Source organism: Herbaspirillum sp. alder98 (assembly GCF_020179755.1).
GTDB lineage: Bacteria > Pseudomonadota > Gammaproteobacteria > Burkholderiales > Burkholderiaceae_D > Herbaspirillum.
Genome location: NZ_JAIUCY010000001.1, coordinates 915,557 through 1,030,899, shown reverse-complemented (window position 1 = coordinate 1,030,899; position 115,343 = coordinate 915,557). Strand labels below are relative to the sequence as shown.

At 62.5% G+C, this 115,343-nt stretch carries 92 protein-coding genes (2 of these 92 running past the window's edge); 58 read left to right on the top strand and 34 right to left on the bottom strand.

The window, feature by feature from the left end:
- The 3 genes from secD to tcdA form a co-directional block, all read left to right on the top strand.
- Positions 1-961, top strand: the 3' portion of a protein-coding gene (gene secD, locus LBW87_RS04700; protein ID WP_225200260.1) for a protein translocase subunit SecD. 944 nt of this gene lie to the left of the window's left edge; the window shows 961 of its 1,905 coding nt (coding positions 945-1,905); its start codon lies beyond the left edge, outside the window; it ends in the stop codon at positions 959-961.
- Positions 962-1,034: 73 nt separating this feature from the next.
- The gene (gene secF, locus LBW87_RS04695; RefSeq protein ID WP_225200259.1) at positions 1,035-1,979 is read left to right on the top strand and encodes a protein translocase subunit SecF; all 945 of its coding nucleotides are present in this window, start codon (positions 1,035-1,037) and stop codon (positions 1,977-1,979) included.
- A gap of 100 nt (positions 1,980-2,079) precedes the next feature.
- Complete coding sequence (tcdA, locus tag LBW87_RS04690) at positions 2,080-2,922, top strand: tRNA cyclic N6-threonylcarbamoyladenosine(37) synthase TcdA (protein ID WP_225200258.1); 843 nt, start codon at positions 2,080-2,082, stop codon at positions 2,920-2,922.
- On the opposite strand, the gene LBW87_RS04685 is transcribed toward tcdA, so the two are convergent.
- From LBW87_RS04685 to LBW87_RS04675, 3 genes are all read right to left on the bottom strand, one after another.
- The gene (locus LBW87_RS04685) at positions 2,919-3,857 is read right to left on the bottom strand and encodes a DMT family transporter (RefSeq protein WP_225200257.1); all 939 of its coding nucleotides are present in this window, start codon (positions 3,855-3,857) and stop codon (positions 2,919-2,921) included. The two genes, tcdA and LBW87_RS04685, sit on opposite strands and share 4 nt — an antisense overlap.
- 133 nt (positions 3,858-3,990) lie before the next feature.
- On the bottom strand, positions 3,991-4,740 hold the full coding sequence (locus tag LBW87_RS04680; RefSeq protein WP_225200256.1) for an AraC family transcriptional regulator: 750 nt from the start codon (positions 4,738-4,740) through the stop codon (positions 3,991-3,993).
- A 3-nt stretch (positions 4,741-4,743) separates the two neighbouring features.
- Positions 4,744-5,526 (bottom strand): 3-hydroxybutyrate dehydrogenase, encoded by a 783-nt coding sequence (locus LBW87_RS04675; protein ID WP_225200255.1) that lies wholly within the window; start codon positions 5,524-5,526, stop codon positions 4,744-4,746.
- A 261-nt stretch (positions 5,527-5,787) separates the two neighbouring features.
- Between LBW87_RS04675 and LBW87_RS04670 the strand changes: the two genes are divergently transcribed.
- From LBW87_RS04670 to LBW87_RS04640, 7 genes are all read left to right on the top strand, one after another.
- Positions 5,788-6,555: a GNAT family N-acetyltransferase gene (locus LBW87_RS04670; protein ID WP_225200254.1), complete on the top strand. Its 768-nt coding sequence runs from the start codon at positions 5,788-5,790 to the stop codon at positions 6,553-6,555.
- Entirely contained in the window at positions 6,552-7,433 is an 882-nt protein-coding gene (locus tag LBW87_RS04665; protein ID WP_225200253.1) for a UDP-2,3-diacylglucosamine diphosphatase, read from the top strand. Before LBW87_RS04670 ends, LBW87_RS04665 begins: the two co-directional genes overlap by 4 nt.
- Positions 7,434-7,439: 6 nt before the next feature.
- Positions 7,440-8,486 carry a glycosyltransferase family 4 protein gene (locus tag LBW87_RS04660; protein ID WP_225200252.1) on the top strand — a complete coding sequence of 349 codons (1,047 nt, stop codon included), beginning with the start codon at positions 7,440-7,442 and terminating at the stop codon, positions 8,484-8,486.
- Between the two features lie 136 nt (positions 8,487-8,622).
- A complete protein-coding gene (locus LBW87_RS04655; RefSeq protein WP_225200251.1) occupies positions 8,623-10,587 on the top strand; it encodes a methyl-accepting chemotaxis protein in 1,965 nt (654 codons plus the stop codon).
- 403 nt (positions 10,588-10,990) lie between these two features.
- Entirely contained in the window at positions 10,991-12,733 is a 1,743-nt protein-coding gene (locus LBW87_RS04650; protein ID WP_225200250.1) for a methyl-accepting chemotaxis protein, read from the top strand.
- A gap of 291 nt (positions 12,734-13,024) precedes the next feature.
- Positions 13,025-14,761, top strand: a complete 1,737-nt coding sequence (locus LBW87_RS04645; protein WP_225200249.1) for a methyl-accepting chemotaxis protein — start codon at positions 13,025-13,027, stop codon at positions 14,759-14,761.
- A gap of 206 nt (positions 14,762-14,967) precedes the next feature.
- Positions 14,968-16,644, top strand: coding sequence for a methyl-accepting chemotaxis protein (locus tag LBW87_RS04640; protein ID WP_225200248.1), 1,677 nt, complete (start codon positions 14,968-14,970; stop codon positions 16,642-16,644).
- A gap of 46 nt (positions 16,645-16,690) precedes the next feature.
- Here LBW87_RS04640 and LBW87_RS04635 read toward each other — a convergent pair whose 3' ends face one another.
- A complete protein-coding gene (locus tag LBW87_RS04635) occupies positions 16,691-17,161 on the bottom strand; it encodes a SixA phosphatase family protein (RefSeq protein ID WP_225200247.1) in 471 nt (156 codons plus the stop codon).
- Between the two features lie 23 nt (positions 17,162-17,184).
- Positions 17,185-19,296, bottom strand: coding sequence for a polyphosphate kinase 1 (gene ppk1 / locus LBW87_RS04630; protein WP_225200246.1), 2,112 nt, complete (start codon positions 19,294-19,296; stop codon positions 17,185-17,187).
- Between the two features lie 359 nt (positions 19,297-19,655).
- Here ppk1 and pstS point away from each other — a divergent pair, with 359 nt between their 5' ends.
- The 12 genes from pstS (at position 19,656) to bcsZ (ending at position 37,734) form a co-directional block, all read left to right on the top strand.
- Complete coding sequence (gene pstS / locus LBW87_RS04625) at positions 19,656-20,705, top strand: phosphate ABC transporter substrate-binding protein PstS (protein WP_225200245.1); 1,050 nt, start codon at positions 19,656-19,658, stop codon at positions 20,703-20,705.
- 152 nt (positions 20,706-20,857) lie between these two features.
- Positions 20,858-21,868: a phosphate ABC transporter permease subunit PstC gene (gene pstC / locus LBW87_RS04620; RefSeq protein ID WP_225200342.1), complete on the top strand. Its 1,011-nt coding sequence runs from the start codon at positions 20,858-20,860 to the stop codon at positions 21,866-21,868.
- Entirely contained in the window at positions 21,865-22,749 is an 885-nt protein-coding gene (gene pstA, locus LBW87_RS04615) for a phosphate ABC transporter permease PstA (RefSeq protein ID WP_225200244.1), read from the top strand. The genes pstC and pstA overlap by 4 nt, the downstream gene beginning before the upstream one ends.
- 18 nt (positions 22,750-22,767) lie before the next feature.
- Positions 22,768-23,607, top strand: a complete 840-nt coding sequence (pstB, locus tag LBW87_RS04610; protein ID WP_413927609.1) for a phosphate ABC transporter ATP-binding protein PstB — start codon at positions 22,768-22,770, stop codon at positions 23,605-23,607.
- Positions 23,608-23,689: 82 nt separating this feature from the next.
- Positions 23,690-24,400, top strand: a complete 711-nt coding sequence (gene phoU, locus LBW87_RS04605) for a phosphate signaling complex protein PhoU (protein WP_225200243.1) — start codon at positions 23,690-23,692, stop codon at positions 24,398-24,400.
- 141 nt (positions 24,401-24,541) lie between these two features.
- The gene (locus LBW87_RS04600) at positions 24,542-25,219 is read left to right on the top strand and encodes a response regulator (RefSeq protein ID WP_225200242.1); all 678 of its coding nucleotides are present in this window, start codon (positions 24,542-24,544) and stop codon (positions 25,217-25,219) included.
- Positions 25,220-25,276: 57 nt separating this feature from the next.
- The gene (phoR, locus tag LBW87_RS04595; protein ID WP_225200241.1) at positions 25,277-26,584 is read left to right on the top strand and encodes a phosphate regulon sensor histidine kinase PhoR; all 1,308 of its coding nucleotides are present in this window, start codon (positions 25,277-25,279) and stop codon (positions 26,582-26,584) included.
- A gap of 404 nt (positions 26,585-26,988) precedes the next feature.
- Positions 26,989-28,620 (top strand): methyl-accepting chemotaxis protein, encoded by a 1,632-nt coding sequence (locus tag LBW87_RS04590; RefSeq protein WP_225200240.1) that lies wholly within the window; start codon positions 26,989-26,991, stop codon positions 28,618-28,620.
- Positions 28,621-28,969: 349 nt separating this feature from the next.
- Entirely contained in the window at positions 28,970-31,357 is a 2,388-nt protein-coding gene (bcsA, locus tag LBW87_RS04585; protein ID WP_225200239.1) for a UDP-forming cellulose synthase catalytic subunit, read from the top strand.
- A 13-nt stretch (positions 31,358-31,370) separates the two neighbouring features.
- Positions 31,371-33,725: a cellulose biosynthesis cyclic di-GMP-binding regulatory protein BcsB gene (locus LBW87_RS04580; protein WP_225200238.1), complete on the top strand. Its 2,355-nt coding sequence runs from the start codon at positions 31,371-31,373 to the stop codon at positions 33,723-33,725.
- Positions 33,726-33,736: 11 nt separating this feature from the next.
- A complete protein-coding gene (locus LBW87_RS23970) occupies positions 33,737-36,544 on the top strand; it encodes a cellulose synthase subunit BcsC-related outer membrane protein (protein WP_225200237.1) in 2,808 nt (935 codons plus the stop codon).
- The gene (bcsZ, locus tag LBW87_RS04570; protein WP_225200236.1) at positions 36,541-37,734 is read left to right on the top strand and encodes a cellulose synthase complex periplasmic endoglucanase BcsZ; all 1,194 of its coding nucleotides are present in this window, start codon (positions 36,541-36,543) and stop codon (positions 37,732-37,734) included. Before LBW87_RS23970 ends, bcsZ begins: the two co-directional genes overlap by 4 nt.
- A gap of 90 nt (positions 37,735-37,824) precedes the next feature.
- Here the strand turns inward: bcsZ and LBW87_RS04565 are convergent, their stop codons facing one another.
- The 4 genes from LBW87_RS04565 to LBW87_RS04550 form a co-directional block, all read right to left on the bottom strand.
- On the bottom strand, positions 37,825-39,144 hold the full coding sequence (locus LBW87_RS04565) for an MFS transporter (protein WP_225200235.1): 1,320 nt from the start codon (positions 39,142-39,144) through the stop codon (positions 37,825-37,827).
- 263 nt (positions 39,145-39,407) lie between these two features.
- Positions 39,408-40,160 (bottom strand): SDR family NAD(P)-dependent oxidoreductase, encoded by a 753-nt coding sequence (locus tag LBW87_RS04560; RefSeq protein ID WP_225200234.1) that lies wholly within the window; start codon positions 40,158-40,160, stop codon positions 39,408-39,410.
- Between the two features lie 126 nt (positions 40,161-40,286).
- Positions 40,287-41,132 (bottom strand): ureidoglycolate lyase, encoded by an 846-nt coding sequence (locus LBW87_RS04555; RefSeq protein WP_225200233.1) that lies wholly within the window; start codon positions 41,130-41,132, stop codon positions 40,287-40,289.
- 489 nt (positions 41,133-41,621) lie between these two features.
- Complete coding sequence (locus tag LBW87_RS04550; RefSeq protein ID WP_225200232.1) at positions 41,622-43,730, bottom strand: tetratricopeptide repeat-containing sulfotransferase family protein; 2,109 nt, start codon at positions 43,728-43,730, stop codon at positions 41,622-41,624.
- A 520-nt stretch (positions 43,731-44,250) separates the two neighbouring features.
- On the opposite strand from LBW87_RS04550, the gene LBW87_RS04545 reads away from it, so the two are divergent.
- The 7 genes from LBW87_RS04545 to LBW87_RS04515 all read left to right on the top strand — a co-directional run bounded on the left by LBW87_RS04545 (position 44,251) and on the right by LBW87_RS04515 (position 57,482).
- Positions 44,251-47,583 carry an autotransporter domain-containing protein gene (locus tag LBW87_RS04545; RefSeq protein WP_225200231.1) on the top strand — a complete coding sequence of 1,111 codons (3,333 nt, stop codon included), beginning with the start codon at positions 44,251-44,253 and terminating at the stop codon, positions 47,581-47,583.
- An 852-nt stretch (positions 47,584-48,435) separates the two neighbouring features.
- The gene (locus tag LBW87_RS04540) at positions 48,436-51,324 is read left to right on the top strand and encodes an autotransporter domain-containing protein (protein ID WP_225200230.1); all 2,889 of its coding nucleotides are present in this window, start codon (positions 48,436-48,438) and stop codon (positions 51,322-51,324) included.
- 131 nt (positions 51,325-51,455) lie between these two features.
- The gene (locus tag LBW87_RS04535) at positions 51,456-53,567 is read left to right on the top strand and encodes a tetratricopeptide repeat-containing sulfotransferase family protein (RefSeq protein ID WP_225200229.1); all 2,112 of its coding nucleotides are present in this window, start codon (positions 51,456-51,458) and stop codon (positions 53,565-53,567) included.
- 5 nt (positions 53,568-53,572) lie between these two features.
- Positions 53,573-54,742 carry a tetratricopeptide repeat protein gene (locus tag LBW87_RS04530; RefSeq protein ID WP_225200228.1) on the top strand — a complete coding sequence of 390 codons (1,170 nt, stop codon included), beginning with the start codon at positions 53,573-53,575 and terminating at the stop codon, positions 54,740-54,742.
- Between the two features lie 49 nt (positions 54,743-54,791).
- The gene (locus tag LBW87_RS04525; protein WP_225200227.1) at positions 54,792-55,637 is read left to right on the top strand and encodes an FkbM family methyltransferase; all 846 of its coding nucleotides are present in this window, start codon (positions 54,792-54,794) and stop codon (positions 55,635-55,637) included.
- A gap of 27 nt (positions 55,638-55,664) precedes the next feature.
- Positions 55,665-56,303, top strand: a complete 639-nt coding sequence (gene cysC, locus LBW87_RS04520; protein ID WP_225200226.1) for an adenylyl-sulfate kinase — start codon at positions 55,665-55,667, stop codon at positions 56,301-56,303.
- A gap of 252 nt (positions 56,304-56,555) precedes the next feature.
- The gene (locus LBW87_RS04515; protein ID WP_225200225.1) at positions 56,556-57,482 is read left to right on the top strand and encodes a dienelactone hydrolase family protein; all 927 of its coding nucleotides are present in this window, start codon (positions 56,556-56,558) and stop codon (positions 57,480-57,482) included.
- Positions 57,483-57,820: 338 nt separating this feature from the next.
- Here LBW87_RS04515 and LBW87_RS04510 read toward each other — a convergent pair whose 3' ends face one another.
- The 3 genes from LBW87_RS04510 to LBW87_RS04500 form a co-directional block, all read right to left on the bottom strand.
- Entirely contained in the window at positions 57,821-58,711 is an 891-nt protein-coding gene (locus tag LBW87_RS04510; protein ID WP_413927608.1) for an alpha/beta hydrolase, read from the bottom strand.
- A 357-nt stretch (positions 58,712-59,068) separates the two neighbouring features.
- Positions 59,069-60,712, bottom strand: coding sequence for a methyl-accepting chemotaxis protein (locus tag LBW87_RS04505; protein ID WP_225200224.1), 1,644 nt, complete (start codon positions 60,710-60,712; stop codon positions 59,069-59,071).
- Entirely contained in the window at positions 60,696-60,935 is a 240-nt protein-coding gene (locus tag LBW87_RS04500; protein WP_225200223.1) for a hypothetical protein, read from the bottom strand. Before LBW87_RS04500 ends, LBW87_RS04505 begins: the two co-directional genes overlap by 17 nt.
- Positions 60,936-61,175: 240 nt before the next feature.
- On the opposite strand from LBW87_RS04500, the gene LBW87_RS23860 reads away from it, so the two are divergent.
- A complete protein-coding gene (locus LBW87_RS23860; protein ID WP_265112844.1) occupies positions 61,176-61,304 on the top strand; it encodes a hypothetical protein in 129 nt (42 codons plus the stop codon).
- A 34-nt stretch (positions 61,305-61,338) separates the two neighbouring features.
- Here LBW87_RS23860 and LBW87_RS04495 read toward each other — a convergent pair whose 3' ends face one another.
- Entirely contained in the window at positions 61,339-61,977 is a 639-nt protein-coding gene (locus tag LBW87_RS04495) for a pyridoxamine 5'-phosphate oxidase family protein (RefSeq protein ID WP_225200222.1), read from the bottom strand.
- Positions 61,978-62,083: 106 nt separating this feature from the next.
- On the opposite strand from LBW87_RS04495, the gene LBW87_RS04490 reads away from it, so the two are divergent.
- Together LBW87_RS04490 and LBW87_RS04485 are read left to right on the top strand one after the other, a co-directional pair.
- Positions 62,084-63,001, top strand: a complete 918-nt coding sequence (locus LBW87_RS04490) for a LysR substrate-binding domain-containing protein (RefSeq protein WP_225200221.1) — start codon at positions 62,084-62,086, stop codon at positions 62,999-63,001.
- Between the two features lie 37 nt (positions 63,002-63,038).
- Positions 63,039-63,890, top strand: coding sequence for a cysteine hydrolase (locus tag LBW87_RS04485; protein ID WP_225200220.1), 852 nt, complete (start codon positions 63,039-63,041; stop codon positions 63,888-63,890).
- Positions 63,891-63,915: 25 nt separating this feature from the next.
- Here LBW87_RS04485 and LBW87_RS04480 read toward each other — a convergent pair whose 3' ends face one another.
- Positions 63,916-64,095, bottom strand: a complete 180-nt coding sequence (locus LBW87_RS04480; protein WP_225200219.1) for a hypothetical protein — start codon at positions 64,093-64,095, stop codon at positions 63,916-63,918.
- Between the two features lie 314 nt (positions 64,096-64,409).
- Between LBW87_RS04480 and LBW87_RS04475 the strand changes: the two genes are divergently transcribed.
- From LBW87_RS04475 to LBW87_RS04440, 8 genes are all read left to right on the top strand, one after another.
- Positions 64,410-64,928 (top strand): sigma-70 family RNA polymerase sigma factor, encoded by a 519-nt coding sequence (locus LBW87_RS04475; protein WP_225200218.1) that lies wholly within the window; start codon positions 64,410-64,412, stop codon positions 64,926-64,928.
- Positions 64,925-65,932 carry a FecR domain-containing protein gene (locus LBW87_RS04470; RefSeq protein WP_225200217.1) on the top strand — a complete coding sequence of 336 codons (1,008 nt, stop codon included), beginning with the start codon at positions 64,925-64,927 and terminating at the stop codon, positions 65,930-65,932. Before LBW87_RS04475 ends, LBW87_RS04470 begins: the two co-directional genes overlap by 4 nt.
- Before the next feature lie 96 nt (positions 65,933-66,028).
- Positions 66,029-68,524, top strand: coding sequence for a TonB-dependent siderophore receptor (locus LBW87_RS04465; protein WP_225200216.1), 2,496 nt, complete (start codon positions 66,029-66,031; stop codon positions 68,522-68,524).
- Between the two features lie 177 nt (positions 68,525-68,701).
- Entirely contained in the window at positions 68,702-70,036 is a 1,335-nt protein-coding gene (locus LBW87_RS04460) for a two-component system sensor histidine kinase NtrB (protein WP_225200215.1), read from the top strand.
- Positions 70,021-71,358 (top strand): sigma-54-dependent transcriptional regulator, encoded by a 1,338-nt coding sequence (locus LBW87_RS04455; RefSeq protein WP_225200214.1) that lies wholly within the window; start codon positions 70,021-70,023, stop codon positions 71,356-71,358. The genes LBW87_RS04460 and LBW87_RS04455 overlap by 16 nt, the downstream gene beginning before the upstream one ends.
- Positions 71,359-71,507: 149 nt before the next feature.
- Positions 71,508-72,203 carry a hypothetical protein gene (locus LBW87_RS04450; protein WP_225200213.1) on the top strand — a complete coding sequence of 232 codons (696 nt, stop codon included), beginning with the start codon at positions 71,508-71,510 and terminating at the stop codon, positions 72,201-72,203.
- Between the two features lie 86 nt (positions 72,204-72,289).
- Complete coding sequence (locus tag LBW87_RS04445; protein WP_225200212.1) at positions 72,290-72,637, top strand: DMT family protein; 348 nt, start codon at positions 72,290-72,292, stop codon at positions 72,635-72,637.
- Between the two features lie 5 nt (positions 72,638-72,642).
- On the top strand, positions 72,643-73,866 hold the full coding sequence (locus LBW87_RS04440) for an MFS transporter (protein WP_225200211.1): 1,224 nt from the start codon (positions 72,643-72,645) through the stop codon (positions 73,864-73,866).
- Between the two features lie 19 nt (positions 73,867-73,885).
- On the opposite strand, the gene LBW87_RS04435 is transcribed toward LBW87_RS04440, so the two are convergent.
- Positions 73,886-75,988 (bottom strand): AsmA family protein, encoded by a 2,103-nt coding sequence (locus tag LBW87_RS04435; protein ID WP_225200210.1) that lies wholly within the window; start codon positions 75,986-75,988, stop codon positions 73,886-73,888.
- Between the two features lie 281 nt (positions 75,989-76,269).
- Here LBW87_RS04435 and LBW87_RS04430 point away from each other — a divergent pair, with 281 nt between their 5' ends.
- Positions 76,270-77,664: an iron-containing redox enzyme family protein gene (locus LBW87_RS04430; RefSeq protein ID WP_225200209.1), complete on the top strand. Its 1,395-nt coding sequence runs from the start codon at positions 76,270-76,272 to the stop codon at positions 77,662-77,664.
- A 6-nt stretch (positions 77,665-77,670) separates the two neighbouring features.
- Here the strand turns inward: LBW87_RS04430 and LBW87_RS04425 are convergent, their stop codons facing one another.
- Positions 77,671-78,786 (bottom strand): porin, encoded by a 1,116-nt coding sequence (locus tag LBW87_RS04425; protein ID WP_225200208.1) that lies wholly within the window; start codon positions 78,784-78,786, stop codon positions 77,671-77,673.
- Between the two features lie 170 nt (positions 78,787-78,956).
- Between LBW87_RS04425 and LBW87_RS04420 the strand changes: the two genes are divergently transcribed.
- Together LBW87_RS04420 and LBW87_RS04415 are read left to right on the top strand one after the other, a co-directional pair.
- Positions 78,957-79,457 carry an ester cyclase gene (locus LBW87_RS04420; protein WP_225200207.1) on the top strand — a complete coding sequence of 167 codons (501 nt, stop codon included), beginning with the start codon at positions 78,957-78,959 and terminating at the stop codon, positions 79,455-79,457.
- Between the two features lie 153 nt (positions 79,458-79,610).
- Entirely contained in the window at positions 79,611-79,880 is a 270-nt protein-coding gene (locus LBW87_RS04415; protein WP_225200206.1) for a hypothetical protein, read from the top strand.
- A 69-nt stretch (positions 79,881-79,949) separates the two neighbouring features.
- Here the strand turns inward: LBW87_RS04415 and LBW87_RS04410 are convergent, their stop codons facing one another.
- The 7 genes from LBW87_RS04410 to LBW87_RS04380 all read right to left on the bottom strand — a co-directional run bounded on the left by LBW87_RS04410 (position 79,950) and on the right by LBW87_RS04380 (position 86,283).
- A complete protein-coding gene (locus tag LBW87_RS04410) occupies positions 79,950-80,612 on the bottom strand; it encodes a GntR family transcriptional regulator (RefSeq protein ID WP_225200205.1) in 663 nt (220 codons plus the stop codon).
- Entirely contained in the window at positions 80,605-81,579 is a 975-nt protein-coding gene (locus LBW87_RS04405; protein WP_225200204.1) for a branched-chain amino acid ABC transporter permease, read from the bottom strand. Before LBW87_RS04405 ends, LBW87_RS04410 begins: the two co-directional genes overlap by 8 nt.
- Positions 81,580-82,482: a branched-chain amino acid ABC transporter permease gene (locus LBW87_RS04400; protein WP_225200203.1), complete on the bottom strand. Its 903-nt coding sequence runs from the start codon at positions 82,480-82,482 to the stop codon at positions 81,580-81,582. It lies immediately after the preceding gene.
- Between the two features lie 102 nt (positions 82,483-82,584).
- Positions 82,585-83,778 (bottom strand): ABC transporter substrate-binding protein, encoded by a 1,194-nt coding sequence (locus LBW87_RS04395; RefSeq protein WP_225200202.1) that lies wholly within the window; start codon positions 83,776-83,778, stop codon positions 82,585-82,587.
- Positions 83,779-83,845: 67 nt separating this feature from the next.
- Positions 83,846-84,577, bottom strand: coding sequence for an ABC transporter ATP-binding protein (locus LBW87_RS04390; protein WP_225200201.1), 732 nt, complete (start codon positions 84,575-84,577; stop codon positions 83,846-83,848).
- A complete protein-coding gene (locus LBW87_RS04385) occupies positions 84,570-85,325 on the bottom strand; it encodes an ABC transporter ATP-binding protein (protein WP_225200200.1) in 756 nt (251 codons plus the stop codon). Before LBW87_RS04385 ends, LBW87_RS04390 begins: the two co-directional genes overlap by 8 nt.
- A 43-nt stretch (positions 85,326-85,368) precedes the next feature.
- Positions 85,369-86,283, bottom strand: coding sequence for a dihydrodipicolinate synthase family protein (locus LBW87_RS04380; RefSeq protein WP_225200199.1), 915 nt, complete (start codon positions 86,281-86,283; stop codon positions 85,369-85,371).
- A 1,212-nt stretch (positions 86,284-87,495) separates the two neighbouring features.
- On the opposite strand from LBW87_RS04380, the gene LBW87_RS04375 reads away from it, so the two are divergent.
- From LBW87_RS04375 to LBW87_RS04355, 5 genes are all read left to right on the top strand, one after another.
- Complete coding sequence (locus LBW87_RS04375; protein WP_225200198.1) at positions 87,496-88,215, top strand: gluconate 2-dehydrogenase subunit 3 family protein; 720 nt, start codon at positions 87,496-87,498, stop codon at positions 88,213-88,215.
- Positions 88,216-88,285: 70 nt separating this feature from the next.
- Positions 88,286-90,058 (top strand): GMC family oxidoreductase, encoded by a 1,773-nt coding sequence (locus LBW87_RS04370; protein ID WP_225200197.1) that lies wholly within the window; start codon positions 88,286-88,288, stop codon positions 90,056-90,058.
- Positions 90,059-90,068: 10 nt separating this feature from the next.
- A complete protein-coding gene (locus tag LBW87_RS04365; RefSeq protein ID WP_225200196.1) occupies positions 90,069-91,331 on the top strand; it encodes a c-type cytochrome in 1,263 nt (420 codons plus the stop codon).
- Between the two features lie 254 nt (positions 91,332-91,585).
- The gene (locus tag LBW87_RS04360) at positions 91,586-93,973 is read left to right on the top strand and encodes a TonB-dependent hemoglobin/transferrin/lactoferrin family receptor (protein ID WP_225200195.1); all 2,388 of its coding nucleotides are present in this window, start codon (positions 91,586-91,588) and stop codon (positions 93,971-93,973) included.
- 32 nt (positions 93,974-94,005) lie between these two features.
- The gene (locus LBW87_RS04355) at positions 94,006-94,542 is read left to right on the top strand and encodes an EF-hand domain-containing protein (protein WP_225200194.1); all 537 of its coding nucleotides are present in this window, start codon (positions 94,006-94,008) and stop codon (positions 94,540-94,542) included.
- A gap of 7 nt (positions 94,543-94,549) precedes the next feature.
- On the opposite strand, the gene LBW87_RS04350 is transcribed toward LBW87_RS04355, so the two are convergent.
- The 3 genes from LBW87_RS04350 to LBW87_RS04340 form a co-directional block, all read right to left on the bottom strand.
- Entirely contained in the window at positions 94,550-95,134 is a 585-nt protein-coding gene (locus LBW87_RS04350) for a flavin reductase family protein (RefSeq protein WP_225200193.1), read from the bottom strand.
- 221 nt (positions 95,135-95,355) lie between these two features.
- The gene (locus LBW87_RS04345; protein ID WP_225200192.1) at positions 95,356-95,721 is read right to left on the bottom strand and encodes a cupin domain-containing protein; all 366 of its coding nucleotides are present in this window, start codon (positions 95,719-95,721) and stop codon (positions 95,356-95,358) included.
- 120 nt (positions 95,722-95,841) lie between these two features.
- Complete coding sequence (locus LBW87_RS04340) at positions 95,842-96,765, bottom strand: dihydrodipicolinate synthase family protein (protein ID WP_225200191.1); 924 nt, start codon at positions 96,763-96,765, stop codon at positions 95,842-95,844.
- 155 nt (positions 96,766-96,920) lie between these two features.
- On the opposite strand from LBW87_RS04340, the gene LBW87_RS04335 reads away from it, so the two are divergent.
- Positions 96,921-97,886 (top strand): LysR family transcriptional regulator, encoded by a 966-nt coding sequence (locus tag LBW87_RS04335; protein ID WP_225200190.1) that lies wholly within the window; start codon positions 96,921-96,923, stop codon positions 97,884-97,886.
- 21 nt (positions 97,887-97,907) lie between these two features.
- Here LBW87_RS04335 and LBW87_RS04330 read toward each other — a convergent pair whose 3' ends face one another.
- A complete protein-coding gene (locus tag LBW87_RS04330; RefSeq protein ID WP_225200189.1) occupies positions 97,908-98,792 on the bottom strand; it encodes a hypothetical protein in 885 nt (294 codons plus the stop codon).
- A 78-nt stretch (positions 98,793-98,870) separates the two neighbouring features.
- On the bottom strand, positions 98,871-99,794 hold the full coding sequence (locus tag LBW87_RS04325; protein ID WP_225200188.1) for a LysR substrate-binding domain-containing protein: 924 nt from the start codon (positions 99,792-99,794) through the stop codon (positions 98,871-98,873).
- A gap of 298 nt (positions 99,795-100,092) precedes the next feature.
- Here LBW87_RS04325 and LBW87_RS04320 point away from each other — a divergent pair, with 298 nt between their 5' ends.
- The 4 genes from LBW87_RS04320 to LBW87_RS04305 all read left to right on the top strand — a co-directional run bounded on the left by LBW87_RS04320 (position 100,093) and on the right by LBW87_RS04305 (position 104,730).
- A complete protein-coding gene (locus LBW87_RS04320; protein WP_225200187.1) occupies positions 100,093-101,508 on the top strand; it encodes a M20 family metallopeptidase in 1,416 nt (471 codons plus the stop codon).
- 20 nt (positions 101,509-101,528) lie between these two features.
- Positions 101,529-102,830, top strand: coding sequence for an MFS transporter (locus tag LBW87_RS04315; RefSeq protein WP_225200186.1), 1,302 nt, complete (start codon positions 101,529-101,531; stop codon positions 102,828-102,830).
- A gap of 93 nt (positions 102,831-102,923) precedes the next feature.
- Positions 102,924-104,114, top strand: coding sequence for an amino acid aminotransferase (locus tag LBW87_RS04310; protein ID WP_225200185.1), 1,191 nt, complete (start codon positions 102,924-102,926; stop codon positions 104,112-104,114).
- The gene (locus tag LBW87_RS04305) at positions 104,107-104,730 is read left to right on the top strand and encodes a YitT family protein (RefSeq protein WP_225200184.1); all 624 of its coding nucleotides are present in this window, start codon (positions 104,107-104,109) and stop codon (positions 104,728-104,730) included. Before LBW87_RS04310 ends, LBW87_RS04305 begins: the two co-directional genes overlap by 8 nt.
- A gap of 21 nt (positions 104,731-104,751) precedes the next feature.
- Here LBW87_RS04305 and LBW87_RS04300 read toward each other — a convergent pair whose 3' ends face one another.
- The 3 genes from LBW87_RS04300 to LBW87_RS04290 form a co-directional block, all read right to left on the bottom strand.
- Complete coding sequence (locus tag LBW87_RS04300; protein ID WP_225200183.1) at positions 104,752-105,648, bottom strand: NAD(P)/FAD-dependent oxidoreductase; 897 nt, start codon at positions 105,646-105,648, stop codon at positions 104,752-104,754.
- Positions 105,649-105,744: 96 nt separating this feature from the next.
- Entirely contained in the window at positions 105,745-106,188 is a 444-nt protein-coding gene (locus LBW87_RS04295) for an Rrf2 family transcriptional regulator (RefSeq protein ID WP_225200182.1), read from the bottom strand.
- Positions 106,189-106,220: 32 nt separating this feature from the next.
- A complete protein-coding gene (locus tag LBW87_RS04290) occupies positions 106,221-106,910 on the bottom strand; it encodes a helix-turn-helix transcriptional regulator (protein ID WP_225200181.1) in 690 nt (229 codons plus the stop codon).
- A gap of 77 nt (positions 106,911-106,987) precedes the next feature.
- Here LBW87_RS04290 and LBW87_RS04285 point away from each other — a divergent pair, with 77 nt between their 5' ends.
- Positions 106,988-108,424, top strand: a complete 1,437-nt coding sequence (locus tag LBW87_RS04285; RefSeq protein ID WP_225200180.1) for an MFS transporter — start codon at positions 106,988-106,990, stop codon at positions 108,422-108,424.
- Between the two features lie 122 nt (positions 108,425-108,546).
- Here the strand turns inward: LBW87_RS04285 and LBW87_RS04280 are convergent, their stop codons facing one another.
- Together LBW87_RS04280 and LBW87_RS04275 are read right to left on the bottom strand one after the other, a co-directional pair.
- Positions 108,547-109,137, bottom strand: a complete 591-nt coding sequence (locus tag LBW87_RS04280) for an IMPACT family protein (protein WP_225200179.1) — start codon at positions 109,135-109,137, stop codon at positions 108,547-108,549.
- Between the two features lie 4 nt (positions 109,138-109,141).
- Positions 109,142-110,032, bottom strand: a complete 891-nt coding sequence (locus LBW87_RS04275; RefSeq protein WP_225200178.1) for a hypothetical protein — start codon at positions 110,030-110,032, stop codon at positions 109,142-109,144.
- 151 nt (positions 110,033-110,183) lie between these two features.
- On the opposite strand from LBW87_RS04275, the gene LBW87_RS04270 reads away from it, so the two are divergent.
- On the top strand, positions 110,184-111,125 hold the full coding sequence (locus tag LBW87_RS04270) for a patatin-like phospholipase family protein (RefSeq protein WP_225200177.1): 942 nt from the start codon (positions 110,184-110,186) through the stop codon (positions 111,123-111,125).
- A gap of 137 nt (positions 111,126-111,262) precedes the next feature.
- Here LBW87_RS04270 and LBW87_RS04265 read toward each other — a convergent pair whose 3' ends face one another.
- On the bottom strand, positions 111,263-111,865 hold the full coding sequence (locus LBW87_RS04265) for a C40 family peptidase (RefSeq protein ID WP_225200176.1): 603 nt from the start codon (positions 111,863-111,865) through the stop codon (positions 111,263-111,265).
- Between the two features lie 323 nt (positions 111,866-112,188).
- On the opposite strand from LBW87_RS04265, the gene LBW87_RS04260 reads away from it, so the two are divergent.
- The 3 genes from LBW87_RS04260 to carB all read left to right on the top strand — a co-directional run.
- Positions 112,189-112,596: a heme-binding protein gene (locus LBW87_RS04260; RefSeq protein WP_225200175.1), complete on the top strand. Its 408-nt coding sequence runs from the start codon at positions 112,189-112,191 to the stop codon at positions 112,594-112,596.
- A gap of 297 nt (positions 112,597-112,893) precedes the next feature.
- Positions 112,894-114,057 (top strand): glutamine-hydrolyzing carbamoyl-phosphate synthase small subunit, encoded by a 1,164-nt coding sequence (gene carA / locus LBW87_RS04255; protein WP_225200174.1) that lies wholly within the window; start codon positions 112,894-112,896, stop codon positions 114,055-114,057.
- On the top strand, positions 114,050-115,343 hold the start of the coding sequence (gene carB, locus LBW87_RS04250; RefSeq protein WP_225200173.1) for a carbamoyl-phosphate synthase large subunit. Its footprint extends 1,940 nt past the window's final position; 1,294 of the gene's 3,234 nt are visible here — the first part of the coding sequence; its start codon is at positions 114,050-114,052; its stop codon lies beyond the right edge, outside the window. Before carA ends, carB begins: the two co-directional genes overlap by 8 nt.

Genomic DNA, 115,343 nt, shown 5'->3' with positions numbered 1-115,343 from the left:
CAAGATCGGCAAGGGCGCACCCGTGGTCCTGAACAAGGAACCGGTGCTGACCGGCGACTACATCTCGAACGCTTCGGCCAGCTTTGACGAAAACCACCAGCCTGCGGTCAGCATCGACCTCAATGGCGACGGCGGACGCAAGATGCGCGAAGCCACCCGCGAGCGCGTCGGCAAGAACATGGCCATCGTGCTGTTCGAAAAGGGTCGTGGCGAAGTCCTGACCGTGGCCACCATCCGTTCCGAACTGGGTTCGCGCTTCCAGATCACCGGCATGGGTTCGCCCGAAGCCTCCGGCGACCTGGCGCTGCTGCTGCGCGCAGGTTCGCTGGCCGCGCCGATGGAAATCATCGAAGAGCGCACCATCGGCCCGCAACTGGGCGCCGACAACATCAAGAAGGGTTTCGACTCGGTGCTGTACGGTTTCCTGGCGATGACCGTGTTCATGGTGATCTATTACCAGTTGTTCGGTTTCTTCAGCGCCCTGGCCTTGTCGGTGAACGTGCTGCTGCTGGTGGCGCTGTTGTCGACGCTGCAGATCACCCTGACCCTGCCTGGTATTGCCGCCATTGCGCTGGCGCTGGGCATGGCGATCGACTCCAACGTGTTGATCAACGAACGTATTCGTGAAGAACTGCGTGCCGGCAATTCGCCGCAGGCGGCGATTGCGATCGGCTTCGATCGTGCCTGGGCCACCATTCTTGACTCCAACGTCACCACCCTGATTGCCGGCCTGGCGCTGTTGATCTTCGGTTCGGGCGCCATCCGCGGCTTCGCGGTGGTGCACTGCCTGGGTATCCTGACGTCGATGTTCTCGGCCGTGTTCTTCTCGCGCGGCGTGGTCAACCTCTGGTACGGCCGCAAGAAGAAGCTCTCCGGCCTGGCCATCGGCCAGATCTGGAAGCCCGAAGGCGAGGCCCTGAATACTTCTGTGCGCGTCAACCCCAAGCGCGACGCCAAGTAAGTCGAACCTTCAGCCAGTGATATAGCAGGGCCGTCCGACCAGCGTCGCGGCGGCCTGCACCGAAAGGATAGTGATGGAATTTTTCCGCATCAAAAAAGACATTCCCTTCATGCGCCATGCGTTGATCTTCAACGTGGTCTCGGCGCTGACCTTCGTCGCGGCAGTGTTCTTCCTGCTGAGCAAGGGCTTGCATTTCTCGATCGAATTCACCGGCGGTACGGTCATGGAAATGGCCTACAGCAAACCGGCCGATCTCGAGAAGATCCGCAAGTCGATCGAAGGCCTGGGTTACCGTGACACCCTGGTGCAGAGCTTCGGCACCGCCCAGGACGTGATGATCCGCCTGCCGGCGCAACCGGGCGTGAACGCCAGCCAGCAAAGCGAGAAGGTCACTGCCGCGCTCAAGGTCGATGATCCGGAAGTGCGCCTGCAGCGCGTCGAATTCGTCGGCCCCCAGGTGGGCGACGAACTGGCGCATGACGGCTTGATGGCGCTGGCCATGGTGGTGCTGGGCATCATCATCTACCTGGCGTTCCGCTTCGAATGGAAGTTCGCGGTGGCGGCGGTGATCGCCAACCTGCACGACGTGGTGATCATCCTCGGCTTCTTCGCCTTCTTCCAGTGGGAATTCTCGCTCACGGTGCTGGCCGCGATCCTGGCCGTGCTGGGTTATTCGGTGAACGAATCGGTGGTGGTGTTCGACCGGGTACGTGAAGCCTTCCGGGACCGCCGCTTCGGCAAGCTGTCGGCGCCGGAAGTGTTGAACCACGCGATCACCAGCACCATGTCGCGTACCATCATCACCCACGCCAGTACCGAAATGATGGTGCTGGCCATGTTCTTCTTCGGTGGCCCCACGCTGCACTACTTTGCGCTGGCGCTGACCATCGGTATCTTGTTCGGTATCTATTCGTCGGTGTTCGTCGCCGCTGCGCTGGCCATGTGGCTGGGCGTGAAGCGCGAAGACCTGATCAAGCCGGTCAAGGCGAAGGACGAAAACGGCGGCGCCGTCGTCTAAGTCGCGCATGTTTTTCGACCACGGGCCGCAACGTCACTGTTGCGGCCCGTTGTATTTTGAAGTTGCCATTCATTGTTAATCGTTATCGATTTCCATCATCATGAATTCCTCATCCGCCAGCCTCCACGACATCGACTATGAGCGCCGCTTCGGTGGCGTCGCCCGCCTTTACGGCGCGCCCGCATTGCAGCGCTTTGCCAGCGCCCGGGTGTGCGTGGTCGGGGTCGGCGGCGTCGGTTCGTGGATCGTCGAGGCGCTGGTGCGCAGCGCCATCGGGCATATCACCATGATCGATCTCGACAACCTGGCCGAGTCCAACGTCAATCGCCAGATCCATGCGCTCAGCGACACGCTGGGCCAGGCCAAGGTGAGCGCCTTGCATCAGCGCATCATGCAGATCAATCCGACCTGCCAGGTCACCGAGGTGGAAGACTTCATCACGCCCGACAATATCGAGCAGATGATCGGCATCGGCCGCTTCGATTACGTGGTCGACGCCATCGACAACGTGCCGGCCAAGGTGGCGTTGATCGCCTGGTGCCGTCAGCATGGCGTGCCGCTGGTGACCATCGGCAGTGCCGGCGGCCAGATCGATCCCACCATGATCGAGGTGCGCGATTTGTGCCGCACCGAGCAGGAACCGCTGCTGGCCAAGGTGCGCAAGCGCCTGCGCGCGCAGCATGGTTTTCCGCGCGGCACGCGCAACAAGTTTCATATCGATGCGGTGTTCTCGACCGAGCCGGTCAGTGCGCCCGAAGTCGAAGCCTGCGAGGTGCCGGCCCCTGAAGACCTGGATATCGGCAATGATGTCGTCGACGAGGCGACGCCGACCGGCGTCACCGGCCTCAATTGCGCCGGCTACGGCTCGGCCATGGTGGTGACGGCATCATTCGGACTGGTGGCGGCGGCGCATGTGCTCAAGAAGATCGCGCAACGCGATTAGTGTCCGCCGCCTTCATCGACCACGCGATGGGCCGATACGCACAACAACACGCTGGCCGTCACCAGCACCATGGCGACGCCTTCCAGCCACGTCGGCAGGCGTTGCTCCCACAAGAAACCGTATAACAGCGCAAACAGGGTCTCGAACAGGATCATCTGGCCGATCATGGTCAGCGGCAACAGGCGACTGGCCTTGTTCCAGCAGGCATTGCCGAACAGCGAGGCGATGATCGCCACGCCGGCCGAGACGGCGATGAAGCGGGTCCATTCGGCGTCGCTGTGCGGCGCCAGCAGGATCGTGAAGGCCGGGATGGCGATGAACAGCGACAGCAGCCCCGTGACCAGGCCGGTCAACAGGCTCCAGTCATGCGCCGAGATGGTGTGCAGCCGTGCCAGCCAGCGACTGTTGCCCACGGCATAGGTGGTCCACGACACCAATGCCCCCAGCGCGCATACAAAGCCGATCACCTGGTTGCTGCCACCGGCATGCGTGCCCGACAGCGATTGCCAGGCGACGCAACCGATGCCGCTCAGGCCCAGCGCCAGCGAGGGCAACAACTTGGACAACGGCACCGCGCCATGCCCGCGGCTGCCGATGATGGTCACCGCCACCGGCAGAAAACCGATCACCAGCGATGTCATCGCCATGCCGCCCAGTTGCACCGCACTGGCCAGGAAAACGTAATAGACCACATTGCCCAACAGGCTCAGCCACACCAGTGCGCGCCACTCCGGCCAATGCAGGTGGCGCATCACGCTGCGCAGTCGGGGCGCAATCAGGATCGCGGCAAATACCCCATAGGCAAGATAGCGTCCGGCAGACAATTGCCAGGGCGAAAATTCACGGGTAAGTTCCGGGGCAAGAAACACCAGGCCCCAGGCCGCGCCCGCGAGGGCGCCGAACAGGATGCCGCGTACAAGTGATTGGGAGCTCATCAAGCGCAATGGCAGAAGACGTCGAGGCTCGCAGTATGCCTTGCCGCATGCCAGAAGGATTGGCGAGAACTACGGAAATGTTGGTCGATTGTCGTGTCGGTGCTGCGGCCGGCGATGGCCAGGCTGGATTGTTTCAGTTTTCGGCCGGCGATTGCGCGGCCCGGCGATAGGCGGCGGGCGTGGTCTGGCGCAGGCGGCGCAGGGCGTGGCTGAGTGCGCTCTGGTCGGCATAGCCGCAACGCTGCGCGACCAGTGCCAGCGGAGTCGACGAATGACGCAAGAGGTAACAGGCGTGGCGCACCCGCACTTCGGCCAGCCAGGCCCGTGGCGAGGTGCCGGTCTCGGCCTGGAACCATTCGTGCAATCGACTGGGGCTGATGGCCGCGCTGGCCGCCATGTCGGCAATCGACCAGGGCTGGGCCGGCTCGGCCTCGATCCTGGCCATCAGCAACTGCAGTCGCGACTGCGCGCGCGGAGCCTGGCCAGCCATGGTGTCCAGCAGCAGCGGCAGCCAGTGCTGCAACGGGTTGGCGGATGATGCCTGCTGCCGCCCCAGTAGCAGTTGCATGAAGTCAACCAGCTTGCCGGCCGCCGGCGTCAGCGACACGAACGGCGCGCCACCGAATTGTTCGAGCAATCGGTGCTCGAGCACATCCGGCGACAGGTCAACGATCAGCGCGCGATTGTCGCCCAGCGCGCTGGTGGCGTGATGCGCACCGGGTTCGACGAAGGCGGCCGTGTTGCCATCGGCCACCCCCGAACGACCATCGATGTCGAGCGCGATGCGTCCCGACAATGGCAGCACCAATTGCGCGAAATCGTGACTGTGCGTCAGCGTTTCGCCGCCATAGGAGCGCACATCGAGTCGGGACGCGCTCAGCATCATTTATTGCATGTACCAGCCATGGCTGACCACCACCGATTGGCCGGTCAGGGCATTGGTCGGGAAGGCGGCCAGGAAGACGGCAGTCTGCGCCACGTCCTGGGTGGTGGTGAATTCGCCGTCGACGGTGTCCTTCAGCATCACTTTCTTGATCACGTCTTCCTCGCTGATGCCGAATTCCTTGGCCTGCTCGGGAATCTGTTTTTCGACCAGTGGCGTGCGCACGAAACCGGGACAGATCACGTTGCTGCGGATCTTGTCCTTGGCGCCTTCCTTGGCCACCACCTTGGCCAGACCCAGCAAGCCATGCTTGGCGGTGACATAGGGCGCCTTCAAGGGCGACGCCTCGTGCGAATGCACCGAACCCATGTAGATGATGGAGCCGCCGCGACCCTGCTTGATCATGGCCTTCATCGCCGCGCGCGTGGTGAGGAAGGCGCCATCGAGGTGGATCGCCAGCATCTTGCGCCAGTTTTCCAGCGACAACTCGGCCACCGGGCTGATGATCTGGATGCCGGCGTTGCTGATCAGGATATCCAGTCCGCCGTAGCTGTTGACGGCGTCGGCGATGCCCTTGTCGACCTGGGTTTCGTCGGTCACGTTCATGGCCACGGCCAATGCCGTGCCGCCGGCGCGGGTGATTTCGTCGGCGGTCGCCTTGGCCGCTTCCAGGGCCAGATCGGCGATGACCACCTTGGCGCCCTGGCGTGCGTACTCGAGCGCGATTTCCTTGCCGATGCCGCTGGCCGAGCCGGTGATGAGGGCGACTTTGTCCTTGAGTAGCATGGTGTTTCCTTCCTTTATTGATTCGAGTTGATGGAGTGCCGAAACTAAAACCGGTTCATTGGAACATGGGATGCCACCTGTCTCCTGCAGGCGACGCAATCACTGTTTTTGTCAGTGTCTTGTCACATCCTGGTCATGCCATTGTAACGCTGCGCCAGCGGCTGTTGTTGTGCCCCAAAAACACACCAATACGTCATCTGGCTGAAACAATCGCTCGCTAGTCTGTGCAGCGTTAAGACTGAGACTGCGAAAGGACGATGCATGAGACTCTTTACCATTGCTGCCGATACCAATCCGAGTTTTTCCAAGCTGAGCTTGAGCCTCGCGACCACCCCGGAAGAAGTGCGTGAAGTGCAACGCTTGCGCTACAAGGTTTTCATCGAGGCCATGAACTTGTCGGCGTTGGCCAACAATGAAGGTCTCGACAAGGACGAGTTCGATAACTACTGCGATCACCTGATCGTGCGTGACAGCAAGACCCTCAGCGTGGTCGGCACCTACCGGGTGCTCAGCCCGCACGGCGCACGCCGCATGGGAAAATTCTATTCGGAACAGGAATTCGACCTCTCGCGCCTGGATAATATCCGCGGCGTGATCTGCGAGGCCGGACGCGCCTGCATCCACCCCGACTACCGCAGCGGTGGCGTCATCATGATGCTGTGGGCCGGCCTGGCCGCCTACATGCGCCGCGAGCGCTGCGAATACCTGATGGGTTGCGCCAGCGTCAGCCTGGCCGACGGTGGCCACAACGCTGCTGCGCTGTATCACGCGTTCGCCGAAAAGAACCTGGCGCCGCCCGACTATCGCGTGGCGCCGCACCTGCCTTTCCCGCTGGACGATCGCGAGCCTGGCCATACGCCGCAAGTGCCGCCGCTGCTCAAAGGTTATCTGCGCAGTGGCGCGTGGGTGTGCGGCGAACCGGCCTGGGATCCTGATTTCCACTCGGCCGATTTCTTCCTGCTGCTGCCGCTGGCCAAGCTCGATGGCCGTTACGCCCGTCACTACCTGAAGGAAACGAGGCCCACATGAAGCCGCGCGAACAGTTCCTGGATGCTGCCGCTGCCCTGATGGGCGAGGCCGGCAGCGGTAACGCAAGCGGTGACGGCAAGCGCGAACCACAGCGCTTTCGCACCATCTGGATTTCGGACATACACCTGGGCACCACCGGTTGCCAGGCCGAACGGCTGTTGGAATTCCTGCGCGCTACCGAATCCGAGACACTGTACCTGGTGGGCGACATCATCGATGGCTGGCAGTTGAGGCGTCGCTGGTACTGGGATCAAAGTCATAACAATGTGGTGCAGACGGTGCTCAAGAAAGCCAAGAAGGGCACCAACGTCGTGTTCGTTCCTGGCAACCATGACGAAGTGGTGCGCCAGTTCATCGATCTCGATTTCGGCGGCATCAAGATTCGCGACGAGCTGGTCCACGTCACCGCCGATGGTCGTCGCATGCTGGTGCTGCACGGCGACCGCTTCGATGGCGTGATCGCCTGCGCCAAGTGGCTGGCCTATGTCGGCGATTCGCTCTACACCATGATCCTCAAGTTCAACCAGTGGTTCAACAGCTGGCGTGCGCGCGCCGGCCTGCCGTACTGGTCGCTGTCGCAATATCTGAAGTCCAAGGTCAAGAACGCAGTCAACTACATCAGTTCGTTCGAAGACGCGCTGGCCGACGAGGCGCGCAAGCGCGGTCTGGACGGCGTCATCTGCGGCCACATCCATAAGCCCGAGATTCGCGACATCGGCGGCGTGACCTATTGCAACGACGGCGACTGGGTCGAAAGCCTTTCTGCCCTGGTGGAAGATGCCGATGGCGTGCTGCGCCTGGTCACCTGGCAAGAGATCATGCAGAACCGCAAGGCCGCCCGCGTCAAGCCTGTACCCGAAATGGCGCTTACGGCGTAATCATTCATGCGTATTGCCATCATCAGTGACGCCGGCGAACCCCAGGTCAACGGGGTCGTCAACACCTTGCGCTGTACCGTGCGTTGCCTGCGCGCCGCCGGCCATGAAGTGCTGATGCTCACGCCGCGCGATTTCCGCACCTTTGCCTGCCCGACCTATCCCGAGATCCGGCTGGCGTATCAGCCTTATGCGCGCATTGCGCAGGCGTTGCAACAGTTCACGCCCGACTGCATCCATATCGCCACCGAGGGTCCGATGGGACTTGCCGCGCGCCGCTATTGCACGCGCCACCGGCTGGATTTCACGACCGCCTATCACACCCGTTTTCCCGAATACCTGGCGGCACGCCGGCTGTTGCCCAAGGCGATCACCTATGGTTTGCTGCGCTGGTTCCACAAGCGTTCGCAGGCGGTGATGGTGCCCACGCCGGCGATGAAACTGGCGCTGGAACAGCAGGGCTTTCGCAACGTCGCGTTGTGGGGACGCGGCGTCGACACGACCCATTTCAGGCCGGTGCCGGAAGATCATGCCTGCATCGAGCGGCCACTTTTCCTGTATGTCGGACGGGTGGCGGTGGAAAAGAATATCGAAGCCTTCCTGCGGCTCGACCTGCCCGGCACCAAGTGGGTGGTCGGCGACGGTCCGCAGTACGAGGAGCTGGCGCGGCGTTACCCGCAGGTGCGCTTCCTGGGGGCCAAGGGACATGATGAATTGCCGGCCTATTACAACTGCGCCGACGTGTTCGTGTTTCCCAGCAAGACCGATACCTTCGGACTGGTGTTGCTCGAAGCCATGGCGTGTGGCATTCCGGTAGCGGCATATCCGGTCGAAGGGCCGATCGATGTGGTCGAGCATGGCGTCTCCGGCATTCTCGATCACGACCTCCGGCAGGCCTGCCTGCAAGCCATCGGTCTCGATCCGGTCGCGGTGCGATCGCATGCCGAGCGGCGCTCGTGGGAGTCGGCCACCCAGCAGTTCCTGCAGCACTTGCACCTGGTGCGGCGGCCGGCTGCCGCGCGCGCTCCGGTGAAGGCGGTACGCGGCATTCGCTAACTTCATGCGGGCGTTATTGCTGTCTGGAAATTTTAAAACAATACGTATTGAGCCATACATCCTTGCCACGGAAGAGTTAGTATTGAATTCGTCGTCAGTTTTTTGACAGTCGTAATTCACTATCCGGGGGGATATGATGAGACGTATGCTTGCCAATCTGATGTTGTGGCAGAAGTTTGCCTTGCTGGGATTCATTGGGGTGATCCTGTTTGGCGTACCAACCGCCTTGTACGTGGTGGGTACGGAACGCGTAATCAGCATGAAGACGCTGGAGATCGAGGGGGTGGCGCCGATTCGTCGTCTGGCCAAGACCATCCAGCTGATGCAGCAGCATCGTGGACTATCTGCAGTACTTCTCAATGGCGACGCCAGCGTCGCCGGCAATCGCGGCACCAAGGCCGACGAGGTCAACGCTGCTCTGGGCGAACTGGTCACCACGCTGACGGCGCTGGATATCGACGACGCCCGTATCACCACCATGCTAGGCGAAGCCCAGGTTGCCTGGAGCAAGATACGGGATGCGGTCAACGCCCGGACAGTGGCGGCGCCCGAAAGCTTCACCGCCCACAGCGACGCCATCACCAAGCTGTTCGATCTCAATGACCGGGTAGTCGATGTATTCAAATACACGGTCGATCCCGATTTCGACAGCACCAACCTGATCGATGCCACTTTCACCGCCATGCCGGCGCTCACCGAAGACCTTGGGCGCAGTCGCGCACGTGGCGCGTCGCTGTTGCTCAAGAAAGATATAAAACTTGAAGACCGGCTCGACATGGCGGCCACGCTGGAGCGTGCGCAAGAGCATCTGAACGAGGCACAACGCTCGTTTGGCAAGGCGGTCGAAGTCAATCCGCCGCTGCGCGACAAGCTGGGGCCGGTCTTTGAAAACGTCGGACGCCTGGGCAATGTCGCCATTGCGCTGGCGCGCGACCAGCTCCTGCTGCCTGACCAGTTGAGTTATTCATCGCAGGATTATTTCAAGCAGTTCACGCTGGCCATCGACGAGCAATTCAAGGCGATCGGGCAAGTGACCGAAGTGCTCGAAGCGCAGTTGACCGAGCAGAACGCCGAGCTGCGTCGTACCCGCATGCTGGTGCTGGGCGGTATCGCGCTGCTGGCGCTGGTGGCCGCCGCCATCGGCAGCATGATCAGTCGCTCGGTCACCGCACCCATTGCCGCTTCGGTCGACATGGCGCAACGCGTGGCGGCCTATGACCTGACGGTGCGTTCGCAACCGGTCGGGCGTGACGAGTCGTCCCAGTTGCTGGGCTCGCTCAACGACATGACCGGCAGCCTGGGCGGCATCGTCGGCGACGTGCGGGGCAGTGTCGAAGTGATCCAGCATGCCTCGCGTGAAATCGCCACCGGTAACGGCGACCTCTCGCGGCGTACCGAATCGCAGGCGTCCAGTCTCGAAGAAACCGCCAGCGCCATGGAGCAATTGACCTCCACGGTGCAGCAGAATGCAGAGAACGCGCGCGAGGCCAACCAGCTCGCCACATCGGCTTCTCAACTGGCCGCGCGGGGCGGCGATGTGGTCGGCGGCGTGGTGCAGACGATGGGCGATATCAAGGAGAGTTCGCGCCGCATCGTCGACATCATCGGCGTCATCGACGGCATTGCCTTCCAGACCAACATCCTGGCCTTGAATGCGGCGGTGGAGGCGGCACGTGCCGGTGAACAGGGGCGCGGCTTTGCCGTGGTGGCCTCTGAAGTGCGCTCGCTGGCGCAGCGTTCGGCGGCCGCCGCACGCGAGATCAAGAGCCTCATCGGCGACTCCGTGGAGCGCGTCGACGCCGGTGGCAAGCTGGTCGATGAAGCGGGCGTGACGATGGGCGAGATCGTCGCCGCCGTCAATCGGGTGGCAGGCATCATGAGCGAGATCACGGTGGCCAGCCAGGAGCAGAGCATCGGCATTGCGCAGGTCAATGACGCCATCGCACAGATGGAATCGATCACGCAGCAGAACGCGGCGCTGGTGCAGGAGGCGACGGTCGCCGCCGAAAGCCTGCAGCGCCAGGCCGAGGTATTGTCGGACGCGGTGAGCGTGTTTCGCACCGAGGCCAGCGGCAAGCCGGCGCTGGTCACCATCACTTAGGGCAAGAGAACACGGCGCCGCGATATTGTCGTCATTGCAATGTCGCGGCGAAACGTGAAAATGCCCCCATTGGGGGCATGCGCCCCGATTTGAACAACTATGCAAAACGTGTATGGCAGTATGCCGACAAAGCATTTGCTGTAAGGCATGCCGTTCTCTAAGATTCGCCTCGCTGGCTGGTCCGGCAGGGAGGCGCGCAGGCGTTCATTACGCCGCACATCTTGCGATCAATGCTAACTGACGTTGTCTCCGCGACAAAAGCGATCAGGCATGAATCGTGCTGAATACTTCCTGCAAGACAAGCCTTTTCCGGCCCCGCCGATGACGATCCGTCGGCAGTCACTTCACGGTGCATGCCGCTTGTGCGCCAAAGCTTGTCGTTCTTATCAGGAAGAGCTCAATCATGATCCAACGTCTAAAGATCGGCACCCGCCTGGCCGTCGGGTTCTGCCTCATTCTGCTGTGTGCTGCCGCGATCCTGGCCATTGGCCTGTGGCGCATGGCGGAGTTGCAGGCCAGCAGTGAATACGTGATCGGCAAGAAGGTCGCCGGCATGACCACCGCGATGAACATGCGCGAGTCCGGCAGCGAACTGGCGCTGGCGCTGCGCAAGGTGGTCACGCCCACCGACGCGGCCGAAGGCAAGACCGAGGACGCCCACCTGACGCGCCTGCTGCAGGCCTATGCCGGCGCGGAACGCCGGCTATCGGCCCTGGCCGATAGCGGACGCGGCAAGGAACTGCTGGATGGCGCAGTGGCCGACAGCAAGAAACTGTTTCCGGTGGTGGGGACCATCCGTGAGCAAGTCGGTAGCGGCAACTACTTCGATGCGGCGCAACTGCTCAAGAGCGACTTCCTGCCGGCGCACGAAAAGTGGATGGCCAGCGTTGGCGCATTGGCAAGTTTCCAGCAGGACGACATGAACGCGGCCCATGCCGACGCCAAGGAAAGTTATCGCAAGGCGCAGATCGGCATGCTGGTCATCGGCGTGTTCACGCTGGGCCTGGGCATCTTCTTCACCTTCATCATCACTAATTCGATCACCCGCCCGCTCAAGCGCGCCGGCAATATTGCCGAGACCATCTCCAGCGGCGACCTGACACAGGAGTTCAGCGACCAGGGCCGCGATGAAGCGGCCACACTGGTCAACTCGCTGGGCGCGATGCAGGCCAACCTGGCCACCACCCTCAACGAGGTCAAGGAAAGCGCCGCCATCATCGCGGTGGCCTCGCATGAAATCGCGCGCGGCAACATCGACCTGTCCAATCGTACCGAATCGCAGGCGTCGAGCCTGGAAGAAACCGCCAGTTCGATGGAGCAGCTTACCTCCACCGTGCAACAGAATGCCGAGAACGCACGCCAGGCCAACCAACTGGTGGTGTCGGCCTCGGACTATGCCAGCAAGGGCGGCCGGGTGGTCAGCGACGTGGTTGACACCATGGGCTCGATCAAGGAAAGCTCGCGCAAGATCGTCGACATCATCGGTGTCATCGACGGCATTGCCTTCCAGACCAACATCCTGGCCCTAAATGCCGCCGTGGAAGCTGCGCGTGCCGGTGAACAGGGACGTGGTTTCGCGGTGGTGGCCTCTGAAGTGCGTTCGCTGGCGCAGCGCTCGGCCTCGGCCGCCAAGGAAATCAAGGGACTGATCGGCGACTCGGTCGAGAAGGTCGACGCCGGCGGCAAGCTGGTCGACGAAGCGGGCGCGACGATGAACGAGATCGTCACTTCGGTGCGTCACGTCGCCGACATCATGGGCGAGATCACCGCCGCCAGCGCCGAACAGAGCGCCGGTATTGCCGAAGTCAACAACGCCATCGCACAGATCGACGAGATTACCCAGCAGAACGCGGCGCTGGTCGAAGAAGCTGCCGCCGCCGCCGAAAGCCTGCAGGAACAGTCCGATGCGTTGGCGCATGCGGTGTCGGTGTTCCGCCTGCGGGTGGAGCAGGGGGCGGGTGCTGCTGCTGCATCGGTGCCGCCGGTGAGTCCGGTGGCGTCGTCGCGGGCACCTGCTCGCACTGTCAATACGGCGCCGGCCATCGAGGTAAAGGTTCGTCAAGTGCCGGCCAAGACGGCCAGCCTGCCGCCGGCGGCGCCGTCGCGCCGGCAGCCGGTGCGGGACGATGAGTTCGAGGAATTCTGAAGGCGAGCCTAAATAATTTATTCCCTTCGGGAAATAAGAGAAGCGCCGTGGTGTAAGAAGCCACGGCGTTTTTTTTGCCTGCGGGAACTGCGAGTCGGCTCTCCGGCACTGAATCTTTCAGTTTTCCGACCGTAATGATGAGACAGCCAGTGGCGCGATCCGGAGGTCTTTTATCCGATTAGATCTTGCTCAGCCGACAACGAGACCGCTGCATGCAGGTGCACCGCGGCATTCGGGGCTGTAGACGCCAAACAGCGTCTTCCTATTCATCCACGAACAAGAAAACAGCCCATGTCACTCAAGAACATTTCAATCAAGGCGCAGCTTGCCATTGCCATTTTCATACTGTCACTGCTGCTGCTGGTGGTAGGCGCATCGGGTTTGCTGGGCATGTCGGCTGCCGTCGATATCAACCGTGAATTGACCGAAGAGCGTATTCCGAAGACAGTCGCCGCCGATAACGTGTTGATCTGGATCGGTCGCCAGCGCACCTCGCTGGACCAGGCCGCCATGACCAGCGACCCGGCCTGGGCCGAGCGCATGGCAGGCATGGATGCCAACGCCCGCAAGGAAGCCCTGAACTGGTGGTCGCGCTACACTGCGCTGCCGCAGACCGACGAAGGGCGGGTGCTGGTGGCCAAGGTATCGGACGGCATCCAGAAGACCGAGGACGCGCTGGCCAAGTTTGCCGACGTCATCAAGACCGGCGACCGCCAGGCCATCGGCGACACCGCCCGTGTGGTGGGCACCGTCTATACCGCGATGCAGGCCGACGGCCAGGCCCTGAGCAAGTACGAGGCGCAGCAGGCAGAGGCCAGCCTGGCAGCATCGATGAGCCGTTACGAGACGTCGCGCCGGCTGTCGATCGGCGCCATCGTGCTGGGCCTGCTGCTGGCGCTGTATAGCTGGCTGTCGCTGCGCCGCGCGATCGGTGAGCCGATCAGCCGCGCGCTGGGGCATTTCGACGCCATCGCCGGCGGTGACCTGACGCGTCCGATCCAGGTCCACTCCAGCAATGAAATGGGCCAGATGCTGGCCGGGCTGGAACGCATGCAAGACAAGCTGGCCGCGACCGTGCGCGCGGTACGCGGCGGCAGCGAAGCGATCGCCACCGCCACCCGCGAGATTGCCTCCGGCAACCTCGACCTGTCGGGACGCACCGAACAGCAGGCGGCGTCGCTCGAAGAGACCGCATCGAGCATGGAAGAACTGACCAGCACCGTGAAGCACAACGCCGACAATGCGCGCCAGGCTTCGACGCTGGCGGTGAATGCCTCCACCATCGCGGCCGAAGGCAATCACGTGGTCGCACGCGTGGTGCAGACCATGGAAGAGATCCGCGACAGCTCGACCAAGATCACCGAGATCGTCAGCATCATCGACGGCATCGCTTTCCAGACCAATATCCTGGCCTTGAACGCGGCGGTGGAAGCGGCGCGTGCCGGCGAGCAGGGCCGTGGCTTTGCCGTGGTCGCCACCGAAGTGCGGGCGCTGGCGCAGCGTTCGTCGTCGGCCGCCAAGGAAATCAAGGACCTGATCATGCTGTCGGTGGACCGCGTGCAGGCCGGCTCGGAACTGGCCGGACAGGCGGGCAGCACCATGAGCGACGTCATCGACGCGGTGCAGCGCGTGACCGACATCATGAGCGAGATCTCGTCTGCCTCCAATGAACAGAGCGCCGGTATCGAGCAGGTCTCGCGGGCGGTGTCGCAGATGGATGAGGCCACGCAGCAGAATGCGGCACTGGTGGAGCAGGCCAGCGCGGCCGCCAAGTCGCTCGAACAGCAGGCCAATGGCCTGATGCAGGAAGTCTCGATCTTCCGCCTGGGCGATGTCGCGGTGGCCGCCCGTGCGCCGGTTGCGGCAAAGGTGGTCGCCAAGCCGCGTGCGGCCCTGGCCCGGGCCGCCGTGCCGGCGGTGACGGCGGTGACGGCGGTGACGGCGGTGACGGCGCCGCGTTCGGTGGCACGCCCGGTGCGCGCGACGCCCGTCAAGTCGGATCAGGACGGCGATTGGGAAACCTTCTGAGCGCATGCGCGACTGCAGGAAAATGAATGGCTCGTCGATGGACGGGCCATTTTTTTAATTCCTTAAAACTCACAGAAACTCAAAATCAAGCGAGTGGCTTTTCGAGGGTGGCATCGCAGAATGGGGGTCTTGATCGACTGCCAGGCAGGTGCAATACGGCATCGACACATAGTTTTCTTTGTCGTCCATTGCCCCGAGGAGAAGTCATGAAGTGGTTCTATGATCTGAGGATATCGATCAAGCTTGCACTTACTTTCCTGCTGATGCTGGCGCTTAGCTGCATGTTGGGTGTGGTCTCCATTCTCCAGATCAGCAAGGTCAACCAGGCCACCCGCGACATGTCGCAGAACTGGCTGCCCAGCATCCAGGTCGCCCAGAAGCTGGAGCTGGCCATCGGTAGCGCGCGGATCAACCAGTTGCTCAACCTGACGGCTGCCGACGCCACCGACAGCGAGAAGTACGCGCGTATCTTTGCCGGTCAGATCGCCTTGTTCGACGCCTTGCTGGTCGAGTTCGAGCCACTGGCGCCGCTGCCCCAGGAACAAGCCCATCTGCGCCAGTTGCGCCAGGCATTTACCGCCTACAAGCAAGTCCAGCAGCAGGTGTCGCAATCGTTCGTCGCCGGTGATCACGCGTACGCGCTGACATTGATGCGCACCGTCGGCGCCGAGCACTACGCCCGCATCATCGAGGCCGCCGATAAGCTGGTGGTCCTCAACAGCGATGGCAGCAAGGAGGCGGATCGCCAGGCCGAGGCCGGTTACCGGGCTTCGCTGCTGCTGACCGTCGGCCTGTTGAGCTGCTGCCTGGTGCTGAGTATTGCGCTGGTGATAGGGCTGGCCCGTATCGTCTCGACGCCGTTGCGGCGGGCGGTGCATGTGGCCGAACAGGTTGCCCGTGGCGACCTGACGGTGCAGATCGTGGTCGACCGGCGCGATGAGACCGGTCAATTGATGGTCGCGCTGCGTTCGATGACGCAAGGCCTGCAACGTGTGGTGGCGCAGGTGCGGCACGGCACCGAGGCGATCTCCAACGCCGCCGCGCAGATTGCTTCGGGCAATCATGACCTGTCGCGTCGCACCGAGCAGCAGGCCGCATCGCTCGAAGAGACCGCGGCGTCGATCGAGCAGTTGACATCGACCGTCAAGCAGAACGCCGACAATGCCCGCGAAGCCAGCAAGCTGGCCGCTTCCGCATCGGGCGTGGCAGCCGAGGGGGGCGCGGTGGTGGGGCAGGTGGTGCACACCATGGCCTCGATCAATATCTCTTCCAAGAAGGTGGTCGACATCATCAGCGTGATCGACGGCATTGCCTTCCAGACCAACATCCTGGCCTTGAATGCAGCGGTGGAAGCGGCGCGGGCCGGTGAGCAGGGGCGCGGATTTGCGGTGGTGGCTTCCGAAGTGCGCAGCCTGGCGCAGCGCTCGTCGGGCGCCGCCAAGGAAATCAAGATGCTGATCGACGATTCGGTGGAAAAGGTGGAGGCCGGAAGCCGCCTGGTGGCTCAGGCCGGCGTGACCATGCAGCATATCGTGGCCAGCGTGGGACGGGTCAACGACATCGTGGGCGAGATATCGCATGCCAGCCAGGAGCAGAGCAGCGGCATCGCCGAGGTCAACCGGGCCATCACCAGCATCGACGAAAGCACCGTCCAGAACGCAGCCCTGGTCGAACAGGCGGCAGAGGCGGCGCAATCGCTCAACGAGCAGGCAGCGCAACTGGTGGCCGTGGTCGGCACCTTTTGCATCGATGCAGCCGTGGTCGCGAAAACGCCGGCGGAAGTGACGTCGCCGGCGGCAAGACCGCCTTCATCGACATCGGCGAAAAAGCCTGTCGACCCGGTCGTGGCGCCGGGCCAGGGGCGTGACTGGGAACAGTTCTGAACAGCAGGGCCGCCACCAGCGGGCAACCCGGCAGCCGACGCTGCGCTCAGCGCTTGCCGGAACTGGCGATCAACTCCGGCGCGATCACTGCCTTGAGGAAGTTGGTGGTGACATCGCCCCGTTCGCGCTGGGCGATCCACCATACGTTGGCCTTGCGCAGCGACCATTCCTGCACCTGGCCCGAGATCAGTTGCGACGCCACCAGGCCCAGCGTGGGCTGGTGGCCGATGATCAGCACCGGTTCGCGGCTGTCGGGCCAGTTGGCCGCGCGCAGCAGGTCCTCGGGCGAGCGGTCCGGCGCCAGTTCTTCCATCACCTTGTACTTGCGCCCGAGCGCTTCGGCGGTCTGCACCGTGCGCGCAGCGGGGCTGACCAGGATGCGGCAGCTTTCCGGCAGGTTGCGATCGAGCCAGTCGGCGATCTTGCTGGCCTGCTTGTGACCTTTCGGGGTCAGGGTGCGCCCTTCATCGGGTTCTCCCAGTTCGGCTTCGGCGTGGCGCCATAAGATCAGTTCCATGTCGGGCTCCGGTTTGCGGGTGGTCATTGCTCAGGCGGCAGGGCAGGAATGCCCAGCGTCGTCATCAGGTGCTGCTGGGCGCTGAAATGTTTCTGGCGGGCGCGTGCTTTCTTCAAGGTGTATTGGCCGTTGGCGTCGAGCTGCCAGGCATTGGTATTGTCCTTGAGATAAGGATTGAGCCCTTCGTTGATCACGCGTTTCTTGAGCGCCTTGTCCAGCACCGGAAACGCTACTTCGATGCGCCGGAACAGGTTGCGGTTCATCCAGTCGGCGCTGCCCAGGTAGACGTCGTGCTTGAGGTCGTTGCGGAAGTAATAGATGCGCGAATGTTCCAGGTAGCGGCCGATGATCGAAAACACCCGGATGTTCTCCGACAAGCCAGCCACGCCCGGTCGCAGCGCGCAGGCGCCGCGCACGATCAGATCGATCTTGACGCCGTCGGCCGAGGCCGCATACAGCGCCCGGATCACCGACTCGTCCAACAGCGCATTCATCTTGGCGATGATGCGCGCCGGGCGACCTTCGCGCGCAATCTGGGCTTCGTTGCGGATGGCGCGAATGGTTTCCTTCTGCAGCGAGAACGGCGCCAGCCACAGGTGCGTCAGGTTGCGCGGCTTGCTCAGGCTGGTCAGGTGGATGAATACCTCGTTGACTTCGGCGGTCAGCTCCTGGTTGGACGTCAACAGGCCGAAGTCGGTATAGAACTTGGTGGTATTGGGATGGTAGTTGCCGGTGCCCAGGTGGGCATAGAAACGCAACGCCTGTTCTTCGCGACGGATCACCAGCGCCAGCTTGGCATGGGTCTTCAGGCCGACCACGCCGTACACCACCTGCGCGCCTGCATGTTCCAGCTTGACTGCCCAGTTGATATTGGCCTCTTCATCGAAGCGCGCCATCAGTTCGACGATGACCGTCACTTCCTTGCCGTGCTGGGCGGCATAGATCAGCGCTTCCATCAGGTCCGAGTTCATCCCGGTGCGGTAGATGGTCTGCTTGATCGCGACCACGCTGGCGTCATGGGCGGCGCTGCGGATGAAGTCGACCACCGGCTGGAATGACTGGAACGGGTGGTGCAGCAACACGTCGCGTCGCGACAGCACACTGAAGATGTTCTCGCCGATGAGCTGGTGCGGCAGCGTCGGTGAAAATGGCGGAAAGCGCAACTGCGGCTGCTCCACCAGGTTCACCAGCTCGGCCAGGCGCACCATGTTGACCGGGCCGTCCACCGCATACAGCCGGTTGCGTTCGATGCCGAACTGGTCCAGCAGCAGGCGCGCCAGGTGTTGCGGGCAGTTGCTGGCCACTTCCAGGCGCACCGCCACGCCAAACTGGCGGCTTTGCAATTCGGTCTCCAGCGCCTGGCGCAGGTTCTTGACTTCCTCTTCGTCCACCCACAGGTCGCTGTTGCGGGTCACCCGGAACTGCGAATAGGCCATGATTTCGCGGCCCTGGAACAACTCGCTGATATGCGCATGGATCACCGACGAGAGCAGGCAGAACGAACTCTGCCCCGGCGCCGAGAGATGGTCCGGCAGCTGGATCACGCGTGGCAGCACCCGCGGCGCCTTGACGATCATGATGCTGGTGCCGCGGCCGAAGGCGTCCTTGCCCGACAGTTCGATGATGAAATTGAGACTCTTGTTGACCACCTGCGGGAACGGATGCGCCGGATCCAATCCGATCGGCGTCAGCAGCGGGCGCACGTTCTGCTCGAAGTAACTCTTGACCCAGGTCCGTTGCGCCTCGTTGCGGTCTTCATGGCGCAGCAGGTGGATGCCGTTGTGAGCCAGTTGCGGCAGGATTTCTTCGTTCAGCAACTGATACTGGCGCGCTACGATGCGGTGGCATTCGCCGCTGGTGCGTTCCAGCGCCGCCCTCAGCTCCGGCGGATCGATGTTCTCGCCCTCGATGCGGTTGGCCAGCAGACTGGCAATGCGCACCTCGAAGAATTCATCCAGATTGCTGCCGCAGATGCACAGGTAACGCAGGCGCTCCAGGAGCGGCACCGACGTATCCTCGGCCTGCGCCAGTACGCGACGATTGAACGCCAGTTGGGACAGCTCGCGGTTCAGATAGATCGTGGTGGCAGGAAGTTCTGGTGCTGGACTGCTTTCCGACTTTGCTTTTTTGGTCATTCTTTCTTCCCTGGCCATCTGGTTTTGCCGGGCAGTGTATTGACAGCGTATGACGAGTTTATGACAAGTCCGGGGAGTATTTGTCACAAAAATTGTTATCGATTTGACGTGCCTACTTGTCTTTTTGTTATTTATTGGCGGCAATATGACGCGGCAGGCGTCCGTCGCGTCACCGCCGCCGGGCCCCGCCGTAGCGGGCCGGGCGTTCATTTATCGCCATCCCGGGCAATTTTCGACCGTGATTGCCGGGTCATAAACTCGTCACAATTGCTGGTTAAAGTTCGCCCTGTCCGGAAAGTGCATGTGTCCAGCTGCCTTCCGAGGCGCTCAATCTCTTCAAAAACATAGGAGTATCTGAAATGGGGTTCAACCACCTGATTAAGTCTGTTGCAGTCGCAGTGGCCGGTGCTTTCGCTTTCAGCGGCGCGGTCCAGGCAGCAGAAATCACCGGCGCAGGCGCCTCTTTCCCGTACCCGGTTTATGCCAAGTGGGCTGAACTGTACAAGGCGGCTACCGGCAACAGCCTGAACTACCAGTCGATCGGTTCCGGCGGCGGTATCAAGCAGATCAAGGGCAAGACTGTCGACTTCGGCGCGACCGACGCACCCCTGAAGCAGGAAGAACTGGCTGAAGCCGGTCTGGCCCAGTTCCCGGCCGTGGTCGGTGGCGTGGTTCCAGTGGTCAACCTGAAGGACGTGCAACCTGGTCAGGTCAAGCTGTCGGGTCAAGTGCTGGGCGACATCTACGCCGGCAAGATCACCAAGTGGAATGCACCTGAAATCACCGCCCTGAACCCAGGCGTGAAGCTGCCGGCTGACGACATCACCGTGGTCTACCGCTCGGATTCGTCGGGTACTTCGTACGTGTTCACCAGCTACCTGGCCAAGGCCAATGCCGAGTTCAAGACCAAGGTCGGCGCCGGTACCGCAGTGAAGTGGCCAGTCGGCGTGGGTGGCAAGGGTAACGAAGGCGTCGCCGCCAACGTGCAGAAGCTGCCAGGCGCAATCGGCTACGTCGAATATGCCTACGTGAAGAAGAACAAGCTGAACTTCACCCAACTGAAGAACCGCGACGGCAACTTCGTGTCGCCTGACGACGAATCCTTCAAGGCCGCGACAGCCGCTGGCGACTGGGCCAAGACCCCAGGTTTTGCCGTCGACTTCACCGATGCAGCCGGCAAGGAATCGTGGCCAATCTCCAGCGCCACCTTCATCCTGGTCCACAAGGAACAGGCTGGCGACGGCGCCAAGGGCAAGGAAGTCCTGAAGTTCTTCGACTGGGCATTCAAGAATGGTGCCAAGTCGGCTTCCGAACTGGACTACGTCCCACTGCCAGCGTCGGTCGTGAAGCTGGTGGAAGACTCCTGGAAGGCCAGCGTCAAGGATGGCAGCGGCAAGGCAATCTGGTAATCACCTGACGCCAGGCTGAAAAACAGGCTTCATCCATCGAAGCACACCGGGTCATCGCAGCGAAACGAGCAACTCTGGGTAGCAGAGCATTCGCGGCGATGGCCCGATTTACTGGTGAACTCAAAATGAGCGCAAATTATTCCACCACGGCTATGTCGAATTCCGAAGTAAAAAAATCGCCGACAGATACGGCCAATGCGCAGGCCGCGCACCAGCAACTGCTGGCTGTCATGCGCCGCCAACGGCTGCAGGACTTCTTTTTCCACAAGTTGACGCTCACCTTCGCACTGTCCGTGCTGTTGATGCTGGGCGGCATCATCGTTTCTCTCTTCATCGGCGCCTGGCCGGCTTTCCATGAATTCGGACCGGGCTTCATCACCCGCGTCGAATGGGACCCGACCAACGACCAGTACGGCGCCATGATCGCCATCGTCGGCACGCTGTCGACGTCGATCATCGCGCTGCTCATCGCGTTTCCGGTCAGCTTCGGGATCGCGCTGTTCCTGACTGAAATCTGCCCGGCCCGCCTGCGTCGCCCGCTGGGCACCGCCGTCGAACTGCTGGCCGGTGTGCCCAGCATCATCTACGGCATGTGGGGCCTGTTCGTGTTCGCGCCGCTGTTCGCTGAATACGGCCAGCCTTTCCTGAAAGGCACGCTGGGCCAGATCCCGGGCCTGGGCGTGTTCTTCTCGGGTCCCACCATGGGTATCGGCATCCTGACCGCCGGCCTGATCCTGTCGGTGATGATCATCCCGTTCATCTCGTCGGTCATGCGTGACGTGTTCGAGGTGGTGCCTGCGGTGCTCAAGGAATCGGCCTACGGCCTCGGTTGCACCCGCTGGGAAGTGGTGCGCAAGGTGGTGCTGCCGTACACCAAGACCGGTGTCGTCGGCGGCGTCATGCTGGGACTGGGCCGCGCACTGGGCGAGACCATGGCGGTCACCTTCGTGATCGGCAACTCGCACCGCCTGTCGTGGTCACTGTTCGCCGCCGGCAACAGTATCGCCTCGACGCTGGCCAACGAAATCGCCGAAGCATCCAGCAAGCTGCACGTGTCGTCGCTGTTCGCCCTGGGCCTGATCCTGTTCGTGATCACTTTCATCGTTCTCTCCGCGGCCAAGGTCATGCTGATGGGCATGGCGCGCAAGGAAGGTAGCAAATGAGCCAGACCAATCAAATCGCCGCACCGCAAGCCACCATGAATCCGGTGTACCGCAAGCGCCTGTTGCAGCATCGACTCGGCATGATCTTCTCGTTCCTGGCCATGGGCCTGGGCCTGGCAGTACTGGCCTGGATCCTGATGACGCTGGTGATCAAGGGCGTGGCGGCACTCAATTTCGGCCTGCTGGTCGAGAACACGCCAGGTCCTGGCGGCGAGGGCGGCGGCCTGCTGAATCCGATCGTGGGCAGCCTGCTGATGGTCGGCATCAGTACCCTCATCAGCACGCCTATCGGCATCCTGGCCGGCGTCTACCTGGCCGAATATGGTGAAGAAAGCAAGCTGGCGCAGGTGACCCGCTTCGTCACCGACATCATGCTGTCGGCGCCGTCGATCGTCATCGGCCTGTTCGTCTACGCGATCTACGTGGCCAACGTCGGGCACTTCTCGGGTTGGGCCGGCACCTTCGCCATCTCGCTGATCGCCATTCCGGTGGTGGTGCGCACCACCGACAACATGTTGAAGCTGGTGCCGAGCGGCCTGCGCGAAGCAGCCTTCGCACTCGGTGCGCCGCGCTGGAAGGTGGCCATCATCGTGCGTCTGCGTGCGGTCAAGGCCGGTGTGGTCACCGGCGTGTTGCTGGCGGTAGCGCGTATCTCGGGTGAAACCGCGCCGCTGCTGTTCACCGCGCTCAACAACCAGTTCTTCAGCACCAACATGAATCGTCCGATCGCCAACCTGCCGGTGGTGATCAACCAGTTCGCCATGAGCCCGTACGACAACTGGGTCTCGCTGGCCTGGGGTGGTGCGCTCCTGATCACCTTCAGTGTGCTGCTGCTCAATGTGCTGTCCCGTACCCTGTTCAAGCAACAGATCCCCGGCTAAACCGACAAAGTGACCGACATGACTACTGCTCAAATGGCAAGCCCCTTTTCGACTATCGCCAACGCCGGCAACGCGGCGTCGGCCGGCGCCAATGGCGCGCCCCAGAAGACTACCCTCGAAGTCGCGCAACTGAACTTCTACTACGGCAGTTTCCAGGGCCTAAAGAACATCAACATGAACATCTATGAAGGCAAGGTCACCGCCTTCATCGGCCCGTCGGGCTGCGGCAAGTCGACCCTGCTGCGCACCTTCAACCGCATGTATGACCTGTATCCCGGCCAGCGTGCCGAGGGCAAGATCATCTACGCCGGCAACAACATCCTGGAGCCGGGGCAAGACCTGAACATGCTGCGCGCCAAGGTCGGCATGGTGTTCCAGAAGCCGACCCCGTTCCCGATGTCGGTGTACGACAACATCGCCTTCGGTATCCGCCTGTACGAAAACCTGCCCAAGGGCGAGATGGACGAGCGCGTCGAATGGGCGCTGAACAAGGCGGCCCTGTGGGGTGAAGTCAAGGACAAGCTGCACAAGAGCGGCCTGTCGCTGTCGGGCGGCCAGCAACAGCGCCTGTGCATCGCGCGCGGCGTGGCGGTCAAGCCCGAAGTGCTGCTGCTGGACGAGCCGACTTCGGCGCTCGACCCGATCTCGACGGCCAAGGTCGAAGAACTGATCGGCGAACTGAAGAACGACTACACCATCGCCATCGTGACCCACAACATGCAGCAGGCCGCGCGCTGCTCCGACTACACCGCCTACATGTACCTGGGCGAGCTGATGGAGTTCGGCGAGACCGACCAGATCTTCATGAATCCGGTGCGCAAGGAAACCCAAGACTACATTACGGGTCGTTTCGGTTAAGGCAGGCTCGGGGCTGGCGCGCGCCGATGTCGCGACCAGGCCGGCCCACATATTTTTTGAAAAATAATTTTTGAGGTTTTACATGACCGGTGATCATTCCTCCAAGCAGTACGACAGTGATCTGGAAGCCATCCGTTCCAAGGTGCTCGCCATGGGCGGCCAGGTGGAACATCAGTTTCATGACGCCATCTCGGCTTTTCGCACCGGCAACATCGAGGTCGCCAAGCGCGTGATGAAGGACGACGAAGCGGTTAACCGCCTCGAAGTCGAACTCGACGACGCCTGCAGCCACCTGATCGTGCGTCGCCAGCCGACCGCCAACGACCTGCGTACCGTGATGGCCACGATCAAGATCATCACCGACCTGGAACGGGTGGGCGATGAAGCGACCAAGATCGCGCGTACCGCGATCCATCTGCACAAGCGCGGCGTGGGGCTGATCAGCCACTACGAAACCGTCAGCCTGATCGCCGAGCAGGCTTCCGATATCCTGCGCAGCGCCCTGGATGCGCTGGCCCGCCTGGACGACAAGCAGGCGCTCGAACTGATCAAGCAGGATGCCAGCATCGACCATGGTTTCCGCCAGATCACCCGCAGCCTGATCACCTTCATGATGGAAGATCCACGCACCATCTCGGGTTCGATCGACACGCTGTGGGTTGCCAAGGCCATCGAACGCATCGGCGACCACGCCAAGAACATCGCTGAATACGTGGTCTACGTGGTCGGTGGCAAGGACATCCGTCATACCGATTTCGGTTCGGCCAAGGCGGTCGACGAAGACGACGACTGATTCGCCAGACCCAAGCCAGGCCGCCCGGCACAACACGGTTGATCCAAGCAGATACCGGACCGGGCAAGCCTGTCATGCGGAGGGAGACCCGCAACCCAGGCGCGCGCCACTGGCGCAGGCGCCTTATCGAGAATAGAACAGATGACCACTATCCTGATCGTTGAAGACGAACCGTCGATTGCAGAGTTGATCGCGTTCACGCTCAAGGAAGCTGGCTGGTCCAGTTTCGTGGTGTCCAACACGGCAGCTGCATGGGATTTCGTGCAGCACCGCGCACCGCAACTGGTCTTGCTGGACTGGATGCTGCCTGACCGCAGCGGCCTTCATTTGCTGTCGCGCATCCGCGCCGACCGCCAGCTGCAACAGATGTCGGTCATCATGCTCACCGCCAAGAGCATGGAAGAAGACAAGATCGCCGGCCTCGACAACGGCGCCGACGACTACATCACCAAGCCGTTTTCGCCGCGCGAACTGACCGCGCGCATCAAGGCGCTGTTGCGCCGCAAGAGCCCCGAACATGCGCAGGAAATCATGTCCGCCGGCCCCATCACCCTGGACCCTGCCAGTTGCTCGGTAAGCTTGTCGGGCGGCAAGATCGATATCGGTCATGCCGAGTACAAGTTGCTGAAATTCTTCCTGGCACATCCGGATCGGGTATTCTCCCGCAGTCAACTGCTCGATCGCGTATGGGGTGACCATGTCGTGATCGAGGAGCGCACGGTCGACGTGCACGTGCTGCGCCTGCGCAAGGCGTTGCGCGATGCGGAGCACCTGATCAAGACCGTGCGTAGCGTCGGCTACATGCTGTCTACCAGGTAACCAGGGTCGCGCAGGAGAGCCTTCGGGCTCCTTGCCCTTTACGTTTTACAGAATTCAATGAGTCCACAGCTGCTGTTCTGGATTCCCGCAGTCCTGCGCCTGGCCCTGTGCCTGGCCGGTGCGGGTGTCGTCGGTTTCTTCTTTGGTGCCATCGCCGGTCTGGTGGTGGCGGTGTTGGGGGTGGGGGCGATGATGATCACGCACCTGCATTTCCTGTTGCGATTGTCGACCTGGCTCGACAATCCGGTGCAGGTGCGCTTGCCCGATGGCTGGGGCGCCTGGACCGACGTCTACGCCCGGCTGTACCGCATGCGTCGCGACGACGAGCGCAACCAGGCCGAACTGGCTGAATGGCTGGCGCGTTTTCGCCAGGCCATGAGCCTGTTGCCGGATGGCGTGGCGATCATGGACGACGTGCTGTTCCTGGAGTGGTGCAATCCGGCCGCGCAGCAGCACCTGGGCCTGAAGCTGGACCGCGACCGCGGCATGCGGGTCACCAACCTGATCCGCAATCCCGCCTTCATCGACTACATCATCCTGGGCCGCTACGAGCAGCCGCTGATTCTGAGTCTGCAGGAGCGCAAGCTGATCGTGCAGATCATTCCATTCGAGAACCGGCGCCAGATCCTGGTCACGCACGACGCCACCGAGTCCGAGCGCATCGACATGATGCGGCGCGATTTCGTGGCCAATGCCTCGCACGAGTTGCGCACGCCCCTGACGGTGATCAATGGTTTCCTCGAGATCGCGCTGGCCCAGCCCAACCTGGACCCGGCGACCCGCACCGCGCACCTGACCCTGATGACCGAACAGGGCCAGCGCATGCAGAACCTGATCGACGACATGTTGACGCTCACGCGCCTGGAGTCGATCGACTACCCGCTTCGTTCCGAGGTGGTGCGCGTCAAGCCGCTGCTGGAGGGTATCGCCAGCGAGGCGCGCGCGCTGTCGGCCGGGCGTCACGAGCTGGAGTTGCAGGTCGACGGCCCCGACCTCAAGGGCAATGTCGACGAGCTGCGTAGCGCCTTCACCAATCTTGTGACCAATGCCGTGCGTTATACGCCGACCGACGGCCGCATCGTAGTGCGCTGGAGCGGCGGCGAGGGCGGGGCGCATTTCTCGGTGCAGGACACCGGCATCGGCATCAGCCCCGAACACATATCGCGCCTGACCGAGCGCTTCTATCGGGTCGACAAGAGCCGTTCACGCGAAACCCAGGGCACCGGTCTGGGCCTGGCCATCGTGCGCCATGTGCTGCTGCGTCATCACGCCACGCTCGACATCCATTCAGTGCCTGATCACGGCAGTACCTTCACGGTCAATTTTCCGCCCAGCCAGACCAATGAGGATTTCGTGGGGCGGTGATGGCGCAGGGTGCGGCCTTGGTCGTCGGCCAGCTACGCCCCGTCGTCCTGACGAAGGTCAGGACCCAGTGTCGTTCAGCGGACATCGATATGCCACAAAAGTCACTGGGTCCCGGCCTGCGCCGGGACGACGGTGGCGGGTTGACGCGTAATTAGTGGTTTCTGTGAGGGCAGGAACCTGGCATCCAGTTTAGTGATACCTCCACTCCCGTCGCCCTGACGAATGTAAGGGCCCCGCGTCTGTTGTCGCGCTTAACAAGTACGTACCGAATTACCCGTAGTTTGTTAGAGATACGATTACCGTCCCTCGGGAATTGCCTGATACCGTGGCGACCTGCGGGGGCGCTAACATGGCCCAGAGTGCGCGACGTTCGTCTGCGCAGCGACTAATTAAAGGGGGAATTCATGGGAAACTTCGGCAACATGAAGATTGGCAGGCGCCTGGCGCTCGGCTTCGGCATCATTCTGGTCGCCGCCAGTATCGTGGTGGCGCTCGGCATCTGGCGTCTGCATGGCATTGCCGCCGCCACCGACGCCATGATGCACCAGCCGCTGACCAAGGAACGGCTGGTCTCCGACTGGTATCGCACCATCCATACCAGCGTGCGCCGTACCACCGCCATTGCCATGAGCAGCGACTCGGCCCTGGCCAACTATTTTGCCGAAGAACACGCGGCTGCGTCGAAGGTATCCAGCGCCCAGCAGAAGGGCGTGGCCGAGTTGCTCAGCTCGCCTGAGGAAAAGGCCGTGTTCGACCAGCTCGGGCTGGTGCGCCAGGACTACATCAAGTATCGCGACGCCATCACCAAGGCCAAGGCCGATGGCAACACCAGCGAGGCGGCGGCCATTCTGGCCGGCCCGTATGGCACCGCAGCCAAAGGTTATCTCGATTTGCTGCAGAAGCTGCTCGATGTGCAACGCGCCGGCATCGACCAGATCGCCCGCGATATCCAGAACGTTTATGAGCAGAGCCGGACCCTGATGGCCACGCTGGGCGTGCTGCTGTTCCTGGCCGGGGTGTCCTTCGCCTGGTGGCTGGCCGCCAGCATCACCCGCCCGCTGGCGCGTGCCGTCGAGATCGCCCAGACCGTGGCCGCGGGCGACCTCAGCTCGCGTATCGACAGTGCCATGGCGGCCCGGCGTGACGAGACCGGCCAATTGCTGCATGCGCTGCAGACCATGAGCGACAGCCTGGCCAAGATCGTCGGCCAGGTGCGTATCGGCACCGATGCCATCGGCACCGCCTCGCGCGAAATCGCCGGCGGCAACCTCGACCTGTCGGCCCGCACCGAACGCCAGGCCGGGTCGCTCGAAGAAACCGCTTCGGCCATGGAGCAATTGACCTCGACCGTGCAGCAGAATGCAGATAACGCCCGCCAGGCCAACCAGTTGGCGGCGTCGGCTTCGTCCGTGGCGCATCAGGGCGGGCAGGTCGTGTCGCAGGTGGTGGCGACCATGGAAGGCATCAGCGACGCCTCGCGCAAGATCGTCGATATCATCGGCGTCATCGACGGCATCGCTTTCCAGACTAACATCCTGGCCTTGAACGCCGCCGTCGAAGCGGCCCGCGCCGGCGAGCAGGGGCGGGGTTTCGCCGTGGTGGCCTCCGAAGTGCGCTCGCTGGCGCAGCGCTCGGCCGCCGCCGCCAAGGAAATCAAGGGGCTGATCAACGACACCGTGGCCAAGGTCGGTTCCGGTAGCGAGCTGGTGGTGCAGGCCGGCAGCACCATGGATGAAGTGGTCACCAGCGTGCGGCACGTGGCCGATATCGTGGGCGAGATCAGTGCCGCCAGCGGCGAACAGAGCGACGGCATCAGCCAGGTCAACCTGGCCATCACCGACATGGACCAGACCACCCAGCAAAATGCGGCGCTGGTCGAGCAGGCGGCAGCCGCCGCCGAGGCGATGCAGGAACAGGCGGCCCGACTGTCGGAAGTGGTCAGCCAGTTCCGCCTGGCGGCAGAGTCGACGTCGTATGCTGCGGCGCCCCATGCGGTGCAGGACATTACCCCTGGCGCCCCGGCGCTGGAACGCTGACCCCCTCAGCCAGGTAAATCTGGATCAAGGCCGGACCGCTGTGATGCGCTCCGGCCTTTTTTACGCCCGCTTGCGGCGGCGCGCCATCGGCTGACCTGCCAGCGCTAAGGGAAATCCTGATAGAAACTCTTCTTCACTCACCGCAAAATCTGAGCTCAGGATGAATTTGTTATTTTATTAATTTTCCTGTGATGATTTTTTTGGTTTGAGGGGGGGCGGATTGGTCAGCCTCTTGACGAAAACTTACCCGGCTTTTATAAGTTGCGATAATGCAATTTCCGCTGTCAAGTTTAGACTTGGCGACAGGGAAGGCCGGTCGATCTAACCGGAACGTGGGAAGCTGCAATCGATGAACAGGCAACACACCGACAATTCGGAGGCAGCACCAGCATCAACCGGACGCGTCGGCAGCCTGGCCGCTCGCGCCGGCATCCTGGCGCTGTGGCTGGTGGTGGCGGTGGTCCTGCTGGCTGCCATCACGGTACGGGTCGACCTGGCCGCGCAGGGCGTGATGGCGGGTAGCGCCGTGGTGCTGATGCTGCTGATGCGCAGCTTCGGTTATGTGCGCCGGCTGCGGGTGTTCTTTTTACTTATTTCCAGCTTCCTGCTGTTGCGTTACCTGTGGTGGCGCACGTTCAACACGCTGGCCTACGACAATGTGGCCGATTTCATCTTCATGGCGATGTTGTACGTGGCCGAGGTGTATGGCATCTCGGTGGCCTTGCTGAGTTTCTTCGTCAACGTCCATCCGCTCAAGCGTGACCCGTTGCCGCTCGACCTGCGGCCCGGCAAGCTGCTCACGGTCGACGTCCTGATCCCGACCTACAACGAACCGACCGACCTGCTCGAGATCACGCTGCGGGCCGCGCTCGACATGCGCTATCCCGAGGCGTCGCACGTGCGGGTGTACCTGCTGGACGATGGCGGCACGCTGCAAAAGCGCACCCAGGCCTCGCCGGCCAAGGCGGCCGAGGCCCAGCAGCGGCATATCGACCTGCAAGCGCTGGCGCGGCGTCACGGCGCCCGTTACCTGACGCGTGACAAGAACCTCAATGCCAAGGCCGGCAACGTCAACGAGGCGCTGGCGCATTGCATCGGCGACCTGGTGCTGATCCTCGACGCCGACCACGTGCCGACCGTCGACTTTCTCGAGAAGACGGTCGGCTTCTTCCAGCGGGACGACAAGTTGTACCTGGTGCAGACGCCGCACTTCTTCATCAATCCCGATCCGGTCGAGAAGAATCTCGACATGTTCGGTCGCATGCCACCCGAGAACGAGATGTTCTATGCGGTGATACAGCGCGGCCTCGATTTCTGGGACGGGGCTTATTTCTGCGGTTCGGCCGCCGTGATCCGCCGTTCCCATCTGGACGAAGTGGGCGGCATCGGCGGCGTCTCGATCACCGAGGACGCCGAGACCGCCATGAAGCTGCATGCCAAGGGCTATCGCAGCGCTTACCTGAACGAGCCGCTGATTTCCGGCCTGCAGCCGGAGACCTTTTCCAGCTTCATCGTGCAACGGCTGCGCTGGGCGCAGGGCATGGTGCAGCTTTTCCTGTTGCGCAATGTGTTCACCATGAAGGGGCTGACGATCCCGCAGAAGCTGTGTTACTTCTCTAACACCTTCTACTGGTTCTTCAGTTATGCGCGCGTGATGCTGCTGCTGGCGCCGATGGCTTACCTGGTGCTGGGGCTGCGCTTCTACAACGCCAGCATTCCCGAATTCTTCGCCTACGGCCTGCCGGCCATGATCGGCGCCATCCTGACCTCGGATTACCTGTTCGGTCGCTATCGCTGGACGCTCATCTCCGAACTCTACGAAATGCTGCAGTCGCTGTTTTCGCTGCAGGCGATCCTGATGGTGATCAAGAACCCGCGCGCGCCCAGCTTCAACGTGACACCCAAGGGCGAGCACCTCGAACATGACACCGTGTCGCAACTGGCCGGCCCGTTCTACTTCGTCTACGCGATGGTGGTGCTTACCATGGTGGTGGGTCTGTTCAAGCTGTTTCACGCCAATGAGCACCAGGACGTCATCATTTCGGCGCTGTGCTGGGATCTGCTTAATCTGATCATCCTCAATGCCTGCATCGGCGTGCTGTACGAACGCAAGCAGCGCCGTGCCTCGCCACGGGTGCCGGTCAACCTGAATGCCGAAGTGGCGCTGCAGCGTGAACGCGACGCCGGCGTCACCGAGCGTCTCGATCCCGAGCACAGCGCCGAGGTCGATCGCATTCTGGACGACCCCTTGCCGTGCCGGGTGGTCGATATTTCATCGGGCGGCGCGCAATTGCAGTTCGCCATCGAACTGGCGGGCCAGGTCAACCTGCGCATGAATCGCCTGCGCGTCTACAACCGGGCGCTGGGGCATGACAGCCTGATTCCGATTGCGGTGCGCAGCAGTTTCACCTCCAAGGACAAGAAGCGTTTCCTGGTGGGCGTGCAATTTACCGATCGCAGCGTGGAGGGTTTGTCCGAGACGGTCTCGCTGGCCTCCGGCGACAGCGTCCGCTGGAGCGAATATCGCGCGCATCGCAACCAGCGCCTGGGCATCTTTGGCGGCATCGCGCTGCTGGTGCGCCTGGGCACGGTGCATGTCAGCGCCCAGTACTACCTGTTCTGCAAGGGCCTGGTGTCCTATCTGCATCGGCGCCTGGTGGCGCCCGTGCTGGCGACCCGGTTCGTGGCCTCGCTGCCGTACCGCCTCAAGCGTTTTTATCGTTATCTCATCAACTGATTCGGAGTTGCTCATGTCCTCGCCCCAAAGCCTCGCGCGGCGTTTTCCCCTGGTTGCCACCGGCAGCGTGCTGCTGGCCGCCGCCCTGATGTTCGGTTGGCAGGCACTGGCCCACGCGCAGCAGCCGGCCCGTGCAGCGGCCGCTCCGGTGGCGGCCCCGGCGACCACCGCCAACGTCACCGTCGCCAATGCCGCAGCCGCGCCGGTCAAGGATGGCAGCCGTGAAATCCGCCTGGCCGACCTCGGCGGCAAGCCCGGCGCAATTCGCCTGACGCGACTGGATGGCGCGGCCATGCTGTCGCTGCCGCTGTCGCGTCGCGAAAGCATCAAGTCTGCCGTGCTGCACCTGGTGTCGACCAACTCGATTGCGCTCAACAGCCGCTCGCAACTGGTAGTGCGTCTTAACGGCCAAAGCATCGCTCAGCTGCAATTGTCGTCGCGCCAGCCAGAGATCACGGCCGATATCCGCTTGCCGGTGGATCAGCTCAAGCCTGGTTACAACCAGTTGATCTTCCGCGTGGCCCAGCACAGCCAGGACACGCAGTGCGAAGACCCTAATGCGCCGGAACTGTGGACCGAGATCGACACCGTGCAATCGACCTTGCGTCTGCAATCCGATCTCAAGCCGGTCACGCCGCTGCTGTCCGACATGAACGACCTGTTCGATCCCAAGCAGCACGTGGCGCAGAAGTTCAACATCATCACCGCCGCTCATCCTGATTCGGACGACGCGCTGGCAGCCGGTGGCATGGTGGCGCAGGGCATCGGCCTGAAGTTGAAATACGTCTTGCCGGCCATCCGCCAGGTCGACGCTCAGGCCGGCACTGGCGCCGGTCCTGTGCCGGGCCTGCAACTGGGCGCGCTGGCTGGCGCCGACAATGTGCTGGTGGGCACCCGCGACCAGCTCAAGCCTTATCTCGACGCCAAGATCCTGGCGCAGATCAAGGACAGTTTCCTGGGTATCTATGCGATGCCCGATAACCAGCACGTGCTGCTGGTGGTGTCCGGCGTGGATGCGCGCCAGGTCAGTCGCGCAGCGCAGGTATTCGCCTGGCAGAACCTTGAGTTCCCGCAGCAGAACCAGTGGACCATCAGCGAATTCAATCCGCCCGAGTTGCCCAACTACCTGCCGCAGGCCAATATCGCCGCACAGGGCATCTACAGCTTCAAGCAGTTAGGCTTCAACACCGGGCCGATCACCAGCGTCGCGCCGGCCGAGATCAACGTCAACCTGCCGCCTGACGTGTATGCGCAGGAAGATGCGCAGATGGAGTTCCGCATCAACTTCTCGCAGGGCGCCATGATCAACTCCAGCATGGTGATCAACCTGTACCTCAACGATGTATTCCAGCGCGCCATTTCGATCGAGGATCGCCAGGGCGGGTTCTACGATAACTACCGCCTGACGCTGCCGCTGCGTCACTTCAAGCCGGGCAACAACGTCTTGTCGTTCCGTCCGGTGATCATGCCCAATCGCCAGTGCGACCAGACCGGCCCGCTCAACATGAGCCTGTTCGACGACTCGTCGGTCAAGGTGCCTTACATCTATCGCTTCGCCCAGTTGCCGGACCTGTCGCGCTTCGCCAGCAACGCCTTCCCGTATGTGACGCAAAGCGACGGCAGCCGCCTGGCAGTGGTGGTGGCCGGTCGCGACAGCGCCACCATCGGTGCGGCCTGGACGCTGCTGGCCAAGGTGGCCCAGAAACAGACCGTGCCACTCAATGGCGCCCAGGTCACCTTCGGCAAGCCCACCGTCAATCGCAATGCGCTGGTGGTGGGGGCCGTGGGCAGCCTGCCGCGTGACCTGATCAAGGAAGCGCCCTGGACCCTCGACAGCAACCTGACCTTCGCCGGCGCCTCGATCCCGATGGCCACGCCGAGCACCCAGTCGAGCTGGTTCCGCCAGCAGTTCCAGACCATCGCCGGCACCAACCGCAGCACCGCCGATTCGAGTTACCTCAATACCGGCGTCACTGGCGACGCGCGCCTGAACCGCCAGATGCTGGTGATGCAGTTCCGCTCGTCGGCGCTGGACGACCATACCGCGACCGTGTTCGCCTCGGCCAACCCTGCGCAACTCGAGCAGGGCATGGAACAACTGGTCGCTCCGGCGGCCTGGAACAACCTGGCCGGCGATGTCTCGTTGCTGTCGTTCGGCAAGAGCGAAGTGGCGACCCAGCGGCTGGGCCCGACCTACGATGAAGGCACCATCGGCAATGCCGAATACCTGGGCTATATTGCGTCCAAGTATCCTTGGATCTGGTATGGCGTGGTGATGTTCGCCCTGCTGGTGCTGGCATGGCTGTGCTGGAGACAGTTGCGTGCCCACCTGCGCCGCCGCCAGGCACATCGTAATCTGGACGTCTGAAGGACGACTTCGTGACAGCGACTCGATTTCCTAAACAAACGGTATTAAGTCGCAGTCTGGGCCTCGGCCTGGCTGCGGCCGCCAGCTGCGGCTGGCTGGTGTCGCCGGCGTGGGCGCAGCAGGGCAACCTGGACCATGTGCAACGCCAGGGACAGCAGCTTGACGTGGTGCGCGGTGGTGGCGATCTCCGCACCGGTCAGGATGACAGCGTACGCGCCAGTCGCAGCGTGCAACAGTCGCTGCGCCAGCGCGCCGAGCAGAACCGGCGCGAGAGCGGCCAGTTGCGCCAGCGCGAACAGCAGGCGGTCCTGCGTCGCTCGACGCAGGAGGCCTCGGCCACCACGACGGCCGGGGGCGCAGTAGTAAGCGATGGCGTTGACGAGCGCGGCCTGTGGAAGCTGCTGCAACAAAAGAACCTGGTCGCCTTCGACCGCCAACTGGCCAGCCTGCGCCAGCAACACGGCGAGTGGAAACCATCGGCTGGCCTGCTGCAGGAACGTCAGCGTCTGCAGAGCGATGCCGACATCGATCGCGCACTGGCGCAGGCGGCCAACGGGCAGGGCGTGGCGCTGGACGATTTGCAGGCGGTGGTGGCACGTTACCCGGCGCAATTCTCATGTGAGCGCATCGATCGCTTGTGGAGCGCCGCCGAACTACTGGCCAAGGGCGGACGTCGCGATGCCGCGCTGGCGCTGTATCGCTCGGTGTTTCCCGCTTGCACGCCGCCGGCCAACCGGATTGCCACGCTCTACATGGCGCAGCAGACGCTGGGCGCCGACAGCGAGGCCGTCGCGCGCCTGATCGAACTGGAAAGCGCCGGCCAGCGCGACGACGAGAGCCAGGCGCGTTTTGCGCGGCTGGTCTACGACCGCGAACTGACGCGCCTGGCGGCGCTGGCCCCGGCCAGCGAGCAGGCATTGCAACTGGCAGCGCCGCTGTCGGAGCCGGTGCGCGGCTATCTGGATGCGCCCGCCGCCACGCTGATCGGCTGGATCATGCTGGCCCACAACGACCTGGCCGAAGCGGCGGTCTGGTTCAATCGCGCCCGCCAATGGCAACCCGCCAACGTCGATGCGCAACTGGGCCTGTTGCAGATTGCGCTGGAGGCGGGCAACGTGGCCGGCGCCGACGCCTTGCTGGCGCAACCGGCGCTGGCGGCAGATCCGCGTGCCCGCGCGCAACGTGCGCGGCTGCAATTGCTGCGGGCCGACCAGCTTAATCGCGACAAGAACTACAGTGCCAGCCTGGCCGCGCTGGACGACGCCATGCGCCTGGGCGCGAGCGCCGGGCAGACGGCGCAGCTGCGCGCCTGGAACCTGTATGGCAGCGGTCGTTATGAACAGGCTGCGCAGATTTTCGCCAGCCAGTACCGCAGCGACGGCGATGCGCGCATGGCCGAGGGCTGGGCACTGGCCGAGAGCGCGCGCGGACGTCTCGACATCCTGGCTGCCGATCCCGAAGCGAGCCAGGCGCCATTGGCCGATTACGTGATGGCGCTGCAGGCGCAGCAACTGTATTACCGCAAGCAATTCATCGAAGCGCGCAGCCTGCAGCGCCGCATCGAATCCGACATCGCCGCCCAGGAGATCAAGGACAACGTGGCGGCGCTGCAATTGCGCGAGAGCGTGACCGCCTATCAACCCGCGGCCGACCTCAAGGGCGTGGGCGCGGCGTCGGTGACGGCCGGACTAAGTTATTCCAATCATGCCGGCGCCGACGGCCAGGGCCATCTCGAAACGCTGTCCCCGGCATTGCGTGCCGAATGGTTCGGCGGTGCCAACGGCACCCGCGTCTACAACCTGCGCTGGCGCGCCCTGCAACTGGACGCCGGGCGCATCACGCCCGAGCAGACGGCGCAGGCGCTGGGCGTACCGGCCAGCGCCACGCAATCCGGCAAGCCCACCGTGCAGGACCTGTGGTTCAGCGTCGAAGACAGCCTGTGGCTGACCTCGCTCGGTCGGTTGTCATGGCAGGCGGCGGTGGGGGCCACCACCGGCGGCACGGCCAGCAGCGCGCTGCATGGCATGGCATCGGTCGGGCAGCAAACGGCCTGGGGCAGCTGGTCGACCTATGTCGGCAGCAACCCGGTGCGCGATTCGTTATTGTCATGGCGCGGCACGGCGCTGGGCACCACCGGCGACTGGTGGGGCGCGGTGCGGCGCAATGCCATCGGCGCCCGCACGCTGGTGCAGGTCAGCCCGCGCTGGAGCACCTCGGCCAATGTCGAACTGGCCACTTTCAGCGGTTACAACGTGCAATCCAACCGCGCGGCGGTGCTTGATCTGGGCGCCGGCTACGATCTCAAGCTGGCCGACTTCGATTACTTCAATGTCGGGCCGGCGCTGCATTACCTGCACTATGACAACAACCAGAACCAGTATGGCTGGGGCCTGGGCGGTTATTACAGCCCGCAGCGCTCGGTCAGCCTCGGCCTGGCCTCCCAGTTCCTGACGCTGGAAGGGCGGCAGACCCAACTGACCGGCAACCTGGAACTGGGCATCAACCGCTCCAGCGAGTCGGCATCGAGCTGCCTGCCGGTGTCGACCCGCAGCGTGGCAGCAGGCGCAATCAATTGCGGTTATGCTGGCAGCAGCAACAGCGGCATGTATGCGCATGTGCAACTGGCGGCGGTCAAGCGGCTGTCGTCACGCTGGCAACTGGGTGTGCTGGGCGACCTCAATGTGACGCCCGGACGCGACCGCCAATATGCCGCCATGCTGTTCGTGCGCTACTTCTTCGAAGACCGGGCGGCGGTGTTCAGCCGTGACCTGCCGAAGAACACGCGCGACTTTTCTGGTCAGCTGGACGATGGACGATGACATCATTGCGACACAAGCGGCGCCTGCTGTTGCAGGCCGCCGCAGCACTAGCCTGCAGCAGCTGGCTGCCGGCCATGGCGGCTGAAGCCGCCCCCCACGCCTGTGCGGCCAACTGGCCGCAATGGGACGCCTTCGTGCGGCGCCAGTTGCAGGCCGACGGCCGCATCGTCGACTTCTCGGTGCCCGAACAGCAGAGCACTTCCGAGAGCCAGTCCTACGGGATGTTCTTTGCGCTGGTGGCCAACGATCGTGCGCGCTTCGCCAGTATCTGGCGCTGGAGCCGCGATAATCTCGGCGCCGGTTCCGACAAGTTGCCCGCCTGGCATTGGGGCCGCCGCGAGAACGGCAGCTTTGGCGTGCTCGATCCCAACTCGGCCTCCGACGCCGATCTGTGGTTTGCCTATGCCCTGCTGGAAGCGGCACGCCTGTGGCAGCAACCCGACTATCACCAGGCCGCCCTGGCGCTGCTGGCGCAGGTCAAGGAGCGTGAAGTCAAGGTCATGCCCAAGCTGGGACCGATGCTCTTGCCCGGCGAGTTCGGATTCGACGCCGGCCGCGATCGATGGCGTCTCAATCCCAGTTACCTGCCGTTGCCATTGCTGCGCCGGTTTGCCGCCATCGACCCCAGCGGTCCCTGGGGCGCCATGGCGCAGACCAGCGCCAGGCTGGTCATTGAATCGTCGCCGCAGGGTTTTGCGCCGGACTGGGTGATCTACGATGCGGCCAAGGGTTTCGTGCCCGATACCGAACGTTCGGTACTGGGGAGTTACGATGCCATCCGTGTTTATGTCTGGGCCGGCGTGACCGCCGATGGCGATCCGCTGGTGGCGGGCGTACGCAAGGCACTGGCGCCGATGGTGCGTGCCGTGCTCAACTATGCGGCGCCACCGGAGAAGATCGATACCGTGTCGGGTGCGCCGGTGGGACGTGGCCCGATCGGTTTTTCGGCAGCGCTGTTGCCCTACCTGAAAGCCGTGCATGCAGATGAAGCGCTGGCGGCGCAACAGCGCCTGGTGGCAGACAAGTGGGCCGCGTGGCAAGCCTCGGCACCCAAGCCCGGCGCCGCCGGGGATGGCGAATTCAATTACTACAACAGCATGCTTACCCTGTTCGGCTGGGGCTGGTTGCAGGGGCAATACCGGTTCGACGCGAATGGGCAGCTCCTGCCCCGCTGGGCTTGCAAATCCTGATATTGAAGTTAGTGCAGTTAATTTTTCTTGCACGTCCAATACGACAAAACCCGCCATTCAGGCGGGTTTTGTCATTAGTGCAGGGTCGATTTACTTCTGTGCCGGCTCGCGGAAATAAATCCGGCGCGGCAACGCCCACAGCAGCAGGGCGGCGCCCACCACGCATTCGGCGGCCACCACATACAGGCCGATGGCGGCGCTGCCGGTGATGTCGCGAATCTTGCCGACCATGTACGGGGTGATGATGCCACCCAGCTGGCCGACCGAGTTGATCAGCGCGATACCGGCCGCAGCCGCTGCGCCCGACAGCACGCGCGGTGGCAGGATCCAGAACAGGCCGATGCCAGCGATGATGCCGGTGGCGGCCGCTGACAGCGCGATCACCAGGATCAGCGTGTTATTGCCGAAGTAGGCAGCTGCCGCATAACCGACGCCACCCAGCAGTGCGCACGAAGCCAGGTGCCAACGGCGTTCGCCGGTGCGATCCGAGCTGCGCCCGATCAGGATCATGCCCAGGCCGGCGGACAGGTACGGCACCATCGAGATCAGGCCGATGATGAAGGTGTCGTCGGTGCCGGCGGTCTTGATCAGTTGCGGCATCCAGAACACCAGGCCATAGATGCCAGATGCCAGCACCAGGTAGATCAGCGACATGACGATGGTGGTCGGTTGCTTCAGGGCGGCGCCGAACGAATGCACGGCTTCGCTCTTGGGCTCGGCCGCGAGGCGGTCGATCAGCAGCTTCTTTTCTTCAGGCTTGAGCCAGCGGGCATCTTCGATCTTGTCGTCGATCACCAGGAAGCACACCACGCCCAGCAGGATCGATGGAATGCCTTCCAGCAGGAACAGCCATTGCCAGCCGTGCATGCCGGCCAGGCCGTGGGTCCACTTCATGATGCCGCCCGACAGCGGGCCGCCGATGATGCCGCACACCGCGATGGCTGCCATGAACAGCGAATTGATGCGACCGCGGCGCACCGACGGGAACCAGTTGGTGAAGAAGTACAGCGCGCCCGGCACGAAGCCGGCTTCCAGCAAGCCGATCAGGAAACGCAGCACATAGAACGAGGTTTCGCTCGACACGAACATCATGGCCGCCGAGGCGATGCCCCAGGTGACCATGATGCGGGCGATCCAGCGCTTGGGACCGACCCGGTGCAGGATCATGTTGCTCGGCACTTCGAACAGGAAGTAACCGATGAAGAAGATACTGGCGCCGAGACCATACACGGCATCCGAGAAGCCGAGATCACTCTGCATCTGCAGCTTGGCAAAGCTGATGTTGACGCGGTCCAGGTAAGCGAATACGAAGCAGACCATCAGCAATGGCACGAAGCGCAAGGTGATTCTGCGGTACAGGTTTGATTCTTGAATCTCCGCCGCACTGGACGGAATGGGGGTTGCTGCCATGTTGTCTCTCCTCTGAGGGTCTTTGGGTCTTTGTTTGAAACCGAAGGCGCAAAAGTCCGCCACCGCGGGTGTCACGGTGGAAACGTTTAGTGTTTGTGTTCTTGTTATTAAGCTGGCCCACGGAAGGACTCCGGGTGCCGATGCTGCTTTTTTCTAATACTTATTGTTGCTGCTTGCCCGGCTGCAGTGTGTCCCCGTGCAGCGGGCTGGCGTCCGACGGCGGCCGATTGGCGCCGTCGGATGCGATGGGCATCAGATGCCGATCAGTAGGTCGCGCGACCGCCCGACAGGTCGAACACCGAAGCGGTGGTGAACGAATTTTCTTCCGACACCAGCCAGGCCACCATGGCGGCCAGTTCTTCCACCTTGACGAAGCGCGCGCGCGGGATCTTCGACAGCATGTACTCGATGTGCGCCGGCGTGCACTGTTCGAGAATGCGGGTCTGCGCGGCCGCCGGGGTGATGGCGTTGACGGCGATGTTCTTGGTGGCGGTTTCCTTGCCCAGGCTCTTGGTCAGGGCGATCATGCCGGCCTTGGCGGCGCTGTAGGCCGATGCAGTCGGATTGCCTTCCTTGCCGGCGATCGAAGCGATGTTGACGATACGACCGTAGTTCTGGGCGATCATGCGTTGCACCACCACCTGGTTGACGTAGAAAGCGCCGTTCAAGTCGATGTCGATCACGCGACGCCATTCTTCAGGCGAGTAGTCTGCCACCGGCGCGTTCTGGCCGGCGATACCGGCGCTGTGCACCAGGATATCGATCGACTGGGTCACTTTTTCGGTCGCCTCGATGGCGCGCTTGACGTCGGCTTCGTTGGAGATGTCGACCTTGACGGTCTCGACATTGCCCAGCTTTTCGAGCTTGGCGCGGGCATCGGCCAGGGCGGTTTCATCCATGTCCCACAGCACGACCTTTGCCTTGCCCTGCAACAGGCGCTCTGCCACGGCGTAGCCGAAACCTTGTGCGCCGCCGGTGATGATGGCGCTGCGGCCCTGGAAGTCGTAATGATTCATTAGGTGCTCCTTCTCGTAATCTTGAGGTATGTCGCGCGGTCGTCATGCATCGCCGCAGCGTTATTTTTATTATTGAATGGGGTAGTCGGCACAGACCGGGCGCGTGGGCGCCCGGCCGGCATCGATTTAGGCGTCGATGGTCTTCTGTTGTTGCTCGCCCAGACCGTCGATACCCAGGCGCATGGTTTGGCCGGCACGCAGGTAGACCGACTCAGGCTTGACGCCCATGCCCACGCCTGGAGGCGTGCCGGTCGAGATGACATCGCCTGGTTGCAGGCTCATGAACTTCGACAGGTAGGCCACCACGTGCGCCACGCTGAAGATCATGGTGCTGGTGTTGCCGTTCTGATAGCGCTTGCCATCGACTTCCAGCCACATGCCCAGCTTTTGCGGATCGGCGACTTCGTCGCGGGTGACCAGCCATGGGCCGATCGGACCGAAAGTGTCGCAGCCTTTGCCCTTGTCCCAGGTGCCGCCGCGTTCGATCTGGTATTCGCGCTCGGACACGTCGTTGACGACGCAATAGCCGGCCACGTGCGACAGCGCGTCTTTTTCGTCGATGTAGGTGCCGCCCTTGCCGATGACCACGCCCAGTTCGACTTCCCAGTCGGTCTTCTTCGAGCCGCGGGGGATCTTGACGTTGTCGTTAGGGCCGACCACGGCCGATGTCCACTTGTTGAACACGACGGGTTCGGCGGGAATAGGCAGGTTCGATTCGGCGGCGTGATCAGCGTAGTTCAGGCCGATACAGATGAATTTGCCGATATTGCCGACGCAGGCGCCGATACGCGGATTGCCATCCACCACGGGCAGGCTGTTGATGTCGAGTGCGCGGATCTTGGCCAGCGTAGCGTCATCGAGGGCGGCGCCATTGACGTCCTTGATATGCGCGGACAGATCACGGATCTTGCCAGCCTGATCGAGGATGCCGGGCTTTTCCTGCCCAACCGGGCCGTAGCGGAGTAATTTCATCGTATTTCCTTTGGAAAGATGGGTTGTCTCAAAATCCGGCACCGGCGGCCCACCCAGCGGGCTGCACACGACTTCGCGGCGCCTTGTCGTTTTTGCGGATTGGATAATACCAGTTTATTGGTAAGACCAATGTATTGTGGGGGATAAGATTTGGTTATCGGGTGATGCTGGGTGTGAAAAATATAACCTTACCTCCGTCGCCCTGACGAAAGTCAGGGGCCAGCGGCGTGGGATGCATCGGAGGGAGGTTTTACGGAACACTGCCTTCAATGCCGATGTCTTGCCCGGATTTACTTGATGGAGTGAAAGACGCCGCTGGGTACCGGCATTCGCCGGCACGACGGGTAACAACTTAAAAGTTGACGGTTTCAATCAAGAGCTGAATTCGGCCCCGATCCCTAAGCCAAGGCCATACGTGGTGATGCCTTGGTTTCGCTAAATCGTTTTTCGAACAGGTAGGTGCGCGCCTGCTGCTGGATAGCTGCGTCGTCATGGCGCATCGCTGGCTGATGGCCTTATACCCAGCGCGTTGAGCAATGGCCCCAGATAGGCCGCATGGCGACGCCAGCGGCCCTTCGATGTGGCGTAGATCGGTTGTCGCACCTGGCTTACGCTGGCGGTGCGGACGACGCGGCGGGTCTGGTGGAAGTTCAGGCAGGCGTCTTCCCACGGCATGTCGACAAAGGCAATCAGGCGGCGCGCTTCTCCTTCCAGATCATCCACCACGTTTTCGTAGTCGACTTCCAGGAAGCGATCCGGCGGCAATACCTTGCGCAAGCTATCCATCAGGGTCTGATAGTCGAGATGAAATGCGCCCAGTTCATCGAGGCGATAGGCAAACAACTGCTCACCGGCGAAAAGCTTGCTGTAACAGGACAGGCAGGTATCGACCGGGTCGCGACGGCAATGGATGATCCGTGCACCGGAAAGGATCAGCGGGATTAGTCCGGCATGCAAGAAATTAGCTGGCATCTTGTCGACCAGGCGCAATGCGTCAGGCGCCAGGTTCGCCACACGCGACAGGTAATCCTGGCCGATACGGGCGAAATCGTCATGCTTCCAGCCAGCGACGTCATCCGGGAAAGCGCCGGCGCGATCCACGGCATGGCGCAAGGCGCTCAGTTCTCCAGCGCCATGGATGCCGGAATGCGATGCGAGAATCTGTTCCACCAGCGTCGTGCCCGAACGCGGCATGCCGAGGACGAACACGGGGCGCACTGATGCTGCACCGGCGTTGCCGAATTTTTCCATCAATTCCGGTGTGAAGGTCGCGGCGATCTTCTTCATCCACGCGCCGGTCTTGACGACATCGAACTGATACGTCGCACGCTTGAGCGCATTGCCCTGATCCAGGTGGGCGAAGGCGCGCTCCGAATTGCCGGTATCAAGATAGGCCTTGCCGAGCGCGAAATGCAAATTCATCTGTTCATTGATCGCCGGCTTTATCGATTGCTCAAGTGCCGCCTCCATCAATGCGATATCCGGATCGCCGCTGCGATAAGTCTTGCTGTCGGCACGCGCCGTCATCACCATGAGCGAATCAGGAAAAAGTGCGAGCGCGCGATCAAAGGCGGCAAGCGCTTCTTCCTTGTTGCCGGTCTCCATCAGTAGCGACGCGCGCGCCACCGAGGCTTCTTCGGCCACCGTGCCGGGCAATGCGATGGCGCGATCAAATGCCAGCATGGCTTCGTCATGCTGGCCCAGCGCCTGTAGCGCCCGGCCCAGCACGTTGTACGCATTGGCGCTATCGGGAGCAAGCGTCAGCGCATGGCGCACGCAAGTGAGCGCCTCCTCCTGATGCTCGCCCTTGATGAGCAACTGCGCACGTGCCGTCAATGCCCCGGCATGCTGGGGCGCGAACGCGAGGAGTGCCTCGATCCAGCGCCGGGCATCGGCGTAGCGCATTCGCGACATCTCGATCTGGGTCAGATTGGAATAGGCATCCGCCAATTGCGGGTTGATCTCAATGGCTTTCTCTGCGGAAACAATGGCTTCGTCGAAGCGCCCCAGGTCGCTCAACAGGAAGGCCAGGTTGCTATGCGCTTCTGCGTAGTCGGGGCGCAATGCCAGTGCATCCAGATAGCTCGTCTGTGCCTGGTCGAGACGGCCCAGGAGCTTATAGGTATTGGCCAGATTGTTATGCGCCTGGTGATTGGCAGGCTCCAGCGCGACGACGTGTTGCAGGCATTCCAGGCTGGCGTCGAATTTGCCGCTTTCCTGCAGGATGATGCCGAGATTGCTCCAGGCGCCGACCAGTTGCGGCTCCTGCTCTACGGCGCGGTGAGCGGCTTGCTCCGCTTCTGCCAGCAAGCCCTTCTGACGGCACATTTCCGCCAGGTTGCTGTTGTAGATTGCCGGCGCCGTGGGAGACAGGCAGGCCTTGCGCAGATGCTCAATGGCCAGGTCGAGCTTGCCGTAGGCGTGTGCCATCACTCCCAACAAATGCAAGACATCGGGTTGATGCGGCACGACTTGCAGCACACGCAGGCAGAGTTGCTCGGCCTGAGCGGCCTGTCCGGCGCTCCAGTGCGCATAAGCCTGCCTGATCGCCTCCGGGATCGTGAGTTGTTGGGCGACAGGATAATTATTGCTGTTCAAAACTACTCCACGGCTGATGGCTGCAGAAATCGGAGCGATGCCATTGAACCCTATATAGATATGCGCGCATATTGAGCGACGTCAATACGCAACGATTTTGTCACGATAATATCAATTATTGGCAGCGCGAATTTGGATAAAAGAGGTCTTTTACCGACCCGAAGAAAACGAATGGATGCCCGTCAGTGCGCTGGTTTGAATTAAATAGTCGCGCAAATGTGAGGGGATATCGGTATCGCCAGGCCGCACTAAATCGACGTGTTCGCGACACAAGGGAACTTGCGAACGGCAGCCAAAAAAGATATAACTCTTTAAAAGAAAAATAACGATCGTAGCAAAAAAAAGTGGGGAGCCTGAGAATCAAACAGGCGAAAAACTAAGTCGATTTCCGATTCAACCCGATGGCGAAATCGATATTCATATTGATATAATTGCAATGCCACCCGATGCCGGGTCGGACCATAAAAGTAATGATTTCATCATCTACTTGTAGAAGTAGAAAATGGGGAAGGGGTAAGTAATGACTGTGGTGTCACGTGCGGGGGCCGGAAAGAAGCGGCTTGCAGGCGGTAAAACATCAACCATCCAGCCCGGGCAGTTGACGCTGATGGCGGTGGCCTTGGCCGCGGCGCTGGCGGCGCCGACCTGGTCTGTTGCTGCGGCGATTCCTGGCGGTAGTTCCCAGTATCTCTGGACTGCTGCCAATCAGAATGTCGAGCTTGGCACAGGCACCGTGTTGTCGGTGTCGAGCGGCGCTGCCGTTTATGTCAGCGGCACTGTCGGTACGCTGACAAATCAGGGAAGCATCAATGGCTACGGCGGCCTCAATCCGGCGATTGTTGTGGATGTCACGAGTGCCATCACCGCCATCAACAACACCAGCAGCGGGACGCTTTCCGGTGATACTTCGGGATTGAGCAATTACGGTCGCATCGGTTTGCTCAGCAATTCCGGGACCATCATGTCATCGGGTAGTATCGGTGTGCTTAACATCGTAGATCCGAGCGTCACGACGGCCTCCATCAGCACGTTGACCAATACCGGGCGGATTTTCGGCGCACAGGCTGGTGTCAGCAACCAGAGCGCCACCATCGGTACGTTGCAAAATAGTGGCGTGATCACCAGCCCTTCCGGTCGCGGCGTGGAAAATATCCTCGGTACCATCGGCGTGCTCGACAATCAGGCCGGCGGCTCCATCACCGGCAGCGTGGTCGGCGTCTACAATTCCGGCAGCATTGGCACGATCCGCAATGGTGGCACCATCAATGGAGCGACCTATGGCCTCCAGAATATATCGGGTGGCACCATTGGGGTGCTCGATAACACCTCTCTGATTTCGGCGATTGGGAATTCTGCCGTCAACAATCAGGGTTCCATCACGTCCTTGATCAACAGTGGCACGATCCGGATGACCGGCAGCGTCGGTAATGCGATCACCAATGGCGGCCGTATCGGCACGCTCGCCAACACCGGCGTGATCCAGGGCGCTGTCGTGGGTGTCTCCAACAGCGGCAGCATCGGCACGCTGAGCAATACCAGCACGCTCACGGGGACCACTACCGGTCTCTATAATGGCCTTGCAGGCACCCTCAATTCAGTGCTCAATAGCGGCACGATATCCGGCAGTAGTTATGGTATCCAGAGTGATAACGGCAGCAGCATCACCTCTCTGCAAAACACCAGCACGGGTCTGATTAGAGGTGGTACGGCGGTTCTGGTCGGCAATCTGACGCCCTCTGGGACCATCAACGTCAGTACGCTGACCAATAATGGTTCCATTAGCGGAACCACCAACGTCGGCGTCGGCACCAGTGCCAACGGCGCCATCGGCAGCCTGATCAATACCGGCACGATCACGGGCGCCCTGGGCGGCATTGGCAATGCGGGCCGCATCGGTACGCTGAGCAACAGCGGGACCCTGACAAGTTCCGGTTATGCCCTGTACAACGCTGCAACCGGCACTATCGGGGCGACCACTAACAGCGGGACTATTTCAAGCACCGTCGCCGCCATCTATAACGCCGCCGGCGGCACCCTGGGCCCTGTCACCAACACTGGCCTGATCGCCGGCGCGATCACCAATCTGTCCAGCAATGCCCTGACCATCAACGGCGGCAGCGGTTCGACTTTCGGCACGCTCACGGGTGCCACCGGCAGTATCGGCAGTGCCAACATGGGCGCCATCACCAGTACTGCTGCCAACCTGGTCTTCAATTCCGGTAACCTGCTGCTCAATGACAGCATCAACGTCGGCAGCCGTACCGTCAGCAATACCGGGGCGTCGCTGCAGGTCAACAACCGCGTCACCATCACCGGCAATTACAACCAGGGTGCCGCTGCGGCGCTGCTGATCGGTGTCGGCAACTCGGCAGTGACCAACGGCGTCGCGGCCGATACCGGCTATGGCCGCCTGGTCGTGTCGGGTGCGGCGACCATTGCCAGCGGCTCCAGTGTCAAGCTCAATGCGCTCAGCAATAGCTACGGCTTCGCGGTCGGACAGCGCTATGTGGTGGTGCAGGCTGCCACTAGCGGCACCAACTACAATGCCTCCAGTCTGGTCTATTCGGCGACTGGTTATAGCGGCTCCATCACGGGCTCGGTATTGATCGATGGCAGTAATAGCGATCTGTTGCTGACGCTCAGCTCCTCCGGCGGAGGTGGCAGCGGTACCGGTGGCGGGGGCGGCAGCAGCGGCGGCGGCAGCAGCACACCGAATATTTCAGCGACCACGCCCAATGCCGTGTCGGCGATCTCGGGGCTGTTCAATTACGGTGGGGCCAATGCCGGTTTGCTCAACGTATTCAATGCCTCGGCCGCGCTGGGTTCCACCGCCGAAGCCAATCGTGCCGGTGCGCGACTGAGCCCGAGCTCGAATGCTGGCGCAGCGGCCCAGGCTTCCTCGGCGCCGACGCAATCGGTACTCAATGTCGCAGCGGCCCACGTGGATGGCTTGCGGACGGCACAGGCAGACGGTGCCAGCGGTATTGCGACCGGTGAACGTGACAATAATGTTGCGCTGTGGGGGCAGGCTTTCGGAGGCAAGGCGACACAGGATCAACGCAACAATGTTTCCGGTTACAGCGCCAACTATAACGGTCTGTTGATTGGCGGCGACAAGTTGCTCAATGACGCCTGGCGTCTCGGTGGGCTGTTCAGCTACACCAACACCTCCATCAGCAACCGTGACGATAACAGCGGCAGCTCGACCGGCCTGAAGTCCTATGGCCTGATCGCGTATGCCGGCTATACCGCCGATAGCTGGTATCTGGATCTGTCCGGAGGCGTGGTGCGGCACAAGTACAACACCACCCGCGTGATCGATTTCACCGGCTTTTCCGGCACTGCCAACGGCAGCTATAACGGCACGCAATCGGTGCTGTCGGCTCAAGGCGGCTATCCGATCCGTCTGGACGCGACGACCGTGCTGACGCCAATAGCGGGCCTGAATTACAGCAAGCTGAGCCAGAACGGTTACACGGAAAGCGGCGGCAATGGCGCGGCATTGACGGTGGGGGCCAACAAGAGCACTTCGTTGAAGAGCGACCTGGGCGCCAAGCTGGAGCGTTCGTTCAGCACTTCCTATGGCAGTCTGACCCCTTCGGCGCAATTGACCTGGCGGCACGAATATCAGGACACGCGTCTGCGTTCGGTGGCCAGCTTTGCCGCAGATACGTCCGGCGCTACCAGCTTTGTCAGCTACGGCGCCAAGCCGGTCAGCAATACCGGCATCATGGCGTTGGGACTCACGCTCGTGCGCAGCAACAACCTGACGATGACGGCGCGCTACACGCTGGAAGCCGCATCCGGCTACAAGGCGCAAACCGCTGACGTGCGCCTGCGCTATCAGTTCTGAGGCAAGTCACCAGAGGCCAGGTAGGTTACTGCGCCTCTGGTGGGCTACTGGCACGCAGGGCCGGAGTTGCATGGCGGAAATTTGGTTTGCAAATGGTAAGTCGATACCTTTTCAGCTCTCAACGCCGGGACATTGAGATAGCGTTTTGACTAACGCATTGATTTTTATAGATTGATTTTCAACTCGACATTCGCAAGCGCATGATTCTGTGCTTTACGCGTTGTAAGTTTGCGACTTGGATAGCGAGTCGGGTTGCGGCAAATGAAAATCAGAAATCGATTGTTCGGCAAGTCCGGATGAAGGTCGTCTGGAGACTATCCCACCGCTAGAACCATGCCTGCATTGACTAGCCGCCCGATAGCTCAACAATGGGCCGCCAGCGCATGCTTATTTCAATTCAAACCGAAAAATTCCACGCTGGAAGAGAGGGCCAAAACCAGCGTTTATTTCCATTTGGATTTATTGCACCAAACTAATTAAATTGATATCGTTTTGCCATGTTTCGTCAAAAAAGTTTCGGTCGCGCAACCAGCAGCAGCGCGTGATGCAATCGGAATTGGCTCTTTTACCAGTTGTTTCATTCTGGAAAGGTGCTGGCAGGAAATATTGGGGGAGGTCAGCAGGGTGGGGAAGCGTTGTTTTGCACTATTGCACGACGAACGTGAATCCTTGCTGGCAAAAGGGGGCTCATGTCGGGATGTATGGCCGGTGTTGGCAAACCATGGAACCTATTGGTAGCGAGCGTGAGCGCCTCAATGCTTGTTGAGGTCAGCTCAGTTCGAGCAATTTAAAAACCAGGCTTCCATTATTTGCATCTGGTGGAAGAGCACTAACGGCCATCAGGCATTGACCATGACATTGAAAAAACATTACTCCGGCAGTAACAAGCTCAATCACATTCGCACTTCCTCGTCACATCCTTCCCGTCGCAAAATCAACCACCCAGGCCAGATGAGCCTGCTGTGCATCGCCTTGGGCGCAGCGCTGGCGGCAATGATGCCGGCGCAAGGCGTGGCGCAGCAAGTCACGATCGATTCGAGCAACTCGTATAACTCCACCTATACCTTGTCGGGTGGCGATCTGAAGATCACCAATACCGGATACATCGCCTCTGCCAGTGGCCAGGCCATCAGTGTCGGCACCAACGCCGTCGGCACGTTCGATAACGCCGGCTCCATCTCGGCTGTGTCTCTGGGCCTGTCTTTCTCCGGTCTCAGTTCCATCGGTACCTTCCTCAATAGTGGAAGAATCTACGGTGGCAGCGCGGCCATGGAAATCCACGGCAACATCGGCACCCTGAGAAACACCGGCATCATTACCGGCGGCATTGTGGGGGCGTATGTCACCTCGGACGGCACGGTTGCCAGCCTGACCAATGCTGTTGGCGGCACGCTGAATGGCAATTACGGGTTTCTTAACGAAGGCGCTGTGGGGACCTTAGTCAACCAGGGCGTCATCAATGGAGCGTTGTACGGTATCTTTACTCCTGCCGGAACGATTTCTACATTGACCAACTCCGGCACGATCACCGGCGTGCTTGCGGGTATTTCAAGTGGCGCGAAAATCATTGACTTATCCAATAGCGGTCTCATCAGGGCAACCGGGACGTCGAGCATCTCGGCCGGGCTCGGCAATACAAGCAGCGGAACCATTACCGCGTTGTCCAATTCCGGCACCATCACCGGCGTTGCCCTGGGGATGTCCAATGACGGCCGCATCGATACCCTGACCAATAGTGGCCTCATCACGGTAACTGGCACCTTGGGTTCCTCGGCCGCGATCAGCAACGGCAGCACCGGGACGATTGGCAGCCTGCAGATCAACGGCGGCACTATTTCGGGTTATAACGGCATCAGCAACCTTGGCAGCATCGGCACGCTGAGCAACAGCGGCGTGCTGAGCGGCAGCGTCAATGCACTCTCCCTTGGCGCGTCGGGAAGCCTAGGTACGTTCACCAACAGCGGCCTGGTGGCCGGTAACGTGACCAACCTGAGCAGCAATGCCTTGACCATCAACGGCGGCACCGGCACGACCTTCGGTACCCTCACCGGCAGCACCGGCGGTATTACTTCCGGCGCCATGGGCTCAATCGTCAGCACCAGTGCGAACCTGGTTTTCGGTAGCGGCAACCTGCTGCTCAACGACAACATCAATGTCGGCACCAACACCGTCAACAATGTCGGTAGTACCTTGCAGCTCAACAATCGCGGCACCATTACCGGCAATTACAACCAGGGCGCAGCGGCTACGTTGCTCATCGGGGTCAATGATGGCGCGACGGCGACAGGCCGCGCCAGCGATACCGGATACGGTTATCTGGTCGTTCAGGGTAATTCGACGATCGCTTCGGGATCGACCATCGGTCTGACCAAGACCAACAGCTATGCATTTGCCAATGGCCAGAAATACGTTGTGCTGATCACCACCGGCACCGCCAATTACACCGCCAGCAGCCTGAATTATTCGCTGACCGGTTTCACCGTCACCGGCGCCAATGTGGCCGATGGCGGCAATACCAACCTGGTCCTGACATTGGGTAACACCGGCACCGGTTCGACTGCGGGCAACACCAGCACCGGTTCGACTGCGGTCAACATCCGGGCCAGCACCAGCAATGCCCAGTCCGTCCTGACCAAGCTGTTCAGCTACAACGGCGCCAACGTCAATCTGTTGAATGTATTCAACGCGGCCGCAGCGCTGGGATCGACCGCGGCGGCCAATAACGCCGGTGCGCAACTGAGCCCGACCGCCAATACCGTGGCCGCAACGCAATCATCGGCGGCGGCGACGACCCAGGTGCTGGGCATCGTGGCGGCCCACGTCGATGGTTTGCGGGTGGCGCAAGCGCGCGGCGACAGCGGTATTTCCACCGGTGAAGCGATGAATAACTGGGCCGTCTGGGGCCAGGCGTTCGGTGGCGCCGCACATCAGGGCATGCGCGATAACGTCAGCGGCTTCCGCTCCAGCTACACGGGCTTGGTGCTGGGCGCCGACCGTCTGGTGAGCGAACGATGGCGCGCTGGCGCGTTGCTGAGCTATGCCAGCAATTCGATTAGTGGCCGCGACGACAACACCGGCAGTTCGTCCCACGTCAATTCGACTGGTTTAATGGGTTATGGCGGCTACGCTGCCGATGACTGGTATGTCGATCTGGCGGCAGGCGCGATCCAGCACAAGTACGACTCGACGCGCGTGATTGATTTCACCGGTTTCTCGGGCGCGGCCAATGGGCGCTTCAATGGCCTGCAATATGCCACGTCGGTACAGGCCGGCATGCCGATCAAGCTCGGCGGCGCCTGGGCGCGCACCACGGTGACGCCGATCGCCGGTCTCGGCTACAGCATCACGCGTCAAAGCGGCTATGCCGAAACGGGCGGCAATGGCGCTGCGCTGAACGTCAACGGCAGCAAGATCAGTTCGCTCAAGAGCGAGCTGGGGGTCAAGCTGGAGCGTTCGTTCACCACGGCCTTTGGCGAGGTCGTGCCGGCGGCGCAAATCGGCTGGCGTCATGAGTTCCATGATCGCGCCTTGCAATCGGTGTCATCGTTTGCGGCAGATTCGACCGGCGCCACCAGCTTTACCAGTACCGGCGTCGCCCCTGCGCGGGATAGCGGCGTGCTGGCCTTGAGCGCGACCCTGCTACGCCAGAATAACCTGACCCTGGTGGCGCGTTACACGCTCGAGGCGGGTTCGGGCTACAGAGGCCAGACCGGCGATGTGCGTTTGCGCTATCAGTTCTAGCCAACGGTTTTGCTCCCGCCGGCACTGATGGCGGGAGCAGGTTTGCCTCTATAATCCGCACAGCCCTGGTTGGCGCCAATGGCATCAATAAAATATTCCAGGCGTGTCCTGGTTGTGCGGAATTCCTGACGATGAACAATTTCCCGGTCGCAAATCAAATCACGATTCCCGAGGCGGTCAAACGGGCCTATGCGCACTGGAATGCCGGGCAGGCGCCGCAGGCTGAACAGCTCGCTAATCAGGTATTGCAGGTCGTGCCACATCATCCGGATGCGTTGCATCTGCTGGGATTGATGGCGCATGCCTACAACAAGCCCGATCTGGCCCTCGACTACCTGCGCCGGGCGTGCATGCTGTCGACAGCGCCGGCGGCCTATTGCAGCAATCTTGCCGAAATCTGCCGTCAGCGGGGATTGCTGGAAGAGGCCGAGAAAAACGCTCGCCGCGCCGTAGCGCAAGAACCGCAGATGACTGCCGGCTGGAATAACCTGGGCATCATCCTGCAGGAAAGCGGAAAATTCGATGCCAGCCTGGAATGCCTGCAACGCGTCGTCGCCCTGCAACCCGACAATCACGAAGCCCACAATAATCTCGCCAATACCTGCAAGTTGCTGGGGCGGCTGGAAGAAGCGCAAGCCAGTTACCGGCAGGCGCTGGCGCTGCATCCCAACTACGCTGAAGCGCACAGTAATCTGGCCTTTCTGTTGTGCGAGCAGGGGCGTTTCGACGAAGCCGCGGCAGCCGCAGAAATGGCGATCGAACTCAATCCGCATCTGGCGGACGCCTACCTGAATCTGGCGGAAATCGAGATGTCGCGCTTGCGCCATGACGACGCCTTGCAGCGCCTCAATTCACTGATGGCATTTGCCCCGCAACATGCGGGAGCACTGGCCGCGCGTGCGCAGCTCCTGATCAAGACCGAACGTTATCAAGACGCGCTGACCTGCGCGCACGAGGCGGTCCGCGTGGCGCCTGACAGCGCCCGGGCGCACAACGTGCTGGGCCGCGCATTGCAGGCATTGGACCAGCATGAGCAGGCGCTGGAAAGTTTTGAGCGCGCCGCAACGTTGCCAGGCACGGTGATGGAAGAGGCCATGGTCTCGCGCGCCACGCTGCTGATGGAAATGGGTGACCAGGACGCCGCCATTGCCGCCTTTGATCATGCGATGGAAAAGTTTCCCGGGTCGATGCGGGTCATGATGGCGCGCACCGACAGCAAGAAATATCGTAGTGGCGATCCTGATATCGCGCTCATGGAGGACGCGCTGGCGCAGGCGGTCAAGCCGAGCATCAGTGATCAGGTGGGCCTGCATTTTGCGTTGGGCAAGGCCTATCTCGACACCGACAATTCGGAGCGTGCTTTTTATCATCTTGATCAAGGCAATGCGATCAAGCGTAGTGTCATGGTGTATGACGCCAATCAGACCCGTCAATGGATGCGTCATATCGCGGCGAGCTTCACCCCAGCGCTGGCGGACAGGTTCAAGCATGCCGGGGCGGCGTCGGAGCGGCCCGTATTCATCATTGGCATGCCGCGTTCCGGTACTACCCTGGTAGAGCAGATTCTTGCCTCCCACGCCGATATAGCCGGCGCCGGCGAATTGAGCGCGTTGCGGTTTGCCGTCGAGGCGAGGGGGCGCTTTCCGGATGATCTGGCGCGCTGGAATGACGATGATTTTGCGCGCGTCGGAGAAGACTATTTGTCCCGGACTAGCAGCCTGGCGCCCGACGCGCTGCGTCTGGTCGACAAGATGCCGGCCAATTTTTTATACGCAGGCTTGATTCCGTTGATCCTTTCCGGCGCACGCATCATTCACTGTCGCCGGGACCCGGTCGACACCTGCCTGTCCTGTTACAGCAAGAATTTTTCCAGCGAACAACTGTTCGCCTATCGCCAGGATGAGCTGGGCGCGTTTTATCGCGACTATCAGGCATTGATGGATAGCCTGCGCAACGTGCTGCCGGCAGACCGGTTCATCGAAATCGATTACGAAAGTGTGGTCGATGACCTTGAGACGCAGGCGCGGCGCCTGATCAACTTTGTCGGCCTGCCGTGGGATGACGCTTGCCTCGACTTCCATCACACCCGGCGTGTGGTGCGTACTGCCAGCGTCAGTCAGGTACGGCAACCGATCTATACCACCTCTAAAGGACGCTGGCGTCGTCATGCCGCGTATCTCGGGCCGCTGCTGACGGCGCTCGGGATCCAGTCGGCCAGCTCCGACACATCGGGACAGGCATGAGCACCGTGACACCAACGTTAGCCGAGTACGAGGCAATCCAGCGTCAGGCGGCTGAGCTGCTTGGCGCGCAACGCTTCGCGGAAGCCGAAGCCGTGCTGCGTGGGGGGCTGGCGTCGGGATCGGGGCCCATCCCGTTGTGGCGCCAATTGTTCCAGGCGCTGCGGCCACAAGGCCGGATCGATGAATCGCGACAGATTCTGGAAATGATCGTGCGCACGGTCCCGGGCGACATGGGGACGCGTTTCGACCTGGCAGAAGTCTTGCTGTCGCAGGGTGAATTCGGCCGCGGCTGGCGTGAGTACCGCTTCCGTTACAAGCTCGAGCATACGGTCATGATCGAGCGACATGTGCAGACCGCGCGTTGGGAAGGCCAGCCGATCAAGGGCAAGACCCTGCTGATTCATGACGAGCAGGGCTATGGCGATACCTTCCAGTTCTTGCGCATGGTGGCGTGGGCGCGCGAGCGCAGCGGCGCCAGGGTGATCCTGGAAGTGAACGCCGAAAGCCATGGGCTTGCCAAGCGTTATAGCGGCTACGATGAGCTCATTGTGCGCGGCACGATTCCGCCAGCCTTCGACGTTCATTGCGAGTTGATGAGCCTGCCGATGGCCATGGGCTTGCAATTGAGTGACCTCCCGGGAAGCACTAACTATCTGAGCCCCGATCCGGCCAGGGTCGAGAAATGGCGCATGCGCCTGGCCGATTTGCCGCGACCGCTGGTGGGCTTGGTATGGGCCGGCCGGCCCACGCATGGCAATGACGCGCAGCGTTCAATGTCGCTGTCCGATATGGCGCCGCTGGCCCAGGAAGGCATTACCTTCGTGGCGCTGCAGAAGGGGCCGGCAGCGGAGCAGGCCGCCACCCCTCCGGCAGGCATGGCGCTGGTGTCGCTGAGCGATGAAATTGCAGACTTCGAAGACACGGCGGCGATTCTGAGCTTGCTCGATCTGCTGGTGTCGGTGGACTCTTCGCCGGTCCATCTGGCCGGTGCGATTGGCTGTCCTGCCTGGGTGCTGTTGCCTTTCGTTGCCGACTGGCGCTGGTTGCTGCAGCGGCAGGACACGCCCTGGTATCCTGCCACGCGCCTGTTCCGCCAATCCGAGCGAGGCGCCTGGGCACCATTGCTCGAGTCCGTTTCCGTCGCCTTGCGCCAATTGCGCGAAGGCAGCACATGATGCGCACATCGCCGCTGGCGACCACGTATCCGTTCTTAGGAGTTGTAGCATGAGCGAGACGCAACAACCTGCCGGCATCTTGTCGCCCACCGTTCTCAAACAATGCCGCCATGGTCCGCTATTGTTTTTGCGGGAAGATATGTATATCGGCCGGTCGCTGGACCTGTATGGCGAATTCAGCGAACTGGAAGCGGTGCTGTTTGCCCAGATCGTGCGGGCGGGCGACGTGGTGGTCGAGGTCGGGGCTAACATTGGCGCGCACACTGTCCATCTGGCGCAATTGGTGGGCCCGGCCGGACGGGTTCATGCCTATGAGCCGCAGCGCGTGATTTTTCAGATGCTGTGTGCCAATGTGGCGCTCAACAGCTTGTTTAATGTCCATACGCATCACGCAGGCGTTGGTGCCGCCGCAGGCCAGCTGTACGTGCCGGCGTTGAATCACGCGGCCGTCAACAATTTCGGTGGGCTGTCGCTGTCCAGCGAAAAGCAGGGAGAGCCGGTGCCGGTGGTGGCGCTCGATGCATTGGAATTGCCATCGCTGAAGCTGCTCAAGATCGATGTCGAAGGCATGGAGCATGAGGTATTGAGCGGGGCGCGCCAACTGATCATGCAGCATCGTCCGTTACTGTATGTAGAGAATGACCGACGCGAAAAGTCGGCTGCATTGATCACCCTCATCGATGCACTTGGCTATGAGATGGTCTGGCATTTGCCGCGCTTGTATAACGAAAACAATTTTGCCGGCAACCCGGATAACGTCTTTGCCAACATCGTCTCTGCCAACCTGTTATGCGTGCCGAAAGAAGCCGGCATGACACTCAACGGTTTTCAAAAAGTGACCGGGCCGGATGACTGGTGGCTTGCAAGTTCGCCAGCGTCCCCGTCCGGCGTTTGATCGAAGCTAACTCTGGAGGATGAGGCCATGTCGCCTGAAGGCCGTAATCTGACCGTAACAGCGCATGCGCTCAATGCGACTGACCGACGTGCCCACTACGGTCACGACGGGGCGGTGCTCTGGCTTACCGGCTTGTCGGCATCGGGCAAGTCAAGTCTGGCCATGGCCCTGGAACATGCCCTGACCGCCCTGGGCTATTCCTGCTATGTGCTGGATGGCGATAACATCCGCACCGGATTGAATGCCAACCTTGGCTTCAGCCCTGAAGACCGAACCGAAAACATTCGACGCGTCAGCGAGGTGGCGGCGCTGTTCGCCGACGCCGGCCTGATCTGCATCACGGCGTTCATTTCACCCTATCGCGCAGACCGGGCCGCAGCGCGCTCGCGCTGTAAAAAGGCTTTTCACGAGATCCATGTGGCGGCCGACATCGCTGCCTGCGAGGCGCGCGATCCAAAGGGCTTGTACAGGAAGGCGCGGGCCGGCGAAATTCTTGAATTCACCGGCGTCAGTGCCCCTTATGAAGCCCCTGAGCATCCCGACCATGTGGTCGATAGCGGTGTGGAATCATTGGACCAAAGCCTGCAGAAATTGATTGCCTACGTAACGGCCAATCTGCCTGGTTGCTTCGGCACGGTGGTGCCGTCACCGCAAGCCAGTGACTAGTAAAGGCGTTGTTCCTGCGCCATCAATACCTCCACGAAGGCGCGACCTGTATCGACGCAAGGATCAACAGATCGTCGGCATGGAACGATACGTCGATAGCGCGATGGTGCTACAGACGCGATTGCGCCGGTCGATGTCATGTCATCGACAGTCGGCTTAAAGAGTTTGCGCGCAGCGGATCAACCAGGAAGATCCGGGAGATAATTAATAACAAGTGCATCGATCTTCCTGACTTTCCTGACTGAATCCGACATGAAAAAAACAATGACGCATGCGCGCTCGACCTGGCGGGCGCTTGCCCATGGCATGGCACTCGTCCTGTGCGGGCTGGCCCTGCATGGCACCGCGCAGGCCAGGCTGATCGAAGAGCAGATCGATGTGCCGGTGAAGCTACGCAATGTCTACGGCAAGGCCATCGAGCAGCCGATCAGGGTGACTGTATGGCGCGACGATGCCAATCCAGTCCCGGCGCCGGTTCTGGTTCTTAACCATGGGCGAGCCGTGGACGGGCAGGGGCGTGCCAACGTGGGACGGGCGCGATTTTCCGTGGCGGCGCGATTTTTTGTCGCGCAGGGCTTCATCGTGGCTGTGCCCACACGCATCGGTTATGGGGTGACCGGCGGGGAGGATATCGAAGACAGCGGCTCGTGCAATTCGAAACAGTATCCACCGGCATATCAGATCGCTGCAGATCAGACGCTGGCGGCACTTACGGCGGTACGGGCGTTGCCCAATGCCGATCAGGCGCGGTCAGTGATCGCGGGGCAGTCGTTTGGTGGTACTACTGCAATTACGGTTGCTTCACTTAATTTTCCGGGCGTGTCGGCGGCGATCAACTTCGCCGGTGGCGGTGGCGGCAATCCCAAGACGCATCCCCAGCGCCCATGCATGCCGCAAATGCTGGAACAGATGTTCGGCCAGTACGGCAAGACCGCGCGGATTCCTACCTTGTGGATATATACCCAGAACGACCAGTGGATGGGCCCCACCTATCCTCGAGAATGGTTCAACGCCTATCGGGCCGCCGGTGGTGCAGGGGAGTTCGAGTTGTATCCACCTCACGGCGAAGACGGGCATATGCTGTTCGCCAAGTTTCCCGAGGTGTGGCAACCGCGGGTGAAGCAATTCCTGGAGCAGAATGGGTTTGTGGCGCCAACGCGTAAAGGTGAGGCCAGGTAGCATGTCGGCACAATTCGAGCAAAGATGAAGTTTATTGCTCGACATCGCAAATCTATTAGGTGTTGATCAGTTAAAAACTAATACAGACAGAAAGATGTATTTTTCAGGCCACATTATGGTGGCTATCAAAAAAATAGGCCCGTAAAAACCGGCCCTTAAAACAGCCTCAAAAATGGGTTATCTTCCGTCCGGGAAAATTTAGACCGGGGTTTCAGGGAGAAGAATGCGAATGAACAAGCAACAGCCAGTCAACACGGGAAAACTTTCAGCACTGTCCATCGCCCTGGCGGCATGAATACAAGGATGGCCGGGTGCAGACCGGCGCCTGGTTATCTGCGTTATTTTTTCGACGCGCTGTGGCAGGCAGGCTGGAACGCCAGCATCTGCGGCCACTGGCTGGCCCAGTCGCCTTCGTGCGACAGGCCAGCGACAATGCGCAGGGTCGCGCAGGGTCCCGCCCTGGCGACAAAGCTGCGCGCAATGGCGGTGGGGACGACGCTGTCGTCGGCGCCGCTGAAGTGAACCTGGGCAATGCTGGCCACTCGGTCGACGACATCTATCGGATTGAGCGAGTCTGGCATCGGCGTGACCCGGTGCCAGCGATTGACCGCGTCGTGGTCCAGGTTGCCGGCCACCGTGCGCAGCGTGGCGATATCCTGGCGTCGGGCTGCCACCAGTACGGCAATGGCGCCGCCGCCGGAATAACCGACAAGGTTGACGGGCTGCCCTGGCACGCGCGCGGCGTAGCGGCTCACGGCGGCATCCATGGCCGTCACCACCTCTGGCGCAAAACGCTTGCCGGTCCAGTACGCCACGCTGCAACGCGGATCGTCCGTGATGGCGGTGAACTGACAGGGGCGCGCCAGGTAGACGACGTTGGCGCTGTGGTCGGCCGCCGCCAGGCGCAGTCCCAACGCCTGCCGCGGCGTGGGATCGTCCGAGGGCTGGTAGCGGCTGCGCCACGCCAGGCCGTCGCCTTCGATATAGACCGTGAGTGGTTGGTCGTGGCGCGAAATGCGCACGTAAGTCGTCAGCACAAAAGGCGGCGCAGCGATTTGCTCGCGCACCAGGCCCGCTTGTTGTCCCAGCGCGTCAGCCTGCTGGCGCGGATCGCTGGCACAGCCGGCCAGGATGCCAATGCCGATCAGGAAGAGCATCGGCAGCCGAATCCAGCCGTGGCGGGAAGACGATTGCGATGGGGAAGCCGTGCTGACCGATTGCTGCATCATGAGTTATTTCCGGGAGCGTATTCGTTCCCGGATTATGACCCGGGCGAGCCGGAAAGGGGGCTTGCGTTTATCCCCCCGAAGCGTAAATGTCAGGGCCTGTTCACGTTAAATCTGCGAGATGCGTTGCCCCCAGGCGGCGTGCTGGCAAGGCGTGCGGCAAGGCTGGTGGTGGCGCCACCAGCCTTGCCGTGCAACGCAGCCAGCGCGCCGCCTGGGGGCAACCCTTCGGGAGAGGCCGGCAAGCGTCGCCTGCCGTTGTTGCAGCTCCTTGCCGTAGCACCACTACGGCGCGTCGCTACGCCTAGCCAGACAACGCTTGCCGACCTCTCGCACTCGCAGATTTAATGTGAACAGGCCCTAGTGTTCTACGAGATCCCAGTCTCGGCTGTCGATGCGGGCCAATGGCTGCCGGCTCGGCACAATGCGCGCACCGCCGATGACGCCAGGCTGCGCTCCCCGCTCCAGCTTGAAGATACTGACTGCCTGAGAAAGATGCGCGGCCTGCTGCTGCAACGATTGCGCCGCAGCGGCGGCCTGTTCCACCAGCGCCGCATTCTGCTGGGTGGTCTCGTCCATCTGCGTGATGGCCCGGTTGATTTCTTCGATGCCGGTGCTTTGCTCGTGACTGGCCGCCGAGATCTCGGCGACGATATCGGTCACGTTCTTGACGCTCGCCACTACCTCGTCCATCGTCGCGCCGGCCTTGACCACCAGCTTGCTGCCGTCGTCGACCTTGGCCACCGAATCGTCGATCAGCAGCTTGATTTCCTTGGCGGCGGCGGCCGAGCGTTGCGCCAGGTTGCGTACCTCCGAGGCCACCACGGCAAAGCCGCGTCCCTGCTCGCCGGCGCGCGCCGCTTCCACGGCTGCGTTCAAGGCCAGGATGTTGGTCTGGAAAGCGATGCCGTCGATCACGCTGATGATGTCGACGATCTTGCGCGATGACGCATTGATGGCTTCCATGGTGCCGACCACTTCACCGACCACCATGCCGCCTTGCACGGCCACGTTCGAGGCCGAATTGGCCAGCTGGTTGGCGCGGCGTGCATTGTCGGCGTTCTGCTTGACGGTCGAGGTCATCTCTTCCATGGCCGATGCGGTCTCTTCCAGCGAGCCCGCCTGCTGCTCGGTGCGGGCCGACAGGTCCAGATTGCCGGAGGCGATTTCATCGGAGGCGGTGGTGATGCTCTCGGTGCCGCGGCGCACTTCGCCGACGATGCTGTGCAGACTCTCGTTCATCGCCTTCAACGCATGCATCAGCTGGCCGGTTTCATCCTTGCCGGTGGCCTGGATGCGCGCGCCCAGGTCGCCGTCGGCAATGCGACGGGCGACGCCTACGGCATCCTTCAGCGGCACCGAGATCATGCGCGCCAGCCACAGCGAAAGCAGCAGCGCCAGGACCACGCACACCACCAGCATGACGACGATGCCCAGGCGCGCTTCGCTATAAGTATGGCCGGCCAACTGGTTGGATTGCACCGCCTGCTCGTCGCGCGCCACCACTGCGCGTTCGACGCTGCCGAACATCTTGGTGTACTCGGCGGAAGATTCGATGTTGGCGGCTTGCGCCTCGTCCTTCTTGCCGGCCATCGACAGGCTGGAGATCTTTTCGTGGATGACGATGAAGCGGGCAAAGATGACGCGCAGTTCTTCATAGAGCTTGCGTTCGTCATCGGTGGTGCTCATCTCGTCGAGAATCTTTTGCTGGCCCATCAGCCGTTCGATCATTTTCTCGGTGCCGACCTTGTTGGCTTCCATCAGTTTCTGGTCGGTCAGCAGGATGTTCTGCGCGTCGCTGCCGCGGATGCGGTTCATCAGCAGTGCCATGTTCTGCAAGGTGCGGATCGATGGCAGCAAGCGGGTGGCGATGTCGCTCGAGGCGCCGTTTACCTGGCCCACTTTGTAGATCGCAAATACCCCCAGCAGCGAGACCAGGATGATGACCACCAGGAAGGTGGCAAGGAGCTTGGAGGCGATCTTCAGATCATAGAACCATTTCATGGTGTGTTCCTGTTGTGTTTGGCGCGGCAATCTTGCGCAGGATTATTGTTGCTTTAGTGATATCGGGTGCTGATTGCAAGGCCCCGCCGTCAACGCCGTCCTGCTGCGTGCGGATGGAATCTACCTCGTGGGCGCGGCAAAGGGATGGCGGTCGCCGCTGTGCGCTGTGGATGACGGCAGATGTGTACCCCTCGCCAGCGTCGTTGAAGATCAGCTGGTTCATCCCGTTTGGTCGCGGGAGTTGCGGCTGAGTGTAGGCTGATATTGCCGTATGTCAATTATCCAACGGTATAACTTTTTTGGATTTTGATGCAGGGCGGGGGCGCATGGCGCTGCAGGTGCATCTGGTGTTGTTGGCGATGTAATGTTTCAGTTGTAACCGGCGGTCTCTGGCTTGCAACAATGGTGAAGGCCAGCCGGCGCAAGATGCATCCATACCAACCGAATCAACAGGGAGAACATCATGCGAGTAGCCGTTTTCATTGGAATGATGACACTGGCCTTCGAGGCTCATGCTGGCCGGGGCGGCGCGATGCTGGCCAAGGATCTGGTCCGCCTGTTTTCCCATCTCTTTCATCAATGGGTGGGATGAAACGCACGACGCCGCCCCCTCGGTACGCCATGCTTTAGTGGGGGGCGGTGTCTGCCTTTGACGCCGCTGCGGCATCGGCCAGCGCCAGCACCTCACCCAGAAAAGCCCGTCCATCGGCATCCGCCGCCAATTGCACCAGCTCGTCTGCCGAGAAGCGTTGCGTTATATGTTGCGGGCAATTGAAGTCAAATGCCTCCACCGTGATGACGTATGCCCTTTCGACGCGCGCCTTGTAGGCCGGCAACGCCAACCGGGCCAGCAGGGCCGGGTCGTCCTGTTGGTGCACGATCCTGGCCCGGCCCCATACCTTGAGGCGGCTGCGGGTGGCGAAGTCCATCAGGATCAACGTCACGCGCCCGTCATTGTCGATATTGCCGGCCGAGATGTACTGCCGATTGCCGGAGAAATCGGCAAAGCCGATGGTGTGCTCATCGAGCACCTTCAGAAAGCCCCGGGGACCGCCGCGATGTTGCACATACGGCCAGCCGGATTCGCTCACGCTGGCCATGAAGAAGGTGTCCACATGCTCGATGAAGCCCTGCTCGCGTGGCGTTACCCGATCGCGCGACTGCACCTCATGGTCAAATCCGGCATTGGCGCCGGCGCTGCCGTAGCGCTGCTGGGCGCGGCGCACCGAGGGGGTGTAGGCAATGCTTGAGAAGGCGCGTGGCATGGTGATCTCCGGTGGGTTTGCTGTGACTCACTATGGTCTAGTTATCAGGTAACCGGAATCCTTATAGAATACAGAAGACTTTTTCTCTAAATGGAATAATGGCGGCATGGATCGACTGCATCTGATGACTGTCTTCGTCGCGGTGGCCGAGGCTGAAAGCTTCTCGGCTGCCGCGCGCCGGCTGTCGATGTCGTCGCCGGCCGTCACCCGTGCCATCACCACACTCGAAAAGCGCCTGGGCGTAAGGTTGCTCACGCGTACTACCCGTTTCGTGCGCGCCACGGAAGCTGGCTTGCGCTACCTGGAAGATGCGCGACGCATCATTGCCGAGGCCGACGAAGCGGACGAGGCGGTGAGCGGCATCAATGCCACGCCAAGGGGGCGGCTGATGGTGACCGCGCCGGTCCTGTTCGGCCGCATGTTCGTCACGCCCGTGGTGGTGGAATACCTGCGGCGCTATCCGGAGGTAACGGTGTCGGCCTTGTTTCTCGATCGTGTCGTCAACCTGATCGAAGAGGGCCTGGACGTGGGCGTGCGGATCGGGCATCTGCCCGATTCCAGCCTGCAGGCGATCCGGGTCGGTCAGGTGCGTAGCGTGTTGTGTGCCTCGCCGGCCTACCTGAAACAGCATGGCATGCTATCGGCGCCGGATGACCTGATGCGTCACACGCTCATTGCCCCTGGCATGACGCCGCAGGTCGAGTGGAAATTCATGCGCGATGCGCGTTCCATGTCGCTGAAGGTCACGCCGCGCCTGGTGGTGACCAGCATGGATGCTGCCATCGAGGCTGCGCGCAGCGGGTTTGGCATCGCGCGGGTGCTGTCGTACCAGATTGCGCCATGGGTGGCGACGGGCGAATTGCAGGTCGTTCTCGACCCATTCGAAACCGCCGCATTGCCGATCCATGTGATCCACCGTGAAGGACGGCAGTCGGCCGCGAAGGTGCGCAGTTTTGTCGATATGGTGGTTCAGGCGCTGCGGGCCGATGCGGCGCTTGGCCATCGTGAACATCAGTCCAGGTGAAGCCAGCCGGTTTCGCCGCCACCAGGAAGATAACGCCATGAAGCGCAAGCTGCATCTGTTAGTGATTGATCCACAAAATGATTTCTGTGACTTGCCGGCCGCTTACTTGCCGGCCGATCCGGCACTCAGGCCAAGCTTGCCAGTGGCAGGCGCCCATGCCGACCTGCAGCGGGTGGCGCGCCTGATCGATGAAGGCGGCGCCGGCTTGTCGGCCATCAGCATTACCCTCGATTCGCATCACCGACTCGATATCGCCCATCCGACTTTCTGGCAGCAGGGCGATGGTAGCGCTGTGTTGCCATTTACCCAGATCGTGGCGGCCGACGTGCGCAGCGGCGTCTACTTGCCACGCGATCCGCAATCGTTGCCGCGCACCCTGGCTTACCTGGATGCATTGGAGGCCGCGCAGCGTTATCAATTGATGGTGTGGCCGGTGCACTGCGAGATCGGCAGCTGGGGCGGGGCAGTGCACGCCGATGTGCGGGCCGCCTATAACCGTTGGGAAGAATCCACCCTGCGCATCGTCGCCAAGCTCGCCAAGGGCAGCAACCCATGGACCGAGCATTATTCGGCCGTGAAGGCCGAGGTGCCGGATGCCGACGACCCCGGCACCCAGCTCAACCGAGGCTTCATCGATGGCCTGGCGCAAGCCGATGCTGTCTATATCACGGGCGAGGCGGCCAGCCATTGCGTGCGCGCCACGACCGAGGACATCGTCGAGAACCTCGATGCGGCCGGCCGCGCGCGCCTGGTGCTGATCACCGACTGCATGAGCCCGGTGACCGGGTTCGAGGTGCAATCGCAGCAGTTCCTCGACCGGATGGCAGCCACCGGTGTGCGCCTGGCACGCACGGAAGATGTGCTGGATGAACTGAAGGCCAATGCCTGAATGCCGGCTTGTTGGCTTGCCAGATTCAGCGGCCAGCGTCGGCGGGCGCTTGCTCCGCCTGATCACCGCGCTCTGGCGCGCTGCCCGCAGGCAGTGGCGCTAGCGTCGGCAATTTCTTGTTGATCAGCGACAGGTTCTCGCGTTCGGTGCCATCGGGCATCACCGCCTGCTCGGCCGATAGCCAGTTGCCGGTATCTTTTGTCATTGCGTGCTCCTTGAAAATTATCAGAAGCAGCTTGAGCTGATTGGCGGCGGGGCTTATTGATGCATCTCAAACGGCTTCTGATTGCCTGCCTTAGCACGGACGGGGAGGGGCCGGTTCCATGGTCTTGGAGGGAAGTTATAGCGTTATAGATGATGTTTTATGATTCATAAGAGACTATCTATGAACGAATTTCCCACGGCGTGGAACTGTTGCGCGCTAGCCAACGCTGATGTGTTAGCCGAGATTAAATTCGGGCAAAGCTGATAGAATGATAGTTATTCTCATTCAATGAAACGCTCCGCGCCGACGCACTCATGTCGATATCCGAACCGCAGCATCAGCAACTGGGTGCGTTGTACAGCGATCACCATGGCTGGCTCAAGGGATGGCTGCGCGGCAAGCTCGGGTGCGCGGCAGATGCCGCCGACCTGGCGCAGGATACTTTCCTGCGACTGCTCAATCGCGAGCAGGGCGCATCGCCCGCTCCCGGCTTGCGTGAACCGCGAGCTTATCTCACCCGCATTGCCCAGGGCCTGGTGATCGATCACTGGCGCCGACGCGATGTCGAGCGGGCCTTCCTGGATGCCCTGGCGGCGCTGCCGGAAGCTGAAGCGCCTTCGCCTGAAACCCGTCTGCTGATCATCGAGACCCTGGTGCGAATCGATGCTGCGCTGAACGCGCTCAAGCCGCGGGCGCGCCAGGCTTTCCTGCTGGCGCAGCTCGATGGCTTGAGCGGGCCGGCCATTGCCGCGCAACTGGGCGTTTCGCTGGCCACCGTCGAACGCGACCTGAACGCGGCCTGGCAACAATGCTACCGGGTCTACTTCCTGTGAATTTCAGCGACGCGCGAGGACCGCAGGCGATCATCGATCCGCAGTTGATCGACCAGGCCATCGCCTGGAGCGTGCGCTTGCGCCTGCGCGCGACCAATGCCGGTGAACACCAGGCCTTCGAGGCCTGGCGCCGTGCCGATCCGCGGCATGAAGCCGCCTGGCGCCGCATCGAAACCATGCAGCAGGACATGCAGCACGTGCGCGCCTTGCCGCCGCAACTGGCGGGGCAGGTCCTGGCCGCCAGCGCCCAGGGAGCGGTCGGGCGACGTCGCAATGCGATGAAGCTGATGCTCGGTGGCGCCATGGTGGGGACGGCTGTCTACGCCGGTCGCGACAGCGCCTGGATCCAGATGGCAACGGCCGACTACAGCACCGGTGTCGGTCACCGGCGCACGGTGCAACTCGACGATGGCAGCCAACTGGTGCTCAATACCGATACCGCCGTCAATGTGCGCTATGAAGCCAGCCGACGCCTGATCGAGGTGCGTCGCGGCGAGATACTGGTCACCACCGGGCGCGATGCGGCGTCGTCGCAACGGCGGCCCTTCATGGTCAGCACCGACGACGGCATGATGCTGGCCAAGGGGACTAAGTTTCTGGTGCGCAAGGAAACCGGGCAGACCCGCCTGACGGTGCTCGAACATGCGGTCGAGCTCACCAGCGCCGCAGGGACGGCCCCCGTGCTGGCCCAGGCCGGCGACAGCCTGTACATGTCGCGCCAGGCGATCTGGAAGGCCGACGCGGTCGACTTCGATCCGGTGGCGTGGACCGAGGGCGTCATCGCCGCCCGCGAGATGCGCATGGACCAGTTCATCGCCGAGCTGTCGCGCTATCGGAAGGGGTTGCTCAGGTGCGACCCGGCGGTGGCCGCCTTGCCGGTGTCGGGCGTGTTCCAGCTGCAGGATACCGACCGCACCATCGATGTATTGCTGGCGACCCAGCCGGTGGCGGCGCGTTTCCGTACACGGTACTGGGTCACGATCATCGCGCGGCAACCCGGCTGACGATAAAAATAATCAAAAATAAGTGAGGGGATTTGCGAAGTGCTGCGGCAAGCAAGTTAGAGATCCTGACTTGTAGCCCAACCCATCGATAATCCCATGCCACCTGTAAATATCCCGCATCCTGTCAAACGCCCGCTGGCGCATGCCGTCGGCGGCGCCATGTTATTGATGGCGCTTGGCCTGCCCTTGGGCATGAGCCAGTACGCCATGGCGCAAACTGCGGCCAATCCCGGCGCGACCACCCACAGTTTCAGAATCGCAGCCGGCCCGCTGGACGCCGCGCTCGACCAGTTCGCCCGCGAAGCCCGCATCACGCTGGCCTATGATGCGGCCACGCTGCGCGGCTTGCGTTCGTCATCGCTCAATGGCAGTTATACCGTCGACGCCGGCCTGGCGGTACTGCTGGCCGGCAGCGGCATGGGCGCGGTACGCCTGAGCGGCAGCGAGTACACGGTGCGCGCAGTGGCTGCTGCCGATGCCGGCGCGGCGGCGGCAGGTCCATTGCCGACCATTACCGTCAAGGACGACGTCGAATCCGAGACCGCGCTTACTCCGGTGGCTGGCAATGTCGCGCGCATCAGTCGCGTTGGCACCAAGACCGACACTTCGCTGAAAGAAACGCCGCAGTCGATTTCTGTCATTACCCGCGACCAGCTCGATGCGCAAGGCGTGGAAAGCATCGCCGAAGGGTTGCGTTATACCCCCGGCGTGGTCGCCCAGTACGGCAATACCGACCTGCGCTACGACTGGCTGACGGTGCGAGGTTTCGTGCCCGGGCGCTATCTGGATGGCATGCGGTTGCCGTTCGGGGTCCGGGGTTATTCGCAGCCACGGGTCGAGCCGTTCGGCCTGGAACGGGTCGAGGTCCTGAAGGGACCGAGTTCACTGCTGTATGGCCAGGCCAATCCTGGCGGTCTGGTCAACATGGTCAGCAAACGGCCTACCGCCGAGACCGTGCGCGAAATTGAGCTGCAATACGGTAGCCATAACCGCAAGCAGATCGGCATCGACCTGGGCGGCAAGATCGACGAGACCGGCGAATGGACTTACCGCCTGGTGGCCCTGGGGCGCAAGAGCGACACCGCCTATAACTTCGTCAGTGAAGAAAAGACCTATCTGGCGCCGTCGCTGACCTGGCGCCCGAACGCCGACACCCGGCTGACCTTGCTGGCGCAATACCAGAAGATCGATTCCAAAGGCGGTGGCGGCGCGCCGGTGCTGACGGCCAACGGCACGCTCTACACCAATCGCTTCGCTGCGCTCGATCGCAGCACCTTCGCCGGCGAACCTGACTTCGACCGCTTTACCAACGAACAGTACTTTTTTGGCTATGAGTTCGAGCAGAACCTGAATGCCAACTGGAGCGTGCGCCAGAACCTGCGTTTCGGCGAAGTCGATGCCGATACCCGACGGGTGCAGGCGGCCTGTGTGACGACGCCCTGCAATCCGGCCACGCTGGGCCGTTATGCCTGGGCCTTCCCCGAGAAGTCGCGCATGTTCACGGTCGATAACCAGTTGCAGGGCAACTTCAATGCGGGGCCGACCAAGCACACACTGCTGGTCGGTGTCGACTACTCGACCGAGCGCGCCCACTACAGCGAAAGCTCGCTCAGCGTGCTGGGCAGCCTGTTCAATGCGTATGCGCCGGTCTATGGCACTTACAGTGGCGTGGTGCCGCCCGCAGCCACTCGCATCCAGCAGGACCGCGACCAGTTGGGCACCTATCTGCAGGACCAGATCCGGCTGCAGCGCTGGACCCTGGTCGCCGGTGGTCGTTACGACTGGGCCGACACCAAGACCCGCACCATCACCAGCACCGCGAACACGCTGGTGTCGCAAAGCGATTCGGCATTCACCGGTCGCCTGGGACTGCTGTACAGCTTTGACAATGGCATTACCCCGTATGTCAGTTACTCGACATCGTTCCAGCCGACGGTGGGCACCAGCCGTACCGCCGCCGTGTTCAAGCCGACCAAGGGCCGGCAGACCGAAGCGGGCGTGAAGTATCAGCCGGACGGATCGAAGACCATGATCACGCTGTCGGCCTACGAATTGACCCAGCAGAACGTCACCACGCCCGATCCGCTCAATACCAGCTTCAATGAGCAGACCGGGGAAGTGCGAGTGCGCGGCATCGAGCTGGAAGGCAAGGTGCAATTGCAGAAAGGCCTGGACCTGATCGCCTCGTATGGCTACACCGACAGCAAGATCACCAAGGCCAACACCAGCGGCGGCGTCAACAACACCGGCAATCGCCTGGCCTTCGTGCCGCGCAACCAGGCCAGCGCCTGGCTCGACTACACGGTCCAGAATGCGGACCTGGCCGGCTTGGGCGGTGGTTTCGGCGCGCGTTACCTGGGCGAGAATTTCGGTGACAACGGCAACATCTATCACATGCCCGGTGTGACCCTGTTCGATGCGGCCTTGCGCTATGACTTCGGCAAGACCAATGCGCAACTGAAGGGGCTGCGCATGTCGCTCAATGCGTCCAACATCTTCAACAAGAACTATGTTGCAGCGTGTCTCGGTACAACGGGTTGTTACTACGGTGATGGCCGCAGTGTCTATCTGACGATGAAATACGGTTGGTAATGCTGGTGTCCGGGCGCTGATGTTATTAGACACGACGCCTCGCTTGCCGCTGCCGCCAGACGATAAGAAGTCTGGCGGCAGCGGCATTTTTCATGGCGTAGACGACGCCGTTGATGCACGACAGTTATTCGTCAGCCCGGTGTGTAACAATGTTCGCCAACATGGCGAGGAGACATTGTGCAGCGTCAGCACACCATCAAACGAGATCTGTGGATTCTGTGGGCCTTCATTGCGCTCATCGCCCTGGTATTGGCCTGGTTGCTGTTCCAGCTAAGCCGGCAGGGGGCCGGCGCGCAGGTCGAACAGGCCACGCGACAGATCGGCTTGAGTTGCCAGGCCATGAGCGTGGGCGCGGCCCGCGCACCGGTCGCCAGCGTGGCCGCCGCCCAGGCCGTGATCGACCTGGCCTTGCGCGACCAGCCGGGCGTGGAAGGCGGTTTCTGGCAGGATGGCCAGGGCCTGTTCGCCTATGCCTTTCCGACCTACGACGGCAGCGGCGTCAAGCGCGACGCCCCCAGCGCCGAGCAGGAGCGCATCGTCGCCACCGCGCAACGCGCGGCCAACGCAGGCAATCTGGTCACCGATGTCCGACCGGGTCTGCGCGAATCGGTCGTGTTTGCTGCCTGTCCGGTCACCGGCGACGCCAGCGGTCGTATTGCTTGGACCCTCAAGCGCGTCGCCCTCATGCGTGCCGGGGTGCTTGATCAGTTGCTGTTCTCTACCAGCCTCCTGTTAGGGTTTGTCGTGCTGTCCGGCATCTGGCTGGGATGGACCTTGTCGCGTTGGCGGCGCCAGTCCGAAGCGCTTGCTGCGCAGTTGTCGCAGGCCGAACGAATGGCGACGCTGGGCCGGGTGGCGGCGGGACTGGCGCACGAAATACGCAATCCCATCGGCACCATGCGCATGAAGGCAGAAAACGCGCTGGCGGCGCCGCCCGAATTGCAGCAAGCCCGGACCGCCGGGGCGCTTGAAGCGGTACTGGCGCAAACCGAACGGCTCGAAGCGCTGGTGTCGAGCCTGCTGGCGCTGGGGCAACCCTTTCATGTCCAGCGCCAGGCGATCGATTTGCACGACTGGCTGCGGCAACGACGCCTGGAACATGAAGAATCGGCAGCCCGCAGCGGCGTGCAGATCGAACTGGATATCGACACCGGCAGCTTTGTCGATGGCCTGCGCACCGTTTCCCTGGATCCGGTGCAGATGGCGCGCGCACTCGATAATCTGTTGATCAATGCCCTGGCGCATTGCAGCGCGGGTGGCACCATCGTGATGGGCGCACGCCTGGCGCGGCGAGATCGGCTGGTGCTGCGGGTGGTCGATGACGGCCCCGGGGTGGCGCCGGAATTGCAGGATCGTCTATTCGATCCGTTCGTGAGCAACCGGGTCGGCGGCACCGGTCTCGGATTGGCGCTGGTGCGCGAAATCGTCCAGGCTCATGGCGGCTATATCGTGTTGGTCAGCGCCAGTGCCGGCGCGCACTTTGAAATGGAGTTGCCATGGCATGCATCCTGATCGTCGATGATGATGCCGCCTTTCGCAGCGGCCTGGCAGAGATGCTCGCCGACCTTGGGCATGAGGTGCTGGAAGCCGCCAGTACCGAGGCCGGCTTGCAGCACGTTAAACGGACACGGATCGACGCCGCCATCGTCGACCTGCGCATGCCGGGCGATGACGGCCTGGTCTTCCTGCGTCGGGCTTCGGCCGTGGCGCCGCTCGCCTGCATCATGCTGACGGCCTACGCCAGCGGCGACAATACCATCGAGGCGATGCGCCTGGGCGCTTTCGATCATCTGACCAAGCCGGTAGCGCGCAGCACCCTGGTCGATACGCTGGAGCGTCTGCTGCAACAGAGTCGATCCGCCGATGACGCAGCGCCGCCGGCCAAACCTGGCGCACCGGCCGACAAACACGACCTGGTCGGCGGCAGCGAAGCAATGCGTCAGGTATTCAAGCAGGTGGGCCGGGCTGCCGCCAGCGACGCCACCGTATTGGTGCTCGGCGAGACCGGCACCGGCAAGGAACTGGTGGCCAGGGCGCTGCATCGCAACAGCGAACGCGCGGCGCGCCCCTTTGTGGCGGTCAATTGCGCGGCGATGGCGGCGGAGTTGATCGAAAGCGAACTGTTCGGTCATGTCAAAGGCGCTTTTACCGGCGCCATCGCGTCCCGCCCGGGGCGCTTTGTCGAGGCCGATGGCGGCACGCTGTTTCTGGATGAGATCGGCGACATGGCGCTGGCCACCCAGGCCAAGATCCTGCGTGTCCTGCAGGAGCGCGAAGTCATGCCGCTCGGCGGCAGTCGCCTTACGCCCGTAGACGTGCGCATCGTCGCCGCGACGCATCGCAATCTGCCGCAGGAGATCAGGGAAGGGCGCTTTCGGGAAGACCTCTGGTATCGGTTGCAGGTGGTGCCGATCACGATCCCGCCGCTGCGCGAACGCCTGGGCGATATCCTGCAGATCGCCGAGCATTTCCTGCGGCTGCTGGGCGGCGATACGCCCAAACGGATTTCCCCGGCGGCCGCCAAGCAGCTGCTGGCCTACCCGTGGCCCGGCAATGTCCGTGAGCTGCGCAACCAGATGGAGCGTGCTGCCATCCTCAGTCGCGGCACCTGCATCGAGCCGGAACACCTGGCCTTGTCGGCCGCCGCCGAACCCGGCGCTGATGCGACGGTGTTCTGGGACGGCAAGCTCGATGAGGCGCTGGCCCACGTCGAGCGGGTGATGATCCAGCGTGCGCTGGCAGCGGCCAACGATAACCGCGCCGAGGCCGCGCGCCGGCTCGGTATCTCGCGACAGCAGTTGTATCGCAAGCTGGACGAATACGGCATGCACTGAGCCCGGTGTCCGTTTTGCAGACATGCCGGTGTCACGGTAACGGACAGGGTTGCGGTGCGCGTGTGATTAACTTATTGATTTAAAAGAGTTATTTTTCTGGCATGCGGCTTGCTGAATGTGAACTGCCTCAACCACATTCAGGAGTCGTCATGACCGATTTGAATCAACTTCCATCCTCCCGCCGCGCCTGCGCCGTGCTGGTCTTGCTGGGCAGCCTGGTGGCGCAGAGCGCCTCGGCCTTGCCACCGGCCGGGCCGCCATCTCCCCCGTCTTCACTGGAAACCGCGGTGCTGTCCCAGGCACCGGTGGTCGAAGGACGCGTCACTCGCCTGTTGATCAATCCCTATGGCGAAGTCGACGGCCTGCTGATGAGCGATCGGGTGGTGGTCAAGCTGCCGCCTCATTTGTCTGATGCGCTGGTCGCCGTCGCCGCGCCAGGACAATCGGTGCGTGTGTTCGGCTTTACGGAAGCGCCCGGCAGCGTCAAGGCCGATGCGGTGGTCAACCTGGGCAGCGGGCAGATCGTCTTCGACCGGCCGCCCGGCATCGATGGCGTCGCGCCGTTGCCGCCGCACCTGCGCACCGGGCAATTGCGTCAACTCCAGGTCGAAGGCCGGGTCGATGTGGTGTTGACGGGGCCGCGCGGGGAAGCCAATGGCGTGATCCTCGACAACGGCAGCATCGTGCGCTTCGCGCCTGACGGCCTGCGCTCGCCATTGCAGCGCGGTACGCCCTTCGCCGCGACCGGTCTTGGCACCACCAATACCTACGGCACCGCGCTGGAAGCCATCAGCGTCGGCGCCAGCCTCGGTTCGCTGCAGCAGATCTACGGCCGGCTGCGTTGAACCGGCGCCCCTGCCGCCGGTCTCTGGATCAGGCCCGCCGCGTCTGCTGCGAGCCGGTCCATCCACTTAGACGAGAACAAAAAATCATGTCGCCACGCATCCTTCCCATCGTTTTCCTGATTGTCTCCAACGTGTTCATGACCTTCGCCTGGTATGGACACCTGAAATTCACCAGCAAGCCCTTGTACCAGGTCATCCTGGTCAGCTGGCTGATCGCCCTGGCCGAATACTGCTTTGCCGTGCCCGCCAATCGCATCGGTCATACGGTCTATAACGCGGCCGAACTCAAGACCATGCAGGAGGTCATCACGCTGGTGGTGTTTTCGGTCTTTTCCGTGCTCTACCTGGGCGAGCAGTTCACCGTCAATCACCTGATCGGCTTCGCGTTCATCTGCGCCGGGGCCTTCTTCATCTTCAAGGGCCCGATAGGGTGACCGGCATGACCAACGCTGCTTCGGTAAGCTGGCTGGCCCGGCTCAATTTCTTCCTGGCCGACGTGCGGGATGGCCTCGGGCCTTTTCTCGGCATCTTCCTGATGGGGCAGGGATGGCGCGCCGATGATATCGGCTATGTGATGAGCATCGGCGGCATCGCCGGCATGCTGGCCACTACTCCCGTGGGGGCGTTGATCGATGTCACCCGATCCAAGCGGCTGGTATTGGCGGCGGCTTCGGTGCTGGTGGTGGTGGGCTCGATGGCCTTGTTCGTCTCGACTTCGTTCGGCGTGACGGCGGCCTCCCAGATCGGCACCGGCATCGTCGGCGCCATTATCGGTCCTGCCATCGCGGGGCTGACCCTCGGCATGGTCGGCCATGACCGGCTGGCGCATCAGCTGGGCATTAACGAAGCCTGGAATCATGGCGGTAACGTGGTATCGGCAGCATTGGCTGGCGCCCTCGGGTTTTACTGGGGCGTGGCAGCGGTGTTCGTGCTGATGGCATTGATGGCGCTGGCTTCGCTGGGCTGCCTGTGGCGTATTCGCCCCGACGATATCGATCACGACCTGGCGCGCGGACTCGAACCGGATGCGGGGCATCGACGTCCGGCGTCGGCGTGGAAGGTCCTGCTCGGATCGCGTGCGCTGATGATACTGGCCGTGGCGATGATGCTGTTTCACATGGGCAACGCCGCCATGCTGCCTTTGCTGGGCCAATCTGCCATGGCACGCGGAGAAATCGATCCGAGTCTGTTTACCGCCCTCACCGTGATCGTCGCGCAACTGGTGATGATCCCCGTCGCCTTGCTGGCCGGGCGCATCGCCACGCGCCATGGTTATGGCCTGCTGGTGTCGATGGCGCTGCTGGCCTTGCCGCTGCGCGGACTGGTCGCCGGGCATTGGGATTCGGCCTGGGCACTGATCCCGGTGCAGGTTCTCGATGGCGTCGGCGCCGGGCTGTTGGGCGTGGCGCTGCCCGGTTTCGTCGCTGGCATTCTGCGTGGCAGCGGCCACGTCAATATCGGTCTGGGGGCGGTGATGACGATCCAGGGCATCGGGGCGTCGCTGAGCCCGGCGCTGGCCGGCGCCATCGCCGCCCGCTACGGGTATGGCCCGGCGTTCCTTGCGCTGACCGTCATCTCGGTGGCGGCGCTGTTGCTGTGGGTGGTCGGCGGCGTGCGGGGCAGGCCCGGGTTGGCAACCCCGCACCGGCCCGCGCAGGATTGATCCGGGCATGACCGGCACTTCACTTTGCCTGCTGCGCCCGCTTGACGTCGGCTTCCGTCACCGGCTTGGCCGGGGCCTTGGTGGCTGGCGCCTTGGGCGCGGCGCGGGTCTTTTCCGATTCGGCAATGGCGGCGCCGCAGTTGGCGTCCGGTGCGCGGCTGACGTTGACCAGCGGCAGCACGGCGGCCAGCGGGTTGATCGCCGCCAGCGCAATCGCGGCGCCTGCCTTCAGCGCCAGCGGACCCTTGTAGGGGCCGACATCGGGATCGGCGAAGGTGCCCTTGGCATACAAGGGCGTACGCAGCGAGATCACGCGCGGTCCCTTGGTGCGGGGGCGGATGTCGAGGTCGAGTTTCTCCTGCGCTGCGTCGACGTTGCCGCTGACTTCGATCAGCGCGTCGTCGGTGTCGAGCACGAAGCGGCGCACGTCGGCGCGGCCATTGGTGACCTTGAAGTCGCTGGCCAGGCAGTTCATGTGCACCTGTTTGTCGCCGAACAACTTGACGAAGATGGCGTTGGCGATGTTCAGGCCGGCCGCTTCCAGGATGAATTCGCTGACCGAGCCTTCGGTCACCACCGCGCTCATCTCGCCGTTGGCGCTGCCCACCATGGCCGCCACCGAATTGCCATGGCCGGAGAGCGCCGCATCGCCATTGACCTCGCCGAAGCTGGCCTGCATCGATTGCACCTTCGGAAACAGCGCCTTGATCTTCAGGTGCCGCGCGGCGATCCTGATCTGCGCCTCGATCTGGCGCTGGCGACCATCAAGTGAGATGTTGGAGGTGATGTTGCCCTCGGCCATGCCGAAATTGAGCGGCGTCAGCGTCAGTACCCGATCCTTCATGTGGATCTCGGCGACGATGTCCTGCAGCGGGATATCGTGCGTGCGCACCAGCTTCTTGCCGGTGAACTTGACGTCGGCATCCAGCGCGCCCCATTGCCCGGGATTGAACTGCTCGACCGGCAGCGCCTTGCCATCCGGCTGCACCGGCGCCTGGTCGCGTGCCTTCTTGCTTTGATTGCTATCGGCGCCGATGGTAGGGCCAAGGTCTTCCAGACGCAACTGGCGTGAGGTCAACGTGCCGCGCAGCAGCGGGCGCGGCGCGCGGGTCAGGTAGTCGAGGGTGCCGGACAGGTCGCTGCCACCGACGGTGCCGGTGAAGTCCCGATAGGTCCAGTCCCAGTTGTCGCCATTCTTCTTGCCCAGCAGGCGGCCGCGGGTGGCGTAGGCCGGGGTTTCCGGCAACAGCACACCGGTCAGCGGATACAGACTGGCCATGCTGTCGCCACCCAGCGCCAGCGCCAGATCGATGCCCGACAGCGAGCGCGGGTCGGTCAGCGTGCCATCCACCGAGATGCGGTTCTTGCCCAGTTCGGCACTGGCCTGGACCGGGTAGACGGTCTTTTCATCTTCAAGTTGAAGCAGCGCGCCGGCCTTGCCGGAACCCTTGATGGGGGCCTTCCGATACGTGCCGCCGAGCTCGAAGCGCAGGCCGAACTTGGGCAGTGCCTCCTTGTTGGCGGGTGCGGCTTGCAGGCTCGACTCGCCGGCGATGGAGGCGACATTGGCCTTCAGGTCCAGTGCGATGGCTTCGTCGAGATAGCGCAGGCGGCCGTCGGCGAAGGCCAGGCGCTGCACTTCAACGCGCCAGGCCGAGGGCTTGTCGTCCTTCTCGTCCTGCTTGAAGGTCCATGAATTGCGGCCGTCGGCGCGGCGTTCGAGCGCCACGTTGGGGGCTTCCAGTTCGACATCGGTCAGTACCGCGCGGCGGCTGAGCAACGCCAGCGGGTGCAGCGCCACCACCACCCGGCCGGCGCTGACCATGTCTGGCCCCACGCCGCTCCATTCGGGATTGCTCATATGGACGTCGGCGGCGCTGATGCGCGGGCGGGGCACGTAGCGACGCCAGCCGGGTTCGGTTTCCAGTCCGCGCGCAAACGCTACCTTGAGGTCGCCGCGAATGGCAAAGTTGCGGCCGGTGGCCTGCGACACCTTGTCGTTGATGTAAGGACGCGCGCGGTTCCAGTCGAAGGTGATGATGAAGATGATGACGGCCGCGACCAGTGCCGCCAACGCAATGACGATGATCGAGACGATCTTGATGGGCCGGGAGAGAGTCATAGTTAGTATTTTGCCCGCTGGTGTCCAGGCTATGCCCGAAGCTCAGCACGCCAAGTTGCCGATGTGACCATTGTCGGCAGGGGGTGGCGCAGTTCCTATCGGCCAATGACCCGTAAGCAAGTAGGAATCGAGGCATCGATGTCAGATTCTGTCTTACATGCTCCCGAATGCGCCGGTGCAGCATGAAGAGTTCGGCTGACTTGCATCGTCGACCTTCGCCGATGGCCGGCAACAGTGGCTCGGGTCATGCTGTGGCAACCAGACCGATTCCCAGAGGACCTATGCTTTCGACGATGCACGAAGTGAACGCAGCCGAGGCTGCATCACGCGCTTATTCCGAGCGCAAGGAGCGGGCCGCCACGCCTGCGCGAGACGTGGTGGACATGCTCGGCGGCGCGCGGATCGATGCCGCCGCCTTGCGCGTGGGCAAGCAATACCTGGCGCATCAGATCGAACTGGCCGCCCGACTCGACTGCGACCTGCCGGCCGACCCGGCGCAATTGGTGGACTGGATCGAAGGGCGCGCGCAACGCGTGGGCGAGCAATACGCGCAATATCTGGCGCAGCGTAGCGCAGGCGGCCCGAGGCGCTTCTTTGGGTCACAGGCGCACGCTTTGTATTTTCTGGCGACGGTGGCGCCGACCAAGCTGGTCGATGGCGCATGGCTCTACGGCACGCTGCGCTGCTGGAAGGATCCTGTGGCGAGACCGCTGATCCTGACCTATCTGGAAGAACTGGGCGATGGCCTGCCGGCGATGAATCACGTTGCCATGTATCGGCAGTTGCTGGCCCGCCATGATGGCGACATGCACTTGCCGCAGGCCGATGAATTCTATGTCCAGCCGGCGATCCAACTGGCGCTGGGACATCATGCCGACGAACTGTTACCCGAGGCGATCGGTTTCAATCTCGGTTATGAACAGCTGCCGCTGCACTTGTTGATCACTGCCTATGAGCTCAACGAGCTCGGCATCGATCCTTACTATTTCACGCTGCATGTCACCATCGATAACGCCGCCAGTGGCCATGCCAGCAAAGCCGCAGCGGCAGTCGTCGACGCTGCCGCGCAGTACCCGGACCGGCAGGATTTCATGCGGCGCTTGCGGCATGGCTATCTGCTCAACGAATTGGGTGCGAGCACGATGGACATCATCGAAGGATTCGATCTCGACCAGGAAGTGGTGCGCATGCTGGCGAGCAAGGCGCGCTACGGCAGCCACATGCATTCCGACTATTGCCGCTTCGGCGGCAAGACCGTGAACCAGTGGCTGCAGGACCCGGCATCGACCGCAGACTTTCTCGCCGAACTCCAGAAAAGCCGGTGGATCGAGCGCGGCCGTGCTGCCGATGAAAGTCGCTTCTGGCGATTGATCGAACGCGCCGGCGGCGAGATGTTCGGCGTCTTCGACGGTGTCGAGAAACAACTCTTGAAGGATTGGATAGAGCACGGCTGGAGCGACGCGCCACCGGTTCGCAGCTTTCGTGCGGCAGCGCGCCTGCGCGAACGCCAGGCCGGTATTGCGCCGGCCAGCGGCAATGGCGATGTGCCGCCGGTGGCCGCATGCCCGGCCGGCGATCTGGATGCGCTGATCGCAGACCTGTCGCCGGGGCGTCATCACACGCCGGCGGGCCTGGCGGCGACACGCGCATTCAGTGCGCTGTATCGGTGCCAGTGAGCCGGGTCAGAAGCGATGTCGCAGGCCTGCGCGCAGTACCGTCTGGCTGCGGTCGTCGCCGGGCGCGGATGAATAGGCCGCGCCGATGATGCCGGGGTTGATGACCTCGCTGGCTTGCTGACGGCTTGCGACCAGGTACACATCGGTGCGGCGCGAAAACAGGTAATCCACCCCCAGGTTGAACTGGGTGGTGTGGCCGCGCGTGGCGCCAGTGGTCGCGCGCGCCAGATCAATGCGGTCGTGGATCGCGCTGCCCAGCAGATGCAGGCGGCTGTCGAGTGCATAGTCGACGCCGAGATCGATGACGTTGGCGCGGGTGGCGTTGGTGAGGCTGGTCAGGCCAGTGGTGGCGATGGCTGTTTGCAGCGGCAAGCGGGTCTGGGACCAGGCCCCGAACAGCTTGGCCGGTCCCGCCTGGACACTGGCGCCGATGGTAAAGGTTTTCAGCGCGGTGTCGCCCGCGTGCGCCACAGTGGTGTCGGTGGCCAATGCGCTTTGGTAGTAAGCGGCCCCCAGCCCGAAGCCGCCGTTGGCGTAGTTGCCGCCGATGCCCAGCGCGCGTCCGGCCGACTGGCTGCCGGCGACTTCGCCCATGCCATAGAACAGGCTGGTGGTGAAACCGCCATAAGCCGGGCTATCGAAACGCAATGAATTGCTGGTGCGCCCGCCGGTGATGCGATCCTGGCCATTGAAGTGCGCGGCGCGCATGCCACCGCCGCCGAAGATCTGGAACGAGGTATAGCGGGTGCCGATGTCTTCCAGCATATCCGTCTGGCGGCCTGCCGTCAGTGTGCCCCACGGGCCGTTCAGGCCGAGCACCGACTTGCGGTCGAATAAGGTGCCGGGCGTGGCCATGGCGCCGCTGTCGGCGTCGAAGCCGTTTTCCAGCTGGAAGATTGCCGACAGGCCGCCGCCCAGGTCCTCCTTGCCGCGAAAGCCGATGCGCGAGGCCATCTGGTCGCCGGAATCGAGACTCATGCGGCTGCGATTGTCGGCGCCCATGGCGCTGGTATAGGCCAGGCTCATGTCGATGACGCCGTAGACGGTGACGCTGGTGTCCTGGGCGTGGACGGCGCTGGCTGCAAACGTGCAGGCGAGCAAGGCAAGGGTGTTCTTGTTCATGCGGATCCGGTAAGCGATGTGGGATGGGTTGCCCGCATCTTAGGTCGCTGCTTGTCGAATCGCTATTGTCTGTTGGGATAGCACGCCCGCGCGCCACGCAATCGATCGGCTTTTGCATCGGCGTCGGATTTTGTTAGGATGCCGATCTCACCTTACCCATCGAAGCCGCCATGTCCTTCTCGCGTATTGCTTGCAGTCTTGCCATCATCTCGAGCCTCGCCGCCTGCGCCAACCTCGCGCCTGAGCGGGTAGTCGAGCAGACCGCTTCATCGACCGACCGCAGCGCCTCCAACGCGCTGCGCAACAAGCAGCGCGCGCTGGCGTTCTATGGCGAGTTCTTCAATCGTCATGATCTGAGTGCGGCCGAGCGCTATATCGCCCCCGCCTACATCCAGCACAACCCGCGCGTGGCCAATGGGCGCGACGCCTTCGTGGCGGCCTTTACCGCCATCTTCGCTCGTTATCCGCAGCGTCACAGCACCATCCACGCCGCCATCGCCGAGGGCGACCTGGTGGCGTTGCACGTGCATACGGTCACCGACAGCAACGATATCGGCATGGCCATCGTGGATATTTTCCGCTTCGATAACGCCGGCAACATCGTCGAACACTGGGACGTGATGCAGCCGGTGCCGGCGACCACCGCCAGCGGCAACGGCATGTTCAAGTAAGCAGGGGCAGGGCGGGACCGGGGACTTGTAATGCTGCAAACAGATGTTGCAGCAATGCGTAAATCCGGCCATATAAATGATGGTCGGCAACGAAATTAACGGCGTATTGGCTCTATACTTCCGTAACTTCGTTTCTTCAATCCAATATCTTCCATGGGCTCACTGACGTACAAGATGACCTACGCGGCCTGTGAGGTCACCATCGTGGGCGTCGAGCTGACTGAATGCTGGCATCTCGCAGTCGAGGTCTGCCAGCCGGGGCGCAAGCCCGTAGTGTGGCGCGACCGGCGCTCGACCTTTCCCGACTTCCAGAGCCTGCGCTCGCATGGCGTGCTATGGGCCAAGCGCTTCATCGACGACGGCGCGCCGTACCAGCAGGAGCTGATGCTGCGGCCCGACTATCCCGACCCCGACGCCGCCTGAGCTTCGCCTGTGTTAGGCCGCCGGTGCCACCATGGCGCCATTGATGCGATGGCGCTGCAGCGCTTTCGGTTAGCGGTCGATCACCCGCCGCGCAAATTTCTCGAGGTAGTCCATCAGCCGCGTGGCGCCCGCCACGGCCGCACTTTCGTCGCCGCTGGCGATACCTTTCGCCAGTTCCATATGCGCCGCGGCGCCTTCCTTGATTTCGCCTTCGTGCTGGTACGAATACCAGAAGCGGCGGCACTGCACCACCAGCGGCAGGACGCACTTGACGGCCGAGTCGTTGCCGCAGGCCAGGTGCGTGACCAGGTCGAGCTGGTGGTCAGCCAGCATGTAGGCGTCGAGGTCGTGGGCGTCGGCGGCGGCGATCATCTGCTGGGCGTGATGCACGATCTGGTCGCGTTGCTGGCGGGTGGCGCGGCGGGCGGCCATGGAAGCGATCAGGTTTTCCAGCACCCGACGGGTGGCGATCACATCCAGGTGGTCGGCCAAGTCGATGGCCGACACCAGCAGGCCACGGCGCGGCTGTTGCACGATCAGGCCGAGCGAAGCCATGCGCAGCAGCGCCTCGCGCACGGGGGTGCGGCCGAGGCCGGTGCGCTCCACGATGTCGGCCTCGACGATGGGCGATCCCGGCTCCAGCACCAGCGTGGAGAACAGGCGCTCGATCGCATCGTAGGCGTGCTCAGCGGCGCGCCGTTTGGGCGCGGCCGGAAGTTTCTTGCTAGCCATGTTCACCTTTCTGGGAAGCCGCTTGCCGGCGCGCGAGGAATGCCTGCCATTCACCGACCACGCCCTTGCGGAAAAACGAGACGCAAATGATAAAGGTAAATCCCATGATCACTGTCACGATTCCGCCCAGCGCGGCCAGGTGGTCCTGGATGCTGACCACGATGGCTGCGCCCAGCACCGGCCCCCAGCCGGTGCCCAGGCCGCCCAGCAAGGTCATCAGCAACACTTCGGTGGAGGTGCTGAGCATGACGTCGTTGAGCGAATTGAGCTGCAGCACCAGCGCCTTGGTCGAGCCGGCCAGCCCGGCCAGCGCAGCCGACAGCAGGAAAGCATAGAGCTTGCAGCGGTCGGTGTCGTAGCCCAGCGAGGTGGCGCGCGGCTCGTTGTCGCGCAACGCCTTGAGCACCTGGCCGAAGGGAGAATGGACGATGCGGTAGGTGGCCAGGAAGCCCAGCACGAAGATCAGCAGCGTGAAGTAATACATGTGGTTATCCACCGACAGGTCGATCAGGCCCAGCAGGCGACCGCGCGGAATGCCCTGCAGGCCGTCCTCGCCACCGGTCCAAGGCAACTGCACGGCCAGGAAGTAGGCGATCTGCGACAGCGCCAGCGTGATCATCGCAAAGTAGATGCCGGTGCGGCGGATCGCCAGCGTGCCGATGATCCAGCCCAGCGCCACGGCGACCAGCACGCCTGCGGCAATGGCCAGTTCCACCGGCATGCCCGGTCCCAGCCGCACCATCAGGATGCCGGTCACATAGCCGGCCCAGCCGAAGAAGGCGGCGTGGCCGAACGAGACCAGGCCGGTAAAGCCGATCAGCACATTGAAGGCCAGTGCGAAGAGGCCATAGCACAGCACCTTCATGACGAACACCGGGTACAGCACCTGCGGGAAGAGCGGCACCAGCAGCGCCGGCAGGGTCAGCGCGATGAGGATGCGCACGGCCATGGGAATCGACTTGAACATTTATTTCTCCTTGCCGAACAGGCCGGCCGGGCGGGTCAGCAGGACCACCGCCATGATCACGAACACCACCACGGTGGATGCTTCCGGGTAGAGCAGCTTGGTCAGGCCTTCGAGGATGCCCAGCAGCAGGCCGCTGGCCACCGCGCCGGCGATCGAGCCGAGGCCGCCGATGACCACCACCGCAAAGACCACATTGAGCAGGTTGGCGCCCATCAGCGGATTGATCTGCATGATGGGGGCGGCCATCACGCCGGCCAGTCCGGCCAGTCCGACGCCGAAGCCGTAGGTCAGCGTAATCATCAGCGGGATGTTCACGCCGAAGGCCTGCAGCAGGCTGGGGTTTTCGGTGCCGGCGCGCAGCAGGGCACCGAGCTTGGTCTTTTCGAACAGGAACCAGGTGACGAAGCAGATCACCAGCGCCGCCACCACCACGAAGGCACGGTACAACGGCAGGTACATGAAATCGAATTCGATGCCGCCCGAGAGCAGTTCGGGCACTTCGTAACTGACGCCGGAGATGCCGTAGTAATGGCGGAACAGGCCTTCCAGCACCAGCGATACGCCGAAGGTCAGCAACAGGCCGTACAGGTGGTCGAGCTGGTAGAGCCGCTTGAGCAGCGTCTTCTCGAGCAGGATGCCGAGCGCGGCGACCAGCACCGGCACCACCAGCAGCGCCAGCCAGAAATTGACCTGTACGTGTTGTCCCAGCAATTGCGGCAGCTGGGTAAAACCGATCCAGGCCAGGAAGGCGGCCATCATGAATTGCGCGCCGTGGGCAAAGTTGATGATGTTGAGCAGGCCGAAAATGATGGCCAGTCCCATGCTGAGCATGGCGTAGAAGCAACCGTTGATCAGGCCGACCAGGAGTTGCGCTGCGAGCGACTGCATCGAGATATCGAACATGATGTTTTTTTCACGCGTTGGGGCATGCGCGCGGGCCGACCCGCGCGCATGGATGCTGCAAACAGAAGCTGCTTAGTTAATGCCTGCTTAGTTAATGTCTGCTTACTTGCCTGGCTGACAGGCGGCGCTGATGGGCGGATACACATCGCTGCCCTTGAGTACGGCCTTGACGTTGTAGTAGTCCCATGGATACTTCGAATCGGCCGGGGCCTTGACCTGCAACAGCAGCATGTCGTGCACCAGCGCGCCGTCTTCGCGCAGCCGGCCATTGCGGATCACGGCGTCGTTGATCGTCATCTTGCGCAGCTGCGTCATGACCGCCCGGGCTTCGTCGGTGCCTGCGGCCTCGACCGCCTTGAGGTAACTCAGCGTGGCCGAGTACACACCGGCCTGGGCGGCAGTGGGCATGCGCTTCTGGATCGCGAAGAATTTCTTGGACCAGGCGCGCGACTTTTCATCCAGGTCCCAGTAGAACGCCTCGGACAGATACATGCCCTGCGCCTTGGCCAGGCCGATGCTGTGCACGTCCGAGATATAGGTCAGCAGCGGCGCCACTACCTGCTTGCGGGTGATGCCGTATTCGTTAGCCTGTTTGATGGCGTTGACGGTGTCGTTGCCGGCATTGGCCAGCGCGATCACGTCTGCCTTGGAGGCTTGCGCCTTGAGCAGGAAAGACGAGAAATCGTTGCCCGGGAAAGGATGGCGCGAACTGCCTACGACGGTGCCGCCATCGGCCTTGATGACTTCGGTGGCGTCTTTCTCCAGCGAGTGGCCGAAGGTGTAGTCGGCGGTGATGAAGTACCAGCTTTTCTTGCCTTCCTTGACCAGGGCGCGGGCGGTGCCGGCGGCCAGCGCGTAGGTGTTGGTGGTCCACTGTGCGGTCAATGCATTGCACTTCTCGCCGATGATGGCGGTGGCCAGGCCGGCCGAGGGCATCACCACGCGGCCCTTCTGCTTGGCGATCTCCATCACGGCCAGCGCGGTCGAGGCGGTCGGGAAGTCGGTCACCATGTCGACCTTGCCCTGGTCGAACCAGGCGCGCGCCAGGTTGGCGGCCACATCGGGTTTGTTCTGGTGATCGGCGAAGACCAGTTCGACCGGCTTGCCGAGCACCTTGCCGCCCATCTCTTCGATGGCCAGCCGCGCCGCCGTCACCGAACCCTGTCCGGCCAGATCCGAATAGATGCCCGAGAGGTCATTGAGCACGCCGATCTTCACGACATCGTCACTGACCTGGGCGTGCGCCGACAGCGCCAGGCAACCGGCCAGGGCCGCATACAGTTTCTTCAGTTTCATCAAGAGCTCCATAGTGTGTGGATACAGCATGGGAAATACGCATCGGATGGGCGGGCCGCCCGGTAACTCAGATGCCCAGCAATTCGTTGAGACGGTCCTGTTTTGCATCGACTTCGTCGTGTTCGATCACTTCGACTACCTGCCCGTGTTCGATCACGTAATGACGGTCGGCCAGATGCCGCGCGAAGCGGAAGTTCTGTTCGACCAGCACCAGGGTGTAACCCCGCTGCTTGAGTTCCTTGATGACGCTGCCAAGCTTTTGCACGATCACCGGCGCCAGCCCTTCGGTGATTTCATCGAGCAGCAGCAGGTTGGCGCCGGTACGCAGGATGCGTGCCATCGCCAGCATCTGCTGTTCGCCGCCCGACAAGCGGGTGCCGGGACTGGCGGCACGTTCCTTCAGGTTGGGGAACATGGCGTAGATTTCGTCGACGCTCATGCCGCCCTCGGCCACCTTGGGCAGCAGCATCAGGTTTTCTTCGGCGGTGAGCGCGGCATAGATGCCGCGTTCTTCCGGGCAGTAGCCCACGCCCAGGCGCGCAATACGATGCGGCGCCATGCCGATCACCTCGCGCCCACCGATCCTGACCGAGCCCTGGCGACGCCCCACCAGCCCCAGCATGGAACGCAGCGTGGTGGTGCGACCGGCGCCGTTGCGGCCCAGCAGGGTGATGCACTGGCCGGGGTAGACGTCGAGGTCGATGCCTTGCAGGACATGCGATTCGCCGTACCAGGCGTTGAGCCCGCGTACGCTCAGCATCGGCGTCGACGAGGCCGTCGTTGGTGTTGGTTCAGGCATCTTCGGTCCCCATGTAGGCGGTGCGCACGGCGGGGTCGGCGGCGACCTGGGCGTAAGGGCCCTCGGCCAGGACCTGGCCCCGCTGCAGCACGGTGATGGTGTCGGAGATATCGGCCACCACTTTCATGTTGTGTTCCACCATCAGCACCGTGCGGCTGGCGGCGACCTTCTTGATCAGGTCCTTGATGCGGTCGACGTCCTCGTGGCCCATGCCCTGGGTCGGTTCGTCCAGCAACAGCAGTTCCGGGTCCAGCGCCAGGGTGGTGGCGATCTCCAGCGTGCGCTTGCGGCCATAGGGCAGGTCGCGCGCCAGGGCGCTGGCATAGACCGCCAGGCCGACGTCTTCCAGCAGCGCCATGGCGCGCGCATCGAGATGCTGCATGGCCGACAGCGACTGCCAGAAGCGGTAGTCGGCGCCTTCCGCGCGTTGCAACGCCACCTTGACGTTTTCCAGTACGGTCAGTTCGGGGAACACGGCCGAGATCTGGAACGAGCGCACGATACCGCGCCGGGCGATCTGAGCCGGGCGCTCGGCGGTGATATCGGCGCCGTTGAACAGGATCGCGCCGGCGGTCGGGATGTGGAACTTGGTCAGCAGGTTGAACACCGTGGTCTTGCCGGCCCCGTTGGGGCCGATCAAGGCGTGGACGGTGCCGCGCCTGACCTGCAGGTTGACGTCGCGCACCGCGACGAAGCCGCGAAACTCCTTGGTCAACCCCCTGGTCTCGAGTATCAGTTCAGTCGTCATGTGGATCCGTTTCGTGACTTGTCGGCGGCGGCCACGCGCGCCATCAGAGCACCGATTGGTACTGGCTCGGGCGGGTGGCCAGGGCCTGCGCCACCACCTGTTCGATGTATTCGCGCTCGGCGCCCACCAGCGGCAGGCGCGGACGGCGCATGTGTTCCGAACCCACGCCTACCAGTACATCGATCAGCTTGAGGTTCTGCACCAGCTTGGTGGAGACATCCAGGTGCAGCATCGGCGTCATCCACTGGTACAGCTTGAGCGCCTCGGCGAAATTGCCGGCCTTCATCAGGTCGTACAGCGCCACGGTCTCACGCGGGAAGGCGCAGCCGACGCCGGCCAGCAAGCCATCGCAACCCAGTGCCAGGCCTTCGTAGGCGAGGTCGTCGACGCCCATGAACAACTGGTAGCGCTCGCCCACGGTATTGCGCAGGTCAGTGATACGGCGGATGTTGTCGGTGCTTTCCTTGATCGCCACCACCCATTCGCAATCGGCCAGTTCGACCATGTGTTCGGGCTTGAGATCGACCCGGTAGGCGACCGGATTGTTGTAGACCATCAGCGGCTGTTGCGCGGCCGCACCGATGGTGCGCACGTTCTGCATCGCTTCGCGGGCATCGGCCACATAGATCACCGAAGGCATCACCATGAAGCCGGATACCCCCAGCTTGTTGGCGCCATCGACATAGCGCAGCGCGTCGCGGGTGCTGGTCTCGGACACGTTGGCCAGCACCGGGATGCGGCCGTCGGCGGCTTCGATGGCAATCTTGGCGACGGTCAGTTTTTCTTCCAGCGAGAGGGTGCTGGCTTCACCCAGCGAACCGCAGGTCACCAGGCCATGGATGCCATTGCGGATCTGGAAGTCGATATGACGCGCCGTGCCTTCGGCATCGATCGATTCATCAGCGTGGAACTTGGTGGTGATGGCGGGGAAGATGCCTTGCCAACGTGGATTGTTCATTTGACGCTCCTGTGTGGAAATGACGGACGGTGACGCAGGCCGGGCGGCAACGGGAGGCAGGCACTGCATCTACCTAAATATATTAGTAAGATATTTAAAATATCCAATTTGGATATCAGCAATATGTGTGCCAGCCGGAAGTGCCTGTGCAAGCCTCATTGCGCAGGAATGGAAGGGTGGGGATGCACTACCGGCAGGCGCTCGTTGCCGGCTTTGGTGCAGGCGTGTTGCGCTGTGGGGAGGGGCAGTTATCTCGGCGTGACAAAGTTATAAGTAACCCGTCGTGCCGGCGAAGGCCGGTACCCAGTGGCGTTGGTTGTGCCTCGGAGAGTGCTTGAAGACGCTGGGTCCTGACTTTCGTCAGGACGACGGGTTGAAGGTAGATATCTTGTCGTGACAAAGTTATAAGTTTCCCGTCGTGCCGGCGAAGGCCGGTACCCAGTGGGGTTGGTTGTGCCTCGGAGACTGTTTGAAGACGCTGGGTCCTGACTTTTGTCAGGACGAGGGGGTGGGGGAGAGATATCTCGGCGTAACAAAGTTATAAGTAACCCGTCGTGCCGGCGAAAGCCGGTACCCAGTGGCGTTGGTTGCGCCCCGGAGAGTGCTTGAAGACGCTGGGTCCTGACTTTCGTCAGGACGACGGAGGTGGTTATAAGTGGCCAGTCGCGCGTCGCCTCTAGCGCAACCGTGGCGGATTGTCCATACGTAGTATGTGATACGACGTCCTATATCAAAAAAATGATAAAATTTCGCCAGTGCCAGTTCAAAGGCATCCGGTTCCGGTATCGCTCGACATCGACGCGCGACCGGCCGCATATAAGATAAGAATGCCCGCCCACAAGGCTGGACAAGACTTTCGGAGACGAGTTGATTAACTCTGAAATTCTGGCAATGGCAAACCACCATACCCCTGTCGTACGCAGCATCTCCGTTTCCGGACATTCGTCCGCGAATTCATTCCCGACCGTTATTCCCGTTGCCGTCAACGTCCGTGTCATCACTGGCGTCGAGCGTGTATTTGCTGCGCGCGCGGGGACGGTTCGCCGCTGCATCTGCGACAGCGCCTGATCAGTTAATCATCGACACCCTGATGCTGCCTGTCATCGCTCAGCGATAAGGCCGCGCCATGGCGTCGTCTGCGCCGATCCGGTTGCGGGGCTCGCAAGAGTCTGCCTGCGCCGGGTTCAATCCAACCACTCACTGCGTCCACTCATGTCGAAAGCGAAATTCAGCCCGTCGCGCCGTGCCGTCCTGGCAGCCTCGGCGGCGGCTATTCCCATCGTTTCCATTCCCCTGGTCAGTCACCAGGCCAAGGCCGAAGGCCTGGAAGGCATCGATCTCCAGCAATACAAGCCGGTATTTTTCAACGCCGCCGAATGGACCTTCATCCTGGCTGCCTGCGATCGCCTGATCCCGGCCGATGGCCGTGGCCCGGGTGCGCTCGAGACCAATGTGCCGGTGTTCATCGACCAGCAATTGAAAGATGGCCTGGGTTCGGACATCTACCAGCAAGGCCCGCACAACACCAGTGCGCCGGCCACCATGGGCTTCCAGATTCCGTATGCGCCGCAGGATGTGTACCGCATCGGCATCAAGCTGACCCAGCAGCTCAGCCAGCAGCAGCATGGCCGTGCGTTCGAACAGCTCGACGCCAAAGCCAAGGATGCGCTGCTGACGTCGCTGCAAAAGAATGCGGTCGATTTTGCGGCGCTGGGCGAGGCGGCGATGAAGCCGTCGCAGTTCTTCGGGCAGTTGCTGGGTGATACCAAGAACGGTTATCTGGCCGATCCCATCTACGGCGGCAACAAGGACATGAAGGCGTGGGTGGCGATCGGCTTCCCTGGCGCACGTGGCGCCTTTACCGAGTGGGTCGACCAGCACAACGTGAAGTATCCGCTGGGTCCGGTGAGCCTGTCGGGCAAGCGCGCCTGAAACGTGTCGCCCCCGGAACCAAGCCCTTACATCATGCGCTAGAAGCGCCAATTAACTCATTAGCCTCTGTATGCCAAATATTACTAACGACGAAGTCGACGTCGTCATCGTCGGACTCGGCTGGGCCGGGTCCATCATGGCCATTGAACTGGCCCAGGCCGGCCTCAAGGTGCGCGCGCTGGAGCGCGGGCCTGAACGTCCGCCCGAGGACTTCGCTTATCCCAAGCCGGCCGACCAATATGCCCACGCCACCCGCAACAAGGTGTTCGCCACCCCGCGCGACGCCGCGCTGACGGTGCGCTATAACACCGCGCAGGCGGCGCTGCCCACCCGTAAATGGGGCGCCTTCGCGCCCGGCACCGGGGTCGGTGGCTCCGGCCTGCACTGGACCGGCGTGTTGATTCGCCCGACGCCGACCGATATCAAGCTCAAGACCTACGCCGACCAGGCCTACAAGCACAGCAATCTCGACCCCGAGATGCGGATCAAGGACTTTCCGTTTACCTGGAACGAGATCGAACCGCACTTCGACTTCTTCGACAAGGTATGCGGCCTGTCCGGTACCACCGGTAACCTGAACGGCAAGATCCAGCCGGGCGGCGACCCGTTCGAAGGCCCGCGCTCCAGCCCTTATCCGCTGCCGCCATTGCGCGACACGCTCAATAACACCATGTTCGTGGACGTGGCGCGCAAGATGGGTTATCACCCGTTCCCCAATCCGTCGGCCAACGTGTCGCAGGCCTGGACCAACCCCTACGGCGCGCAGATCGCACCCTGCAACTACTGCGGTTACTGCAGCAAGTATCCGTGCCTCAACTACTCGAAGGCGTCGCCCCAGACCACCATCCTCGATGTGGTCAAGCGCATGCCCAACTTCGACTACAAGGTAAACGCCCAGGTGATCCGGGTCGACCTGCACGCCGACAAGAAGACGGCGAAGGGCGTCACCTACATCGACGAGAACCAGAAGGAAGTGTTCCAGCCGGCCAAGATCGTGATCCTGTCGAGCTTCCAGTTTGCCAACGTGCGCCTCATGCTGCTGTCGGGCATCGGCAAGCCTTACGATCCGATCACCGAGACCGGCACCATCGGGCGCAACTATGCGTTCCTGTCCAATGGCGGCGCCACGCTGTTCTTCAAGGACAAGAACTTCAACCCGTTCGCCACCGCCGGCGCCACCGGTGAAATGTTCAACGACATCTCGCCCGGCAACTTCGACGACGGCATCAAGCTGGGCTTCATCGGCGGCGCCAAGATCCATAGTTCGCAAGCCACCGGCGCACCGATCGGCACCGCGCTGCCGCCGGGTACGCCGAGCTGGGGCCAGGGCTGGAAGGAAGGCATGATGGACTGGTACGGTCGCTCGATGAAGATCAGCATCACCACCACCTGCATGTCCTATCGCGGCCACTACCTGGACCTGGATCCGACCTACAAGGACCCATGGGGCCAGCCGTTGCTGCGCATGACCTTCGACTGGCGCCAGAACGAACTGAAGCTGCAACGCTACCTGCGCGACATCGTGATGAACATCTCCAAGGAACTCAAGCCGGACTTCCTGTCCGAGGGTTTCCTGAACATGGATTCGCACTGGGACATCACCAAGTACGTGTCGACCCACAACGTGGGCGGCGCCATCATGGGCGATTCGCCGCGCGACTCGGCGCTCAATCGTTACCTGCAATCGTGGGACGTGCACAACGTGTTCGTGCCGGGCGGTAACGCCTTCCCGCAGAACTTCCAGGCCAACCCGACCGCCACCATCGGCGCCATCACGCTGTTCGCGGCCCACGCCATCAAGACGCAGTATCTGAAAAACCCAGGCCCTCTGGTCCAGGCATGAGTATCCAAAAATGAAAAGACTTAATCAACTAATGGCAGTGCTGGCCCTGGGCCTGGCGTCGCTGTCGGCAGCCCATGCAGCGGCCGACCAGGAACTGTTGAAGCGTGGCGAATACCTGGCCCGTGCCGGCGATTGCATGGCGTGCCACAGCGCGGCAGGCAAGCCGGCCTATGCCGGTGGCCTGGCCATCGACAGCGGTCACGGCATGATCTATTCGACCAACATCACGCCCGACAAGCAACACGGCATCGGCAACTACAGCGAGCAGCAGTTCGCCGCCGCAGTACGCCACGGCGTGCGCGCCGATGGCCGCCCGCTGTATCCGGCCATGCCTTACCCGAGCTACGCCAAGGTCAGCGACGACGATATCCATGCGCTGTACGCGTACTTCATGGAAGGCGTCAAGCCGGTGGCGACCACGCCACCAGCGTCGGACATGAGCTTTCCGTTCAACCTGCGCTGGGGCATGAAGGTGTGGAACATCTTCTTCGCCAATGACAAGCCCTTCAAGGAACAGGCGGGATGGAGCGGCGAGATCAAGCGCGGCGCCTATCTGGTCGAGGGCCTGGGCCACTGCGGCAGTTGCCACACGCCACGCGGCTTCGCGATGAACGAGAAGGCCAGCGATAGTTCGCAAGAGTTATTCCTGGCCGGTGGCGAACTCAACGGTTGGGCGGTGCCTTCGCTGCGCGGCATGCCACGCTGGAGTGCGCAGGATATCGTCGACTACCTGCAGAGCGGACGCAACGCCCACTCGTCGGTGGCCGGTGAAATGAGCCTGGTGGTCGAGCACAGCACCTCGCACTTGAAGGACGAAGACCTGAAGGCGATCGCCGCCTATCTCAAGACGCTCACGGCCGTGCCGGCGCGCAGTAGCGGCATCAAGCCGCAAGGCGTGGAGGCCACTGCCAAGAAGCTGACCGCCGCCAAGGACCTGACGCTGGGCGAGCGCCTCTATCTGGATAACTGCGTGGCCTGCCACTTCGTCAACGGTCGCGGTGCGCCGGGCATCTTCCCGGTGATCGATGGGGCTTCGGTGGTCAATGCCGACAATCCCAACGCGTTGCTGAACGTGATCATGGCCGGGGCGCGCACGCCGTCTACGGCCCGCGCGCCATCGGTGCTGGTGATGCCTGGCTTCGGTCATCGCCTGAGCGACAGCGAAGTAGCCGAGCTGGCCACGTTCGTGCGCCAGGGCTGGTCCAACGACAGCGCTGCGGTCTCGTCGCGCGAAGTGGCCAAGGTGCGGGCGACATTGCATCAGCACCCGTAATAACGGGGGTTGCCCATCGAAAACCCGCCTGGTTCGCCATGCGGGTTTTTGTGTTTTTACGGCGTGAGAATTTAGAAAAAATACGGATTTTTTGAAAATTAAATGCGAATTATTCGCATTAGTGATCTAGAATATCGCTCGTCAGCCGAAACACAAGAACAAGACAGCGCCAGGCCCTGGGAGGGGCGCCGCCGATTCCATTGATGTTGCAGCCAGCCACACCCTCACTCCATTTTTTCTAAGGCTTGCACATCATGGCTCGACTTTCGCGCGTCGCTACGGCGCGTCGTTGGCGTACTTCGTTGCGTCCACTCACGTTGACACTGGCAGTTAATGCCGCACTGATTTCGTTGGCTGCGCCCCTGGCCACTGCCCAGGAAGCGGCGGCCAGCGCCGATCCGGTCGAGCTCAAGACGCCGCGCACCCAGCAAAGGAAATTGCCCGATGTCGAGATCGAGGCCGAGCGCGAAGAGCAGCACAAGCCGGGCGCGATCAACAAGATCACCAAGGACGAACTGGAACGTCAGGGCGCCACCAGTTTCGGTGACGTACTCAAGTACCAGCCACTGGTGTCGGTGCCGGGCCTGACCGCAGGCGGCACCAAGAACACCAGCGCCTATGACCATCCGGGCAGCACCAACTACAACATTCGTGGGGTCGAGGGCAATCGCGTGGGCGTCGATATCGACGACGTCGAGATGCCCGAGGCGGTGGACCGTTCGGCCACCTCCGGCAGCGGCCGCGCGTCGGTGGGCAGCTTCGGCCAGGGACGCGACTTCATCGATCCCGAGATGTTCTCTGAAGTGCAGGTCGATTCCGGCACCACTACCGCAGCCCGCCCAGCCGGCGGCATCGGCGGTTCGGTGAGTTTTCGCACCAAGTCGGCGGAAGACTTCGTCAACCCCGGCAAGCCGTATTACGCCGGCCTGAAGGCGGGCTATAACTCGGCCGACCGTTCGTGGCATGAAGCCATCACCGGCGCCGGGACCAGCGGCATGTTCGACGGCCTGATCGTCTATTCGCGTCGCGATGGCCACCAGACCGACAACAACAGCGACAGCCTGGGCGCCTATCCGTCTGATTGGAGTTCGGATGCCTTGCTGCTCAAGGGCGGCATGCGCCTGAATGCCGAACATCGTTTCACGCTCTCGGCCGACTTCTATCGCCGGCGCAACGACCTGTCGTATTCGGCCTGGAACACGGCGGCCACGGCCGTCACCGGCCGCTCGCGCCAGAACAGCCTGACCGAGCGCGAGACGCTTCAGCTGGCGCACCTGTGGACGCCATCGAACGGTTTCATCGATCGCCTCGATACGCGCCTGTCCTATCAGGATGCGGATATGCAGGACCGTACCAACACCACCACGGTGGCCACCGGCGTGACCGACAATGTGTATTCGCGCAACCATAACAAGTTGTTGAGCCTGTCGTCGACGGCAACCAAGAAGATCGCCAACAACAGCCTGCGTTTTGGCGCCAACCTGAGTCGCAACCGCAATGAGCATGCGTTGACCGGCAGCGCGTTTTCGTCGCAACCGTACCCCAACACCGAAACCACCAAATTGGGCCTGTTCGCCGAGGACGAGATCGTGTTCGACCTGGGCGGCCATCGCCTGGCGCTGCTGCCTGGCCTGCGTGTGGACCGCACCAAGAACAGCATCTATGACACCAACGGCTTCGGCAATACCCGCATCACCGGGGCCCAGCTGGAGACCATGTATGGCGCCGGTTCGACTAATACCATCGTCAGTCCCAGCCTGTCGGTGGTCTATGACATCGTGCCGCGGGTAAGTGCCTACGCACAGTGGAAGCGCAGTGGACGGGCGCCATCGGTGAGCGAACTGTACGGTTACTGGAACGGTGGCGGCGGCACCTATGCGCTGATCGGCAACCGCAACCTGCAGAAGGAGACCAGCGACGCCTTCGATATCGGCCTGAAGGGTTCGCCGGTGGATGGCATTACCTTCAACAGCTCGCTGTTTTATACCAAGTACAAGAACTTCATCGCCTATACCCGCTATGGCCGCGCGCTCAATCCGGAGATGTTTACTGATGTGCAGGCCGGCCTATCGACGATCTACCAGGCTGAAAACCGCGACGACGCCTATATCTATGGCGTCGAGCTGTCGACCCGTATCGATGCCGGCAAATTCACGCCTGCGCTGCGCGGCGTCACCTCGACCTGGGCGCTGGGCTACAGCCAGGGCAAGTCCAAGAGCCGCTATGCGGGTGACAGCTACCAGGATCTCGACTCGGTGCAACCGGCCAAGCTGATCGTGGGCCTGGGCTATGATGCTCCCGAGAAGCAATGGGGCACCAACCTGACCGGTACCTTCGTGCGTGGCAAGCAGGCCAAGTCGAACTACCGCAACCTGTACCAGAACGCGGGCGCGGCGCTGCCTGATTCCACCGTGGTGTACTACCGTGTTCCCGGCTATGCCAGTTTTGATCTGACCGGTTACTGGCGCGTGGCGCGCAACGTGCGCATCACCGCCGGCATCAACAACCTGTTCGACAAGCGCTATTGGGATTACGCCAGCGCCCGCAGCCTGGAGCCGTCGGTGGCCAAGGACGCGCAGGATATCCAACTGCAGACACGTACCGGGCGCAGCATGTTCGCGGCGGTGGCGGTCGACTTCTGATCCAACCAACCCTTCATCAACGAGGATTGCACATGAAACACCAAGCACTTATTCTTTCGGCGGTACTGGGCGCAGCCGCGCTGGCCGGCTGTGCCGCTCCGGCATCGCCTCCGGTGGCGTCGCTGCCCGGCACCGCGCCGGCCGGCAGCCCCGCCCAGCCGGCCGGTGGCCACGGACGTGAGGCCTTCATGGGGAGTTACGACATCAATCGCAATGGTGTGGTGACGCGCGCCGAGTACGAAAGCGTGCGCCTGCAGCGCTTCAATGCGGCCGACACCAATGGCGATGGCAAGTTGAGCGAGGCCGAATACGTGGCCGAGTTCGAGGGACGCCTGAAGCAGCAGTACGCGCTGCAGAAGCGTGAGCCGGATGCCGACTACCAACGTTCGATGCGTCAGGCGCATGTGCGCTTCGGCATCCTGGATCGCAACCACGACGGCTTCATCTCGCTGGAAGAAGAGAAGCTCATCATGGAGCGTACCTTTGTCGGTCAGGACACCAATGGCGATGGCCAGGTCGACGCCAGCGATCCGTTGCCCAAGCGTGACGTGAACGCCAGCGCCAACTGAAGCGCCGTCACCGCCCGGGCAGTTCGCGCGCCTGGGTCTGGTCGCTGGCAATGACGAACTTGCCGGCGCCCAGGTGATGCAGCGTATGCAGCGCCCGGTTCTCGGGCGTGAAGTTCCAGTGGCCGTTGCTGAAGATACGGGTATCGGCGGCGGCCGCGACCACTTCGCCGAAGAAGGTGTCGTAGGCATCTTCACTGCGCGACTCGGGAATCCACCTGCATTCCAGCCAGGCCGAACAGCCCTGTTCAAGCACCGGCATGCCCAGTTCCGGACCAGCGCCGGCTTCGATGCCGTAACGTGCGAACTTGTCGTCGTCACGTCCGCTGCAACTGCCGACCGCATAGGTCAGGTCGATCAATTCGGCCCCGGGCACGCAGAGGGCGAAGCCGCCTGAGGCGGTAATCAATTCACGGGTGTAGGTACTTTTGTCGATCACCACCGCAATGCGCGGCGGACCGAATTCGACCGGCATCGACCAGGCTGCGGCCATGATGTTGCGACGGCCGTTGTGGGCGGCGCTGACCAATACGGTCGGGCCGTGATTGATCAGGCGGCTGGCGTGGTCCAGGGCGACGGGTTGGAAGTGGCTCAAGGTGGGCTCCGGGCAAAATGGGTTTGCCAGCGAGCATGCCATAGAATTCGGTCGTGGGTGGGGGACGCGCGGACGCAAAACGTATCCGTCGTCCCGGCGTATGAAGGGGGCCAGCGACTTTGGTGGTGTATCGGCGTTTGCTATAAGTCGCTGGGTCCTGACTTTCGTCAGGACGACGGAATCAAATTCGTCGTGCCGGCGAAGGCCGGTACCCAGTGGCTTTAGTTGCGTTCTACCACGACGTAATGCTTGCGCATCGGTTCCACCACCTCGAACACTCCCTTGAAACCGGCAGGAATCACCATCGCGTCGCCCGGGCCGGCTTCGGCAGCATGACCTTGTTCGTCGATCACGCGGCAGCGGCCTTCGAGCACATAGAAGTATTCATCCTTGTGCTGCGAGAAGGCGATGCGCCAGCTGCCTTTTTCACAGGCCCAGATCCCGGCATGGACATCGCCGGCGGCATTGGTGAAGTGGTTCCAGGTAGTGCGTTTGGGGTTGCCGTCCAGCCGGCGCTCTTCGAGCGGATAGTCGATTTCGGCGGTGGGGGACTGACGTTGGAATTCGGTGATGGCGGGCGTTGTCATGATGCGATGCGTTCGGCAAGGGGAAGTTGGCCGGCAGTTTAACAGGCGCGCATCATTCGTCATCGTCCAATGAATTGATTTAGCCGTCCCTGCCTGCGCAGGGACGGCGGCGGGTAAAGCTTACTTGCCCCAGCTCAGCACCAGTGGATCCAGGCGTCGCGCCACGCGCAGCAGTCCTTCACGCACCTTGGGATGCATCTGCGGCTGCGGATGGCGCAGCGTGTCGTGCTTGATCACGCCGCCTTCCTGCATCAGCGTCTTGCAGGCGGCCAGGCCGCATTGACGGTTTTCGTAGTTGATCAGCGGCAACCATTGCATGTACAGCTCGGCGGCCTTCTCGGTGTCGCCAGCGAAGTAGGCATCGGTGATCTTGCGGATACCATCGGGATAACCACCGCCGGTCATGGCGCCGGTGGCGCCGGCGTCCAGGTCGGGGATCAGGGTGATGGCTTCTTCGCCATCCCATGGGCCGACCACGGCGTCGCCGCCCAGTTCGATCAGCTCGCGCAGCTTGGAGGCGGCACCGGCAGTCTCGATCTTGAAGTAGGAGACATTGGCGATTTCCTTCGCCATGCGGGCCAGGAACGGCGCCGACAGCGGGGTGCCGGCCACCGGCGCATCCTGGATCATGATCGGGATGTCGATCGCGTCGGAGACGCGGCCGAAGAATTCATAAGTCTGCTTTTCGGATACGCGGAAAGTGGCGCCGTGATACGGCGGCATGATCATGACCATCGCCGCGCCCGCATCTTGCGCCGCGCGGCTGCGCTCGGCGCAGATCTGGCTGCCGTAGTGGGTGGTGGTGACGATCACCGGCACGCGGCCGGCCACGTGCTTGAGCACCGTGTCCTGCACCAGGGTGCGTTCTTCGTCGGACAGCACGAATTGTTCGGAGAAGTTGGCCAGGATGCACAGGCCGTCGGAGCCGGCATCGATCATGAAGTCGATGGCGCGCTTCTGGCCTTCCAGGTCGAGCTTGCCCTGGTCGTCGAAAATGGTCGGAGCGACGGGGAATACGCCGCGATAGATCGGGGTGGTGCTCATGGACTTGGTCTCCGGTTATCGGCCGCCTGGCGGCCTTATGGGTCAGCAGCCCGGCTGCGGGCTGCGTGGCCAGGCTGACGATGAATATACGTCTCCCCGCCCAGACTGTATAGTGAAGACTTTCCATCACGTGATCGCTTTTGCGACTCACCATCATGAGCCCCAGACTTGCCCGCCGCCCCTCACCCGACAGCCAGCGCCTGGCCGGCCTGCTGGCCCGCTTGCGCATGAAGCAACTGCAATTGCTCATTGCGCTGGATGAGCATCATTCGTTGCACCGGGCCGCCAGCGCCATGGCGATGACGCAATCCGCCGCCAGCAAGTCGCTGGCCGAGCTCGAGACCCTGCTCGACGCCACGCTGTTCGAGCGCACCAAGGCCGGGCTGGTGCCGAACCAGTTCGGTCATTGCGTCATCCGCCATGCGCGCCTGATGGCCACCGATCTCGGGGCCTTGTGCGAAGAGCTGGTGCAGATTCGCTCGGGGCGCGGCGGGCGACTGGCCATCGGGGCGGTGATGGGGGCGGTGCCGGATCTGGTGGTGCCGGCGGTCAATGCCTTGCACAAGACGCATCCCGAGTTGTCGGTGGACATCGTCGAAGACACCAGCGTGCATTTGCTGGACATGCTCGATGATGGCCACATCGATCTGCTGCTGGGGCGCTCCAGCGTATCGGACAATCCCGGCAAGTATCACTATCAACCGCTGTCCGATGAACCGCTGTCGGTGGTGGTGTCGAGCGATCATCCACGGCTGCGCAGCAAGGCGGTCAGCCTGGCCGATCTCAACGGCTATCGCTGGGTGACCTATCCCAGCCAGATGCCATTGCGCGCCGTGCTCGAACGCGAACTCGACCTGGCCGGCGTGGAGTTGCCGGCCAACGCCATCTCGACCGCATCGACCTTCGTGAGCGTGGCGATCCTGCGCCAGGCCACCGATACGGTGGCGATCCTGCCCACCAGCGTGGCGCGCATGTTCGTAGACAGCGGCGTGCTGCGGATCTTGCCGGTGACGCTGAAGTCGGTGTCGCAGACCATCGGCGTGGTCACCCGCAAGGGCGGCGAGCTGTCGCCCGCCGCCCGCTCTTTCGTGGCGCTGCTGCAGCAGTCGCGGCCGGGCTGATCAATTCACTAACAATTTGGTTCAGGACTGCACGGCGTGCCAGGTGGGATGCTTTTCTTCGTGGTAGCGCGGGCAGGTGGCCGGCGCCATCATCACCGTCTGATTGGCCAGCACGGTCACGCTCTCGAGCGACTCGGGGCCATCCGGCACGCGGCAGGCCTGGGCCGAGTTGCGGTTGTTGTGCATGTCGACATACAGCCGCCAGCGCTGGTCATGATCGGTGCCAGGAGCGGGCACCGGCGGCATCAGCTTGGGCGACAGCACCAGCGCGTCACCGGGCGCGACCCACAGGTCGGCCAGGCTGATCTCGTTGACGTAGGGCCGCCAGCGCGCCACCGATATCACCAGCGGCTGTGGACCGCGCGAAAGGAATACGTGCGCGAAGTCGTGAAATTCGAGATCGGTCGGGTTCCAGGGCAGCAGTTCGCGGCGGCGGCTGTCGCCGATATAAGGCGACTCGTGACCGGCCCAGCGTCCATAAGTGTATTGCGCCATGATCAGGCCGCTGTAGGGGAAGCGCATATATTGACCGGGGCGCAATAGCGTGGCGCCAAAGGCCTGCGCATTGTCGGGCGTGGCCAGCAATGGCGGGTAGCGCACCTCGCTGACGCCGAAATCGAATTCGGTGATTTCGTAGCCGGGGCCGCTCGGGGTGTCGATGTGGCGTGGCCATTGCTTGATGTTCTTGTAGGTCTGGCCGGCGATCAGGTGCGGATTGTCGGACGCCATCTCGACCAGTGTATGGCCCTGTCCGTTCACCAGCGTGATCTGTTCCAGTTGTTCCAGCGGCGCGCGGCGCTCGGCGTGATTGAGCAGGTAGGGCTGTTGCAGCGGGTCAAGCATCGGCTTGGATGGGCCGTCTTCGATGAACAATACCGGATTGAAAAGACTGTCGTCCTGTTGCATGTTTTCCCCTGTCAATAACGATGGATGCCCCCTGGCCCGGGCATTTTGCCAGATGGCGCCATCGATGCGATAGGGGGCTCAGGCCGAATGCAGTTCCTGTTGCACTTCGATCTGGCGGATGGCGGCAATCAGGAAGTCGCTGAAGGCGGCGACCGCCGGTGGCAGCTTGCGCGCCGCCATGGTCTGCACTTGCAGTGTGCGCTGATGAAGTTCGGATTCGGCCATCGGGATCAATGCCATGCCGTCTTCCGCCGCGCGGCCATGCGCGGTGAGGAAGCCGCCCAATGCCACCGCCTGTTGCGATTGTTGGGTGAAGCGGTAGACCGCGCCCAGCGAGTGGCTGGTAAAGGCGGGCGCAAACAGCAGGCCGCGCATGCCGCAGGCAATATCGAACAACTGGCGCACCGTCGAACTTTCCTCGGGCAGCGCCAGCGGGTAGGGTTGCAGATCGCCCAGCGACAGCAACTTGCGCTGGGCCAGCGGGTGGTCGCGTCGCATCAGGGCGAAGATCGGCGCGGCTTCGCGATAGGACACCGATAATCCCTCGACCGGCGCCAGGCTGTAGGTGATCGAGATGTCGGCCTCGCCATCGGCCACCATGCGCGAGGCATGATTGGCGCCCACCACATTGAGCTTGAACTGCATGCCCGGGTATTGCTGGCGGAATTGCGCCATCACATTGGGCAGCAGATCCCAGGCGAAACCTTCGGAGCTGGCCACCGTCACCAGCGTCTGGCCGACCGCGTTGATGCCCTTGACCTCGGCCATGACCTGTTCGAGCTCCAGCAGGTTGCGTCGCGCATAGGACATCAGCACCTCGCCGGCCTGGGTCAGCACCATGCCGCGCGCGCGGCGTTCGAACAGCGGCACGCCGGTTTCTTCTTCCAGCTTGGAAATCTGCCGGCTCACGGCCGACACCGCCACATGCAGGCGCTCGGCCGCTGCGGTGAGCGAGCCGGTGCGGCCAACCTGATAGAAATAACGCAGCACAGTGCTTTGCATCGGAGTCACCAATCTTTCTTATTTCAACAAGCCTGTTAGTTTAATGAGGCAAAGCTTGGCCGGTTTCAAACTGGTGCGTAGTTTGTCTTGTGGCAATAAATTGCGGCTTTGCAGCCGGTTATGCACGTTTTTTGTGAAAAAAGTCGGTGACGAACACGATAAATTAATTTATCAAAAAGAGAAAGATATGTTTTAAAAATTGACATTGTTAGAAGTGTTAGTGAATTCTAGAATGCAGTTGTCCTGATGCCGCAAGGGCGACCTGCCCCGCATCCCAACGTAAGCAATGGAGTTCGACATGACACGCAGTAAGGCAATCGGCCTGGCGACCGACTATTTCGATTCGGGGCATTTTAAGGGCGACCTGCAACGCCGGGTGGCGCTGCCGACCGAAAGCCAGAACCCCGAGCGCGCCTCCCAGCTGAAAGATTATCTCGAGCAGGAAATCGGCGTCGCCCTGGCGGCCATGGGCTTCGACTTCAAGCTGGTGCCCAATCATCGCGACAACGCGCCGCCTTTGCTGCTGGCGCGCCGCATCGAAGATGAAGCTGCGCTGACGGTGTTGATGTACGGCCATGGCGATGTCGTCAACGGGCAAGAGGGTCGCTGGCAGCAGCAGCGTTCGCCCTGGTTGCTGCAACAGGACGGGGAACGCTGGTATGGCCGTGGCACCGCCGACAACAAGGGCCAGCACAGCGTCAATCTGGGCGCACTGGCGGCGGTATTGCAGGCGCGTGAGGGCAAGCTGGGCTACAACGTCAAGATGATCTTCGAGATGAGCGAAGAGATCGGCTCGCCGGGTTTGTGGGAAGCCTGTGTCGAGCACGCCGATTACCTGCGTGCCGACCTGTTCCTGGCCTCCGATGGCCCGCGCCTGGCGGCGTCCCGCCCGACGCTGTTCCTTGGCTCGCGCGGCGCGCTGCAGTTCAAGCTGTCCCTGAATCCGGGCAATGGCGCGCACCACGCCGGCAACTGGGGCGGTGTGCTGCAGAACCCCGCCATCGTGCTGGCGCACGCCGTGGCGTCGCTGGTCGATGCGCAGGGCGTGATCCTGGTCGAAGGCTTGCGCGCGCCGCAGATCACCAGCCGCGTGCGTGAGCTGGTGCGTGATTTTCCGGTCGGCGGCGATGCCGGCGATCCGGTCCTGGCGGCCGATTGGGGCGAGCCTGGCCTGTCGCCGGGTGAACGTCTGTTTGCGTGGAATACGCTGGAGCTGATCGCCTTCGAAGCGGGCAACGCGGCGCGACCGGTGGGGGCGATCCCCGCGCAGGCGCAGGCGGTGTTCCAGTTGCGCTTCGTGGTTGGCACCGACTGGGAAAACGGCGAGGCGCATCTGCGCCAGCATCTCGATGCCCATGGATTCGAACAGGTCTCCATCGAACTGCAGGCCAGTGCGCCCGCTACCCGGCTCGACCCCGACGATGAGTGGGTGCGCCTGGCGGCGGCCTCGATGGAACAGACCGCAGGCAAGCCGGTGGCGATCCTGCCCAATCTTGGCGGCACGATTCCCAACCATTGTTTCTCGCAGGCGCTGGGCCTGCCCACGCTGTGGATGCCGCACTCCTATCCGTCGTGCTCGCAGCATGCGCCCGACGAGCACCTGCTGGGACATGTGGCGCGCGAAGGCTTGCAGTTGATGGCCGGCCTGCTGTGGGACATCGGCGCCCAGGGCGCGCAAGTGAAGGCGCAACGCCAGCAACTGACAACCGCATAAAATCAACAAGGAACAGCAACATGAATGCAACTTCCCCCACCACAGCAGCGGACCTGGCCGAGCCGGCGCCGCTGTCGGCCGCCAAGACCCGCCGCCTGATCGTCGCCTCGTCCATCGGCAATGCGCTGGAATGGTTCGACTTCGTCGCTTATGGCTTCTTCGCCGTCACCATTTCGAAACTGTTCTTTCCGACCGGTGACGACACAGTGTCGTTGCTGGTGACCTTCGCCACCTTCGGCCTGTCGTATCTGTTTCGCCCGCTCGGTGCGATCCTGCTGGGCTGGTATGGCGACAAGGTGGGGCGCAAGCCGGCGCTGCTGATCTCGCTGTCGATGACGGTGGTCGGCACCCTGATCTGTACCGTCATCCCGACCTACGAGAGCATCGGCGTGTTTGCGCCGATCGGCATCCTGGTGGCGCGTATCCTGCTGGCCCTGTCGGCCGGCGGTGAATTCGGTTCGGCGACTGCCTTGCTCACCGAGACCGGTTCCAAGCGCCGTGCCTTCATGGCCAGCTGGCAGTTTTCCAGCCAGGGGGCGGCGGCCTTGCTGGCGGCGCTGTCGGGCTTCCTGCTCAATTCGCTGCTGTCGCCGGAGCAGATCGCCGACTGGGGCTGGCGCCTGCCATTCGCCTTCGGCCTGTTGATTGCACCGGTGGGTCTGTATATCCGTCGCCATATCGATGAAGTGCCGGTGGTCAAGAAGGCGCAAGCCAGCGGTGGCGACGATGCCAGCTGGGGCCTGCAGGTCACGCGCGTGCTGGTGGCCATGGGCATCCTGTCGGTGTCCACGGCAGCTACCTACCTGATGCTGCTGTACATGCCGACCTTTGCCATCAAGCAGTTGCACCTGCCGCAATCGACCGCCTTTGCCGCTACTGCGGTGTCGGGTGCGATCCTGATGTTCGGCGCGCCCTTCATGGGCATGCTGGCAGACCGCTTCGGTCGTACCCGCATCATGGTGATCTCGACTACGCTGACGCTGGCGACCGTGTACTACTCGTTCGTGTGGGTCATCAGCACGCCGACCATGTGGGTCATGATGGCCATCATGATCTGGGCCGGCATCCTCAAGGCGGTGTACTTCGGTTCATTGGGCGTGGTGCTGTCGTCGATCTTCCCGCCCGCGACCCGGGTACGCGGCATGGGCATCAGTTATAGCCTGGGCGCGACCATCTTCGGCGGCTTCACCCCCTTCATGGTCACCTGGCTGGTGGGCAAGACCGGCAACCCGATCACGCCCAGCTATTACCTGATGACGTGCGCCGTGATCAGCCTGGTGTGCGTGAGCATCTATCACTTCCGCCTGAAGAAATACCTGTGAAGGCGGGCGCTGCGGCGCTACCATAGCGGCTTGCCGGCGAGAGCCGGCGTGATTCATTGATTTAGTCAGTCTTATTGTTTGCGAGAGGTCTTCATGTTTTCCCATCTTCCGCCGTATGCCGGCGACCCGATCCTGAGCCTGATGGAACACTACCTGCGCGACGAGCGCGCGGGCAAGGTCAACCTGTCGATCGGCATCTATGCCGATGGCCACGGCGCCATTCCCGTGTTGCCCTCGGTGCGCACTGCCGATGTCGAACTGGCCGGCGCGCCTGCGCCTTACACCTACCTGCCGATGGAAGGCCATGCCGCCTATCGCCAGGCGGTCGCGGCATTGCTGTTTGGTGACGACCTGCCGGGCGCCGAGCACCTGGCGGTGGTGCAGACGCTGGGCGGATCGGGGGCATTGAAGGTGGGCGCGGACCTGATTGCGCGCTTCTTCCCGCAGCCTACCGTGTGGATTCCCGATCCGACCTGGGACAACCATATCGGCATTTTCGAAGGCGCCGGTTTCAAGACCGAACGCTATCCGTACTACGATGCCCAGACCAAGGGCCTGGCGTTCGATGCCATGCTGGCCAAGCTCGAGTCGCTGCCGCGTGGCGCGGTGGTGCTGTTGCACCCGTGCTGTCACAACCCTACCGGGGTCGATCCGCTGCGCGAGCAATGGGCGCAGATCATCGACCTGATCGAGCACCGTGGCTTGCTGCCGTTCTTCGACCTGGCTTACCAGGGCTTTGCCGAAAGCCTGGAGCAGGACGTCTGGCCGGTGCGCGAATGCGTGCGACGCGGCATCGCCTTCTTCCTCAGCAATTCGTTCTCCAAGATCTTCTCGCTGTACGGCGAGCGGGTCGGCGCCTTGTCGGTGTTCTGCCCCGAGGCAGGCCAGGCGGCCAACGTCCTCGGCCAGCTCAAGCTGACCGTGCGCCGCAACTATTCGAGCCCGCCGATGCATGGCGCGCTGATCGTGGCGCGGGTATTGGGCGACGCCACCTTGCGTGCACAGTGGCAGGCAGAGGTCGAACAGATGCGGGTACGGGTGCGCGACATGCGCATCAAGCTGAGCGAACAGCTCAAGAGCGCGGTGCCGGATCATGATTTTTCCTTCCTGCTGCGCCAGCATGGCATGTTCGGCTATACCGGCCTGAGTGCAGCCCAGGTCGATCGCCTGCGCGAGGAGTTCGGCGTCTATGCGGTGCATAGCGGTCGCATCTGTGTGGCCGGCCTGAACGACAGCAACGTGGCGCGTGTGGCCGAGGCGATGGCCGAGGTGTTGCGTGGCTGAGTCGGCAGCGAAGGCGCCGGTCGATGTGCGGCACAAGGTTTATGAAGATGCGCTGGCGCTGGTCATCGGCACGCTGTTCGTCTCGCTCGGGGTGAACATGTATAGCCACGCCGGGCTGGTGACCGGCAGCACGGCGGGGCTGGCCTTCTTGCTGCACTACGTGTCGGGTCTGCCGTTCGGGGTGATCTTCTTCACCATCAACCTGCCGTTCTATTATTTTGCGTTCCGTCGCATGGGCGCGCGCTTCACCGGCAAGACCTTTTGCGCGGTGGCGCTGGTGTCGGGTTTTTCGTTGCTGCATCCGCATTTCATCGCGTATGAAAAACTCGACCTGTTCTACTGCGCCATCCTCGGCGGCCTGATGATGGGCACCGGCTTCGTGGTGTTGTTTCGCCACAAGGCCAGCCTGGGCGGCATCAACGTGGTGACGCTGTTCCTGCAGGACCGTTACGGCCTGCGGGCCGGCAAGCTGCAGATGGGCGTGGATGTGGTGATCGTGCTGCTGGCGCTGTTCGTGGTCACGCCCAAGGTATTGCTGGCCTCGGTGCTGGGTGCGGTGGCGGCCAACCTGGTGATTGCAATGAATCACCGGCCAGGCCGTTATATGGGAATGTAGGACGACAGTCCGGGGCGTGCGCTAGGCCATCACCAGCGACCGGTGTGCGCTGACCCCGGCCATCACGCCTGACGCCGCGGCGATGGTCGCGTTGTGGAAGGCCGCGGCGGCGTCGCCGGCGGCAAACACATGCGGCACCGACGTCTGGCGCATGGCGTCGGTCTGAATGTATGGGCCCATCGGCCCCTGCTCGAAGGCGCAGCCCAGTTGCATTGCCAGGGGACTGCTCATGTGGACCCTGGGCCCGACGAACAGCGCCCCGAGCGCCACGATGCGAGCGTCGGCCAGGCGCACTGCATCGATCTCCGGCGCGGTGCCCAGCACCTCGACCACGGGCGTGCGTTCGATGCGCACGCCGCGCTTTTCCATCAGTTTGATCTCGTGCTCTTCCGGCTCGAATTTTCCTTGCGTGAAATAAGTGGTTGGCCCCCAGTCCGGCAGCATGATGCCCTGGTGGGCCGACAGCGGCGTGGTGGCGATCACGCCCAGCTTGCGGTCCCGCAGCTCAAAGCCATGACAGTAGGGACAGTGCACGGCGGTGCGCCCCCAGCGTTCCTGCAGGCCCGGGATGTCCGGCAATTCGTCGCGCACCCCGGTGGCCAGGATCAAGCGACTGGCGGTCAGGGTGCGCCCATCTTCCAGCGTCACGCTGACGCCATCGGCCAGCGCTTCGGCTCGCTCGGCGTGGGCCACCACCAACTCGAAACCTGGGTAAGCCAGCAGTTGCTCGATGGCCGTGGCCATGATGAGGTGAGGGGCCACGCCGTCTTGCCCGAGGAATCCGTGCGAGGCCGCTGCGAAGCGGTTGCGCGGCTGGCCGGCATCGACCATCAATACCTTGCGCCGGGCGCGTGCCAATTGCATGGCGGCCGAAGCGCCGGCGAAACTGGCGCCGACGACGATGACATCGAATTGCATGGAATGCTCCTTTGACGAACCTTGGTTGAAAAGCGGACGCAAGGGCGCCCGCACGCCCGGCGGTGCAGGGCGCGATGGCGATACCTGAAAAGTGATTCAGTGCGGCGTGTTGTGGCCCAGCTTGAAATGGGGGCCCATCGAGCGCGCCAGGTCGGCCAGCGTGACGCCCGCCAGGCGCTGGTCGAGCAGGCGGTTGGCTTCTTCGAGCGCATCGTCGAGCGCGCGATGCACGGCGATTTCGACCAGGCAGCCGGGCGACTCGTCGCGAGCGCCCAGCGTGATGAGGCGCTCGCCCAGCGCCTGTTGCACCTGGTGCAGGCTGATCAGGTCCAGCGTGCGTCCCAATGACCAGCCGCCGCCATGGCCTTTGGTCGAGACCACGATGCCGGCTTCGCGCAGGCCGGCGAAGGTACGGCGGATGACCACCGGGTTGGTGCCGACCCAGCCGGCGATCTCGTCGGAGGTCATCGGCGTGTCGGGGCGCTGGCCCATGTGCAGCAGGATGTGCAGGGCAATGGAAAGACGGTCGCTGCGTTTCATGTAACTAATATTATTACGTGATTTGCAGGTCGTCAACCATTGGTTTTGCGCACGATGCGATAGACGCAACGTCGGCCGTCACTGAGCAGGTGTTCCTGGCGATCGATGCTGGCTTCATCGCCGATGACTTCCTGGAACAATTGCAGCTCGGATCGGCAAAAGCCCTGGCAAGTGCGGGCGGCGGCGCAGATCGGGCAATGGTCTTCGATCAGCAGCCAATCCTTGCCCTGTTTTTCGACCCGCGCCATATACCCTTCGGCGGTGCGGATCTCGGCCAGTCTTTGCAGTTTGCGGGGCAGGGTGGCCAGGTCGGCGCACTGGCGCAGGTACTCGCTGCGCATTTCCTGTTCGCGCTGTCCGATCAGTTTTTCCAGCCCCGGCTCACCGAACAACTGGCGGATCGATCCGATCAGCTGGATCGTCAGTTGCGCGTGACTATCGGGAAAACGGGCATGGCCGGCGGCGCTCAGCTCCCAGTCCTGGCGCGGGCGTCCGGCACGCGGCGCGGCGACTTGCTGGCGTCCCGCGATCAAGCCTTCGGCCAGCAGTTTCTGGACCTGCTGACGGGCCGCCTCGGCGGTCATGTCCAGCTCACGCGCCAGTTCCGCGGTCGAGGCGGGGCCGCGCGTCTTCAGCCGAAACAGGATGCGCTCGGGGGTGGACGATGCAGCGGCGGGCGGACTCGGTTCTTTATTATCCAAGTGATTACTTGTTAAATTCATCGGGGCGTTTTAAACTCGCGGTCATATAACCAAATAAATGCTTGCATATTATGCCAGCTAACAGCGAGGTAATGACAATGACCACCACCACCGATGACGCACGACAACTGACGGCCACATGGGGCGAACTATTGGGTGGGCGCAATGGCGCGCGCGCCGTGGCGCTGACCGGCGGCGTCGCGCTGCATGCGATCAATGTCCACATCGTCACCACCATCCTGCCATCGATGGTGCGCGACATTGGCGGGCTCGACTACTACGCCTGGAACGTGACCCTGTTCGTGGTCACCTCCATCATCGGCTCGACCCTGACCAGCAAATTGCTGTCGCTGCTGGGCGCGCGTGGAACCTGCATGGTGGCGCTGGCCGTCTTCGGCGCCGGCGCGCTGGCCTGTGCCGCCGCCCCCGACATGGGATGGATGCTGGCCGGGCGCGCCGTGCAGGGGATTGGCGGCGGCCTGCTGGCTGCGCTCGGTTACGCGCTGATACCGCTGGTGTTCGAGCAGCGCCTGTGGTCGCGAGCGATTGCGCTGGTGTCGGGCATGTGGGGGATCTCGACGTTGCTGGGTCCGGCAGTCGGCGGCTTGTTCGCCGCCAGCGGTCACTGGCGGTTGGCGTTCTGGGCGCTGATGCCATTGCTGGCGCTGCAGGGCGCACTGGTGATGGCGCAACTGGGGCCGCAGGCGATGCAGAAAGCGGACCGGCAGCCGAGCGCGGCAGTGCCGATCGGGCGCATCCTGTTGCTGGCCGCTTCGGTGCTGTTGGTGGCGTCGTCGGCGCAGGCCGGTGCCGGATGGCTGGCAACGCTATGGGTTGCTGCCGGCATCGTGCTGGCGTGGCTGGTGGCGCGGATCGACCTGCGCCATCGCAGCAGCCTGCTGCCGCGCAGCGGCTATGCGATCAATAGCGAGATGGGCGGCGTGTTCGCATGCGTGGCGCTGCTGGTAATCGGCAGTTGCACCGAGATCTTCGTGCCGTATTTCCTGCAGACGCTGCATGGCTATGCGCCACTGGCAGCCGGTTACATGACGGCTGCCATGGCGGCCGGCTGGAGCCTCGGTTCGCTGCTCAGTTCGGGGCGCAGCGGGTTGGCGGCCGATCGTCTGGTGCGCCTGGGCCCGCTGTTGATGACATTCGGCCTGGCCGCGCTGGCGCTCTTGCTGCCGGCTTCGGTGGTGGCCGCCGGTGCCGCTGCCGACATCGCCATCGTGCTGGCACTGGCGGCAGCCGGCATGGGGATCGGCCTGGGTTGGCCGCACCTGATTGCGCGGGCGCTGCATGCGGCCCGGCCGGGCGAAGAAAACCTGACTTCATCAGCCATCACCACGGTGCAGTTGTATGCCATGGCCATCGGCGCGGCGCTGGTGGGTTTGACCGCCAATCGGGCGGGCCTGATCTTGCCCGGCGGCGTCGAGGGCGCGCGGGATGCGGCCATGGTGCTGTTTGCGTTGTTTGCGCTGGCGCCCGCCCTGGCGGTGCTGCTGACCAGGCGCCTGACGCGCCCGCGCGGTTGAAGGGCGAGGCAGGCGATGGACAATCGTGCGGCAGTCGATGAGACCGATTACGACGCGCTGGTGCGCGAGTTCGATCTGTTATGGTCGCGCCCGCCGGCGGCGGGCGACCAGCAACGCATGGATCAGATGCTGCGCTTGATCGAGGCGTTCGAAGCGACGCGCCGGATGGCTTCCTCTGCCTGATCGAGGTCGGCCGCAGGCAGGCGCAGCAGCAAGTGCACCAGGGTATCGTGGCGACTGTCGAGCAACTGATATTTGTGTTGTGCCAGCCAGTGCCGCAACTGCGGCTCGGCGGCATAGCTGATGCCGATGTCGAGTTCGGCCATCGCGACCCGTTCGATGCGCTGGGCCTGCTTGAGCGCAGTGGCGATGGCGTCGGTGTAGGCGCGCACCAGGCCGCCGGCACCCAGCTTGATGCCGCCGTAATAGCGCACCACCATCGCCAGCGCGCCGTCGAGTTCGTGGTGGCGCAATACTTCCAGCATCGGTCGGCCTGCGGTGCCCGAGGGTTCACCGTCATCCGACATGCCCGACTGGCCGCCGGCCATCAGCGCCCAGCAGACGTGGGTGGCATTGGGATGCGCCTGGCGCATGCGGTCGATTTCATGCAGGGCCGCCGCACGGTCGGCGACCGGCATGACGATGCCGATGAAGCGACTCTTGCGGATGTCCAGTTCGATATCGACGCGCGCGGCCAGGGTGAAGGTTGCCATGGCCTCAGGCCGCCGTGCCCTTGATCAAGGCCAGTTCCGCCTGCAATCCCTGGTTGTCTTGCGTCAGTTGGGCGATGCGCGCCTGCAATGCCGCCACTTCGCGGCGCAGTGCGGCGGTGATCTGGTTTTCGAATTCGTCGACGATGGCGACCTGGCTGCCTTCGGTCGCCAGGTCGCCCGCCTTGGGCGCACGCGGGGTGCGGGTGGCGGCCTTCTGGTCGCGCACTTTCTTGGCGGCTTCGCGCAATTCCTTCTTGCCGCCGGCCACCGCCGTGACCTGCACTTCGCTGGGCAGCGAAGCGACGGCGGCGGCGGCGTTGATCGAGATGGCGCCGGTGCGCACCGCCTCGACCAGTTCCGGTGCGGCCGTCTTGCGGATGCGGTCGATCTGGCCGATGGTGGTGGTGCTGATGCCGGCTGCGCGAGCGATGTCGTCGCGGGTCTTGATCGGTTCGCCGGTGGTTTCCCATGGCGGATCGTCACCGGTCGCGGCCGGCGCGGCCGGGTCGTCACTGGCGCCGTCCGCTGTCGCGGCTTCGTCCGTGGCGGCCGGCTTGGCCGTGGCCCGCGTGCGGGCGGCCATGATGTCGCGCTTGCGCAGCGCCAGCATGCCGCGCTGGAAGTCGGATACGCTGCGGCGGCCGAGCTGGTTGTCGATCATCCACAGCAGCACATCATCGATCGAACTGAAGCTGTCGTTCTGGACCGTCTGGTAGGGCAGTTCGTACTTGCTGCAGATTTCGAAGCGGTTATGGCCGTCGACCAGCACTTCGCCCCACAGCACCAGCGCATCGCGGCAGCCTTCGGCCAGGATGCTGCGCTCCAGAGCGGCGTATTCGTTGGGGGTGAGCGGATCGATGTACTTCTTGAGTTCTTCGTTGATGACGATATTCATTGATGTTTCAACGTGGCAAAGAGGGGGCGGCGACATGCAGCCGCAAGCGGCGGAATTCTACACCAGGCGAGGGCAGCGGCTGCAGTAGAATACGGCTCCGGCGCGCACTGCAGGCGTGCCGGCTTCGATGTTCCACTTCCGGTATTTCTCAATGCGCAATGTCTTTCGCCTGGCGCCCATCGCCATCCTCGTCTCTGTCCTGGCCGGTTGCGGCACCACTGCGTGGCTGCCCGGCGCCACCGATGCCAAGCCTGCTGTTCCCGCCACGGCCACGCCGGCCGAACCGGGCGCGCTGGCGCCCCGCAAGATCCGGATCGGGCTAGCCCTGGGCGGCGGCGCCGCACGCGGCTTTGCGCACATCGGCGTGATCAAGGCGCTCGAATCGCAAGGCATCGCGGCCGATGTGGTGGCCGGCACCAGCGCCGGCAGCCTGGTGGGCGCCTTGTATGCGGCCGGTAACGATGGCTTCGCGCTGCAGAAGCTGGCGTTGCAGATGGACGAGGCCACCATCTCGGACTGGTCGGTGCCGTTCTTCGCCAAGGTCAGCGGCGTGCTCAAGGGGGAGGGCGTGCAGAACTACGTCAATCGCACGCTGGGCAACCTGACGATCGAAAAATTCAAGATTCCGTTCGGCGCGGTGGCGACCGATCTCAAGACCGGGCAACCGATCCTGTTCCAGCGCGGCAATGCAGGCGTGGCCGTGCGGGCTTCTTCGGCGGTGCCGGGAGTGTTCCAGTCGGTCAAGATCGGTGACCATTATTATGTCGATGGCGGCCTGGTGGCGCCGGTGCCGGTGCGCTTTGCGCGCCAGATGGGCGCTGATTTCGTGATCGCGGTCAACATCTCGGCGCAACCCGAGGCGCAGGCTGCCAGCAGTTCGGTCGATGTGCTGCTGCAGACTTTTGCCATCATGGGCCAGACCATCAACCAGTATGAATTACAGAATGCCGACATCGTGTTGCAGCCGGGGCTGGGCACCATGAAAGGCAGCGACTTCGCCAGCCGCAACGTGGCGATCCTGGCCGGCGAGCAGGCCACCATGGCGGCCATGCCGGAGATCAAGCGCAAGTTGAAGTTGCTGCAGGGGAATTGATCTTCGCGCAGTCGCTCGGCGCCTCGGATAGCTATCCGATAAATAGCTATCCGATAGTGGCGAGATGGCATGTTGCCAATAAAAAATGCCGCCAGGAGCAACCAGGCGGCATTCTTGTCAGTGCATCAGGGTAGTGCTTATTTGGACTCTTCTTCACCAGCAGCGATACGGCGCGCACCATTGAAGCGCTTCTTCCAGTACGACTCGTCCATGCTTTCGATGCGGACCTGGCCGCCGGCCGATGGTGAATGGATGAATTTGCCATCACCCATATAGATACCGACGTGCGAGAAACCGCGGCGCAGGGTGTTATAGAACACCAGGTCGCCGACCTGCAGATCGGACTTGCCGACTTTTTCGCCAACCCGGCTGATCTCGGCCGAGGTGCGCGGCAGATCGGTGCCCAGCGCTTCCTTGAAGACATAACGCACCAGGCCGCTGCAATCGAGGCCGGTATCGGGCGAGTTGCCGCCGTAGCGATAGTTGATGCCCAGCATGGCCAATGCCTGGGTGGCCAGTTCGGAAGCGCGGTTGGTGATGTCTTGCAGGCGCGCGATCGCAAGATTGGTCTTGCTGATCTGCTGTTGGGCTTGCGGGGATTGTGCTTGCGGAGGGGGAAGATCCTGAGCTGCCAGGGAAAGGTCGGCGGCAAACGCTGCACCACTGATCCAGAGTCCGGCCGCGAGCACGCACGCTCGCAGGGATAGGCGTTGGAGTCGGTCGGTGCGGCGTAGAGTCATCAAGGTCCTCTCATAAGCAGGATTGCGGGACTGTAAGTGAATTCTTACGCACTGTCAAAAGCTAATTTCGTGCCAGCTTATAAGATTGATATCGTTTGCGGGGCATGCAAGGGGCATCCGGCGGATCTCCCTAGTAAGGGTTTCTCCTACACCGGAATAATTTATTTTTGTGCGCGTAAATAATTTACTTAGGCCTGCTGCAATGTTGGCCGGCCATGTTCGAGTCCGGCGCATGAAAATCGCTCAGCAATGGGCAGATGTCAAAACGTCTTTATCGCCGTACAATCAGCGTTCGAATTTTTGAGCACACCGGAGTTACTCATATGCAAACCAAACCATTCCTGACGCTGGAAGACGTCAAGAAGATCGCCGCTGGCGCCGAAGCCGAGGCTGTTGCCAACAAATGGGCCGTGGCCATTGCCATCGTCGACGACGGCGGCCACCTGCTGTGGTTGCAGCGCCTCGACGGCACCGCGCCGATCTCGTCGCACATCGCCCCGGGCAAGGCCCGCACCGCGGCGCTGGGCCGTCGCGAGACCAAGATCTATGAAGACATGATCAACAACGGTCGCTTCTCGTTCATTACTGCGCCGACCCTGGACGGCCTGCTCGAAGGCGGCGTGCCTATCGTGGTCGACGGCCATGTGGTCGGCGCGGTGGGCGTCTCGGGCGTGAAGTCGTCCGAAGACGTGCAGATCGCCAAGGCGGGCATTGCCGCGCTGGATCTGTAATCATCGTCAGTGCCGGTCGCTCTGTCCGACCGGCAACTCTTGTCTTTTACGCCTCATCGGGCGTCAGACATGGCAAAACCCCTCCCTCGGGTTTGCCGTGAGTGGCCTCTTACGCTATAATTGTGCGGTTTAGCTAAATTTAAATTCCGCCGTAGCGCATACCATATCTCCACCTCGTTCCCGCAGGCCAATATCCCGATTCGACTGATCGAATATGTCGAGGGTGTTCGCGCCGGTCGGTCTGGTGTACGAGGTCTCCCGGTCATCCAGCGGCGGTAACCATCTCAGGAGTTACCCTTGCTGCCTCTTCTTTCCGGTCCCGCGATTCCGGCCGTGCTCGCCCTCGCAGACGGGTCTGTCTTTCAAGGATTTTCCATCGGTGCCGCTGGTAATACGACCGGCGAAGTGGTGTTCAATACCGCAATGACCGGTTACCAGGAAATCCTGACCGATCCCAGTTATAACAGTCAGATCGTCACGCTCACCTATCCGCACATCGGCAACACCGGCGTGAACCGTGAAGATGTCGAGTCCAGCCGCATCCATGCCGCCGGCCTGATCATCAAGGATTTGCCGCGCCTGGTGTCCAACTTCCGCAGCCAGCAGTCGCTGTCGGAGTACCTGGCCCAGGATGGCATCGTCGCCATCGCCGGCATCGATACCCGCAAGCTGACCCGCATCCTGCGTGAGAAGGGCGCCCAGAGCGGCGCCATCGTCGCCGGTGAAGCCAATGTCGAGGCAGCCACTGCCAAGGCCCTGGAACTGGCGCGCGCCTGGCCTGGCCTGGCCGGCATGGATCTGGCGAAGGTGGTGTCGACCACCAAGTCCTATAACTGGACCGAAACCGAGTGGAAGCTGGGTCGCGGCTACGGCCAGCAGATCACGCCCAAGTTCCACGTGGTGGCGTTCGACTATGGCGTCAAGTTCAACATCCTGCGCATGCTGGCCGAGCGCGGCTGCAAGGTTACCGTGCTGCCGGCGCAAGCCACGGCCGCCGAGGCGCTGGCGCTCAATCCGGATGGCGTGTTCCTGTCCAACGGTCCTGGCGATCCGGAACCCTGTGATTACGCCATCGCAGCCTCGAAGGAACTGATCGAGCGCGGCATCCCGACCTTCGGCATCTGCCTGGGTCACCAGATCATGGCCCTGGCTTCCGGCGCCAAGACGCTGAAGATGAAGTTCGGTCACCATGGCGCCAACCACCCGGTGCAGGATCTCGACACCAAGCAAGTGATGATCACGTCGCAAAACCACGGTTTTGCAGTTGACCAGGCAACCCTGCCGGCCAACTGCCGCGTGACCCACGTCTCGCTGTTCGATGGCTCGCTGCAAGGTTTCGAGCGCACCGACCAACCCGCATTCTGCTTCCAGGGTCACCCCGAAGCATCCCCTGGACCGCATGACATCGCCCCCCTGTTCGACAAATTCGTGGCGATGATGGAGAAGAAACAAAATGCCTAAGCGTAACGACATAAAAAGCATCCTCATCATTGGCGCTGGCCCGATCATCATCGGCCAGGCCTGTGAGTTCGACTATTCCGGCGCCCAGGCCTGCAAGGCCCTGCGCGAAGAAGGCTTCAAGGTCATCCTGGTCAACAGCAATCCTGCGACCATCATGACGGACCCCGAGATGGCCGACGTCACCTACATCGAGCCGATCACCTGGCAAGTGGTGGAACGCATCATCGCCAAGGAAAAGCCGGACGCGATCCTGCCGACCATGGGTGGCCAGACTGCGCTGAACTGCGCGCTCGACCTGCATCGTCATGGCGTGCTCGACAAATACAAGTGCGAACTGATCGGCGCCTCGCCGGAAGCCATCGACAAGGCCGAAGACCGCTCCAAGTTCAAGGATGCGATGACCAAGATCGGTCTCGGTTCGGCGCGCTCCGGCGTGTCGCACACGATGGACGAGTCGTGGGCGGTGCAGAAGACGCTGGGCTTCCCGGTCATCATCCGTCCTTCGTTCACCATGGGCGGCACCGGCGGCGGTATCGCCTACAACGCCGAAGAATTCGAAACCATCTGCAAGCGCGGCCTGGAAGCCTCGCCCACCTCGGAACTGCTGATCGAAGAATCGCTGATCGGCTGGAAAGAGTACGAGATGGAAGTCGTGCGCGACAAGGCCGACAACTGCATCATCGTGTGCTCGATCGAAAACCTCGACCCGATGGGTGTGCACACCGGTGACTCGATCACCGTGGCGCCAGCGCAGACGCTGACCGACAAGGAATACCAGATCATGCGTAACGCCTCGCTGGCGGTGCTGCGTGAAATCGGCGTCGATACCGGCGGCTCCAACGTGCAGTTCTCGGTCAATCCGGCCGATGGCCGCATGATCGTCATCGAGATGAATCCGCGCGTGTCGCGTTCGTCGGCGCTGGCCTCCAAGGCGACCGGTTTCCCGATCGCTAAGATCGCCGCCAAGCTGGCAGTCGGCTTCACGCTCGACGAACTGCGCAACGAGATCACCGGCGGCGCGACCCCGGCTTCGTTCGAGCCGTCGATCGATTACGTCGTGACCAAGATCCCGCGTTTCGCGTTCGAGAAATTCCCGCAGGCCGACAAGCACCTGACGACCCAGATGAAGTCGGTGGGTGAGGTCATGGCCATCGGTCGTACCTTCCAGGAATCGTTCCAGAAGGCATTGCGCGGCCTGGAAGTCGGCGTCGACGGCATGAACGAAAAGACCACCGACCGCGAGACCATCGAAGAAGAACTGGGCGAGCCCGGTCCGGACCGCATCT

Excerpts from the sequence above, each read along its gene's own strand:
- secF (WP_225200259.1), top strand. The coding sequence starts at position 1,035 with ATGGAATTTTTCCGCATCAAAAAAGACATTCCCTTCATGCGCCATGCG.
- tcdA (WP_225200258.1), top strand. The coding sequence starts at position 2,080 with ATGAATTCCTCATCCGCCAGCCTCCACGACATCGACTATGAGCGCCGC.
- LBW87_RS04685 (WP_225200257.1), bottom strand. The coding sequence starts at position 3,857 with ATGAGCTCCCAATCACTTGTACGCGGCATCCTGTTCGGCGCCCTCGCG.
- LBW87_RS04680 (WP_225200256.1), bottom strand. The coding sequence starts at position 4,740 with ATGCTGAGCGCGTCCCGACTCGATGTGCGCTCCTATGGCGGCGAAACG.
- LBW87_RS04675 (WP_225200255.1), bottom strand. The coding sequence starts at position 5,526 with ATGCTACTCAAGGACAAAGTCGCCCTCATCACCGGCTCGGCCAGCGGC.
- LBW87_RS04670 (WP_225200254.1), top strand. The coding sequence starts at position 5,788 with ATGAGACTCTTTACCATTGCTGCCGATACCAATCCGAGTTTTTCCAAG.
- LBW87_RS04665 (WP_225200253.1), top strand. The coding sequence starts at position 6,552 with ATGAAGCCGCGCGAACAGTTCCTGGATGCTGCCGCTGCCCTGATGGGC.
- LBW87_RS04660 (WP_225200252.1), top strand. The coding sequence starts at position 7,440 with ATGCGTATTGCCATCATCAGTGACGCCGGCGAACCCCAGGTCAACGGG.
- LBW87_RS04655 (WP_225200251.1), top strand. The coding sequence starts at position 8,623 with ATGAGACGTATGCTTGCCAATCTGATGTTGTGGCAGAAGTTTGCCTTG.
- LBW87_RS04650 (WP_225200250.1), top strand. The coding sequence starts at position 10,991 with ATGATCCAACGTCTAAAGATCGGCACCCGCCTGGCCGTCGGGTTCTGC.
- LBW87_RS04645 (WP_225200249.1), top strand. The coding sequence starts at position 13,025 with ATGTCACTCAAGAACATTTCAATCAAGGCGCAGCTTGCCATTGCCATT.
- LBW87_RS04640 (WP_225200248.1), top strand. The coding sequence starts at position 14,968 with ATGAAGTGGTTCTATGATCTGAGGATATCGATCAAGCTTGCACTTACT.
- LBW87_RS04635 (WP_225200247.1), bottom strand. The coding sequence starts at position 17,161 with ATGGAACTGATCTTATGGCGCCACGCCGAAGCCGAACTGGGAGAACCC.
- ppk1 (WP_225200246.1), bottom strand. The coding sequence starts at position 19,296 with ATGACCAAAAAAGCAAAGTCGGAAAGCAGTCCAGCACCAGAACTTCCT.
- pstS (WP_225200245.1), top strand. The coding sequence starts at position 19,656 with ATGGGGTTCAACCACCTGATTAAGTCTGTTGCAGTCGCAGTGGCCGGT.
- pstC (WP_225200342.1), top strand. The coding sequence starts at position 20,858 with ATGTCGAATTCCGAAGTAAAAAAATCGCCGACAGATACGGCCAATGCG.
- pstA (WP_225200244.1), top strand. The coding sequence starts at position 21,865 with ATGAGCCAGACCAATCAAATCGCCGCACCGCAAGCCACCATGAATCCG.
- pstB (WP_413927609.1), top strand. The coding sequence starts at position 22,768 with ATGACTACTGCTCAAATGGCAAGCCCCTTTTCGACTATCGCCAACGCC.
- phoU (WP_225200243.1), top strand. The coding sequence starts at position 23,690 with ATGACCGGTGATCATTCCTCCAAGCAGTACGACAGTGATCTGGAAGCC.
- LBW87_RS04600 (WP_225200242.1), top strand. The coding sequence starts at position 24,542 with ATGACCACTATCCTGATCGTTGAAGACGAACCGTCGATTGCAGAGTTG.
- phoR (WP_225200241.1), top strand. The coding sequence starts at position 25,277 with ATGAGTCCACAGCTGCTGTTCTGGATTCCCGCAGTCCTGCGCCTGGCC.
- LBW87_RS04590 (WP_225200240.1), top strand. The coding sequence starts at position 26,989 with ATGGGAAACTTCGGCAACATGAAGATTGGCAGGCGCCTGGCGCTCGGC.
- bcsA (WP_225200239.1), top strand. The coding sequence starts at position 28,970 with ATGAACAGGCAACACACCGACAATTCGGAGGCAGCACCAGCATCAACC.
- LBW87_RS04580 (WP_225200238.1), top strand. The coding sequence starts at position 31,371 with ATGTCCTCGCCCCAAAGCCTCGCGCGGCGTTTTCCCCTGGTTGCCACC.
- bcsZ (WP_225200236.1), top strand. The coding sequence starts at position 36,541 with ATGACATCATTGCGACACAAGCGGCGCCTGCTGTTGCAGGCCGCCGCA.
- LBW87_RS04565 (WP_225200235.1), bottom strand. The coding sequence starts at position 39,144 with ATGGCAGCAACCCCCATTCCGTCCAGTGCGGCGGAGATTCAAGAATCA.
- LBW87_RS04560 (WP_225200234.1), bottom strand. The coding sequence starts at position 40,160 with ATGAATCATTACGACTTCCAGGGCCGCAGCGCCATCATCACCGGCGGC.
- LBW87_RS04555 (WP_225200233.1), bottom strand. The coding sequence starts at position 41,132 with ATGAAATTACTCCGCTACGGCCCGGTTGGGCAGGAAAAGCCCGGCATC.
- LBW87_RS04545 (WP_225200231.1), top strand. The coding sequence starts at position 44,251 with ATGACTGTGGTGTCACGTGCGGGGGCCGGAAAGAAGCGGCTTGCAGGC.
- LBW87_RS04540 (WP_225200230.1), top strand. The coding sequence starts at position 48,436 with ATGACATTGAAAAAACATTACTCCGGCAGTAACAAGCTCAATCACATT.
- LBW87_RS04535 (WP_225200229.1), top strand. The coding sequence starts at position 51,456 with ATGAACAATTTCCCGGTCGCAAATCAAATCACGATTCCCGAGGCGGTC.
- LBW87_RS04525 (WP_225200227.1), top strand. The coding sequence starts at position 54,792 with ATGAGCGAGACGCAACAACCTGCCGGCATCTTGTCGCCCACCGTTCTC.
- cysC (WP_225200226.1), top strand. The coding sequence starts at position 55,665 with ATGTCGCCTGAAGGCCGTAATCTGACCGTAACAGCGCATGCGCTCAAT.
- LBW87_RS04515 (WP_225200225.1), top strand. The coding sequence starts at position 56,556 with ATGAAAAAAACAATGACGCATGCGCGCTCGACCTGGCGGGCGCTTGCC.
- LBW87_RS04510 (WP_413927608.1), bottom strand. The coding sequence starts at position 58,711 with ATGATGCAGCAATCGGTCAGCACGGCTTCCCCATCGCAATCGTCTTCC.
- LBW87_RS04505 (WP_225200224.1), bottom strand. The coding sequence starts at position 60,712 with ATGAAATGGTTCTATGATCTGAAGATCGCCTCCAAGCTCCTTGCCACC.
- LBW87_RS04500 (WP_225200223.1), bottom strand. The coding sequence starts at position 60,935 with ATGAACCAGCTGATCTTCAACGACGCTGGCGAGGGGTACACATCTGCC.
- LBW87_RS23860 (WP_265112844.1), top strand. The coding sequence starts at position 61,176 with ATGCGAGTAGCCGTTTTCATTGGAATGATGACACTGGCCTTCGAGGCT.
- LBW87_RS04495 (WP_225200222.1), bottom strand. The coding sequence starts at position 61,977 with ATGCCACGCGCCTTCTCAAGCATTGCCTACACCCCCTCGGTGCGCCGC.
- LBW87_RS04490 (WP_225200221.1), top strand. The coding sequence starts at position 62,084 with ATGGATCGACTGCATCTGATGACTGTCTTCGTCGCGGTGGCCGAGGCT.
- LBW87_RS04485 (WP_225200220.1), top strand. The coding sequence starts at position 63,039 with ATGAAGCGCAAGCTGCATCTGTTAGTGATTGATCCACAAAATGATTTC.
- LBW87_RS04480 (WP_225200219.1), bottom strand. The coding sequence starts at position 64,095 with ATGACAAAAGATACCGGCAACTGGCTATCGGCCGAGCAGGCGGTGATG.
- LBW87_RS04475 (WP_225200218.1), top strand. The coding sequence starts at position 64,410 with ATGTCGATATCCGAACCGCAGCATCAGCAACTGGGTGCGTTGTACAGC.
- LBW87_RS04465 (WP_225200216.1), top strand. The coding sequence starts at position 66,029 with ATGCCACCTGTAAATATCCCGCATCCTGTCAAACGCCCGCTGGCGCAT.
- LBW87_RS04455 (WP_225200214.1), top strand. The coding sequence starts at position 70,021 with ATGGCATGCATCCTGATCGTCGATGATGATGCCGCCTTTCGCAGCGGC.
- LBW87_RS04450 (WP_225200213.1), top strand. The coding sequence starts at position 71,508 with ATGACCGATTTGAATCAACTTCCATCCTCCCGCCGCGCCTGCGCCGTG.
- LBW87_RS04445 (WP_225200212.1), top strand. The coding sequence starts at position 72,290 with ATGTCGCCACGCATCCTTCCCATCGTTTTCCTGATTGTCTCCAACGTG.
- LBW87_RS04440 (WP_225200211.1), top strand. The coding sequence starts at position 72,643 with ATGACCAACGCTGCTTCGGTAAGCTGGCTGGCCCGGCTCAATTTCTTC.
- LBW87_RS04435 (WP_225200210.1), bottom strand. The coding sequence starts at position 75,988 with ATGACTCTCTCCCGGCCCATCAAGATCGTCTCGATCATCGTCATTGCG.
- LBW87_RS04430 (WP_225200209.1), top strand. The coding sequence starts at position 76,270 with ATGCTTTCGACGATGCACGAAGTGAACGCAGCCGAGGCTGCATCACGC.
- LBW87_RS04425 (WP_225200208.1), bottom strand. The coding sequence starts at position 78,786 with ATGAACAAGAACACCCTTGCCTTGCTCGCCTGCACGTTTGCAGCCAGC.
- LBW87_RS04420 (WP_225200207.1), top strand. The coding sequence starts at position 78,957 with ATGTCCTTCTCGCGTATTGCTTGCAGTCTTGCCATCATCTCGAGCCTC.
- LBW87_RS04415 (WP_225200206.1), top strand. The coding sequence starts at position 79,611 with ATGGGCTCACTGACGTACAAGATGACCTACGCGGCCTGTGAGGTCACC.
- LBW87_RS04410 (WP_225200205.1), bottom strand. The coding sequence starts at position 80,612 with ATGGCTAGCAAGAAACTTCCGGCCGCGCCCAAACGGCGCGCCGCTGAG.
- LBW87_RS04405 (WP_225200204.1), bottom strand. The coding sequence starts at position 81,579 with ATGTTCAAGTCGATTCCCATGGCCGTGCGCATCCTCATCGCGCTGACC.
- LBW87_RS04400 (WP_225200203.1), bottom strand. The coding sequence starts at position 82,482 with ATGTTCGATATCTCGATGCAGTCGCTCGCAGCGCAACTCCTGGTCGGC.
- LBW87_RS04395 (WP_225200202.1), bottom strand. The coding sequence starts at position 83,778 with ATGAAACTGAAGAAACTGTATGCGGCCCTGGCCGGTTGCCTGGCGCTG.
- LBW87_RS04390 (WP_225200201.1), bottom strand. The coding sequence starts at position 84,577 with ATGCCTGAACCAACACCAACGACGGCCTCGTCGACGCCGATGCTGAGC.
- LBW87_RS04385 (WP_225200200.1), bottom strand. The coding sequence starts at position 85,325 with ATGACGACTGAACTGATACTCGAGACCAGGGGGTTGACCAAGGAGTTT.
- LBW87_RS04380 (WP_225200199.1), bottom strand. The coding sequence starts at position 86,283 with ATGAACAATCCACGTTGGCAAGGCATCTTCCCCGCCATCACCACCAAG.
- LBW87_RS04375 (WP_225200198.1), top strand. The coding sequence starts at position 87,496 with ATGTCGAAAGCGAAATTCAGCCCGTCGCGCCGTGCCGTCCTGGCAGCC.
- LBW87_RS04370 (WP_225200197.1), top strand. The coding sequence starts at position 88,286 with ATGCCAAATATTACTAACGACGAAGTCGACGTCGTCATCGTCGGACTC.
- LBW87_RS04365 (WP_225200196.1), top strand. The coding sequence starts at position 90,069 with ATGAAAAGACTTAATCAACTAATGGCAGTGCTGGCCCTGGGCCTGGCG.
- LBW87_RS04360 (WP_225200195.1), top strand. The coding sequence starts at position 91,586 with ATGGCTCGACTTTCGCGCGTCGCTACGGCGCGTCGTTGGCGTACTTCG.
- LBW87_RS04355 (WP_225200194.1), top strand. The coding sequence starts at position 94,006 with ATGAAACACCAAGCACTTATTCTTTCGGCGGTACTGGGCGCAGCCGCG.
- LBW87_RS04345 (WP_225200192.1), bottom strand. The coding sequence starts at position 95,721 with ATGACAACGCCCGCCATCACCGAATTCCAACGTCAGTCCCCCACCGCC.
- LBW87_RS04340 (WP_225200191.1), bottom strand. The coding sequence starts at position 96,765 with ATGAGCACCACCCCGATCTATCGCGGCGTATTCCCCGTCGCTCCGACC.
- LBW87_RS04335 (WP_225200190.1), top strand. The coding sequence starts at position 96,921 with ATGAGCCCCAGACTTGCCCGCCGCCCCTCACCCGACAGCCAGCGCCTG.
- LBW87_RS04330 (WP_225200189.1), bottom strand. The coding sequence starts at position 98,792 with ATGCAACAGGACGACAGTCTTTTCAATCCGGTATTGTTCATCGAAGAC.
- LBW87_RS04325 (WP_225200188.1), bottom strand. The coding sequence starts at position 99,794 with ATGCAAAGCACTGTGCTGCGTTATTTCTATCAGGTTGGCCGCACCGGC.
- LBW87_RS04320 (WP_225200187.1), top strand. The coding sequence starts at position 100,093 with ATGACACGCAGTAAGGCAATCGGCCTGGCGACCGACTATTTCGATTCG.
- LBW87_RS04315 (WP_225200186.1), top strand. The coding sequence starts at position 101,529 with ATGAATGCAACTTCCCCCACCACAGCAGCGGACCTGGCCGAGCCGGCG.
- LBW87_RS04310 (WP_225200185.1), top strand. The coding sequence starts at position 102,924 with ATGTTTTCCCATCTTCCGCCGTATGCCGGCGACCCGATCCTGAGCCTG.
- LBW87_RS04300 (WP_225200183.1), bottom strand. The coding sequence starts at position 105,648 with ATGCAATTCGATGTCATCGTCGTCGGCGCCAGTTTCGCCGGCGCTTCG.
- LBW87_RS04295 (WP_225200182.1), bottom strand. The coding sequence starts at position 106,188 with ATGAAACGCAGCGACCGTCTTTCCATTGCCCTGCACATCCTGCTGCAC.
- LBW87_RS04290 (WP_225200181.1), bottom strand. The coding sequence starts at position 106,910 with ATGAATTTAACAAGTAATCACTTGGATAATAAAGAACCGAGTCCGCCC.
- LBW87_RS04285 (WP_225200180.1), top strand. The coding sequence starts at position 106,988 with ATGACCACCACCACCGATGACGCACGACAACTGACGGCCACATGGGGC.
- LBW87_RS04280 (WP_225200179.1), bottom strand. The coding sequence starts at position 109,137 with ATGGCAACCTTCACCCTGGCCGCGCGCGTCGATATCGAACTGGACATC.
- LBW87_RS04275 (WP_225200178.1), bottom strand. The coding sequence starts at position 110,032 with ATGAATATCGTCATCAACGAAGAACTCAAGAAGTACATCGATCCGCTC.
- LBW87_RS04270 (WP_225200177.1), top strand. The coding sequence starts at position 110,184 with ATGCGCAATGTCTTTCGCCTGGCGCCCATCGCCATCCTCGTCTCTGTC.
- LBW87_RS04265 (WP_225200176.1), bottom strand. The coding sequence starts at position 111,865 with ATGACTCTACGCCGCACCGACCGACTCCAACGCCTATCCCTGCGAGCG.
- LBW87_RS04260 (WP_225200175.1), top strand. The coding sequence starts at position 112,189 with ATGCAAACCAAACCATTCCTGACGCTGGAAGACGTCAAGAAGATCGCC.